This window comes from Micromonospora sp. MP36, assembly GCF_008119785.1.
In the GTDB taxonomy this organism is placed as follows: Bacteria; Actinomycetota; Actinomycetes; order Mycobacteriales; family Micromonosporaceae; genus Micromonospora.
In genome coordinates this window covers 1-84,538 of the sequence record NZ_VSFA01000023.1, presented here as the reverse complement: position 1 = coordinate 84,538, position 84,538 = coordinate 1, and the positions used below count along the sequence as shown (strand labels likewise).

Here is an 84,538-nt window from a genome sequence, read left to right as displayed (position 1 = left end):
GTCCGGGATTCAACCGCAGACCAACTCAAAGATCTTCGAACCGCCCTCTCATAAAAGCCAGTCAGTGCACCGGCGAGCATTTCCTCCAGCCAGTCGCCGTACTCAAGCTCAAGATCCTGCCAGGCCAGGTCCTCCGGCCCGAAGTAATGCACCGTCGGCCTCACGCCCGGTTCCGCCTGCAACCACGCGAACTGCCCGCCCATCACATCGAAAGCGACGACCAGACGGCCGGCCCCGGGAACCATCTTGGCAGCCACATCCGGCAGCCCGTCGTGCCCACCACCAAGCACCCGAAGCCAACCGTGATCGATCAGCAGCCCGCCACTGTTGGCGACCACTGCCCCGAGCCACGACCTGGTCGTGATTTCCAAGGCTGCCAGGCAAGCCGCCGCCCGCTGAGGATCGGCCGGTAGCACCTCCACCGGATACGGAGCCGCTGCCACCAGCGCCGAAATCTCGGACCACGCAGACTGTGTTCCACCCCCTCATCCTCGCAGGAGGATCAACCATGCGACTCTGAGGCCTGCCGCAAACCCTGCCGTCGATCAGGCCATCAACTTCAACGACGTTCGCTGTCCGAACCGCGCCAAGATCTCGATAACTGAGGGTGACTGTTCGGGCGCCCGAGCCGCCGCGCGCATCACGGCAGATCCGCGCGTCGGACATGCCAGGTCGTGCAAGACCACGACCGCTCACCGATCGGCTTGCGTTACCCGCAACATCACCTCCAACTGAAAGTCAGCACTGCGACGATCATCAATGAGCCCGCGTGATCGGCGCCCTGACGGCTGCAGTGCGAGCGGGTGACTCCGTACGCACTCGCGCCCTACGGACATACCTATGTTGCGAAAGTTTGGTGATCGCCGATATCGGCCATAGATAGGCGTCACAAACGCTCCCAGAGGAGGCCCCTCATGCCTCGAACCACCCCCCTCCTGATCGCCGGCGTCCTTACCGCCGCGCTCGTAGCGCCGGTCGCGCCGGCGCAGGCGAGCAACCCACTCGTCCCGATATCCAGTTCCCTGGCGCGGACGCTGACGACAACCTCCGGCACGATCCCGGTGTTTGTGCACGGAACGAGCATCGGCGCCGCCCGGCAGGCGGCCGCCGACACCGGCCTCACGCTCATCACAACCTGGAACAAGATCGGCGTCGCGGTTGCGCGCGGCACCGCCGAGCAGATCGCGGCCGTTCGCGGTCATGCCGGTGTCACGTACGTCGAAGGTGACCAGCCGCTGCGGCCATACCTGTCGACCTCGAACGTCGCTACCCGAGGCGAGCAGGCGCGCGCTGAGCTGCGCGACGGGCAGGGTCGGCCGGTCGACGGCCGCGGTGTGTCGGCGGCGATCATCGACACGGGTGTGGACGGCACGCACCCGTTCTTCCGCAACGCGGACGGTTCCAGCGCAGTGAAGCTCAATCTGAAGAACATCTGCGGCCCGCTCACCGATCTGGGTCTGCCGCTCCCGCTCCCCAACGACTCGTGCTTCCTCGACCTGACTGCGGCCAACGACACCGACACGCTGTCGGCCGGCGGGCACGGCACGCACGTCGCGGGGATCGTCGCCGGGCGGGACACGACGCTCACCGACGGCACCCGGCTGCACGGCGCTGCCCCTGGCGCCACGCTGATCAGCCTGTCGGTCGGCGCGGGACTGAGCATCTTCGGTGCGGACAGCGCGCTGAACTGGGTGCTTGAGCATCACTTGAACCCGTGCGCGGGCTGCCCGCCGATCAAGGTGAGTAACAACTCGTACGGTCCCGGTGGCGGTGGGGTGTTTGATTCGAACTCGGCGACCACCAAGTTGCAGCGGGCGCTGGCCGCCGAGGGTGTCGTCACCGTCTGGGCGGCTGGCAACGACGGCCCGGACAACAGCGCTACCAACCCTCCGGGTCAGGACCCCACTCCGGGCATCATCATGGTCGCCTCCTACGACGACCAAGGCACAGGCACCCGCGACGGTAGCGTGTCGACGTTCTCCAGCCGCGGGGCGGCGGGGCGCCCGGAGACCTACCCGGACGTCGCGGCACCCGGATCGAACATCACCTCGGCCTGCCGGACATACCTGCTGATCTGCTCGACCGGTCTGGACCCGCGCAACGGCCCCGGGCCGCTGGACCTCGGCACGTTCAACACGATCAGCGGTACCTCGATGGCAACCCCGCACATCGTGGGCATCGTTACCCAGCTGTTCCAGGTCGCACCGAACGCGACCCCGGCCCAGGTCGAGGACGCGCTCAAGGCCACGGCGTACAAGTTCACGGACGGCGCGGCCTACCAGACCGTCGGGCCCTACACCACCGCAGTCGACAAGGGAACCGGCCTCGTCGACGCGTACGCCTCGGCGGTACGGCTGGGGGCGACACCTGCCTGATGGCCGGTCAGCTCAACGCGCAGTAGCGAGTTCAACCGGCACCGTCACCGACAACAAACAGCGCCCCGGAGCGCACGATCACCGGCTGGCAACATGCCGCGATGACCGTGTTTGCTCTGGCGCAGCTCACGATCCATGACCAGGACCGCTACGACACGTACGCCGCGGCGTTCAGGAAGTAGTACCGGGGACGACTCCTCGCCGACGAGGCGCCGGAGTGCCTGACAACAGGAGAAGGTCATTCCGATGGCGTTCGAGGACAGGCAACACTTCGAGCGCTGGGGCCTGCTCCCCTGAATACCGGGAGCCCTCCGGGGACCGGGCGTCCGCGACGGGCCGCCCGGTCCTCCGGGTCCGGGCGGCTCGGCTGCCCTCTACACCGAGCGACGCGTCAGCACCTGCCCACCATCGGCGGGGTGCCCGCTTCATCGCCACCGTGGCCCTGGTGTCGGGTGCGCCGACGGGCACTGACAGGGTGGCTACACCCGTCTGAGCAGCGGGCGCCAACACAGGCAGGTTGTACACCGAGGCTGCTCCACCTGCACGTGGCCGTGGCCAGCAGCCAAGCGCTGGCCACGCCGACCTGTTCAGGTTCGCTGCCGACTCCGCCGCTTGTCGGCGCCCGCTGATGGGCCGTGGATAGCTTTGGCGGTTGTGGAGATCGTCCTGGTCATGGCTGTTCTGCTAGCGGGGCTGCCGGTCAGCGATGAATTGCGACCGTTCATCGATCCGTTTTCCCTGTCGGCACCGTCGTCCGTGCGAAAGCTGAAACTGTCGCGGCACCTACGGCGCACAGAGGAGGTTCGATGCCGGACATGGCGAGCGGATGGAGGCCGCGGCGGCGATTGTGGGCGATGGCCGTTGTGGCTGCGCTGGTGATGGTCGCCGGGCTGGCGGTACCGGCGATGGGGAGCAGGGCCGACGATGGGAAGCCCGAACTGGACCATGGCATGCGGGCGTGGAGCCAGACCTGGCAGGCCGCGCCACAGAAGCCGCAGCAGGCGGGGTTCGCCGACCAGACGCTCCGGATGATCGTGCACACCTCGATCGGCGGCGAGCGGGTCCGTATCCGACTGTCCAACACCTTCGGTGCGGCGCCGGTTCTGCTGGACGGCGCGTTCGTGGGTCTGCTGGGCAGCGGGGCGAGCATCAGCGGCCGCAACGTCCGGCTCACCTTCGGTGGATCGCCCGGGGTGACCCTGCCAGAGGGCGGGGACGTGGTCAGTGACCCGGCCGACCTGACGGTGCCGGCGTTGGCCGATCTGGCGGTCAGCCTTTACCTGCCCCGCGACACCGGGCCACCGACTGGGCACGCCGACTTCGGCAACGCCCACCAGACGTCGTACATCGCCTCCGGCGATCACGCCGCCGCGGCGGCGGGCACCGCCTTCACCGGTCAGACTCGAGCGTGGTTCTTCCTCTCCGGGGTGAGCGTGCCGAGCCGCCGAGCCGCCGCGGTCGTCACCCTCGGGGACTCGATCACCGACGGCACCGGGTCCTCGACGGACACCAACTCCCGCTACCCCGACGCGCTCGCCCGGCGGCTGGCCGCCCGGCCACAACCGTTACGGCTCGGCGTCGGCAACGCAGGGATCGGCGGGAACGAGTTGCTGCGTACGTCCGCCTGCTGCGGGGCCAGTCCGTCGGTGCTGGCCCGGCTCGACCGCGACGTGCTCGCCCAGGACGGCGTGCGATCGGTGATCCTGCTGGCGGGCATCAACGACATCGGCGGTGATCACCACGCCGACGCGGCTTCGCTGATCGCCGGTGTGCAGCAGGTGGCCACGCAGCTGCGGGCACACGGCATCCGGGTGCTCGGCGGCACCATCACACCGTCCTACGGCCGGCCCGGCCCGTACGGTACGCAACAGACCGAGGACGTGCGCCAGCAGGTGAACGCCTGGGTACGCACGGCCGACGCGTTCGACGCCGTCGTCGACTTCGACCAAGCGCTGCGGGACCCGGAAGACCCGCGCCGGCTTCGCGCCGGCTACGACAGCGGCGACCACCTGCACCCCAGCGACGCCGGCTACCAGGCGATGGCCGAGGCGGTACCGCTCGACCAGCTGTAACCAGCTCCGGCAACGGCCGTCCGGGGATCCGCCTCCGGGCGGCCGTCAGGGCTTGATGCCGCGGTACTTTCGGCAGGTACAGCGCCATTGCCTCCGTTCCGCGGGGAACGTCGTGGAGCGAGATGATGACCGGGATGCAGCGGCCGGCGACGTCAGCCCGGGGTGGCGGTCTGCCTGGAGGGCCACCAGTTTCGCTCGCCGAGCAGCACCGCGAGAGCGGGGACGAGCAGGGCCCGGACGAGGAACGTGTCGGCGAGCAGGCCCAGGGTGATCACGAAGCCGATCTGAAACAGCGCCTCCATCGGAACCGCCATCAAGGTCGCGAAGGTGGCGGCCAGCACGAGGCCGGCGGAGGTGATCACGCCGCCGGTTCGCTCAAGGGCCTGCGTCACCGCGCGGCGGGTCTCGTGCTGCCGACGCTGTTCGCTGATCCGACTGAGGAGAAACACGTTGTAGTCGACGCCCAGGGCGACGAGGAAGATGAACGCGTACAACGGCAGGTTTGGGTCTGAGGCCGGCTGGCCGAGGATGTGGGTGAAGATGAGGGAACTGACGCCGAGGGCGAAGCCGAAGGAGAGGATCACGGTCGCGATCACGTAGAGCGGCATCACCACCGCGCGCAGGAGCAGAGTGAGGACGAGGAGGATCAGGGCAAGGCCGACCGGGACGATCAGCCTGGTGTCACGCCTGAGTGCCTGGCGAGCATCGTAGTTCTCGGCCACGGTCCCGCCGATCAGGATGGTCCGGCCGTCGGCCGCGCGGTCAGCGATCTCACGCAGCACGGGGACGGCGTCGGTGGCCCGCTCTGAGAACGGATCCATCCGCAGGTCCGCGTCGAAGATGACCAAGTTTGTCGCGGACCTTCGCTGGCCTTGCGCCGCCGCACCCAGGAAGCCGCTGTCCGCCCCGATCGACCTGGCCACCGCGTGCATGTCGGCGATGGGTGAATGTGTGCCTTCGGTGAGAGCGCTCTGGACCTTCCCGCTTACCTCGTCGGCTACGACGATGCGAAGCGGCGCCGCCCGGCCGGGGATGAAGTGGTTGCGGATCACCTGTTGACCGCGGACCGAGTCCGGCGCCTCGCGGAACGACTCGGCAAAGTCGAGCGCCGGACGCCCGCCGATGGTGGCCAGCGCGCCCGCGGCAAGGAGAACGGTGACCGCCGCGGCGATCATTCCGGGTCGTGCGTGAACAAGGCTCGCGATGCGCCCCCAAAACGTGACTGCGGGTGCGGACTCGGGCTCGTGGCGGGGAATCGCGGGCCAGAACGCCCGTCGTCCGAGGGCGGTGAGCATCGCGGGCAGGAGCGTCAGACCGGCACAGACCATGATCGCGACGCCGAGGGCGAGGATCGGGCCCATCTCGCGCGTGGCGTTGAAGTCGGCAAGGGCGAGGACCAGCATCGCGCCGACGACGATCGCTCCGGCGGAGAGAATCGCCGGGCCGGTGCGCTGGGCGGCGGCGACCATCGCCTCCTCAACGTCCGGCGCCCGCCGCAGTTCGTCGCGAAACCGCGCCACGATCAGCAGACAGTAGTCGGTGCCCGCGCCGAACATCAGCACGATCAGGATCGCGGTCGTCTGGCCGCTGACCGCAGTGAGGCCGGCGGCGACGAGACCGTAGGCGAGGGCGGCCGCGACGAGATAGGCGACGGCGACGACGGCCAGCGGTACCAGAGCAACCAGCGGCGAGCGGTAGGTCGCGAGCAGCAGGAGCAGCAGTATGACGACCGTGACTGCCAAGAGGGTCTCGTTGATCCCTTTAACCGCAGCACTTCGATCGGCCTCGAAGCCGGCACGGCCGGTGACGAAGGCCTTCAGTCCGCTCTCGTCGCCCGCGGTCGGTGGGACGACCTCGCGGATTGCCGCGACCGCCTGCTCGACGGCGGGCGTCGAGTCGTCGGTCATCAGGACGGTGCTCAAGATGACGCTGTTGTCGGGTGAGGTGAGCAGCGAGCCGCCCGGGCTCATGTCGAGCGGATCGGTCTCGCCGCACGCGCGCTGGTACGGGGTGGCGACCATCGTCACGTTCGGGATCGCGCCGGATCGGCACAGCGCGCGGGCGTCGGCGTCGGCGCGCTGTCCGTCGTCCGCTGTGATCCCACCCTCGCGGAAGTAGGCGATTACCGCCGCTGTTTCGCTGCCGCGCCGGAACTGCTCGTTGATGATCCGCTTGGCCTCTGCCGACTCCGATCCCCGGACGAGGAAGGTTTCGCTCTCGTCGGCGGCCCGTTCGCTGAGCTTGGTTTGTAGCGGCACCGCGAGCATCGCGAGCGCAAGCCACACCGCGATGACGACCCACCGTGACCGCCGACCGGTGGCGGCTGCGGAAGCCCTGGTGAGAGTGCGCATCGGGTCGTCGCCCTAGAGCCCACCACCGACGCCCTCTATGTCGCTGACGGCGCCATGCTCGATGTAGACATAGATCCTCGTCGGGTCGATCTCTATCGGCACGGGCTGGCTCTTGCCGTCCTCGCGCGCAACGACGACCTCGCAGTCGTGACGGGCCGCCTTCTCACGGGCCTCAGCGAGCTGCATCCCGAGCAGCTCCGCCGTATCGAAGGCGTTCTTCGCGGGCCGGTACTGGCTGACGCCCGTGTGCTGTCCCGTCTCCACCATCGGGCATTGAAGCGCCGTCAGGTCGCGCTCCCGCCCCGTCGCCTCCCCGGAATCGTCGCTGCATCCCGCCAGACCCAGTGCCCCGACGGCGATCGCAACTGTGGCCGCAGTGACGCTGAGAAGCCGCCTGTGAACCCTCTGCCCACCCATGGCAGGGACGCTAGCGGAGCGAATCGTCTGGTTCAAGACAGCTAACGTCTCCGATCAACAAAACTACCGTTGCTCGCGAGTGATCTTTTGTTGGTCGCAACCGGAAGTTCTTGACCATCCGTCAAAAGGAGGACATGCTACGTCCTAACCTTCAGGCGGTCGCACCATGTCGCTCCGACCGCGGGGCTGGTAGCCGCCGCATTGGGAGAGGAAGTGAGTGGCATGTGGAACGCCGCGCTGCCTGCGCGGAGGGTGAAGCATCCTGGAATCGCTTTGATCGCGGTCGCTCTTGGGGCTCAGATGCTCGCCCCGGCGACCGCTGTCCAAGCGAAGAGCACCCGACAGGCTCCTAGCAGCATCCACCCGGCGGCTGCCGGCCCGGCGACAAGCACCAGGCAAGCCAGCAGCACCCTCCCTGCGGCTCCTGCCCAGGAGGAGCGCAACAGGATCCTCATCTACACCGGCACGACCGGGTACCGGCACACCGATGGGATCAACAACGGTCGGCCAGTGCTGCAGGACGCTCTCAAGGCCGCAGGCTACGAGGTCGACTGGGAGGACTGCGACAACAACGGTGGCGGCCCGAACAACTGCGACCACCCGGACAAGAACCCCCGGATCTTCACCGACCAGAACCTGGCCCGATACGACGCGATCCTGCTGCTGAACGCGTCGTGGTCGTGGGCCGGCGGCCGGCGGCCCGGACCGCTCCTCGACCATGCCCAGCGTGAGGCGTTGATCCGCTTCACCCAGAACGGCGGCGGGATCGCGGCCGTGCACAACATGACCGACGCCGGCGCCGGCGTGTCCGTGTGGGACTGGTGGGACGGCGGGCCGGACAGCGTCGTCGGCACGACGATGCGCGGCCACTCGAGCGGGTCGGCGACCGGCAACGCCGCAACCGTCCAGGTTGCCGACCACAACCACCTCTCTACCAAAGACCTGCCCGACACCTACAAGATCGCCGACGAGCACTACAACTTCGCCCGCAACGTCCGGGGCGACCACCACGTGCTCGCGACCTTCGACGAGCGCACCTACAACACCGGCACCTACTCCATGGGCCAGGACCACCCCACGACGTGGTGCAAGCTCTACGACGGCGGCAGCGTCAAGGACGGCACCGGCACCCCGCGGCCCTACAACGATGGGCGGACCTGGGTGACCTCGCAGGGCCACTTCGGCGTGCGTTACACCGAGAACGGCGGCGACAACCCGCTGATCAAGCAGATCGTCGGAGGGGTGCGCTGGGTCGCCGGCGAGGGGAAGAAGACAGACTGCTCAGGCACCGTGTGGTCGAACTTCACCCGCACGACCCTGGTCGACAATGTGAACGGCCCGATGGCTCTCGACGTGGCGTCGGACGGCAAGGTCTACTGGACCGAGATCGGCCCCAAGCCGGGGTACGAGTCCGAGGGCTACGTGAAGATGCACGATCCGAACGGCCCGCCGAACAACTCGACGACGGTCGCGACGATCCCGACCCGCGCCGACCACGGCAACTCCGAGGACGGCGTGCTGGGAATGAGCCTGGAGCCGGGCTTCGACCTGTCGGAGCCGGACAAGCGCGACATCTACGTCTACTATTCCCCGCGCAACCCCGGCGACTGGCCGACCACGGGCAACCAGCAGACGGTCGGCTACAACCTGGTCAGCCGCTTCACGCTGAACAAGACCGGCACCACCTTCGAGCCGGCACCAGGCGGGCCGAAGCACCTGGACCCGGCACATCCATACATGGAGCGGCAGATCTTGCGCGTGCCCAAGGCGAAGATCTCCGGCAAACCCTCGGGCTTCCCGGGTGGCCCCACCGACAACGGCCCCGGCCATGTCGGCGGCGCGAGCCTGGTGTTCGACTCCGAAGGCAACCTCTACGTCGGCGTCGGCGACGACGTTTCCCCGAACGCGCCCGGCCACAACCGCTACACGCCGATGGACCATCGCGCCTCGGAGCGCTGGGACGCACGCAAGACGGCGGCCAACACCGCCGACCTGCGCGGCAAGATCCTGCGCATCAAACCGCGCGAGGGCCCGCCGCAGACCCCAGGGCGCGCACCCGATCCCGGCCTGGGCAAGACCTATACGGTCCCGAAGGGCAACATGTTCGCGCCGGGAACCCCGAACACCCGACCGGAGATCTACGGCATGGGCTTCCGGCAGCCGTTCACGGTGCACACCGACCCCGCCAACCCGGGTTCGGTCGTCGTCGGCGAGTTCTGCCACGACAACTCGGTGGACCAGCCCGACCGCGCCCCGGCCGGCGTCTGCGAGTGGAACAAGGTCGACGGGCCCGGTTTCTACGGCTGGCCGTTCTGCGTCGGTGACAACTCGAAGATCAACACCACCTGGCGCTGGAACTACGAGGCCAACTCCTCAACCGGTCAGCAGTACGACTGCTCGCTCGACAAGCTCCCGTCCGACCTGACCTGGGCGCCGCCGGGCGGTACTAATTCGCAACCCACATTCCAAGGCCTCGATGAGATCCCAGGTCCCGCGAAACCAGCGACGGTCTGGCGCAAGTACCCCGGCAACCCCGGAAGCCAGGATCCGAAGGACTTCGGCGACCTGGGCGCAGGCGGGATGCAGCCGGTCACCGGCCCGGTCTACCGATACAAGGACAGCCGCGGTCCCGGCGCCTTCCCGCCCTACTACGACGGCTCCTGGCTGATCACTAACCGTGGCACCGACAACGGGTTCTGGAAGGAGGTCCGCCTGCGGCAGGACAACAACCAGATGCTCCGGGTCAACGACTGGCTGCCTGTCAACCACTTCGGCACGCCGAACAACAGCTTCGTGATCCCGACCAGATTCGGGCCCGACGGCGCACTCTACATGGGGCGCTGGACCTTCGGTTGTTGCCGCAACCAGATCAACCCCGAAATGAAGATGCAGCTGATCAAGATCGAGTTCACGCCCGAGGCCGACCAGTGCAAGGAAACCGATGCACCGACGGTCTCGCACCAGATTCAGGGCCAGGCCGATCCCGACCAGCAGAACACCTATATCGACTCGGCCACGCTGAGCCTCACCGCCAACGATGTCGGCTGTGCCGGCGTGGACAAGGTCGAGTACCGCGTCAACGGCGGAGCGTGGACCGCCTACAACGGGCCGGTACCGTTCAAGGACGCGGGGAAGTACACAGTCGACTATCGAGCCACCGACCGCCTCGGGAACGCCTCCAACCCGCAGAGCGCCACCTTCACGGTGCGTGACGGCGGCGGGACGCTCCCCACGACGTGCGACATCAACGCCACGGGCACGCAGTGGAGTCCCGACAACTGCAAGATTGCCCGCGGCGGCACCGTCACCTGGCACTTCAACGAGGCGGATGCGCGGTTCCCACACGACGTCTGGCTCGTGCCACCCGGCGGCAATCCGGACCCGAACGGCGGCGACATCTTCCAGGTCACCAACGGGCCCGTTTCGCCGGGAGGTCCACCGGTCTCGTACACCTTCGATCGGGAAGGGACCTGGACGGTCATCTGCAGGCTCCACGCCGGCTACAGCAGCGGGCAGTGGGTCGGCATGATCGCGACAGTCACGGTCGGAGGAGGATGAGTTAAGGCCTGCTGGCCTGGTGGGTCGGGCCCGGACACGCCGTCCAGGCCCGGCCACCAGGCCCAGGCCTCTGTGGGCCGACGCGCGTCTTCCGGGCAGTCGCTAAATGCCGGAGGCAGCGGCCTCACCGCGGCTGCCGCTGTTACACCGAGTCACTTACTCTGCCGGACGCCGGGGCGGACTCGGCAGTCCGTCAGAGGCGCGCGGCCAGCGGCCAGTGGCAGAAGGGGCGTCGTCTGCCGCTAGAAATCCGGGCAGCCACGTTAGCGACGCCGGAGCCGGGCATCGGCCTCACCCTGCCATCGCGAGCATGTCGAGAGCTGCGAAGAATGCCATCGGCCGGCCGGGGCGGATGACCTGTTCGAGGAGCACGACTCCGATACGGTCAGCGACGTCGCACTCTGCTTCGATCGTCGTGCGGACGGGGCCGTACCGGCGGGAGGAGGAGCGCGCCGAGGCGAGGACGACGTCGTCTCGGCGGAGCTGTGCCTGACGTGAGCTTGTGTGGACGATTTCGTACTTGCGTCCCTGGAGGGTCCATGTGGTGCCGGCATTGCGTCGGCGGCAGGGCGCTTTCCTGCCGTTCACAAACTCGAACCGTTCACCGGTGGTCAGCGTGACCGTGACGGCGTCGGCCTGGAAGGCCTGAACCCGTGATCGGGGCGGCCACGTCGCTTTCTCTGCGCCCCGGCTAGGTTCCACGATCGTAAGCTCAGCACCGCGCTCATCGAGCAACCGCAGCCGGCGCGCGTCCTCCGCGTCGAACGAGTATCCAAAGCTTAGGGATTCCACCACGCGCGGATCAGTCACGCCCTCATTCAAGCAGTCGACGTTGTCTGCCAGCCGCCGACCGCGCGTCGATGCCGCCGCGTGTGAGGTAGCCGACCATGGGCGATGTTTCACTTACGCGGCTTGCGCCGGTCTGGCCGTCGCGGATCTCCCGGCCGGTGTCGTCGGTGATGTGCACCGTCGGGCCGGGTACGTTGTGCCGCAGGGAGACGATGCTGAGCGACGGCCGGCCCGGGAAGGGCGGGATCGGGTGCCCCTGGCGCGATGGCTCGACGACGTGCAGATACCGAACCGCGCCGCGAGATATCAGTCCCAGGGCCGCCATGCCGCGCCCGGACAGGACGACCAGCCGGTCGCCGTGGCGGGCGCGGATCATGCCACGGGTGCTCGGCCACCTCGTCAACGTTGGAGTAACCAAGATCGTCACCGTTCCGCACTCGGACGTGGTGCTATACGGTCTGGGGGTGAGAACCGAGCGTCACTGGTGGAACGGCGACCGCACCGTGCGAGGGCGCCGCGACGTGTACATCCGTACCGATGGCGAGTCGTGGGAGGTCGAGGCCCGAGCCGGCGGCGGCGCTGGTCGGTCGAAGATCTACCCGTGCCCTGGCCTGCGGTCGGCGGAGATCCTGGCCGGGGCATGGATGGACGAACAGAGCCGGTGGCAGGTCATGGCGCCCTGATCGGCCGGCGCCGATACTCGTTCACCACCTGTCAGCAGGCAGCATGGTCCGATCGCTGGTTCGAGTAGACTGACAGCGCGGCTCGCCCAGCATGGCGGCCGGGTTCGATGTCCCACGCCACGCGCCGCGGCCGAACGGTCAGCGCCGGGCGGGACGTCCCTTCGACGTTCGGAGCCGTCATGGCGGCACGCCGCCCACGCCAGACCACCTCGTCCAACTACCTGGCCTTCGCCGACCTCGGCGTGCCCGACGCGCTCATCCGCGTGCTGGCCGCGGCCGGGGTGGAGCGGCCGTTCCCAATCCAGGCCGCGACACTGCCCGACGCGCTCGCTGGGCTGGACGTGCTCGGCCGAGGCCGCACCGGTTCGGGTAAGACCTATGCCTTTGTACTGGCGGTGCTGACCCGCCTGGCCGCCACCGCCACGCCACGGCGGGCCGGGCGCCCTCGGGCGCTGATCCTCGTACCCACTCGTGAGCTGGCCACCCAGATCGACAGCGTGATGGCGCCGCTGGCGCAGGCGCTGTCGCTACGCGTGATGACCATCTTCGGTGGCGTCGCCGCCCGACCTCAGATCGCCGGGCTGCGCGCCGGGGTCGACGTCCTGGTGGCCTGCCCGGGCCGGCTCGCCGACCATGTCGAGGCCGGCAACGCGTACTTGGACGCCGTCGAGATCACCGTGCTCGACGAGGCCGACCACATGGCCGACCTCGGCTTCCTGCCCACCGTACGGCGGCTGTTGGAGCAGACCCCGCGCGGCGGGCAGCGTCTGCTGTTCTCCGCCACCCTGGACGCCGGCGTCGATGTCCTGGTGCGGCGGTTCCTCACCGATCCGGTCGTGCACAGCGTCGACTCGGCGCTGTCGCCGGTCGCCGCGATGGCGCACCACGTCCTGCACGTCCACGCCGACGACCGGTTCGCCGTGCTGGTCGAGCTGACCGCGGCGCCCGGTCGGACCGTGGTGTTCACGCGTACCAAGCGGGGCGCGAAAACGCTCGCCCGCCGGCTGGTCGCGGCCGGTGTGGCCGCTGTCGAACTGCATGGCAACCTGGCCCAGGCCGCGCGCACCAGGAACCTGCGGGCGTTCTCCGACGGGGAGGTGCACACGCTGGTCGCCACCGACATCGCCGCCCGGGGTATCCACATCGACGACGTGGCCCTCGTCGTGCACGCCGACCCGCCCGTGGAGCATAAGGCCTACCTGCATCGCTCGGGCCGTACCGCCCGGGCCGGGGCGGCCGGGACCGTCGTGACGCTGATGACCGACGGGCAGGTGCCCGAGGTGCAGGAGTTGACTCGCAAGGCGGGCATCACGGCGACTACGACCCGGCTGCGCCCGGGTGACGCGCTGCTACGCGAACTTGCCCCGGGGGAGCGGGCGCTGGTCCCCCAGCCCGTACCGCGGTCCGCCGGCCCGCGGCACGAGGCGCAGCTCGCCCACGACGGCCGGAGCCGACGCGGCGGCAAGCCGGCGCCGATGACCTCGACACGATCCGCACCAGCGCGATCCAGTGCGGCGGCCTTCTCCGCCCGGGCCCGGCCGGGCGCTCGCCGCGGTGGACGCTGACCCTTACGCGGCGGGGCCGAGCACCGAGACCTCGGTGAGTTCGGCGTCCTCGGCGGCGCCCAAGCCGCGTACCTGGTAGCTGGTCATTACCTTCAGCCAATCCTGGGGCAGGTGCCCCCGGCCGGGATCACCGACGAGGACACGTGCGCCGCGGTCGGCGGCGCGGTGTAGGAACCCCAGCATCCGCGCGGTCAGCTCTGGGTCGTAGAAGGCGTCGCCGGCGAGGATCACGTCGGCAAGGCCGCCGTCGCCGTCGAGCAGGTCGCCCTCGTTCACCGCCACGCTGACCGCGTTGGCCGTGGCGTTCATCGCGACGGCCGCCAGTGCGTACGGGTCGATGTCGTTGGCGGTCACCTCGGCGGCGCCCGCCTTGGCTGCGGCGATGGCGACCAGACCGGAGCCGCACGCCACGTCGATCACCCGTCGGCCGGCCACTACCTGCGGATGGTCCAGGACGTACCGGGCGAGGGCCTGGCCGCCGGCCCAGGCGTTCGCCCAGAACGGCGTGAGGCCCGGTCCGATCCGCGCTTCCAACCTGGCCCGCAGCACGATCGCGTCATCGGCCAGGTACAGGCGGATCTCCGGTACAAACGGAAGACGCGCGAGGTGCAGTCCGTCGAACTCGTCGGCGCGGAACGCGACGAAGGGCGTGAGCAGAGCGCCGGTCGGCGTAGGCAAGACATGCTCCGTTCATGGACGGTCGCCGGTCAGGCGACCGGTTCAGGCGCCCGCCGAACAAGGAGTACGTCCGACCGCGTGCAGGTGGCGCAGCGCCTGGGCGTACGACTCGAACAGGCCGGTCTGGCAGTACGTAAGGCTGTGCCGGTGGCAGAACGACTCGACGATCGTCTGCGCGTGGCGCAGGTTCGACCGGGGCATGCTGGGGAACAGGTGGTGCTCGATCTGGTAGTTCAGGCCGCCGAGCAGGAAGTCGGTCAGCCAGTGGCCGCGCACGTTCCGCGAAGTGAGCACCTGGCGGCGTAGGAAGTCGGTGCGGTCACCGGCGGCGAGGATCGCCATGCCCTTGTGGTTCGGCGCGAAGCTGCACCCGAGGTAGAGCCCGAACATGCCCTGCTGGACGAGGATGAACACGACCGCGCGGACCGGCGAAAGTATCAGGAAGACCGCGCCGAGGTAACCGATGACGTGGCTGGCGAGCAGCACCGATTCCCACGCGCGGGGGCGTCCGCCGCGGCGCAGCAGGGCGCGCGCGCTGTTCACGTGCAGGCTGAGGCCCTCGAGCAGAAGCAGTGGGAAGAAGAAGAACGCCTGGTAGCGGTACGCGAACGCGGCAATGCGGCCACGGTTTCCGGCTTGGCGGGAGGTGAACGCGAGCGCCCTGATCTCGAGGTCCGGGTCGGCGCCGTCGGTGTTCGGGTGGGCATGGGGCGGTTTGTGCTTGCCCCCCCCCCAGCCGTAGCTCACCCCAATGCCCAGATTGCTATGCAGCAGCCCGAGCAGGTAGTTCGCCCGCCGGGACGCGAAGATCTGCCTGTGTCCGGCGTCGTGGCCGAGGAACCCGAGTGGGGTGAAGACGAACGCGAGGAAACCGGCGACGATCAGTACCCACCACGAGTCCCCGATGAGCGCGAAGGCCGCCCAGCCGGCCGCGAACAGCAGACCGGTGATGGCGATCTTCCAGATGTAGTACCCGGTGCGGCGCTCCAGCAGTCCGGCGCCACGGATCTGGTGCAGGAGATGGGCGTACGGGCTTCCGTTGCCGGTTTGCGGCGGCGCTGTGGACATGAGCGCCTCCCGGCGGGTGCTGCGCAGACGCCGACGCGTGCCAACCAGCGAGGGCGCGGTAGGCACGCGCCGGCGGTGGTTCAGATGGCGCGGATGTTCGCGGCCTGCGGGCCCTTGGCGCCCTGCGTGATGTCGAACTCGACGCGCTGGTTCTCATCGAGGCTGCGGAAGCCGTTCGAGGAGATCGCCGAGAAGTGGGCGAATACGTCCGCCCCACCGCCGTCTGGGGTGATGAACCCGAAGCCCTTGTCCGCGTTGAACCACTTCACAATGCCGACAGCCATGTCTTCTCCTTGGAAGGCTGGATTCGGGACCCGCACGGTGCGGACCCCGACGTCGCGGTGTTGATCGCCCACATCCGGAGATGACCGGAAACCACCAGCGCCGCCGGGTCAGCTACCCACCACGCGCTGGCAAATATTCGGAAAGCAACTGCAACGGGACACACCGTACCACCCTCGGATAGGGCACAAGCCGGACGACACGAGTTACTTCCCCTTCCCGGCACCCACGCCCTGATCGCCGGACAGACCGCCAACGTGGTGTGCACCAACGCGGCCAACAGCCGCGACGCGCACCGTCCTGCCGCTGATCCTGGCCGTCGTCTTCCTGGTGTCTATCCCGCCGCTGTGGGCCCTGATCGCCCCACTGCTGCTCGCGTCGCGCTGCACGACGACCACGTGCTCCCACGGCAGGGCGGCCGGACAACGGCAAAGTGGCGGCGCGAGGGTCGCTACAAGCCGACATCAACCAGGTTGGTGTCGTTGAGGACGGGGACTGGCCCCCGATGGCCACCAAGCGGGCGTTCAGGCTGCTGCCTACTCGCTTCGGCAAGGCAGAGTTCACCGCCCTCAACGGCGACATCCTCCAGACCCGCTTAGGCACTAGGCCGAACTGGTAGCCAGCTACGGCAGCGGGCTACGAGGTGGGACGCGACGACGAGCTGATCAACGTGCTCGACGGTCGCAGCTTCAGCCCGCTCGTCGGCTGAGCCCCGTGAGCAGGGCAGCCGGGCGGTACGTCCTGCCGTCTGGGCAGGCCGGTCGCCCGGGATCAGGGCGCCGCTTCGATGATGCGCAGATCGCGTTCGGCTCCGTCGCCGAGCGCCCGCAGCGCCTCCTGGTAGGCGGGGCTGTGGTAGGCAGCAACCGCGGCGTCGACGCTGTCGAACTCGATCAGCGTCGTACGCTCCATCAGGCCGGACTCGAACGCGTGCGATGGCAGGCCGCGCGCCAGAAACGTGCCGCCGGCGGCGCGCAGCGCCGGCCCGGCCAGCTCAATGTAGGCGGCGAGCTTCTCCTCGTCGCTGATGGACCGGGAGGTATTGATCCAGTATGCCTTCGGCACCGTCGCTGTCTCCCGCTCATCCGGATGGGCATTCTCCTGCTGGATTTCCCCGGGAAGCGTAGCGGGCACCTGACCGGCGGCTCGATCGGGCGTGAGGTCAGCGGTGGGCCCGCCGCGCGTGCCGGATAGGCACTGCCGGGCGGGATCAGCGCCGCAGCCGGCGGGAGCAGGACCCCTCGTCGTCGGCGCGAAGCAGGCAGCGCCGGCCGCCAGGCATCAGCAGGTCGCAGAAGACCCAATGGCGAAGGTTCTGGTCGTCCTCGGCGGAGACGGTGATCCCGCCTGGCTCGGTCTGTGGCAGGACGACCAGCCAGCGGCCGACCACCCGGGCCAGGCGCTGGGCGTCGGGCAGGTCGGCGGCGACGACTGGCAGGTGGATGACGTACCGCTGGGTCACCGCTCGTGTCCCCGGGCGTCGCGGGCGCGGGCCTGGTCGGACTGCCAGCGGCGCAGGGCGTCCTTGATGACGGCAGTCTCCCGGCGGCTGGCGGCCAGGGCGGCGTAGACGGCGGCCAGGTCGCCGGCGACCCGGTCGAGGAACTTGTAGACCTCGTCGGGCTCCAGGCCGCGGCGTCCAAGCCCGACCGGCTTGAAGCGGCGCTCGCGCACCTGCCACGGCAGCAAGCTGGTATACACGCTGGAGCGGTAGGTCGCCCCGCTCCCCCGGGCCGGTCGCTGGTAGCGGACGATCATCCCGCAGACTCCCCTCGCATGCCGTGGGTGGATGGGGTGGGGCCACCCGCCCTCCCCGCACAGGCAGACCCACCCCGGCCCTGCCACCGCAGCTCCACTCAGCGGTACGGCAGCACGGCTCTTGTGGTCAGCTTGTGACACCGTCAAGCAGCAGCGCAACGTTCCACAGCGGATTTCTCGCCAGATGTATTGACTTTCTTTACTGAAACCTGTAGCTGTTGCAGAGCGGCGTCACGCAGTGTTGCAGGGCGGAATCTAGGAGTGTTCGAATGGCCGAGGATCTCGGGTCGACCGTGCCACGCCGGCAGCTCGGCCGGCTGCTGCGCCAGTACCGCACCGAGGCCGGCGTGACCCTGGACGGCGCCGCCGAGGCCCTCGAATACAGCAGGCAGAAGATCTGGCGCATCGAGTGCGGCCTGGGCGCAGTCCGGGCGCTCGACGTCAAGGCGATGTGCGAGCTGTACGGGGTCTCGGAAGAGATGACCGAGGCGATGAAGGGCCTGGCCGCGGAAACGAAGTCGAAGGGCTGGTGGCACGCGTACGGAGACGCCGTGCCGAGCTGGTTCGAACTGTACGTCGGCCTGGAATCCGCCGCGGCTCACCTGCGCCAGTACGAAGAGACGCTGATCCCCGGCCTGTTGCAGACACGTGAATACGCCCTCGGGCTGGCTCGACTCGACCGGCCGTCGGCCACTGACGAGGAACGTGAGCGGGCGGTCGAGGTGCGGTTGCAGCGGCAGGGCCTGCTGAGCCGCCGGCTACCGAAGCCGCCTCGACTGGACGCGGTGCTCTCGGAAGCGGTGCTTCGCCGCGCCGTCGGCAACCGTGGAGTCATGGTCGGTCAGCTCAGCCGGCTCATCGAGGCCGCCGAACGGCCAAACGTGTCAGTGCGGGTGCTTCCGTTCGCCGTCGGTCCACACTCGGGAGCGGTCGCCGGCTCCTTCGTGATCCTGGACTTCCCCGCCACGAAGGGCGGTCGGGCCGCGCCGGAGCCGTCCGTCGCCTATAGCGAGTCGCTTACCGGTGCCATCTACCTCGACAAGCCGGACGAGCTGGCTGCATATCGAGCCGCGTGGAAGAGCCTGGAGGCGCTGGCCCTTGATGAGGCACAATCGACCGACATGATCAAGAAGATCATCGGGGAGGTACGGCATGACTGACCTGGCTGGCGCCATGTGGCGCAAGAGCACCCGCAGCGGCGGCAACGGGGGGAACTGCGTCGAGGTCGCCACCAACCTCCCCGGCATCGTCGCCGTCCGCGATTCCAAGGACCCTGCAGGCCCAGCCCTCACCTTCACGCCGCAGGGCTGGTCTGCTTTCGTGGCCGCTGTCAAGTGCGACATACCTGTCCGCTGATTCAACTCGTGCAATTCAAGGAGCTCGCCTATTCTCTGCCCGGGCGCACCGCGCTGTCAGAGACGCAAGGTCGGAACATCTGGGCGACAGTGGCGCTCAGTGGCGGCCACAGGCAGGTCTTGTCGATCCACGGAGCGAGCACCGACTCAGGCCTCCGAAAAGAAGTTCTCGTCGATCTGCTTGAGGATGTAGGTCTCCTCGGTTACTACTCCGCAGCCGTGAACGATCATCAACCTGGCGAGCTCCGGACCGTCGATCAAGATGAGCCGAGAGTTTACCCGGTCCGCGTAATCCCTTGCGTCAGCGCTGAATCTACTTGTGGTGATAAAGATGCCTCTGTTGGCTTGAGCACCCTGAAGCGCTCCGACGGATGCCTGAATGTCGGGGCGACCGACAGGCCGGTCGGTGTAACGCTTAGCCTGCACGTAAACAACGTCCAAGCCAAGTGGGTCGAGCCGCACCAGGCCATCCAGCCCGCCGTCACCCGGCCCACCGATGTGCTCGATCATTCTTTCTAGACCGCCGTAACCCATAGCAACGAGAAGACGCAGCACGAGTTGTTCGAGAAACTCTGGCGGTTGGCTTACCACTCGACTTAGCAGTTCCGCCGCGACTGCTGAATGAGCAGCCTCGATGAGTTCTTCGATTGCCTCACGAGGCGCCAGCGTCTCAACGTTTACTTCCTCTCCCTGCTCCTGCAGCGCCGCGCCTGGCTGCCGCACTCGGGTACGGGTGCGGAACTCGACGTACTCGGGGAAGCCCATGAGGATTTTGATATCCACCCGTTCCGGGTGTGCCCGGAGGACTTCCTTCCCCCGCTCAGTGATCTCAGTGACGCCCCTCGCAGGCCTGTTCAGCAGTCCTGCCTGTGCAACATGCGTGATAGCCCATGCGATCCTGTTGAGGTACCGGGGCTCTCGCCCACTCGGCAACATCACTTTCCGATCCTCATCAGTGATCGCGAGAGCGGTCGCCACCGCCTCCCGGATCTCCGCCACAGCGTGCGGCTTCTGGTCGGCATGAGCGTTGAGCACAGGCCGCATGAAGGACTGAAAGTCAGGAATTGCCACTGTTCTCCTCCGGGCGATCCTCTCGCGCCCCTTCGTCAAGGCGCATGAGGTGGGTCAGTAGTGCCTCGATCTCCACCACACAATGCGAAGCCAGGCCTTGGACGCGACGAACATCGACGAGCAGGCGCTGAAGCTTCTTGGCGGGCTGTGTCGCCCACGCCAACTGGCCGAGCGGGTTACGTAAGCTCGTACTGCTCAGCGACACGCTCCTGCGCCTGCACGCGCCTATCCCTAGAAACGCTCGCCGTACACGTCAGCAAGCTCCCGGTACGCCTCACGAACCGCGTCGATGGCGTCTGGGTCGTGGGCGGCGTTCTCCGCGGCGACGGCGGCGAGTTCGAGGGCGGTCCGGATCCGGGCCAGCTCCGCTTCGGTCTGATCCCACAGCGCCGTCACCTTCTCCCGCTGTTCGGCCAACGCCTGGGCAGCATGGCTGCTTGGCGAAGCGGTTGGTGTCCGCTGCTGCTGGCGCACCACCTGCGGGCGTAGCTGCTGCCGGCGGCTGAGCACGTCGGCAGCCTCCCACAACACTTGGGCAAGCAACTGCCCGCCCTCGGCCGGATCGATTACCTCTTCAACGGCTGGCAGGGCACGGCCGGCCCGCTCGGCCGACTCCACCAGGTCGAAGAAGTCCTCGCGCTCCTCATCCTCACCCAACGTGTGGTGCAGCGCCGGGAACGCCTCCTGGTCCGGTGCCACCACTCGAGCAGCCGGGGCTTTCGATGTCGTTGCAGCCAACCCGATAGCCAGCGCAAGCGCGGCCAGGATGAAGATCACCAGAAAGGGTGCGCCACTGAGGCACAGCCCGACGGCACCGATCAGCACCAGGGTGGCGAGCACGATGATGCCGGCGATGTTGGGAGACTTCGGTGGCACCGGTACGGCGCGCAGGTCGGTGATGCTGCCCCACTCGTGCTTGAGCGGCGTCCTGGACATCTTAAGCGGAGCGAGTGCGGCAACGGTTCGCGTGTCGTCCGCGGCGATCCAGAGGTGGAAGGGGGGATCGGACGGGGACACCCGTCCTCCTCTCGGCAGGGGTTGGGAAGTCAGGCAGTGCCCTTGCTGCGGCGGATCATCAATAAGTAGCCGATGCTACGCGGTCGGCACGGACCGGGCATGGGCGTTGCCCGCCGTGTATCGCGGTCGCCCCGGACGGCCTCGCCGCCTGCCCACCACTGGCGTTATGCCTCCGTGCGGGCAGTTGGGCGCAGGCCAGGTCGTACAGGCGACCCGGCGAGGTCCATACCGGTCGTCGCTGGATGCCACGAGCAGTTGGCAACTGCCACCTACCTCGCGAAGCGATCGGTGACATCCCTGCCGGCGGTCAGAACATCCGCAAGCCGGATTCGAACATCGGCCCTGACCACCTCGGTGCCCGCTCCAAACGAGGCCGGCATCCGCCATGTCCGCCAGATTCCCAGCGGCACCGCCGCCTCCCGCTTCTGCCGCTTGAGGATCGCCTCGGCAGCGATCACGTCGGCGTGACGGCCTTCAACAACCTCGACCACTTCCGCGCCTGCTAGCAAATGCTGCCGAACCCGACGCGCGCCGCCGACCCCGAACTTCAGCACGCCGCGATGCCGGACCAGGTACAGCAGGTAGGACGTGTCTCGCAGCGCGGCAAACGACCGATCCCCCGGCTCCGGCGGGCACTTCGGACAGGCTCGGTCGCGGAGCCTCTGCCACGACCCACAGCGGGCGTGGACGCCCCAGGTCCCGTGGGATGAGGTCCCCTGCCGTGCGCCGTACCACGGGAGCCCGTGTACGTCACCCACAAGATCAGCCCAGCCGTCGCGGCGGCACCGGTCGAGCTCCTCGCCGAATGCGATCGCGGCCTGGAACTCGGCGGCGACGCGAGCGGGAATGGCGTCCGCGGCAGCCAGGCTGGCGAACCGGTGTACCTGGTCCGCGAGGGCGGGCTCAAGTGGGAGCCGGGACAGCAGCCGCTCGCCGGCCGCGAGGGCGAGACCGGCGGAGCGGTCGTCCAGGCAGACGTGGCATCGGGTCCGCCAACCCGTACGGCAGACTCGGTGGGTGCCGCAGTCTCGGCACCGGTAGGCCTCGGCGCCGCTGTCGTCCGGCAATAGGTCGACCGGTTCCATCTGGTCCCCGACCAGATCCGCGCAGGGGTGGCAGTGGACGAACCACGCTATATCCGGGCCGCGATGGCGGGAATTCGCCTGGCCCTGGACGGCTTCGCCGCAGTTGACACAGGCTCGTTCAGCGGGCTGGTTGGCCCTTCCCAGTTGCCTTGTCATTCGTCCGAGGCGGCACGATCGCGGGTGCCGGTCCGGTCCGCTGCGGCAGCGATCGCCTGTGGGGTACCGCGTCGACCACCTGCCGCCCACGACACCTGGCTGTATTCGTCCCAGCGTTTGTCGAGCTGCGGAACGGCCCGGTGGTCTGGCGTGACGGTGAAGTCGCAGCCAATGAGGTTCATCTGCATCCAGATGGCGTTCACGACGTCGGCGTACTGGTCATCGTCCACACCGAGGCGAATGGTGATCTCTCGCATCTCGTCGCTCCCCGTCTGTTGTGGACCTGTGACTGAGCTGGCAAGACAACCAGATCACCTTCCGGCGGAGCATCCTACGAAAGGCGGAAGGAGCCACCCGGCCGTCCGGTCGCGATGTGGGCTTACCGATTGGCGATCATGTGCCGAATGACATCGGTTGGCAGGTACCTCGGCGTGGCCCGGCGCGGCACTCCGGGCCCACGCCCGCCCTGCGCCTCAGGGCGAAGACGGGGCGCGCGGACGAATGCCGCCCAGACACCCCGGGCGAAGGTGAGGACGTGCCCGTGCGGCCCTTGCTGTCGTGTACGGCGGCGGCGCCTATGCGACTGCTCTCCTGCGTTGATCGCGGCCATAGACGTGGAGGCGAGCGACTCGCTGCGGCCCTGACGTCATTCGGTGGCGCTGCGGATCACGGCACCGCCGGATCAGGGTGCTCGGCCCGGGCCCGCTCCGCCGCATCCTCCGCGATGAGGTTGTTGTCCGCCAGAAATTCGACCGCACGCCGGAGGGCACGCGCGTTGCGGAAGTCCTGCCACACCGACACCAGGTGCGGGTACTCCTCATACAGTTCGTTCCGGAAGCGCCGGAAGGCGCCCCTGCCGTCGATCGCTCGATGCAGTCGTCGGCTGACGCGCTCGTCGCTGAGCAGGTCCGCGAAGTCGACCATGTCCTCATACCACACGTAGGACGGCAACGGGTCGATGGGCACCACATCGAGTTCGTCGAGGTCGACGGGCGTCTTACCATCGATGCCACCATCGGCGGTCCAGAGCAGCACCTCTCCCGTTGCCGGGTCGATCAGCCACCGGTGCTCGTACGCGCTCTGGTCCTCCAGCGCAGTAGCGATCTCCTCAAGGTCGAAGTCGTGGGGATCGCGCATCCGTTCCGCCTTCGCCAGCCGTGGCAGTTCTCAAGCCACCGAGAATACGCCGCAAACCACGCTTGGGCGGATCACGTCGTTCCGGCTCCTGGACCCAGGCTCGCGCCCGGAGGGAGGCCGGTTCGCGGCCGGTCAGTTCGGTGACCGCGTCGGAGGCCGCTGCCCAGCGGCCCTGGCGGATGGACTCGAACATGCCCGTGCACGTGTAGGTCCACCATGGCTCCTCGCCGAGGCGCAGCAACGCGCTGGCGAAACGGCCGGCGCGGTGACGGCGTGCCGGTGACGGCCGAGGCGATCGCCTCGACGTAAAGCTCTCCGGCCCCATCACGTCGTGGTGCCCGTTCGCAGGGGGCTCACGCCGCGCCAAGGCGGCCAGGCCACACGCCACGTCACTTCGTGCCCAAGGGATACGCGACCGTCGGCGGCCGGAAGCGCGACCGTCCCGTCGGTGCTCGTCCAGGCCTGCCTGATCAAGCCGAGGAAGAACTCCGCGAACCGGCCAGCGCGCGATGGAGTACGGGAGGCCGGAGGCGCGGAGCAGCCGCTCGGTATGACCGTCGGTGTACGGGTAGCGGACCTTGGCAATATCGCCACCCGCTCGACGTGGAGGGCTGCGCTGGCCGCCATCGCCCGAACCAGCAAATCCCAGTCGGGCCGAGGCGATTTCCGGGGGTGCCTCGCCAGGTAGTCGAGGTCTCCATCGTGGCGTACTCGGCGTAAGAACCCCTGGGGATCCCTAAGAAGCATTAGGGAGTCGGGACGGGTTGATCTTGCCGGTGGGTTCGTATTCGGATCCTGTTTCCGCAGCTCAGCCGCCTGACAGGGCAGACCGGTAAGGCTCGTTTGGGGCCTCGAATCGCCGACGCCCCCAACCGAGCCCCCGATGCCGCACCCAGCCGAGCCCCCACACGCGGGCTGACAACCACGGGGCCGGCTCGGCGGCGACGAGCGCCCACGACAGGCCCCTTTTCGACCGCTGGCACGGGTCGCCGCATAGCCCGCAGGCCACCGCGACGGTCGCGGGATTCCACACCGCTGCTGCACCCTTGTCAGCCTCCGTCAGGGCCGACAGCGCCGCCGATCTGGACCTGCCCTCGGTTCTCTGCAGACCAGCTGCCGGCCCACCCGTCGGGTCAGGTCCTGTCAGGTCGGGTCAGGTCCTGTGAGGTCCGGTCAGATTCTGTCAGACAGCGGGCTTGCGGACAGCAGCGCCCGCTCGCCTCACAGACACGGCGCGCCGAAGGTCAGTCGAAGGAGCCGGCCTGCCGGACGAAGGCCAGGAACCGCGCGGCCGCCGGGGCCAGCGCCCGGTCGGTGCGCCAGGTGAGGCCGACCACTCGCTCGGCTCCGGGCGCGGTGGCCGGGACGCCGACGGTGTTGGAGGCCCCGGCGAACTGCTCGGGCAGGAGGGCCACACCGAGCCCCGAGCCGACGAGCCCCTCGATGGTGGCGAGATCGCCGATCTCGAACGCCACTCGCGGCACCACGCCGGCGGCCCGGAACAGCTCGTCGACCTGGGTACGGAACCCGAAGCCGGCCGGGACGGTTACGAAGTCCTCGTCCGCGATGTCGTCCAACCGCACCTGGCGCCGCGCGGCCAGGCGGTGCCCCCTGGGTACGACCAGCGTCAACCGCTGCCGCTGCAACGGCAGCCAGCCGTGTTCGCCGGCGGGGCGCGGCGAGGTGATCGCCAGCTCGGCGGTGCCCGTGGCGAGATCATGCAGCATCTCGTGGCCCGGCTCCTGACGCAGCGCGACGCGGACGCGGGGTGCCGCCCGGCGGAAGTCGTGGAGGATCCGCGGCACCAGCGAGGTGGCCATCGAGTCCAGGAACGCCAGCCGGACGGTGCCTGACTCGGGGTCCAACAGGTCCGCCAGCTCGCGCCGGAGCAGGTCGTACCGGTCGGTGATGTCGCGCGCCGCCGCGAGGACCATCTCGCCGTACGGGTTGGGGTGTACGCCCTTGGCGTCCCGTTCGAACAGCCGGGTGCCGAGTTCCTGCTCGACCCGGGCGAGCAGCCGGGACAGGCTGGGTTGGCTCGTCCGCAGCGCCGCCGCGGCGTCGGTGATCCGTTCGTGGTCGGCCAGCGAGAGCAGCTTCCGGAGGTCGTCGATCAACACCGGATGAGCATACGCCTGCCGCATGGCAGCCAGACGTTTCATGCATTTGCTGTATGTCCACTGGTGGACGACAGTGGGATGGTGACTCTGCTCGGAGACGTACGACAGCAGGAGGGCCACCGGGCGGGGGAGGCGGGCTATCGCCGGGTCTCGGCGGCGCTCTTCGCCGCCGGCATGGCGACTTTCGCGCTGATGTACAGCACGCAGGCGCTGCTGCCCGAGCTCGCCGACGCCTTCTCCGTCTCCGCCGCCCAGAGCACCTTGTCGCTCTCGCTGACCACCGCCGGCCTCGCCGTCGCGCTCCTGGTGGCCGGGCCCTTGTCGGAGGTGCTGGGGCGGACCCGGCTGATCCACTTCTCGGTGACCGTATCCGCGGTCGTGGCGCTCGCCTGCGCGTTCGCGCCCGGCTGGCACGTGCTGCTCGGCCTGCGCCTGGTGCAGGGTGTGGCGCTCGCGGGGCTGCCCGCCGTCGCGACCGCCTATCTGCGGGAGGAACTGCATCCTGACACCCACGCTCGCGCGGCCGGGCTCTACATCGGCGGCACCGCGCTCGGCGGGATGATCGGACGCCTGGTCACGGGTGGGATCGCCGACGCGGCGGGCTGGCGGTGGGCGCTCGTCGGCATCGCCCTCGTCGGCCTGGGCTGCGCGGCCGTCGTACGGCTCACCCTGCCCCCGTCGCGCAACTTCGTCCCGGCGCCCGCGCGCGTCGACCACCTGCTGGCGGTGACCCGGCGCGCGGTCTCCGACCCCGGCCTGCTTGCCCTCTACGCCATCGGTGCCGCCGCGATGGGCGCGTTCGTCGCGGTCTACAACGCGATGGGCTTCCGGCTCATCTCCGCGCCGTTCCACCTGGGGCTCGGCGCCGCCGGGTTGGTGTTCCTGGTCTATCCGGTCGGCACGGTCAGCTCGGCCGTGGCGGGGCGGCTGGCGGACCGCTTCGGCCGCCGTACAGTCGTGCCGGTCGGCTGCCTGATCACCGTCGCGGGGCTCCTGCTCACCCTGCCCGGCTCGCTCCCGGTCGTCGTGCTCGGCCTGGCGGTGCTGACCGCCGGGTTCTTCGTGGTGCACGGGGTGGCCAGCGGCTGGGTCCCGACCCGCGCGCACGCCGGCGGCGCCGCTTCCGGACAGGCCGCCTCGCTCTACCTGTTCGCCTACTACCTCGGGTCGTCGGTCTTCGGCAGCCTTGCGGGGCGCGCCTGGTCGGGCGGCGCGTGGGCCGGGGTGGTGTTCCTCGCGCTGGCGCTTCTGCTCGTCGCCAGCCTTCTCGCCATCTGGCTGCGGCACACCCCCTCGCTGGATCCCAGTCGACGCTGATGTGTCTCCGCTGTGGACAACGAGACGGGTACCCGCATAGCGCTGACGAAACCTGCCGGGCTGGTCGAATCGGACGTGCGTCGGTCGGAATGCGGTAGCCGCACGGCTGGCCGAGAGTAGCCAGTCGTCACTCATGGTCCCTGACCAGCCTCACCACCTCAAGCGCAGGGGACTGATGGCATGTCTGGCGAACACTCCTTGGGCGAGGTCCGGGCTGGCTCGCCATTCCGCGTCCGCACCCTGACACCCGCCCCCGGTCCCGGTGAGTGCCACGGGTCGCAGCGGAGGCCGGGCGTCCTGATTGGCGCCCGCCCGCACCAGTTGACCCGGGGAATGATCACTCCGGCAGCTCGCGGCGAGTGAAGCCGCGAGCCAGCACGATACGCCGCAGCTGCCGTACGCCCCGCTCGAAGTCCTCAACGTCGTTCGGGTCAATGTCGCCGGGCAGTGCGGCGAAGGCGGCAGCAGCCTCGTCGAGAGCGTCCAGCACGGCGAATTCGTCGGACTCCTCGGAGACCTCCTCAGGGGTAGTCTGCTGCGAGCCGTCGTCGGCGAACATCAGGTATTCCACCTCGTCCGGCCTGAGTTCGAGCTCTCTGGCCCACTTGGTCACCAGACACAGGTAGCGGCGATAGTCTTCGACGTTCCAGTTCAGGCTGAAGTGGCAGTCGGCGTGCTGCCAGAGCCACCGCTGCACCCGCTGGTCGAGCACCAGCGCGGGCGATGCCTCCGCTCCGCTGGAGAAGAAGAGGTACTTGGTGGCGAAGGAGACGCCGAGGTAGCGCAGGCGATGCTGCTTCAGCCATTCGAACGCCTCCGCCCCGCCGTCGCGGCGCGTCTTCGACGCCACCTCGCGAAGAATCCGGGGCGCGTCGTGGTTCTCGCGCAGTACCCGGGCGGTTCGGAACGCGCCGTATCCGACCGGACCGTACCCCCACACCATCGCTGTTACGAACGCCTGGACGGCGGCATCCTCACCATCAGCGGCGCGGCCCCCACGCTCCGCTACGTACTCGCGGTCGAGACGGTCCGGCAGCTGGGCGAGAAGCGCGCGATGCTCCGGCAGGGTTGCCTGCCATGTGGAACGGTTCCACCCGACGCCATTCTGGGGCTGGCGTCCGTCGTTGTTCCACCGCGCCAGCAGCTCATGGAGACGATTCGGAACAGGGACACAATCGTTCGCCACAGCGACCATGCTCGCATCGAGCATGTCCCTCAGGCCACGCACAGGTGGACGGGTCGAGCCACCAATCGGGTCGGAACGCCGTGCCGCCCTCTCCCGCCACGATGGCCACCGATGCTGCTCAAAGCTCTCGGGGATCAGGTGTGCCAGCAGACGTCCAGCGCTGGGCGAGGGTCCAACCCCCATTGCCCACACTGGATCGCTGTCACTAGCCTCTCCCCATGCCTGAGATCTTCCAGATGGATCGCGTCGACCGTATCGCCGACATCCTCTACGGGGTTGCCGTCGCGGAGGGCCTTATCGGCTACGGCCCGCTCGGAAAGCGGGTCGGCCTGCAGGCGAACTTCCTGAGCCAACCGCTGGCCCAGGTCTCGGAGCGTGCCGCTGAACGAGGCGAGCCAATCTGGAGCGCGCTCGTGGTCGGCAAAGACAGCGGCCGGCCGCACGAGGGCTTCTACGCGCTCGCCCGCCGGCTGCGCTCCGAGTACGAAAACCTCGACGACGAGGTGCTGTGGCAGAAGGAGCGCGAACGCTGCTACACCGCCGCGCGCTGACCGCACCTGCGTCAGCGCTCAGCGGCAAAGGCCAGGAAGGTGCTGGGCTGCCCGCTCCATGACACGTGCAGCGCCTCCCGCGCCCGAGTGCTCGCCACGAAGAGCAGACAGCGCTCGCGGAGCAGGTCGCTCTCGTGCTGCATCGGGTCCACCTCCGACGGCGTGACCTCCTTGGCGAATGGCATCGCCCGGGCCGTAACACCGACCACCGCCACGCACCGGAACTCCAGCCCCTTCATCGCGTGCATGGTGGCCAGCCGCACCCCGTCGACGTCCGCCCCGGGCTGGTCCCGTACCCGGACAGCCGGAATCCCGGCGGCGGCCAACTCCTCCTGCACGTTGCCCAGGGTGATGTTGAACCGGGCACACACCGCGATCTCACTCGCCGCGACGCCCTGCTTCAGCCACTCTCCCACCCGCTGCACGAGCGCCGCGACCTCGGCCTGGCTCGTCGGATACCCCACGGCATGGGGTCGCTTGCCGTGCAGCAGCGACCGGTAGCCGGTGAGGCTGTCGTCACCGTCACCCCCGAGGTCCTCGACCCGCGGCCCGACGAGCACTCCCGTGGACCAGGAGAGGATCTCCTCCGTGCTGCGGTAGTTGACCCGCAGCCGGCTGCTGCGCCCGGCGACGGAGATGCCGAGGGCGTTCAGCGAGACCCGGGAGTCGTAGATCCGCTGGTGCGGGTCGCCGGTGATGAAAAGGTCGTCCGGGCCGGGCGACACCGCCGCCCGCAGCACCCGCCACTGCGCGGGATGCAGGTCCTGCGCCTCGTCGACCACGACGTGGTCGTAGCCGTGAACGGCGAGGTCGGCGCCGCCGAGCAACTGCGCCGCCTGGGCGCAGATCTGCAGGTGGGTGGCGTTGCCGGCCGCAGACACCTCCTTCTGAAACATCTCGACTGCGTCCCACACCCGGTCGCGCTGCCGCGGGCCCAACGCCGATCCCCTCCCCCGCCGGCTGGCCGCGCGGTACTCCTCCCGGGTCTGCACGTTATGGGCGAGGATCACGTGCCGGAACTCCTGGGCCAGGAACTGCTCCGTCCAGGGCAGGCTGAGCCGCCGACACACCCGCCGCCACACCTGCCGCTCGTCCGCGTCCCCGATCGGGGCCGGCACCCGCCCGGCGAGGCTCCGCACGGTGCGGTGCGCGAAGGCGTTCACCGTCGTCACCTCCACCCGCGCCAACCGCTCCTCGTCGTCGAGGAGCAGTGCCAGGTTCTCCCGCAGGGTCGCGGCAAGGGCATTGGTGTACGTGGTGAGCAGCACGCGGCTGTCGGCGGAACGGGACAGCAGGTGCTTGACGCGGTGCAGCGCGACCACCGTCTTGCCCGTGCCGGGCCCGCCTGACACCTGCGCCGGCCCGTTGTACGACACCCGGTACGCGACGCGCCGCTGCGACGGGTGGAGGAAGACCCGCCAGGCCGCGAACGGCTTGTCGAGGATCTCGGCGAGCTCGTCCGGCCGAGTCACCAGCGTGATGCGGTTGGCGGTGTTGGCGATCGCCACCGCCAGGCTCTCGCTCGGCTCCGGCGTCGCGTTCGCCGGCCTGCGCTCGGCCACGACGTCGCGATAGACCTCCTCCGGCGAGAAGCCTTCAGCGAGGTACTGCAGCACCTCGAACTGGTCCTCGGGCAACAGCGTGCCGAACGCCTCCAGCTGCAGTTTGTCGATGATCGTGCGTACCGCCCGCAGCACCTGGTCGTCGATGCCGAGATGGCGCAGCACCGTGTCGGAGTAGCGGGCGAACAGCAGCGTCGGCGCCTCCGCCGCCGCCTTTTCGAGCGCCGGGGTGAGCTGCTCGATGGCGACGACATTGCGCACCTCCAGCGCCCGCGTCGCCGTATTCACCGTGTAGAGCCGCTTCGCGGCCCAGGTGTACGCATCGTCGTGCGGCACGACGTTGAGCAACAGGAAGGTGTCGCTGCCGTCGTCGGGCGCCAGCACCACCCCGCGCCAGAAGTCGTTGATGCGAATGGTCCGCATCCGCGGGTCCCGGGCGTTGTTCACCGACTCCAGGTGCAGGCCCTTGTCGGCGTGCAGTTCGGCGATGCTGAGCTGCTGGAATTTGTCCATCGCCTTGCGTACGCCGGCCTTGACCGGCTTCTCCAGGACGTCGTAGCTCTGCCAGAAACTGTTGGCGAAGGCAAGCTGCGGCACGGAGTCTCCTGCGCGATCGATCGAGGCGGTGAGTGCGACCCTACCGCCGTACCGGCGGCCAGCCGCGCCAGACGACGTCCAGTGACGATCCGTGCCTGTCGAGAACCTGACAGTAGTTCGCGATCTCTTGGACGCAATATCCAAACTGATGTAGGGCACGCTCGGACGGTACGCCCAACGGAAACCGGAGCCGCCACAATTCGGTCAGGCCGGAAAGCTCCGATAGCCTCCCCGATCCGCTGCAATCCCTGGTAGCACGCATCGCCGATCGCCGCACCACGCGCAGCGAGGCAACCCTCCAAGCCGACATCCGGCAGCTCCTGCTGGCCGGCGACTTCGGGCTCGGCGACTCCGAACTCGACGTCGACCTTGAAGCTCCGGCCGGTCGTGGCGGGCGCATCGACATCGAGGTCGGCTTCACCGTCATCGAGGTCAAGAAGCGGCTCCCGGCCGGCCGGCCCCTTCAGGAGGCCGAACACCAACTGGCGGGCTACGTCAGGTCGCGGAGCCAGGAGACCGGGCAACGGTACGTCGGCATCCTCACCGACGGCGCCACCTGGCACGCTTACCAGCTGCGAGCCGGCGCCCTGGCCCTGGTCGACAGCCACACCCTGGCCGCTGCCCGCCCAGACGGATTGACCCTGTTCTACTGGCTGGAGGGCGTCCTGGCGACGAGCCAGCGCGTCCGACCAACTCCCGCCGAGGTGGCCCGCCGTCTCGGCGCGGCGAGCACGTCACACAAGCTGGACCGCGCCGCGCTTGCCGCCCTCTACGACGAGCACGCGCAGTCGCCGACCGTGAAGCTGAAGCGACAGTTGTGGGCGGAACTGCTGGACAGCGCGCTAGGTACGCAGTTCGTCGACGACCCGGACCTCTTCGTGGAGCACACGCTGCTCATGAACAGCGCGCACATCATCGCGCACCTGGTCGTCGGCATCGACGTCATGGAGTTGCAGCCGAAGGATCTGATCACCGGGCAGCGGTTCGACCAGGCCGGCATCCTCGGCGTGGTCGAGCACGACTTCTTCGGCTGGACCACAGAGGTGGCCGGCGGCCGCGAGTTCATCCACGGGCTCGCCCGCCGGCTGGCCCGGTTCGAGTGGGCGAGAGCCGACCACGACATCCTGAAGGTGCTGTACGAGTCGATGATCGGCGCCGAGACGCGCAAGCGAATGGGCGAGTACTACACACCGGACTGGCTCGCCGAGCATCTCGTCGACACCGTCGTCACCGACCCGCTGCGACAACGGGTGCTGGATCCCGCATGCGGCTCCGGCACCTTCCTCTTCCACGCCGTACGCCGATACCTCACCGCGGCCGAGGCGGCGGCCGTGCCGCTGGACGCCGCACTGACGCGGCTCACCCATCAGGTGATCGGCGTCGACCTGCACCCCGTCGCCGTGGCGCTCGCGCGGGTGACCTACCTGCTCGCCATCGGGCACCAGCGCCTGACCGCTCAGCGGGAGGACATCACCATCCCCGTCTACCTCGGCGACAGCATGCAGTGGCGGGAACGCCGGGACCTCTTCACGGAGGACCACATAAGGATCAGCGCCGGCTACAACGCGAGCCAGGTCGAGGACTGGCTGCGATTCCCGAAAGACCTGCTTAAGGAGCCGAGCCGGTTCGACCAGATCGTCGCGAAGCTCGCCAGCATCGCGGCGAAACCGCGAGATGCGGACAGTCCACCTTCGCTGGCGGGGTTCTTCCATCGGATGAGGATCGCGCCTGACGACCAGCCGATGATCCTCGGCACCTTCGAGGCGATGTGCCGGCTACACGACGAGGGGCGCGACCACATCTGGAGCTACTACCTGCGCAACCTGGCCCGACCCGTCTGGCTGGCCAAGGACGAGAACCGGGTGGACGTCCTGATCGGCAACCCACCATGGCTCTCCTACCGCCACATGCCAGGGGACATGCAGACGAGCTTCAAGCGGCTCTCCCACGACCGCGGGTTGTGGCACGGCCGGCAGTTCGCGACGCAGCAGGATCTCTCCGGCCTGTTCGCCGCGCGAGCGATTCAGCAGTACCTCAAGGAGGGCGGGACGTTCGCCTTCGTCCTTCCCAACGCCGTGCTCGACCGCGAACACTTCGAAGGCTTCCGCAGCGGATGGTATAAGGACGAGGTCGAGCCCGCCGCCGTCGCCTTTACCGACTCCTGGGATCTGCGGCGCCTACGGCCCCACCCCTTTCCACGAGGTGCCAGCGTCGCCTTCGGCGACCGTGCCACCTGGAGCACCTACCGCCGGCTGCCTTCGATCACCGAGCGGTGGACTGGACGCCTTCCTGCCGATGCCAAGACCTGGAAGCAAGTTGAGCACTTCATCCACCGCGAGCGCGTCGACCTGGTGCGGGGGCAGGGGTCGCTCGTCGAGTCACCATACAAGCCGCATGTGAAGAACGGCGCAACGATCTTTCCCAAGCTCCTGTTCTTCGTCGAAACAGGCTCCGGAGGACAGCTCGGCCTCACTGCCGGCCGCCGCGCCGTACGCTCCGCGCGCAGCAACCTCGAGAAGGCGCCGTGGAAGGACCTACCGGCGCTCCACGGCGTCGTGGAGGCGGAGTTCATCCGACCGGTGCTGCTCGGCGAGAGCCTGTTGCCATACCGCATCCTGCCCGCCCGGCAAGCGGTTCTCCCGCTCGACGGCTCGATGCTGCTGACCGGCACCGATCCCCGACTCGACTACCATCCCGGTCTCGCCGACTGGTGGCGGCAGGCGGAAGCGCTCTGGAAGGCGCATCGAAGCAGCAACCGGCTCACCCTCGCCGAGCAGCTCGATTTCCGGCGCAAACTCACCGCCCAGTTTCCGGCACCGCCCCGCCGGCTGCTTTACGGCAAGGCAGGCATGCATGTGGCGGCCGCCATCGTCGATGATCGTGCTGCGATCATCGATCACAAGCTCTACTGGCTGCCGGTTGCATCCTGGGCCGAGGGCCTCTTCCTTTGCGCGATCCTGAACAGCTCCGCGCTGACCGAGCTTGTCCGGCCGATGATGTCCTACGGCAAGGACGAGCGCGACATCGACAAGCAGCTGTGGAACCTACCCATCCCGTTGTACGACGCCGGGAACGCCGCACATCAACGGCTCGCGGAACTCGGACGTGACCAGCGCCAGGCTGTCGCTGGGCTCAGCTTCGACGACGGCATGAACTTCGTGACGATGCGACGGCGGATCCGCGCCGAACTCGCCCGGCACCCGGCCGTCTCGGAGATCGAGGCCATCGTCACGGAGCTGCTCGGGTAACGGACCCGGACGGCTCCTACCGGCACTCCTTCGGCCGCAGCGCAACCAGCAGCGGTCGCCGAGGCCAGGGATGAGGCCGCAGCCAGGACGTCGGGCCCCGCGGGCCCAGCATGGGACGCCGGACCCGCGAGTGCTTTACGCCCTCAGCGCGACGGCGGGGCTGCACGGACGAACGCGGCCCAGCAGCCAGGGGTGAACGTGAGGACCGGACCGCCGCGGTCCTTGCTGTCGCGCACGGCGACCAGGCCGGGCAGGTTGTCGGCGACCTCGACGCAGTTGCCGCCGTTGTCGCCGCTGCGGGTGCTGGTGCGCCAGTGCGCGCCGGTCAGTTCAACCATGGTAAACCTCCTGCATGATCTTCCCGATCAGGTGTCGGGACTGTTCCTGGTCCAGGGCCAGCGAGTCGAGGCTGGCCCAGACGTCCTCGTACGCGGCAAGCTCTTCCTTCCGGTCGAGGTAGAGCGCGCCGGTCAGCGACTCGCTGTAGACGACCGACGGTTCCGGCTCGACGCGGTTGCCGAGCGGGAAGTCGAGCAGCACGAACGCGCCCGCTACGGCGCCGTAATGCAGGCCGGCGGCCAGCGGCAGGACCCGGATCGAGACGTGCGGCAGGCGGCTCACCTCTACCAGGTGCCGTAGCTGCTTCGCCATTGTCGCCGGGCTGCCGACGACCCGCAGCAGCACCGCCTCGGAGAGCATGACGTCGAACCGGGGCGGCGGAGGCAGCCGCCGCAGCAGCAGGGTCTGCCGTTGCAGCCGCACCTCGACCACGCGCTCCCGCTCGTCCTCCGTCAGGCCCGGCCGGTGCTGGCAGACGGCGGTCGCGTACCCCCGGGTCTGCAACAGCCCGGGGACCAGCGCGTCGTCGTGCTCGCGCAGCCGGCACGCGGCGGACTCCAGGCCGACGTACAGCTCGAACCAGTCGGGGACCGTGTCGCCGTACGAGTGCCACCAGCCCTTCGCCCGCGTCTCCCCGGCCAGGGCGACCAGCGCGCCGGCCAGCTCGGGCGTCGCCGCGTACAGCTCGCACATAGCCCGCACGTCGAGCCCGCGCACTGCGCACAGGCCCGTCTCGATCCGCCACACCTTCTGCCGGCTGCACTGCAACGCCTCCGCCGCGCCGTCCAGCGTCATCCGCGCCTCCGTCCGCAGCTCCCGCAGCGTCCGCCCGAGCTGCCGCCGCGGCACCGTCGACCCCAGGTCCTCAACCATCCGATCCCCGCCCCTCGGCTCTCCGGTCCGCTCGGCACTGCCGATCGCCGGGCGGCTTCGGGTCGTAGCGGTCCGCGCGCTCGTTCGGCGTCAGAGCCGCCCGGCGCCGCGCGGGCTGCTCGTAGACGACCGCGCCGTCACACCGCAAGGTCACCCGCCCATCGGGTACGCCGTCAGGCGCGCCCAGCCGCTGGTCGCGGTCCGGCACGTCCCCGTCCGGTACGACCTGCCCGGTCAGGTCGGCTCTGGCCCGCCCAGACCGCAAGAACCACCTCCACCGCCTGCCCATACGCCTCCCCTATCTCGTTCCGCTGCTCAACGCAACTTTACAACCAAACAAGCCAATCAAGCTATAGGTTGTAAGGATGGCATAGGTTGCAAGATCGAACATTGGCTGTGATGAACTCCGCCCATGGCGCCCTACGAGCCGCTGTGGCGAAGGATCCGGCGGGAGATCCAGGCCAAGATCGCTGCTGGCATCTTGAAGCCCGGCGACAAGCTGCCCACGACCAAGGAACTGGCCGAGCAGTACGAGACCTCCGGCGTCACCGTCAGGAAGGCGATCGACCTCCTTATCGAGGCAGGCGTCCTGGAGGGCAGGCAAGGTGTCGGCGTCTTTGTCGCCGAAAACTACGAGCAGAAACCCTGATACACGTCACCGACTGGCTGGCGCAAGCCGCACAGCCAGGGCTCGCACCTCGGCGAGCAGTTCGGAAGGCGGCTGGTCGAGTTCGAGCGCGTGCTGATGGATGGTGATTCCAGCATGCCGGACTTGGTGCGCGGTGTGCGGGGCGTTGCCCTTGGCGTAGATGAGATGACCTTCTGGCAGGCCGAGCGCGGTGCAGTAGGCGAGCATCTGGTAGAGGTCGGCGTCGGGATAGCCCTCGGGCTTTTCGGCCTTGTACTTGGCATCGGCCACGGCGAGCGGGGTGCCGTCGTCGGCGGACCAGACGAAGTCGGGAATCATACGGATCACATGGCGCTCGTCGAGGTAATGAGTGGCCTGGAGCGCGCAGCGACCGCCGCCGCCCGTCAGGGCGTCGCGCAGGGCAACGGTGACGAAGTCCTCGAAGACTCTCGGCATGTCGAAGAGGAAACCGCTCACAGTCACGTCGCCGGGCCGATGCTCGACGGAGGCGCCCCGCAGCACGAGTTCGGCCAGGCGCAAGGCCTTGTGATAGCGGGCGTTGAGGCGGCTGGGCCGCCATGTCGGCAGTTCATGCCCGCGGTCGATCGGGGTGATGTCGGCGAGTCGGACGCGCAAACGCAGCAACCGGCCACGGCCGCCACGGCCGATACCGGCAGGCAGCCGGCAGAGCCGATCACAGGCCGTGCGCAACAGCCGGTTCTCGGCGATGTCCGGCGTGTACTCGTCGTGTACGACCTCCACCGGCATGAGCCTGCCGTGCTGCCGCCGGATCTGATCCGCCTCCCGGATGCGGCCCCGCACGACCATAGAGGTCTCCTCGGTGGTGCGGTAGCCCTGGAGCAGCCCCTGACGCAGCGCGTTCTCCGCCTGCCGTTCGAAGAGCTGGGCGAGCGCGGGCAGCAGCTCCGATTCTTCGTCCAGTCGTGCGTCCTCGTTCCGCCACCCCTTCGCGTCGAGGCTGTAGCCGAGGAGGAACAGGAGCCGGGTGACGGGGACCTTCGGCACGATCCGTAGGGTGACCGCCTGCGCGCCAGGCACGGTCACGGTCGCCACGCCGACCTTGCCGGCGGCCTTCACCCGCCACCGTCCGGGGGCGAACGGGTCGGGTGTCGCCTCGACCAGGCGGGAGGTGGCCAGGGCACGGCCTGCGGCGTCTTCAAGCGGGACCGAGCGCGCCGGGCCATGTTCGGTCAGTTCGATAACCGTCATGACGGGTCAGGTTCGCCGGTGCCGGGAGGCGGTGCGATGGCGGCGCGCAGCGTACGCAGCCCGTAGTGGCGCTCGACGTCCACGTCTTCGCCGTAGTGGTACTCCTCTAGCAGCGGCAGGATTTTGGTACGCCAGGTGCGTTCGAGCCCGCCGTCGCGGTAGACGCCCTTCTTCATCAGATACGACGGCCCTACGCGGAAGTCGGGGTCACCGATCCGGGCGTTGAGCGCGTCAAGAAGCTCGGCGGGTTCGAGGTCCCGTTGTTCACGCGTGAGCCAGCGGCGCAGCAAGCCGCTGGTCGGCTCGGCCCGGGGTGAGAGTTCGACGAAGGCGAAGCGGCGGCGCATGGCGGCGTCCACAAGCGCGATAGAACGGTCGGCCGTATTCATCGTGCCGATGACGAACAGGTTCGACGGCAACGCAAAGTCGTCGCCCGAGTACGTGAGCCGCACCGACCTGTTGCGGTATTCGAGCAGGAAGTACAGCTCGCCGAAGACCTTCGCCAGGTTGGCCCGGTTGATCTCGTCGATGATCAGGAAGTACGGGATGTGTCGGTTGCCCTCGCGAGCGGCAAGGTCGGCGAGCTCGCGCAAGGGACCGTCGGTGAGCCGGAAGGCGACCTCCCGCGTCTTTTCGTCCTCTTGAGGTCGGAAGCCCTCAAAGAAGTCCTCGTAGGAGTACGAGGGGTGGAATTGGACCAACTTGACCTGCTCGGGTCCGCCGCCAAGAAACTCGGCCAGCTTCAACGCCAGATACGTCTTGCCGGTTCCGGGCGGGCCGTAGAGCACCAACTGCCGCTCGTCCCAGAGCAGATCGCGCAGCTCCCGCAGCCACGCCACGTCGTGCACCAACAGTTCATCCGCGAGTTCCTGGTTCGGCTCGGGTAACTCCAGCTCCCGACGAGCGACGAGTGCGGCTATCTCCAGGCTGGGGTCGCCAACGCCGTCTTGTGCCCCGTCAGCCAACTCCTCGTCACTGCGGCCCAGCCCAGCGACCAGCGCTTCCACAGAGGTGAGGTCGACGACATCGTGCTGGACGGACAACTTCTGCTGAAGCGCCTCAGGCAGTTCGTCGCACGGGTAGCCGATGCTTTGCCACTCCGCCGGGCGTCGCAGATTCGACCTTCCTCCTTCGGAGGCGATCTGCTCGACCTGACCGGTGATCTCACCGACGTACAACCGGCCATCGGAGATGGTGCAAACGGTGTCGCCCGGCTTCATCCTCGACAGGAAGGTGTGGATCTCCTCGATCAGCTCACGCTTCTGCCCGTGGCTGGCGGTGGAGTCGTAGCCCTCCTCCACGAGTCCACGCAGTTGCTCCTTGCTTGTCTTTGGCTCAACACCCTCGCGCAGGCGGCTGGCCGCGACGCTTACCAGTCCTTCAGGCAGCCACAGCCGCTGCACGAGGTCGATCCCGGACACATTGGATCCGCGAATCAGCCAGGTACGGTTGCGACCCCACGCTTCCTGCGCTACAAAGTCGCCCAGCGGGCGCCCATCGGAAGTCTTCCACTCCGTCCATCCGTTGGCGCTGCGGCCGATCAGGATCTCGGCGGCGGCGGACGGAGAGTTACAGGTAATGTGCCTGGTCGTCTCCAGATGGCCTCGCCAGGTCGTGGACTCCACGATCGAACCGTCGGCGATCAGGCGCTCACGGAACCCGTATGAGGAGGGCATCCGCTCGGGAAACGACGGGACTACATCCGGCCGTACGGGGGATCCCGCGTAGACCACGAACCTCTGGCTGCCGTTGGTTCCCTTCTCGTCCAGCAGCCGCCCACGCGCCGTGGGGCCACCATTCGGCAAGCGAATTTGGAACTCGGGGTACACGGTGACCATCAAGCTTCCTCGTTGCCCATCGGAGCTACGGCCGCAGCAGGCTCTGGATGGCGGGGGCCGTGACCCGGAGGCGGGGTGAGAGTTGAGGTGTAATTCTCGCCGTCGATCAGCGGGTTAGTCAGGCTGACGCCGGCAGCGGCCATCCGGTCATACTCGGCGAGGATCAACTCCTTGGTGCGGTACGTACCGTATTTCGTCTCGTCCTTCCGCTTGACGATCGGGAACGTCTCCATAATGTAGTCGGCATCATTTCGGCAGACTCCGTAGAGGTGTAAGAAAAAGGCGTCCAGCTCAGCCCGGATAACCGCACGCCGCTCGTCGTCCCATCGAAACGGTGCGCCCATGTCGCAGAGATCGCGGGCGAATGGGGCCATGTCATGGCTCGTGTAGACGAGCTCGAGAACACGATCACCGACAAACTGGGCATGAGGCTCGAGCTGACTTGGAGAGGCGACAGGCAGTTGGTGAGCAATAAAGAGCTTCAAGTGGGTACCTCCCACCTTCTGCCGGGCCACAAAGTCCAGAACTAACGACGTTAGACAGGCCACCAGACCTGCCACAGGTTGTTGCGGAAGCATCAGAAGAGTGCCGTCCGGGGCCGCGGTGCGCGGGAACACGCTGTCGATCATTGTACGCTCGTCAGTGGCGCGGCAGATGTCGCGCCAACCGAAGAGCCAGCCTCGCTTCCAATGCTTTGAAGCGAGCTTTTCTTCGACCTCCCGTTCACCGACCCAGTAGCGAGGGAGAACTACGGCATCGGGGTTCTGCTTTTCGGCGACCGCAAAGTCGCGGGTCGCCCCATTCTCGTCATAGGTGGCCCAACGATGGTCGTAGTGGTGCAGCATTTTTGCTTCGTAAAGGGGAAGCATCTTGGCCGACCCCTTAACAAATGTGTTGCCGGCAAGAGTCCAGCCATCGTCTTTGAGCTGTCCGCTTGTATGGAAAAGGTGGGAGTCCTCGGACATGTGGAACATCCTGCCCAGCTCGACCCGCCACGGGTTCCCATTAGGGTCACTCGCCTTCACAAGTACAGGGATGCGGCGGTAGATGCTGAGGGTGATCTCCGCATCGCGGCGGGAGCGGAAGACGGGGCAGGTGCCGGTGTTTGGGTTAAGGAGGCTGATCTCGTGCGGGGTGAGGGTAAGCGACTTGCCTGCGTCGCCCAGCTCGGCCGGATCATGGAGGAAGAAGGCAAACTTGGCAGTCGGTTCGCCCAATGTGCGCCCCGCGAGGGAGAGGATGCTGAACTTCATGCGCGAGTCCACAGCGGGGAAGAGGCCGTTGCGATTCTCGAAGTCGTAGAGTGCTGTGATCGATCCGTTGACCACGAGATCCTTGAAGAAGAATTGCGTGGTGGCGTCCGTAGCAATGCCGGTTGGGACGATCACTCCCATTCGGCCTAACCGCTCAAGGATATCCCGACCACTCTCCGAAAACGCCGCGTAAGTGTTAACAGTTCCAATACCAGTCAGGTTATACTTGCCAGAGTCGCGAATGAAATGCGCCTCACCGTCGCCCTTCCTCTTCGTTGAGCGAAACTCCTCGGCTAGCTCTGGCCTTGTCGCTGGCAGCGCTGCAATGAGGCGGCGGCGAATAGCCGCATTGGGCGCAACTGCGATTTCAGTATCACGCTGGGCGAAAAATTCCTGCTCCTGAAGCTTCATGCGCTCCCATGGCGGGTTGCCCAAGACGCAGTCGAAGCCACCGGCCCAGCCCGTCGCCGCGGCGAGGCCGTGCCCGTCGCACTCTGGCACGTCGAAGATCTCTGGAAACTCCAGGTGCCAGTGAAAGAACCGGTACAACTCGCAAAGCCGGAGGATCTCGGCGTGGGGCGCTTGCGGCGCCGCTGCTGCGTCGGGGTCCTCGAGTGCACGGAAGACACCGTGGGTGACTGCTGGCGGAGCGTCGGCCGCCTTCTTCCACATGAACGCGGCGCACCAGGCGTCTGCGACGTGCAGGGCGCGGGCGTAATCCGCGGAGGTCTTCCAGCTTCGGTAGGCGGACGCCTGCCTGCGAACGTCGCCGAGGTTGTTGGTGGGGGCCGCTGTGATCAGGCGCAGGCCCTGGGCGAAGACGGTGTTGGCGACCTTTGCCGCGTCGTCCAGGTCGAAGAGGCTGCCCTGGCCCTGCCGCTCCTTGGCGTTCTGCTTCTCTAGGCCCTTGGCGTACTTCTTGTCATCGCCTTCGATGGGCTTGAACGCCTCGTCGGGGATACCGCGCTTGAGCAGCGCGGGCGTGGCCCCGATCAGCGCGTTGCCGCACTTCACGTGCGCGTCGAGGAAGCTCAGCGGCTTACCCGGCTCCAGGGCCTCCATCCACAGCGACACCTTGGCCAGTTCAACCGCCATCGGGTTGATGTCGACCCCGTAGATGCAGCGGGCGACCACCTCGTGCAGGGCGTGACGTACCGCATCGACGGTCGGCTCGGGGTTGCGTTCGCGCACGGCAGCGACCCGCTTGGCGATCCGGCGGGCCGCGGCGACCAGGAAGTGGCCGGAGCCGCAGGCCGGGTCGCAGACGGTGAGCGACAGCAGCTCGTCGACGATGGCGTCGCTCGGGTCGGGCTGCCCGGCGGCGGTGGCGGCCTGCTCGGCGCGCTTGACCGCGTCGTCGATGACCGGGTCGAGGGCCGAGTCGAGCAGGCATTCGATCAGCGAGGACGGGGTGTAGTAGGAGCCGGTGGTCTTGCGGGTGTTGCCGGCAAGCTCGACCAGCTCGAAGGTGCGGTCCACCGCGCTGTGCTTCGGCACCAGCTCCAGCAGGGACTCGTAGATCGAGCCCAGCTCTTCCGCATCCAGGTTGCGGTAGTCGACCGACCGCCAGCGGCGGGTGCCGGCGTCCCGCACCTGCGACAGGTGCCGGACGGCGGTCAGCAGGTACTCGTTGGACAGCGACAGGCCGTCCAACGGCTTGTCCGCGACCGGGTCGTGGTCGAACAGCCCGCCGAGGCCGGGCAGGCCCAGCTCCGGGCGGCCGTTCTCGTTGCCGAGCGCGTCCAGGACGATCCGCAGCGCCTGGTAGAGGTCGCTGTGCGTGGTACCGCGGCGGCGGCGCGCGTGCGCCCTCAGCCGGGCGGACGAGAAGTAGGCGGCATACCGTTCGCGGGCCTGCTCGTCGGCGTCGGGGTGGTGCAGCGCGTCGCGGTCCTCGGCGACGAAGAGGAAGAGCAGCCGGTAGACGAGGCGCAGCAGGGCGTTGTGCAGGGCCTGCGGGTCGACGTTCTCCCGCAGCGTGCCGTTGTCGGGGTGGCGCAGGAAGCCGGTGCCGAGCGCGGTGATCGCGTCCTGGACGCCCTTGCGGAGCTGGTCGAGTGCGCGGGTGCCGGCGGCGATCGCCTCGGTGCGCCACTTCTCCAGCCAACAGGTCGACGGGGCTGCCCCTTCGGCGACCTCGAAGCGGGAGACGTGCAGCAGCCGGTACAGCAGGACGAACTCGCTGAACAGCTCGCCGTCGAAGATCGCCTCCAGGTCGAACTCGACGTACGCGGCGGTGGCGAGAGCGCTGGAGTCGCGCAGCAGCCGCAGCTGGCGGCCGTTGGTGAGCACGCCCCACAGGTGGGCCTCGGAGCGGTTCAGCAGCTCCTGCACCAGTGACTGCGGCGGCACGCCGCCCGTGCCGGCCGGCCGCTTGTCCAGTGCCGCGTTCCAGGAGATCAGGTGGATCGGTACGTGGTTCCAGCGGTGGCTGATCGCGAACGTCTTGTCTCCGTCGTCGGAGGCGATGCCCGAGGCACCGACCACCGGCAGGTGGCCGAAGCCGAGTTCGTTGAACAGCGGCAGCAGCCACTGACTGACCGCGACGCCGGTCGGGTCGGCCGGCGTCGCGGCGTCCGGGCTGACGGGAAGCTTGGCGCGTAGCTCCTTCCAGATGGACTTGAGGAAGTCCCAGTGCCGCTCGGCGTCGTCGCGCACCGACCGGGCGCCGATCACCCGGTAGTCGGCGGGCTTCGAGCCGGAGACGTCCCTGCCTTCGGAGATCCGGACCAGCATGTCGGCCGGGATCAGGCCGCCGATGGTGTGGACGGCGGAAAAGACCTGGTTACGGGCGGTGGCGGACATCAGGCGGTGCCTCCGGCGACGGTGGGGGTGGAAACGGCGGATGCCGGCAGGTAGACGTAGGCGCCGAGCACGTCGGCGGGTTTCTGCGCGGTGACGGCCAGGCCGCGGATGATCTCGCCGGAGGCGCTGCGGACCCGGCGGTGCGAGGCGAGCAGTTCGGCGGCGAGGTCTTCGCCGTACGCCTCGAGGTGGTCGGTGATCGCGGGCAGGCCGTCCAGCAGGCGGCGCATGGTGTTCTCGGCGAAGGTGCGGTCGGTGTTCTCGTCGGCGGTCGCGTCGAGCAGGCCGAGGGCGCGTTCGGTGGGCAGCCATGCGGCGGACGCGGGCGAGCCCTGGAAGGCGAGCAGCCGGACGTCCTCGGCGACGAGCTGCCGGGTGCCGGTCCGCGACGGCAGGGTGAGATGGAAGCGGTAGCGGACCACGAGCAGCGTGGTGCGGCCGTCGACGGCCCGGGTGCGGATGACGCCGCAGCGGCGGGCCGGCCGTGGGCCTGCGGCCTGGTCGTCGAGGGCGGCGTTGAGCACGTACCCGGCCAGCGCCACCACCGCCGGGTCGGTGCGGACCAGGGCGACCTCGCCGCGCGCCACGGCCGCGGTGGTGCGGAACGGCACGGGCCGGCCCAGCTCGACGGCGTCGCCGCCGAGGACGGGCGCGAGCGCGTCGCGCAGGCCGGCAGGCGTGCCGCCGAGTTCGGCGGTGAAGTCATCCGCCCCGCCCGGGTCGTTCCGTACGACGCCGTCGAGCGCGCGCAGGGCCTGGCGTACGAAGCCGCGGACCTCACCGGCGCCGCCGAGGGTGTCGCGGATCGCCAGGACCTCCTGGGCGACCTCGTCGGGGCGGATGGCGTGCTGGGCGAAGCGGGATCGGGATGTCTTCTCGCGCTCCGCGGCGGACTGCCAGTCCGCCGCCAGGGCGGCGGCCTTCTTGTCGATCGCCTGATACTCGGCGGCGTCGAAGAGGCTGCCCTGCTCGCCCCGCTCGACCTGCTGCCCCCGGAGCAGCACCCATTCGACGATCGCGTCGGTTACGCCGGTGGAGGCGGCGTCCGGCACGGAGACGGAGATGCCGAGGTCCTTGCGGATCTGGCGGTGCTTCTTGATGAGTACCTCGAGCACCTTGCCGTCGATGCCGTTGTCGCTGCCGTACAGGGTGATGACCCGGACGATGTTGCGCTTCTGCCCGTACCGGTCGACGCGGCCCTCGCGCTGGTCGTGCCGGGTAGGGTTCCACGCCAGGTCGTAGTGGACGACCGCGTCGAAGTGATGCTGGAGGTTCACGCCCTCGGAGAGGCAGTCGGTCGCGATCAGCACTCGCCGGGCGGCCGGATCGTCGCCCGCCGCCTCCGCGAGTTCCTCGATGCGCTGCAGGCGTTGCTGCGGCGATAGGGTGCCGGTCACGGCCCGGATCACTGTCTTCTTGCCGAGTGTGCCCTCCAGGTGCTCGGCGATGTACTCGGCGGTGGGGATGTAGCGGCAGAAGACGATCGGGTGGTAGCCGTCCTTGAGCAGGGCCTTCAGGTGGGTGATCAGTGCGGCGAGCTTCTTGTCCTGGGTGGCCCCCTCCAGCCGCTCCGCCTGGTCGGCCAGTTCGGCCAGCCGCGCGCCGGCGTCGTCCACGCTGGCGTCGCCGGTCTCGGCGCCCGGTGCGACGTCGAGGCCTTCCAGCGCGTCGGTGTCGGAGAAGTCGCTGGTCAGCGGGGCGCCGAGGCGGTCGGCCTCCTCGGCGCTGCCGGCCGCGGCTGTCGCCGAGCGGGTGCGCAGGGTCTGCGCGGCGGCGCGTGGCGAGGAGACCAGGGAACGCAGCAGGGCGATGGCGGACCACCAGGCGATCCGGGCCTCCCGCCGGCCCTTCTTGTCCGCCGCGGTCACCCGTGCGCTGGCGTACGCGATGGCGTCGTCGAGCAGGGCTCGGTAGGCCGGGGAGAGCCGGTAGGTCTCGTCCTTGAAGTGCCGGTCCGAGGGGAACGAGGTCTGCTCGGCGAGGGAGTTGTCGGCGAGCCCGTCCTCCCTGGTCAGGTACTGCCGGACGTCGGCGCGCTTGCGATGCACGAAGTACTGGGCGAGCAGCCGGCGGCCCCCCTCGGAGCCGAGGTCGACGGTGGCGAGTTCCGGCTTGAGCAGGCCCAGCAGATTGCGGAAGGCACCCTCCTTGCCGCTGTGCGGGGTGGCGGTGACCAGCAGCAGGTGCCGGTCGGTGTCGGCGGCGACGCGTTGGAGCAGCTCGTAGCGGAGCTGGTTCTGGGTGGAGCTGTTGTCGTCGGCGGCGACGCAGGTGTGCGCCTCGTCGACGATGACCAGGTCCGGGCAGTGCCGCACGAAGTCGTCCCGGTGCCGGGTGGACTTGATGAAGTCGGTGGAGACGATGACGTGCGGGTGCTTGTCGAACAGGGACTGGCCGAGGTCGAGGCCGCGCTCCAGCCGGGAGACGGTGGACGCGAGCACCAGCTCGGCGTCGATGCCGAACTTGGTGCGCAGCTCCTCCTGCCACTGCTCGGCGAGCGCCGGTGAGCAGAGCACGGCCAGCCCCTTGGCGTCGCCTTGGGCGAGGAGTTCACTGGCGATCAGTCCAGATTCGACGGTCTTGCCGATGCCGACGTCGTCCGAGATCAGTATCCGGACGGTCTTCTGGCGCAGCGCCATCATCAGCGGCACGAGCTGGTACGCCCGCGGCTCGACCGCGATCCCGGCGAGGGACCGGAAGGGGCCGGCGCCGGAGCGGAAGCCGATCCGCAGGGCGGACCGGAGCAGCCCGGCCGCGTACGCGTCGCCGAGGTCGGACGGCGACGGGGGCGCGAACTCGGCGCTCTTGACGGCTTCGAAGCTCGGGAAGACGGCGGCGATGTCGTCGTCCGCGCCGCCGAGCGGGCGGAGGACGAGCATGTCGGGGGCGCTTTCCGGCAGCACGACCCAGTCACGGCCACGGGCGGTGACGAGGGATCCGGCGCTGAAGGGGGTGGTCATGAGGGGGTCCTTGCGCGTCGTGTTCTGTTGTGGGGTGAGGGGGCGGTGAGGATCAGCTGCTGGTGCTGGTCCCGAAGTAGTTGGCGTGTTTCGCGGCGATGGCGGCCCAGTCGCCGTCGTGGGGGAACCGGACGACGTCCCAGCCCCGGTCGAAGAGCCGTTCCTGCGCCTCGGCGTCCCGTTCGGCGACGGCGGCATGGTCGTGGACCGGCCCGTCGACGAAGACCGCGACGTTCGCGCCGGGCAGCCGGTAGACGAAGTCGGGCCGGGCGAGGGCTTCGGTCACGAAGGTCTGCGCCTCGTCGGGCAGGCGCAGGCCGCGCTGCTTGAGCCAGGTGATGAGTTTGGCCTCCAGCGCGGTGTCCGACTGCGCGGTCAGACGCTGGAGCTGCTCGGTGCGCGACTCGCCTTGGCCGGTGGGTGCGGCCTGGGCGGCGGCGAAGCGCAGCAGCAGGTCACGCACCAGGTGACGGTTGATGGAGCGGTGGTTGAGTTGGTTGCCGTAGGTGAGCAGGCACTCGTAGCAGCCCCGCGCGCAGGGGCGGCTGGGGTCGGGGCCTCCCTTGTCGGTGCCGTCGGGCGCGAAGTGGCAGATGGCCAGCGCCTCGGCGGCGGCCCGCGCCAGGGCCTCCGGCTCCGACTGCATCAGCCGCAGGACGCCGGCACCGCCCTCGGCCGCCTCGGTGAACAGCATCCGCTCACGCGGTCCCTCGTTCGGCGGCAGGAGCTCGGTGGTCAGCTCCGAGTCCTCCAGTTCGAAGGCCGCCTCGATGCCGCGCTCCAAGGCGTACATCAGGGAGAGCGCGACGTCCTCGTCGAGCGGCTCGCCGAGCTTGAGGACCAGGATGTTGCGCCGGTCCTCCACGTACGGGATGACCCGCTTCTTCCTGCGCTTCTCGTTGCCGTCCGCGTCGATGACCGGCATCTCGCTGGAGTCGCCGGAGGCCGCGCCGGCGTCGCGCTCGTTCATCCAGCGCCCGTCCGCCGGGTCGAGCCAGAAGCCGTCCGGCTCGTCCGGCTTGGACCGGACGCGTCCGATGTTGGTGATGCGGACGGTGGCCGAGTCGCCGTAGGAGAGCGTGGCCAGCCCGCCGGCAGCGTCGGAGACGATGGCGTCACGGCGGCCGGGGCGGGCGCCGTGGTCGTGGAACCGGTACGAGGTGACCAGCCGGAAGCCCGCCCGGCGGCGCTCCTCCTCGTCGGAGGAGATGCGCTCGCGGCGCTTGGTGTAGACGGTGTGCAGGTGCAGGAGACCGCTGGTCCTCTCCCCCAGGGACGCGCCGCACATCTGGCAGCGGTCGGCGTTCTCCTTGACGTCGTGGTGGTAGCCGCACTGGGCACACCGGCGCGCCTCGCTCGTCACGACATCACCAGCCGCGTCCGGCGGCAGCTGGATACGGGTGACCTGGTAGCGCGCTCCCTCGTGGTAGATCAGCGCACCAGGGCCGAACTCCCGGATGGCGAGGAAGCGGGGACGCTGCAGGTAGTCGCCCTCCCCCGATCTGCGCCCCGTGGTGGGAACGTACGCGGCGAGTGGCAGTCGGGGGAACGAGTAGCCGGGCAGGAAGCCCTCGCTGGCGAGGTAGCGGTACGGGTTGAAGTCCGACAGGACGGACCTGCTGTCGACGCTCTCGTTCTTGAGGAGGTTGAGCTGGGTCTCGGCCTCCTTGCGGCGGCCGACGGCGATCTTGCGGTCGCGCTCCGACAGGGTGTGGTCGAGCACCCGGCGGTTCTGCTCAGCCTGGTCGACCAGAGCGGCCTTGAACAGGTCCCGCCACCGGTCGAAGGCCTGGTCGAACCGCTCCGGTGTGGTCCGGACCGTATCCTCGATCCACTGGTCGTCCCACCAGCTCGATTGGGCGTAATCGGTCAGGAGGCCGCCGAAGACTCTGCGGGCGGCGGCCGCGGCGCGGTCCTGCGAGTGGATGTCGTGCAGGGCGGCGGTGATGTGGTCGTGCAGCGCCAAGGCGGGATTCGGCAGGCGCGAGTCCTCCGGGTAGCTGATGTCGATGGTCTCCGGGATGGCGCGTCCCAGCTTGATCCCCGCCTCGGCCAGCCAGATCGCCTGCACGTGGGACCGCACTAGGTCCTCGTTGGCGAGGTCCAGGCGGGGCGGCGCGACGGCGCCGGCGACCATGCGGGCGGAGCGACGGAAGTAGTACTGGTCGTGGCTGTTGCCGGTGGCGCAGTAGGTGGTGACGAGGGCTGGCTGACCGGACCGGCCGGCCCGACCGCTGCGCTGGGCGTAGTTGGCGGGTGTCGGCGGCACGTTGCGCATCATGACGGCGTTGAGTTCGGAGATGTCGACACCGAGCTCCATGGTGGGCGAGCAGTAGAGTAGCTTCAGCTCCGCCTTGCGGAACGCGTCCTCCCGCTTCTCGCGCTCCATCGGATCGACCTGGGCGGTGTGCTCGCGGGCGGCGAGGCCGGCGAGGGTGCCGGCGGCACTGCGGTAGAGATCGCGGAAGAACGTGTTGACCCGGGGCCCGTCGCCGCTGGCGTAGGTGCGGGTGAGCGGGTCGTGGCTGCCGGTTTCGCCGGAGCCGGCGCGCCAGACCAGCGAGGCGGCCGAGACGCGGTAACCGGTGATGCTCGGGCCTGCCGGTCCTCGGAACCGTCCGGCCCGCTGCGGCGCGGCCTCGATCTTGGTGACCAACCCGGCGCCTGCCAGCACCTCCAGCAGATCGGCGATGACCGTCTGGGCGTCGTCGAAGGTGAGCTCTGTACCGAAGTGGATGCGGCGCAGGTACTTGCCGAACTTGCCCCGGCCGGAGAGGAACAGACCGGAACGGTCCAGGCCCGGCCGCGACGACTGCGGGTACGCGGTGCCGACCTTGGGTGCGTCGCTGGCGGACAGGACCCAGGGGTCGATCAGGCGCTCCTCGCTTGCCCGTTGGAGCGAGTCGAACTCATCCCGGAAGTACTGCACGTCGATGGCGAGGGCGCGGCGCATCTCGTTCAGCAGCGCGCGCATGATTTCGACGCGCTGGCCCGGTTCGGCGTCGCGCAGGGCATCATGGGTCTTCGACCAGCGCTCCTGGTTCTCCGCGAGCCAGTCGAGGTCCTGGTAGTCGATCTCCAGCAGCCCGGTCTGCTCGAGGTTGGGCATGGTGATCCGCCAGCCTCGTTCGAGGTCGAGGTAGAGGCGGAAGGCGACGACGTCCCGCAGGGTCTTGGCGGCGTTGCGCGTCAGCGAGGGCGGCAGATCTTCGCCCCGCGCGTAGTCGACGAGTTGCAGGCCGAGGGCGTCGGTCACCTGCTTTGCGAGTTCCTCGTGGGTGATACCTTCGTCGCCGGCGTCGACGGCGGCCTTGTAGAGGGCGCCGCGCAGTTGGGTGATCTGCACGAAGTCGTTGAAGTGGCCGGCCTGGAGCGAGGCGTCCTGCCGGTTGTCGACGAAGGTCAGCAGCTTGCGGGCCTTCTTGTCCAACGCTTCCGGTGGCGCGCTGAGCAGTGAGCGGACGATGGACGCCGAGATCAGGGACGTTGCCGAGGACCGCCCCTCCTGGTCGAGGGTGGCGAGCTTGGCGAAGTCCTTGCCCCGGGTCTGCTCGTAGCTGACTCCGCAGTGGGCGCAGAAGAGGAACGGTGAGGGGATGAAGGCGGCTTTCAGCCCGCCCCGCCCTTCGTACCCGTAGGGGTCCACGGTGACGGCGACCGGCAACCGGTCCCGGTAGGAGGTACGGACGGCCTCCTGTCCGTGGTCGTCGAACTCCAGCCAGGATTCCGGGATGCGCCGCTCCTCGATGGCCTTCTCCCTGGTTTCGGGCCAGGGCCGGTCGGAGTCGATGTAGAGGTAGCCGTCCGTGGCGCGGCCACCGGTCGCGATCGTGTCCCGGCGGGGCTCGTAGACGGTGCCGCCGTCCCTGGTGGTCCGCCACACCGTGAGGTACTCCTGGCCACACTCGCGGCAGAAGGCGAGCGGCAGCAGGATCTTCCCGTCGGTGCCAGGCAGCACGAGCTGGTAGTCGCGGGTGAGTTGACGGGTCAGTTCGTCTTCCAGGGTCACGTAGACGGTGTCGCCCTTTGAGAGGAACTGGTGCAGCCGGAAGGCGAACAGCGGCCGCTCGGTGACCGGGTGCCTGGCTTCCGATCCGGCCTTCAGGGTGCGGCGGATCGCCTGCGCGCACTCGGCGGCGGTGAGTCCGCTCGCCTCGGCCAGTTCGACGGCCGCCTCCTCGATCTTGGCAGGCTTCTGCCGGACGAGGTTCCCGGCGGAGTCGACCGCGAGCCCGAAGCGGGTCTCGATCCACCGCGCCAGCGGGTCTTTCACCAGGTCGGCGTAGGCGCGAGGGGCACCGGGCGCGGCCAGCCGCTCGACGGACACCGTGTCGGGAGGCTCCGCGGTGGCGCGGACCAGGGTTTCGCCGATGACGTTCTCCGGCGCGACCTCCGTGCCGAACAACGTCGTGGCGACCCGGGCGACCACGGCGCGTTGGTCGTCGACGGTGCCTTCGCTGGAGACGGTGGCGGAGGTGCCGACGCACTGGAGGTTCTCCGCCTGGCAGGCTTCCCGCACTCGGCGGATCAGCAGCGCCACATCCGCGCCCTGCCGGCCACGGTAGGTGTGCAGCTCGTCGAAGACGAGGAACTCCAGGCCCTTCGCCATCCGGATCAGGGAGCGCCGATCGTCCGGACGGGTGAGCATCAGCTCCAGCATCACGTAGTTGGTGAGCAGGATGTCCGGCGGGTTGTCGCGGATCTCCTTGCGCCGCTCGTCGCTCTCCTGGCCGGTGTAGCGGGCGTACGTGACCGGCTCGCGCCCGGGTCCGTAGCCGTCCTGGAGGTACTTGTCGAGCTCCTTGAGCTGGCTGTTGGCCAGCGCGTTCATCGGGTAGACGATGATCGCGCGGACTCGCTTCGCCGGCTTGGGGCCCTCCTGCTCCCGCGCCTTCAACACCTTGTCGACGATCGGGACGATGTATGACAGCGACTTGCCGGAGCCGGTGCCGGTCGTCAGCACGTACGAGGTGCCGGACTGCGCCTTGGCGATCGCCTCGCGCTGGTGCCGGTGGAGCGTGAGCGGCCGGCCGTCGCACACGGTGCCGCCCTCGGTCTTCTTGGCCTGGAAGATCTTCGCGCACTCCCGGTGCAGCACGCCCTCGCTGACGAGCTCGAGGACCGTCCCGCCCGAGGCGAAGAACGGGTTGAGCGACACCCAGGGGTCGGGCCACTGGGACTTGGCGTCCAGGTCGTCCTCGACGAACGCCGCGATCCGGTCGTCCCGGATGATCGTGCCGCCCTCGGTGAATGCCCGGTAGTCCTTGATGAGCCGCTCGTGGACCCCGAAGACATCCATGCCCGCCCGAGCCGACTCCGCGAGCGCACCCTCAACGGAAGCAGGCGGCGCCGGAACGGTGGTGGTCGTCCCCCGGACCGCCATGACGTATCGGACCGGGTCAAAGACCTCCCAGCCGGGCACCCTGTCGGTGCCCTTGGCGAACGGAAGCAGGGCTTCGCGGACGGTTACGGCGTCAGCGGGACGATCGGCAGGATCCTTGGCGAGCAGACGTTCGATCAGCCTCGCCATGTCGCTGGGAACGTCAGACCGCATCAGTCGGATCGACGGGACGGGTTCCTCGAGATGCTTCTGGCCGAGCTCGTGCGAGGACTCGCTCAGGAAGGGCGGTACGCCGGTCAGCAGCTCGAACAGCACACACCCGAGCGCGTACAGGTCAGCCGCCTGCGTGACCGCGGCGGCGAGGAACTGTTCCGGAGCCATGTAGCGAGCGGTTCCGACGGTGACGCCGGTGCTGGTCACCTTGCCGGTTTCGGCATCGTCGAGTATCCGCCCCATGCCGAAATCGAGGACCTTGATCGCCCCGGTCCGCAGCAGCATCACGTTGGACGGTTTGAGGTCGCGGTGCACGACGTCTGCGGCGTGCGCGGCGGAAAGTCCGTCAGCGATCTGCGCCCCCACGGCAGCGACCCAGGAGATGGGCAGTTGCGGGTGCTCGGAGACCAGGTCGCGCAGGGTTTCGCCGTCGAGGAGCTCCATCGCGATGTAGGGCAACTCGTCGACGCCCGCGGCTCCCGCGATGATACGCGGCAGGTTGGGATGCCCGAGCTTGCGCATGATGCGGACCTCGCGCTCGAACCGCTGCCGCGCCTTGTTGTCCGCGGACGTGTCGATGACAGCGCCGGAGCGACTCCGGAGAATCAGCTTCAGCGCGACGATGCGGTCAGTGGAGCCTTCATGCGCGGCCATGTCCTCGGCGCGATGGACCTCGCCCATGTTGCCCTTGCCAATGGCACTCTGCAGACGGAACCTGCCCGCCACCCAGTCGTTTGTCCCCGTCACTCTCAATGCCCCTAGCTCGCTGCGCGGGTCCTCGCGAGATCAATCAGGAGGAGATGCCGGCTGCCCACTCAGCCGACATGGGTCCCGTTCACCGGACCCGCCCGGTGCCGCGCTTCCTGAGCCCTCCTCGCGATCCCGTCCGTGGAGTATGGCCCGCCAGCTGCGGCCTTGCAGTCCTCCGGCTAGAGAGATCGATCAACCAAACGTCGACTCTTGACAGATGCGTGTAGGAGCCGTGTCCATATGCGAGGCGGCTTCCGCGATGCATCCCGATCACCGAGGGCTGAGTGCCGCCGATCACCTACTTGCCACGAATAGGCAGCGACCAGCGACTTTCCTCAAAAGGTGATCGATCCGGCTTAATGGACTCGATCGGAAACGCCCTCAGCTGCTCTTTGGACTCACTAGCCCGCGGGCCAGCCCGTCGGCGACGAGTTGGACGAACTCAGCACCCAGCGCCGCAGTCTGTCGGATAGCCGACTCAAACGCGTCCAGCCGCCGGAACGCCTCCCCGTGCACCCGCTGCTCCTCCAACGCAAGCCGCCGCACCTGCGCCCGCCGGATGTCGAACCGCAACGTCCCCGACAGGCTCGACGCCTGTTTCTCGTTCGCCGACGTCCGCAACTGCCCGGCCAGGAACCAGGAGTCCAGCACAGCAGGGTTGGGCCGCAGCAGGTAGAGATTGCGCCCCAGCAGCGCCCCGTCCGATGTCACGACCCGAGCGGTGAGCTGCCGGGCGATCATCGGTACCACCACGTCCCCCACCGCCAGCCGGATCTCCTGCCCGAGCCGGCCGTCGTCCCGACTTGAGGGACCTTCGCCGCTCAGTACGTCCTGCACGGTTAGCACCGGAGGGCCGCCCGCCGGCGGCTCGCCGCCCTCGGCTGACGCGGCGCGGATCGGGCCGATCAGCTGCAGCGCACCGGCCCGGGTCAACTCGCCCACCGACAGGAACTCCCCGTCCGGCCCCTCGGGCGCGGGCGTGACCTGCGGCATCAGCGCCGGCAGGTCGCCGACGATGGTGGCCAGGCGCTCTCTGGTGCGTACCAGATGCTCTCCGGTGGCCTTGCCCGCGACGGCGGGTTGCCGGCGCGCGGGGGTGAGGTCAACCTCCTCGTCGAGCAGCTCGATCACCGGGACGGCCCGGGTGAAGCCGGCCTCCTCGACCTCGGTGTCCGGTGCGGTGGTGAAGGCCCGCCAGGCCGCGAGGATCCGCGGGCCGGTCTCGGTCAGGTCGCCGCCGGCGGCATCGACCAGCAGCGCCCGCGCCGGTGGCGGCGCGTCGGCCGCGGGCCGCCGCAGCACCCACAGGTGCAGGGGTACGCCGTGCGGCGCTGCCGCCCCGGGCGGGAGCGCGACGACGGCGCGCAGGGCGCCGCGGCGCAGCAGCTCGGCGCGGATCCGCTTGCCGGCGCGGCGGCTGGCGACGGTGGGTGGCATCAGCAGTGCGGCGTGCCCGCCGACCCGCAGGTGGGCCAGGGCGTGCTGGGCCCAGGCCAGCTCCGGCTCGGTACGTGGTGTGGTGCCGACGATCCAGCGGGGATCGTGGCCGAGTTCCTCGTCGCCCCAGTTGGTGACGCCGAACGGTGGGTGGCAGACGACGGCGTCGAAGGTGCGTCCGGCGAAGGCGTCGGCGCGTAGCGAGTCACCGGTGCAGACCTCCCCCGGCACGTCCCGTAAGGCCAGCCACAGTCCGGCGAGCCGGGCTAGGTCTTCGTCGAGTTCCTGCCCGTATGCCGAGGTACAGCCGGCGCGGACGGCGGCCCGCAGGATCGCGCCCGAGCCGGCAGCGGGGTCGAGGACAGAGCCGCCGCCAATGCCCGTGAGCCCGAGCATCAGGTCGGCGAGGTCGTCGGGAGTGGCGAACGGGCGGCCGGGGCCGGGTGCGGAGAAGCGTTGCCACAGCTCGTCGAACGCACCCTGCGGGCCAAGCTCGTCGGCGAGCGCGTCGACGTCGGGCAGGAGCGGTTTCAGGTGTGGGTCGCCTGGTCGCCGGGGGCGTTGGCCGCGTTGCCGGGCCAGGAGCAGGGCGCCGACGGCAGCGAGGCCGGCGGCTGGGGATTCGCTGGCGGCGGCGAGGTGCCGCCACAGGCGTTCGGCGGTGGCGAGCTCGGGGAGCTTGCCCTGGGCGCGGAGCCACTGCTCGACCTGCCCCAGGTCGAACTCCGGGCTGGCCGGGGTGCCGCCCGCCGGGGTGGGAAAGTCCGCGTACCGCTTGCGCCAGTTGCTGACCGCGGCGCGACCGACCCCGGCAAGCCGGGCGATCTCCGCCGCCGTGATGGTCGGTGTCTCCTGCACCTCCGCAGTGTGTCACACCTGTCAAGCATGATGTCCGTTGACAGCGTTCACAGATGATGCTCTCATTGACGCCGCAACGTTCACGGCAGGAGGAAAACGATGCGCAAGGCCACCACTCTCGCTCTGCTCACCACCGGTCTCGTCGCGCTGGGCTGCGGCGCAGGCAGCACCGACGAAGGCACCGGCAGCAAGGCCGACGCCGGCGGGGCGAAGGGCGAGGACAAGCCGAAGACCGCGAAGATCGGCCAGCCGGCCCGGGACGGGAAGTTCGAGTTCACCGTCAAGTCGTCGAAGTGCGGCGTGGCGAAGGTCGGCACGTCGATGCTCGGCGACAAGGCCCAGGGCCAGTTCTGCTTGATCACCATCAACGTCAAGAACATCGGCAAGGAGCCGCAGACCCTCGACGGCAGCAGCCAGAAGGCCTACACCGCCGACGGCACCGAGTACTCGTCCGACACCGAGGCGGGTCTCTACGCCAACAAGGAGCAGAGCACCTTCTTCGAGGAGATCAACCCGGGCAACCAGGTGACCGGCGTGTTTGTGTTCGACATCCCGAAGGACGTGAAGCTCACCAAGCTCGAGCTCCACGACTCGATGTTCTCCGGCGGCGTGACCGTCTCCCTCGCCTGATCCACCGCTTGGCGCGGGGCGGGCACCACCCGCCCCGCCTCTCTCCCCCAGCTCCCTGAATCCCAGTTCACAGAGGAATCACCATGTCCGACCCGACCCGTGCCACCAAAATCGAGCAGCCCCTGGACCAGGCCGCCTTGCCCACGCAGAACACGTCAATACAGGAGCCGACCGCCGCCGATCACCCGTGGACCGGCGAGCCGGAACGGGCGGAGAAAAAGACCGCACTGGCCCTGAACAGCCGAACGATCACGCTGATCGCGGCAGGCGCTGTCGCGGCGCTCCTACTGGCCGGCGCCGGCATCTACACGGCCTTTCGAACGAGCCCGACTCCGACTCCGCTTGCCGAGCAGAAGTCGCCGCTCACGCTGGCCAAAGAGAAATGCGGCACCAGCCTCGCGGACTACGCCGTACTGGGCGACGGGGGCGGGACGCTAACCCTGCACGGGGACGGCAAGGAGTCCAGCGGACTCAGCTTCAGCACCCTCGAGTGCTACTGGTCCGAGCTGAAAATGCCCGACTCGGTCAAGCAGGAGGTCCTGGCGACCCGGGCCCTCGACGGCCGGCAGAGCGGCGACTGGGACGGCATCCACGCCTCCTGGAGCTATCACCCGGATAGCGGCCTCCAGATGGTCATCACCGTCACCGACTGAAGGTTGCCCCGAATCAGTACCGATCGCCGCCGAGCCGTCTGGCCGGGCACCGGGTCAAGCGACCAACGATCCGTTCACGACATCAGCTCCACAACTTCCGTGCGGCCACTCCGCCGCCCGGCCCCGCTCCCAAGCGAAGCAGCAGCTCGGCCAGCCGGCCCTTCCCACCGGAGTAACCATGGCCCGCCACCGCCACACGATTCCTTCGACGCCTACCCGAGCCAACAGTCCCGTTGCCTCCACGCTCCGCATCAGCCGGCATGCCGGGACCATTCTGGTCACCCTCCTGCTGCCAGCCCTCGCGCTCACTGGTTGCGGAGACGACATAAAGGCGGCCGGAAGCAGTCCCACGCCTTCGGCCAGTCCGTCTGCCTCCCCGAGCCCGTCCCCGACGCCGAGCCCGACTCCGCCCTCTGACCGGGACGCCGACGGCATCCCCGACACCAGCGACACCTACCCGGACGATCCGAAGAACATCCCCCAGCAGGTGCCGGTGAATCTGCAGTGCGACACCGAAAGCCTGTCGGGCGGTTCGCTCTTCACGGTCCATGGCGGTAAGGACGGCCGGCCTGACTTCACGGAGGTCTGGGCGGTCAAGCCGACTTCCTGCGACCTCATCGGCAGCTTGAACATCGTCACGGCCATCGAGCAGCAGGCCTACAAAGTCTCGAAGTACGACGAGCAGGACATCTCGACGCTGTACGAGATGTGCGCCGAGGTCGATCCGGATGACGTCTACGCCGAGGCCGGCTTCGCCGCCAGCAGCGAGCAGATCCCTGAGATCAACGCGGCGCTGATCCTCTGTCCCAAGCATCCGTACGCCAAGAAGTGGCGGCAGGCCGTGCAGCGCGGCCAGGCCGACGCGGACCTGGAGGCTCAGGGCCGACTGTTCGGATCCGGCACCTACCGGGTTGGCAAGGAAATCAAGCCCGGCACCTACGTCACCCACGACGTCGAGGGCTGCTACTGGGAGCGGCAGAACAGCTCCGGAAACATCATCGACAACTACTTCACCAATGGCGCCCGGCGCGTGCAGGTCACCATCCGCTCCTCCGACTACGCCTTCAACTCGGAGAACTGCGGCGAGTGGCGACCCGCCCGCTGAGACCGCACGCCATCAGCTCCACAGCCTCCTCGTACCACTACCACCAGCGGACCGGCCCGAGCCGGAACCGCTGGCATCGCACGCCCTCACCACCCGCATCAGCGGAGGTCTGATGAACCGCACCGAACCCCTGGTCGAGCTGATCTTCGATCGGCTCGCCGCTGACCGCGTACCCGATGACACGGCCGAGGTGGTCCTCGCCGCGCTCAGCGGCGAAACCGACCTGGCCGCGGCGCTCGCCGGCAAGCCGACCGCGCTTGAGCCGCAGCGCACGGCGGCGGACGAGCCGCGGGAGCGGATCTGGCTCTCGTCGGTCACTGTCGCCGGCTTTCGCGGCGTCGGCCCGGAGCGCACTCTCGCCATCGAACCCGGCCCGGGGCTGACCGTGGTGGTCGGCCGCAACGGCTCCGGCAAGTCCAGCTTCGCCGAGGCGGTGGAGCTGGCCCTGACCGGAGACAGCGCCCGCTGGGCCGACCGCAACAGCGTGTGGCGTACCGGGTGGCGGAACCTGCACGCCGGCGACCCGTGCCGGATCGCCGTCGAGCTGCGGCTTGACGGAGTCGCCACGCCGATCCGCGTGGTCCGCGAATGGCCGTCCGGGGCTGAGCTGGGCGACGCCGAAATTTCCGTCACCAGCGGGCGCGGCAGCCACAAGGATCTCGCGGAGCTGGGGTTGGCCCGGCCGCTGGAGCTGTACCGGCCGTTCCTCACCGCCGCCGAGCTGGGCCGGCTCACCGCCGGCACGCAGAGCCAGCTCTTCGACGCGATCTCCGCGATCCTCGGCCTGGAGGCGATCGCCGACGCCGACCGCCGGCTGATGGCCGCCGCGCGCCCCCTCGACGCCACCATCAAGGAGGTACGCGCACAGCGCGCCACCCTCGCCGCCGCCCTTGCCGAGGTGCCGGACGACCGGGCGCGCCGGGCGGCGGCGCTGCTCGTGACCCGCCCCGACCTGGCAGCGCTGGCCGCGGTCCTCGACGAGCCGGACGAGCCGACCGGCGACGAGGCGGTGCTGCTCTGCCGGCGGCTGGCGGCGATGCAGCTGCCCGACGCCGACGAGGTGACCCGGCTCGCCGGGCAGCTGCGGGAGACCGCAGCCGAGGCGCGCCGGCACGACGGCGGGCGGTCGCGGGCGTCGCTGCGCAGCGCCGAGCTGCTCCGGCTGGCCATCGAGCACCACGACGACCAGGGTGACGGGCCCTGCCCGGTCTGCGCGACGGGCAGCCTCGACGGCGACTGGCGGACCAGCGCGAGCGCCTCCCTCGCGGAGCTGCGCGACCGCACCCTCGCCGCCCAGGCCGCCGCCGCGCGGCTGACCGCCATGCTGCAGCGGGCGCACTACCTGATCGACGACCTGGACGTGCCCGACGGCGACGTCGCCGGAGTGCCGGTCGGCGAGCTGCAGGCGGCCGCGGCGGCGCTGCGGCTGGCACCGGGCGGGCCGGAGGATCTTGCTGACCATCTGACCGCGCGTTATCCGGCGCTGCTCGCGGCAGTGCCGGCCGCGAAGGCGTACGCGGAGGGTCTGCTCCGCCAGCGCGACACCGGCTGGCAGGCCGCGGCGGGTGAGTTGCGGGCCTGGATCGCGGCAGCCGGGGCGCTGCCGGAGCGGGAACGCGCCCTCGCCAGGGTGAGGGCCGCTCGGGCGTGGCTGAAAGCGACCGGGGCGGAGTTGCGCAACCAGCGGGTGGCGCCGTTCGCGGAGCACTCGCAGCGGATCTGGGCGCAGCTGCGGCAGGAGAGCAACGTTGAGCTGGGTGCGATGACCCTGGAGGGTATGAACACGCGGCGGCGGGTGGTGATCCCGGTCAGCGTGGACGGCGCCGACAACGGCACCGCGTTGGGGGTGATGAGCCAGGGTGAGATGCACGCCCTGGGGTTGGCGACGTTCCTGCCGCGCGGCTGCGCGCCGGAGAGCCCGTTCCGGTTCATCGTGGTCGACGACCCGGTGCAGAGCATGGATCCGGCCAAGGTGGACGGGCTGGCGCGGGTGCTCGCCGAGCTGGCCGAGCAGCGGCAGGTTGTCGTGTTCACCCACGACACCCGGCTGCCCGACGCCCTCGGCCGGCTCGACCTGGGTCAATCCCGCATCGTCGAAGTGACCCGCGCCGAACGATCTGTGGTGACCCTGCGGCCCGGTTCCAACCCGGTGCGCCGCTACCTGGACGACGCGCACGCCCTCGCACGCAACGAGGAGATCGCCGCCGAGGTGCGAGGCCCGGTGGTGGCGGAGCTGTGCCGCTCGGCGATCGAGGCAGCCTGCCACCGGATCGTGTGGCGACGGCGGATGGCCCGCGGTGTGCCGCACGACGACATCGAGGCCGTCGTCGTGGCCGCGTCCCGGCGGCTGACCACCACGCTCGCGTTGGCGCTGTTCGACGACACCGACCGGGGCGCCGACGTGCTCGGGTATCTGAGCCGCCGGCACGGGTCCCGGGCCGTCGGCGCGTACAAGGCGTGCAAGGAGGGCGTGCACGGGGCGTACCTGTTTGACCTGCCCGGCCTGGTCGCGGACGTCCGCCACCTCGCGGAGGTCCTGCCGCCGCCTCGTCCAGCTGGCACGGGTGGCGGGGAGGTTCGGTCGTGACCGCGCCGACGCCGCAGCGCTGCCTGGCAGCGGCCGACGAGATGCTGCACGGCTCCGGCGGACTCGGCGCGGCCGCAGTGGGCGCCGGCTGGTGGCCGCGGGCGTGCGCCTGCATGATCCGACTCGCCCTCGAGGGCGGCATCGACGCCTACTGGCGGCGGGTCAAGCCGACCGTGGCCGCGTGCCGGCAGGGCCGCGCGAAGCAACTGATGCTGCGCGGCCGGCTCGGGCCCGGCGTCCAGGTCGCCCGCCGGGTCGCCTTCACCTGGGCGGCCCTGTCGGCCGCCGCCCACCACCACTGCTACGAGCTGGCGCCGACCGCCGCCGAACTGCGTCGCCTGCACACCGAGGTGAGCGCCCTGCTCACCCAACTCGAAGGAAGAACGGAACCCGGACGATGACCTACCCCCAGCCCGGCGTCGACCCCACCCGCCCTCAGCCGCCGGTTCCCGCTCTGCCCGGACCGTATCCGCCGGTGTCCGCTGTTCCCGGGCCCTACCCGCCGGTGTCCGCACCGGCCGGCGCGTACCCGCAGGTATCGGCTGTGCCGTACCAGGCCTTCCCGCAGGCCGCGCGGGCCCTCGCCGTGCAGCCGCCGCTGACCTCAGGCATGGCCACGGCGTCGCTGGTGCTCGGGATCCTCGGCGTGCTCGGCGGCTGGTGCCTGTTCGGGCTGCCGTGCATCCTGGCCGTCATCCTCGGCCACCTCGCCATGCGAGAAACCCGGGACGGCGCCCGGTCTGGGCACGGCATGGCCGTCGCCGGTCTCGTCCTCGGTTACGTCTTCGCCGCCCCGATGATCATCTTCACCGTCATGGTGTTCTTCGGCAGCATCCTGAGCGCGGCCACTCCCACACCCTGATCCGGGTGGAGCAGGTACGACAGTTGGCCGCCACCGCGGGCAGGCAGCAGGCGCCCACGAGGTGCCGGAAAGACAGGAGAGTATGTCCCAGGAGAATCGCGACCGGCCCGTTGAGCTGTCCCGCGAGGACGAGGGCTACGTCATCACGGCCCGCTGGCACAACGACGACGGGTCGCACGAAATCAGCGGCCCGGATGAGGTGATCATCCGCCTGGCCGACGGCGCGGCGCCCGAGGTCCGCCAATGGGGCGTGACGTCGGCGGTCCTGCACCGGATGGGCCGGCAGGTCGACGACATGGTCGCCGAGGCCCACGAGATGCCGAGCGTCGGGGCGTACCAGGTGATGGTGCGCCGCTATATCGAAGGCCGGCTCGCCGAACTGGCCAAGGCGCGGGGTACGACCGCGGACGGTTTCGAGATCGACCTGCTCGCGGTCTTCGAGGACCTGGCCGGTCGCGGGCATGCCGACCCGCTCGGGACGCTCGCGACGGCGACCGGCCGGTCGCGAGCCGACCTTGACCATCTGCTCGGTGTGGCTCGCCAGCGGGATGATCACGATGGGGCGTAGGTCCCCCGGGCAGCGGGGAACGGCGTAGACAGTGAGGGCTGGGAGCGGGTGTTGTTCCCCTCTGGTCAGCCCGTCCGTGGTTGTCCGGCGAAGTCGGGCATGAGTATCCAGCTTTGGCTGTACGGATGGCTGTACGGCCAACGCCCACCGCTCCCCGTCCGGTAGAGGCACGACCAGGGCACTTGCGTCGTTCAATCTGGCTTGGGGGTGAAGGGGTGGCGGCGGGGTTGCCGCAACTCCCAGTCCGCCGGGCAGAGGTAGCCCCAAGCGGCCCCTGCCACCGATCCCAGACCTGGCAGTGCGTCGCCCCACTTCGGCGAGCGGTCGCCGAGGTTCCGGAGATATCGTGCGAAGACGGCCGACTCGCGGTAGTCCGGGTCGTGCCGCCAGAGGGCGTACGGCTGCTCGCGCAGCCAGTCGCACGCCGCATCACCCTCGGCGATCAGATCCGCGGTCGGCGGCAACACCTCCAGCGGCCGGTCGCTTTGCAGGTCGCCGTACTGCTTGAGGTGCGCCAGGTATTCGTCCTCGTCACGAGGGTGGGTCACGTGGACGCCGAGCACGGCGACCGGTACGGCGAGCACGCCGGCCACGGCCAGTCCCAACATGGCCCGCAGACGTTTCCTCACGCGGCAAGATTAAATCGAGGTGCGCCTCTGTGCAGGCCCGATCAGGGTTCGATCGGGCGGACCTGATCGCGGTACCGCTCATAGAGGACGCGATTGTGCGCGTCGCCCTGAGCGAGATTCGCGGATACGTGGACGGGCGGATCGATGCCGCGGCCCAGCAGTTGGCGGCAGACCAGTTCGGTGAGCAGCTGCGCGATGAGGACTCCGGTGAACGACGAAACCGCCCCTATCCGAACTCCTGGGGTGATCTCCAGTGCCGCATCCCCGGCCGGCGCGTGGTTGTCGATCACCACATCGGCCAGGTCAGCGAGATGCGGTCCCTGTGTCGAGCGGGCGCTGGCCGATCGGGTGTGTGCCAGTGAGGTGACCGCCACGATCGGATGCGCGCGCTCGCGGGCCAGCGCTGCCATCTCGATGACGGCGGCGTTGAGTCCGGAGTTGGAGACGATCAGGAAGGCGTCGTGCTTGGAGGGCGCGGCAAGGTGGTAGATCCGCTCGGCGAGGCCGGACTCGCGCTCGTAGGTCGGATCGAGGATCGGCCCCGGGTCGGCGCCGCCGAACATCACGAGATCCTTGACCGCCAGCATGCTGACGGCGGCGAGCCCGCCGGCACGCGCCGCGAGTTCGAGGGTGACGATCCGCGAGTGGCCAGTCCCGAACGCCTGTAGGACACCACCGGCGGCGATGGCGTCGGCGACGAGCCCGGCCGCTGCCTCTATGGCATCGAGCTGTGCTGTCAGGACCTGTTCGAGTGCGTTCCGGGCGATGGTGGCGTAGGCAGGCTCAGGCATTGATCCTCCTGAAATGTTTACGGTCGCGGGCGGCCTCTACGGCGGCCTCGACGGCGGCCTCGACGACGATCTCGCCGCTGCCCGAGGTGACCGGACTGGCATAGGTTTCGTAGCAGGGTTGCGTGTCGCGGGTGGGTAGGTAGCCGAGGTAGCCGTTCGCATAGCCGAGGACCACAATGTCCCCTACCTGGTCTGGCGCTGCGGAACGGATCGTTTCGCCCAGTTCCAGGAACAGTTCGCCGGGAACGGCCACGACGGTGACCCCGTCGAGGTCCACCGCCTCCACGTCGATCACGTACGGTTCCGTGCGCTGGCGGGCGGCCTGTTCCTCCGCGATCCGCCGCCCCTGTTGCATAACCCAGTGGCTGCGTTCGTTTCCGACCTTGGGTTGCGGGGTCTGGCGCACGGCGACGTCGAGCTCCGCTGGCTGTTTCGGCGCGAGCGTCACTGTTCGCGAGACCGGCGGGCGTAGCGGCGTCGGGCTACCTCTGCCGACGCGCGGCGATACCGGTTCGACCCGGTCGGCCAGCCAGGCGCCGAGCCGATCCGCCTCGTCAAGCCCCCGCCCCTGGCGGGTGTGCCGGGTACTGATGTTGCCGGCCGCACCGGTGGCGACGACGACCCATCTGTCCGGTGCGGACAGCGCCCGGCGGATGCCGCCGTTGAGGTCCGCGCTCACATGGTTGTTGTCGGCGGGAAGGATGGTCGGGTGGACCGGTGAGACCACGACCAGCCCCACCACCTCGGTACCCGCGGTGACCACGATGGTGTCGACGGGAATGTCCAGGGGCCTCGGGTCGGCGATGTTGCGGTGACCCGCCAGCTTGGGAACCATCGTGCGGGCGGAGCTGAGTCTGGCGGCATGCTCGGATGCCATGGCGGACCGTGCGGCCGCGAGTGATGCGGCTTCGAGCCGGTCGGCGACGTGCCGTGGGGTGGCCTCGCCGCCGGGGCTGCAGCCCGCCTCGGGGCTCGCGTGGGTGTGGGTGGCGGCGACCCAGCAGGACTGCACGCCGATGCCCCGCATGGCGGTCCGGATCCGGTCGACGACGTCGACGTTGACGCAGATCAGGTCCGCGACCACCAGCGCGAACCGGTGGCCGTCGTCGGCGAAGGTCACGACGTGGACCTCCAGCGGGTCGAGCACGTTCTGGACGCCGTCGGAGCGGTCGGCGTAGCCACCCATGGGTTCTCCGGGCACGACCTCGAGCCGCGCCACCCCGTGTCCGACCCTCATGCGCCGGCACCGAATTCCTGGCGCCCCAGCAGGCGTGCGTAGGGGGCGGCACCGCTCAGGAGCGCCGGACCGCCGTCGAGCGGCTCCGCTCTGGGCGTGACCAGGGGCAGCCCTCTGGCCTTGAGTTCGGCCGACAGCGCCTTGTACAGAGCGTTTCCTGGGGTCAGCAGCCGTCCGCTGAAGGACACCCGGCGTGCCGCCCCGCTGAGACCGAGCCGGTCGGTTGCCGCCTGCGCCGCGTCGGCGAGATCGGTCGCGGCCTCGGCGCAGATCCGGCCCGCCACCGGGTCAGGCTGGGCGGCCGCGTCGAGCACCGAGCGGGCGAAGGCTGCCGTACGCGAGATCATGGCCGGGTCCCGGTAGTAGCGCTGAAGCGAGGCCAGGTCGACGCCGCCGAATGCCGCGACGAGGCGGTCGACCAGCACGGTTGCCGGCCCGACCTGGTCGTACGACGCGGTCGCGGCGCGCATTCCGGCCAACCCGATGGCGTACGCGCTGCCCCTGTCACCGAGGTGCGGACCCCATCCGTCGAGCCGCACGTGGTCGCCGCCGGCGTCCACCGCGAGCACGGTCGTGCCGGTGCCGACGCACAGCAGTACGCCGGGACCGCCGAGGGCGCCGGCGTGCGCGAGGACGCTGTCCTCCACGACGACGGCCGGGCCGCCGAACTGCCGCTCGAGGGCGAGGGCCAGCCGTCGGCGCTCGGCGCGCTCCCCCGGTACTGCGGTCAGGCCGGCGACGACGCCGGCCACCTGCGCGGGGAGGGAGATCATCGCCGCGGCGCCACGAACGGCGGCCAGTATCCGGTCGACGCCGTCCTCGTCCGGCCGGTAGGAGAAGCCCGGGCCGACGCCGATCTGGCGGCCCGCCGGGGAACGCAGCAGCAGCCGAAGTTCCGACTTGCCGCCGTCGATGGTGATCGTTGTTGTCATCGCGACATCCCTGCGGTCAGCCCTGCGACAATCTGCTTGGTCGCGAGCGCGAACACCACGGCCAGCGGTACCAGGGCGATCACGAGCCCGGCGAACAGGGTGCCGCGGTCGGCGGCGAACTCGCCGAAGAACCGGGTCAGCCCGACCGGGATGGTGTACTTGTCGCCGCTGCGCAGCAGTACCAACGGGTAGAAGAAGTCGTTCCAGGTCGGCGCGAACTGGAAGACCGTGGCCACCGCGAGCGCCGGCCGCATCAGGGGCAGGACGACCGACACGAACAGACGGCCCTCGTTCGCCCCGTCGATCCGCGCGGCCTCCTCGAGTTCCCCTGGCAGCCCCCGCATGAACCCCATGATCACGAAGACCGAGAACGGGATGCCGCTCGCGGCGTAGAGCAGCACCAACCCGATCCGGCTGTCGATCAGACCCATCGACTGGAACATGTAGAACACCGGCAGCAGGCCGAGTTTCGCGGGAATCATCAACCCGGACAGGAAGAACGCCGCCAGCAGGGCACGGCCCCGGAACTTCCACCTGGCCAGGGCGTAGGCGGCCATCGCCGACACGCTGACGCACAATGCCACCGAAGCGCAGGTGACGGTCAGGGAGTTGATGAAGTACGTCGAGATCGAGGCGGTCTGCCACGCACGGGTGTAGTTGCTCAGGTCGAACGAGCTGGGCAGGCCGACCGGCGCCCGGAGGATCTCCGCGTTGGGCCGCAGCGAGCCGATCAGCACCAGCAGCAGCGGGCCGAAGGCGATCGCGGCGTACGCCCACAGGAGGAGCTGGTTGCCGGCGCCGTGCAGCAGCGAACGGTGACGGGTGCCGCGCGGACGCGTGGCCTCGGCCCTGATCTTCCCTGCCGGGCGGGGGACGGTGCGAAGGGTGGTCTTCATTCAGTGGACCTCCCGGCGGCGCAGCGTCCGCTCCAAGGCCAGGGAGACGCCGAAGATGAGCACGAAGATCAGCATGGCCAACGCCGACGACTCTCCGATCGCGTTGCTGCCGCCCCGGAAGGCGGTCCGGTAGTAGAGCAGGCCCAGCACGTCCATGGCGCCGCCGGGCCCGCCGTCGGAGCCGCCCAGCGCGTAGACGAGGTCGAAGATGTTGAAGCATCCGATGAACGTCAGCACGGTGATCACCCCGACCGCCGGTATCAGGAGTGGGAACCGGATGCTCCAGAACGTCCGGGTCGGTGACGCGCCGTCCATCGCGGCCGCCTCCTCCAGCTCCTGCGGAATGCCGGCCAGCGCGGCGCCGAAGATGAGCATCGGTCCGCCGATCCACTGCCAGGCGTTGACCACGATCAGCACCGGCAGTGCGAGGTCCGGCTCGCCGAGCCACGGCCGCGCCCACGCGTCCAGGCCGACCGCTCGGAGCGCGAAGTTGATCGGGCCGAAGGTGGGGCTCAGCAACAGCGACCAGATGTACCCGACGATCAGCGGGCTGATCAGGTACGGGAGCGAGAAGAGCGTCTGGAACAGCCGCTTGCCCCAGGGGTTGCGGTGCAGGAGCACCGCCAGGCCGAGCCCGATGGTGTTCTGGATCGCCATGGTGCCGACGAAGAAGAGCACGTTGTGCCCGAGCGCGGCGGGGATCTCGTCGCTCAGCGGGTAGCGGGTGAGGATTTCCCGGTAGTTGCCGATCCCGACGAACTCCCCCCGTTGGGTGCCGTCCCAGCGGAACAGCCCGTAGTAGAAGGCGGTGACGAGCGGCACCACGAGGAACAGCCCGTAGAGCGCGAACGCCGGCAGGCAGAACGACGTGATCCACCCTGCCGAGACCCGCCCTGCCCGGCGGCGTGACCGCCGGGCAGGACGACCCGTCAGTTCTTGGGCCGGAACCACTGATCGACCCCTCGTTGGATGTGTGCAGCCGCGTCGGCGGCGTTGCTCCGGCCCAGGACGTAGTCGGAGAACGCCTCGGAGGCGAGGTCCCAGGCGGTGGGTGTGCCGCCGGAGAAGTACGCGTAGGTGACGTACGGGCTGGGGTTCGCCTGGTACCCCTTGAGCGCCTGCGCCAGGAGTTCGTCCTGCGGCTCGACGCCCGGTACCGGGGAGATCTGCTGAAGCTCGTTGGACAGCGCCGTGCCGAACTGCTCCGTCGCCATCCACCGCACGAGGTCCAGCGCCGCGTCCCGGTGGCGGGACTTCGCCGAGACGCCGAACGACCCGTCGACGTAGCCGGGCACCAGCGTCTTGTCGACCGCCGCGCCGGGCGCCGGCGGCACGTTGAAGATGCCCATGTCGAGCTGGGGGTTGGCCTTCTTGAACCCGGCGAGCTCCCACACGCCACCGGGGAACGCGGCGGCCCGGCCGGAGGTGAAGAGCGCCTGCGCGTCGCTGTAGCTCACCCCGGACGCCTGCGACGGCCAGTACTTCTGGGTGCTCTTCCAGGTCTCGAGCGACTTCACCCAGGGCGCGTCGGTGAACTTCGCCGAGCCGTTGAGCATCTTGGTGAGGTAGTCGGGGCCGCCGTACGTGGTGGCGCCGAAGATTTCCTGCTCGATCGGCAGCATCCACTTGTCGGTGACGGTGTTCGCCAGCGGGGTGACGCCCGCCTTGCTGAGCTTGTCAAAGCCCGCGATCATGTCCGCCCAGGTGGTGGGGGCGGCGATGCCGTTGTCGGCGAAGACCTTCTTGTTGTAGATGACGTGCAGCGTCTGGATCGCGAACGGAACCCCGTAGACGTGCCCGTCCTTCTCGCCCTTCGCGCCGTCGAGGATCGGCTTCGGGAATCCGCTCAGCGTGTCGACCTGGTCGTCGAGGGGCACCAGGCTGCCGGAGCCGACCAGCGGCTGGAGCAGTCCGTAGGAGCGCAACTGCGCGACGTCAGGGCCGTTGGCATCGGTGAGCCCGGTCTTGAGGATCGTGTCGTACTCGGTGTTCTTGTAGGGGACGTACTCCACGGTCACGCCCGGGTGCGCCTTCTCGTAGCTTTGGAAGATCTTCTTGTACGCCGCGACATCCTCCTGCCGCCAGCCCCAGACCTTTAGGTTGACGGCGTCGCTGTCGCCCCCGCTGCCTGGCGCGCACGCAGTAAGGGCGAAGGCGAGCAGCGCTGCCGCCCCCAACACACCGCGTCTACTGGGCATCGCATCTCCGATCGTCGTGGCCGCCACCCGCTGGACGCAGCGGACCAGCCGAGATTAATACTGGTATAGACCGCCGGTCAACGGGTTGCGCCGAGGTCAATGGCGGGACGCAAATTGCCCGTAGGATGGCTCCAACCGCAGGGGAAGGGGATCGGGTCCGGTGCCAAGGAGGCGACACGAGCCGAGCGACGGGGCACTTGAGTCGTTGCGGGCGGAGCACAACGGCGGCAAGGGCGAGCACATCAGGGACGTGCTCACCGCCATGGTCCTGAACTCGCGGGACGGTGCGCTGCTCCCCTCGGAGCGGGTCCTCGCCGAACGTTTCGGCGTCGCCCGAATGACCGTCCGGGGCTCCATCGACGCGCTGGAGTCGAAGGGAATGGTCCGGCGGGTGCCCGGGCGCGGGACCTTCGTGCAGCACCCCACGCTGACCCACTCGGAGATCTTCCGCTCGTTCAGCGAGGACATGCGCATGCGCGGCATGACACCGGGCGCCAAGTCGTACCGCGCCCGCACCCGCCCGGCCACCCGCGCCGTCGCCGCCAGCCTCGACATCGCCCCGGGCGACCCGACCCACTACATCGAGCGGATCCGTACCGCGGACGGCATCCCGATGGCGCTGGAACGGACCAATCTCGCCGCGGCCCGGTTCCCCAACCTGCCGACGGTGATGGGGCGCGACGACTCGCTGTACGAGGTGCTGGGCCGCGTCTTCGGGGTGCGGCTGGAATCGGCGCGGCAGACGGTCACCATCGCCCGGCTGACCGACACCGAGGCGAAGCGGCTCGAAGTCGCGGAGAACAGCCCGGCGTTCCTGATAGAGCGCATCTCGGTGGACAACATGGGAAAGGTCGTGGAGTTCGGCCGGTCGCTCTACCGGGGGGATCGTTACGCCATCCAGATGCACGTCAGCCCCCCGTCGCCGGAGGGCTGACGCACATCGGCGGAGGCCGGTCAGCCGAGGCCGGTGAGGTGGTGCGCCTCGAGTTCGGCCGCGGTCAGAGCCCGGTCATAGATCGCCGCCTCGTCGAGGTCGCCCCGGAGCCGCTGGTTCGCGTCGTCCCCGCGGCCACCGAGCTTGACGCTCGCCGTGCCGCTGCCGGGCGACACCGACGTCGCGACGCTGTTGTCCGCAACGCCGTCGAGGTACACGGTCAGTCGTGACCCGTCGAAAACGGCGGCGACGTGGTGCCACTCGTTCACCGTCAGCCGGCTACGGCCGGTCACGAGGCCGTACCCCTTTCCGGCAGCACCCAGCGACCACGCCTGCAGGACGCCGTCGGTCACCCTCAGCGCGTACCCGTTGACCGCCGGCCCGGTGTAACTCTCGATAACCGCCTGCCCCGGCGCCGGGGCGAGCGTGTCGAGCTTCACCCACGCCTCCAAGGTGAAAGCGCCCTGGAGGTTGGTCCGCGGGCTTCGCGGCGCCTCGATGTACCCGGCAGAGAGGTCCCCCGCCCGGTCACCGGTGATCGCCCCTTCGGCGCCCGGGTGGGCGCCGGCCAGGTAGGTGCCGTGCTGCCGGCTGGCGGAGCTGTCCACGGCGGTGCCGGAGTCGGCCGCGTCGCCGAGGCGCCAGTAGCCGGCCGGGTTCGCCCCGGTCACGAGGTTCGGGTAGCTCTGCTCCCCGACCAGGATCGGGATCGACACGTTCACCGGTGTGGCGCCGTCCTCGGCGAAGGACACCGCGACCTGGTGGCGTCCCGTCTCGGCATCGGCCGGGACGGCCACCTCCACCGGCACGCTCGCGCCGACGGTTCGGCCACCCGGCTGGGCACGGAACACCTGCCGCGCCGGATCGATGCTCCAGCCGGCCGGGCCGGTCGCGGTCACCTGGCCACTGATTTGGTGATCCGCGAACACCTCGAAGGTGACCTGGAATCGCTTCGTCTTCCCGGGCGCGATGAGCGATCCCGGCGGATCGACCGAGACGGCGCCGCTGAACACGTCGGAGTAGTGCGGGACGATCTCGTAGATGCGCGGGGCCGCGCTGCCCGACGCCCACCGGATCCGTACCGCGCTGGCCGAAAGGTCCGCCGCCGGCACCTTGGTGAACCCGTCAGCGAGCGGTCCGAGATCCACCCAGGCACCATCGACCAACGCCTGGATAACGCCGTCGGCGGGGCCGGTCGCGTCCTGCACCACGGTCACCGCCGACAGGCGGTGCGGCTTGGTGATCGGAACCGTGATCGCATCGCCGTCCTGCGGCTTGCCGGCCGCGACGTAGGCCGTGTCGTCGCGCCGGTCGGTCAGGTTGCCCAGCGCCGACCCCTGGGCGGCAGCCGGTAGGCCCGTGGGAGCCCCGAGGTCGCCGTACCAGCGGTCACCGATGTAGCCGTCGCTCTGGGCCGCCGCGAAGCTGAGGAGATCATCGACCGGACCGGGACTGATCTGGTACCACGTCCGATCGAGGATGCCGCGGGCCCGCGCCTGATCCCGCCGGGCCAGCCAGGCGGCTTCGCCGTCCCCCCGGTCCTGCGCCCGAAGGATGCCCAGGGCCGCCCGACCCGCCTGGCCGGTCGCGCCGATCCGGTCCAGCCAGGGCCCAATCTGCTTGAGTAGCAGAGGGTTGTCGAGCTGCGCCCGGAGCGCGGTGGGGAGTTCCTCCAGACGGCGCAGCTCGCGGTCGAGCTGGCGGAGTTGGGCGTCCACTGCTCGGCCCGCCGAGTAGTCGGCGATGAGCCGCTTGATGAGCGCGGCGAACTGCGGTCGTGCGGTGTTGTCCAGGGCGCTGGCCTTGTTGTTCTCCGCGAAGAGCCGCAGCTCCTCGTACGCGTCGCCGCCGACGATCTGAAGCGTCCGCGTCCATGAGCGCTCCGCGTCGTAGGCCCCGGGGTTCCAGGCGTAGTCGGCCTGCGTACCGAGTGGGATCTGTGAGGCCTCCTGGTTCTGGACGAGTTCGTTGAACGAGATGCCGACGACGTCGTCTGCCATGCCGGCGTCGCGGTTCACCAGCGGGCCCAGCAGCAATCGGTTAGGGCTGTAGTCGTTGACCGGGTAGTTGTCCCAGATCATGATCCTGTGCCGCGGCCAGGCGGCGCGAGCGGCCCGGAGGTCGTCGTCGGTGATGCTCGGCGAGACCACTTCCGGCCCGGTCCAGTAGAGGTCGACCTCGGTGCTCAGCAACTCGTCGAACCGGTTCTTGTACGGCGTACGGGTCATGCCCCAGTACTCGGTCGGCACGGCCACCATGCGGGTGGCGCCGGGGCGCTTCTCGATGAACTCGTGTTGGACCAGGTTGGTGACCCCGGCCTGAGCGGCCGCGAGCGGCGACGGATCGCCCTGGTAGGCGTCCCGGTCCTCCTGGCACGCGAAGTTGCCGGACACGTCGTCCCAGGCGATGACGTAACTGCGGATCCCGATCTCCCACAACTGCGTCAGGCGTGCCAGCAGCTTGGCCCGATCGGCGTCGCGTACGTGGCAGATTCCCCGGCCGGGGGCCAGGGGCGCCTCCGGCGAGATCCGGTACACGAAATCGACATGACGGGACGTCGCCAGGTCGACGATCTCCTTCAGCCGGCCCAGTTCCGCCTCGTCGTACAGGGAGTCCCAGTTCGATCCCGTACGCAGGTCGTCCGCCGGTCCGTAGAAGAACTGGTTCATCTTGTGCCGGGCCAGGAACTCGATCTGCGAGCGCCGGTCCTCCTGCGACCACACCGGTCCGTAGAACGACTCCATGCCCCCACGGATCCGATAACCCGGCCAGTCACGCACCGCCACACCGTCGACGGCGACCCGGGATCCGTTTGACACGAGCAGCTGACGAAGTGACTGAACGGCGTAGAAGGTGCCGGCACCGTCCGCGCCGGAGAGGATGATCCGCTGTCGGCCGATCCGGTCGGGCCCGGCCGCCAGTACATACCCCTCACTGGGCAGCCCCGTTGGTCCCTCAACCCCGAAAGCACTCAGCGCTTCTGCGGCCGCCGGCGTCTCGCCCGGCCCACCGAGGAAGATCACCGGTCTCGTGGTCGACAGATCTACGCCTGCGACCACCCTGGCGGTGATCCCGCGCGCGCCGAGCACCTCCACCAGCGATTTCCGGGCCGCCGGATCGACGGCCGCACCCGCAACGACGTCCACGCTGCCGGACAGGACGACAGATCCCGGACGCGGCTCGACCCGCTGTGGTGTCGGAAGGATACTCGCCGCACTCACCCGGTCAGGAGGCTCGGGCGCCCCCCGGGCCGGCGGAGGGCTCACGAGGGCGATGGCGAGCACGACCGGTCCGGCCAGTACGCCGGTGCGGTGAAGGCCACGAAACAAGCGCAACGGGATCATCGAACCTCAACTCATGTGATGTGGGCCAGCCGTGGTTGTCGGCAGGTGTCCCGGCATGGCGCGCGGTGAGCGGACCGCCGCAACAACTGACCGACATGGAGTCCGGCGGTCTGGTCAGGTCGGAGCGCGAGGCCGGCCCGTCGGGGTCGGGGCCGACGCTCGCACGAACGTGCCTCCCGGAGGATGGATTGCGGTCGACCGGTCTATACCGGTAATGAGGATCCATGTCACACCTGACCACGTCAACCCCCCGCCCCCGAACGGCAGATGCCTGGCGTCCCCGCAAGATCCCGCTCCGCAGGCAGCAGTCGCACACGAATCTGGGCGATTCCCGATCACTCATCCGGGTCGGCCACCGACGCCAGCCCCGACCCCGCGCCCCTGCCCACCCGCGCGGATCGGCCGCCATGCGAGCAGGTCGGCTTGGCCAGGCCGTCGGGCGACGGCGAATGCGAGGAGTTGGTCGACTCGCTGGAGGGCAGCCGGTGGCGGGCGGGAGCACAAGTCACTGAGTGCGAGCCATTGGCAACGCTCGAACCAGCCTTCACAACGCTGGACTAGTCCGGTATGTGGTCGTGCCGCCGGAAACATTGGCCGACCCCGAAGGGAGATCCGTATGCGTTTCCCGCCCATCCGCCGCAGCCAGCCCGCGCGGCCTGGCTCGCAGTGCTGGCCGTCCTCACTCTCGTCGTTCCGGCCGCGCCGGTCGTGCCAGGCCCGACCGCCGCCACCGGCGTAGTCCGACGACCGCGATGCTGACCGTTCCGGCAGGTCAGATCATCGAGGCCCCGGACCTGGTCCAGCGTGACGACAAGATGCTGCTGTTCTACTCCGGTAGGTCCTTCGCCAGCTGCGGCTACTACACGTCGTACGCCACGGCGCCGGCGGTCACCGGCCCCTGGACGCCGGCGCCGAATGCCTTCATAACCAGGCCAACACGGGACTCTGCGGCCCAGGTGGCGCGGGCGCCGCGACGGCCCACGAGGGGCTGGGCGGCGGCGACAAGGTCGTGATGCACGCCGCAGCCACGGACGGCAGCAGACACATCTACTCGATCAACCTCAGCTGGGTCAACGGCCTGCCGGTTCAGGGCGGCAGCCGGAAGTCCTCGCTCGACGGCAACGACCTCGCCGAGATCGCGCTGATTCAGACCGACGGCCAGATCAAGGCCTAGCAGAACTACAAGGGACTCGGCACCCGCCGTACGGCGCCGCCCAGATCATCGCGACCGACTTCTTCGAACCGGCCCGCACCATCTTCATCTGATCCGGCGAGCCGGCGCTGACGTGATCGGGACCCGCCATGTCATCTGCGGCGGGTCCGATCACGTGCATCAGGATCCCGTAACGGATGCCGCGGTACAGGAAGGATCCCTGGCCGGAGCGCGACGCAGACCGCTGCGGGTCACCACTACGGGTCAGCCGGTGCCGTGCCCCTCGGTGAGCGCGGGGATCCGGCAGGTCCGCCAACGCGGCGGGCAGCCCGGCGTGGTGTCGCCCCCGGGTGGCAACCGGTCACGGGACAACGACGTAATCAGCAACCACGGCAGAGCGGGCATCACCAGACCGGTCATGCCCGCCTACTACCGCCAGCAAAGATACGTCTGCGCTACCCCATCAAGCCGTGCAGTGCGCGGCTTAGTCGGAGCCCTGGCTCAGCACCGAAGCCCAGTGACGTTGTTATCAACCCGTCGTACCGACCGAGTAGTGTTGCGCGACCTCCTCGGCGGTGAGGGCATGGTCGTAGACGGCAACCTCGTCGAGCAGTCCTGCCAGCCGGGTACCGGCGTCGTCACCGCGGGCCCCGAGCTTGAGGCTTCCGGCCCCGTCGGTCGGGCTCACCCTCGTGGCGGCCAAGCCGTCGAGCCGTCCGTCGAGGTAGACCGAGATGGTCGACCCGTCGTAGACCGCGGCCAGGTGATGCCACTCGTCCGGCGAGATCACCGTCTGTCCTTCGACCGACGCCAACTGCCCGGCTCCGGCCAACGTGAGGGCGTTGAGTCTGCCGCCGGGCAGGACGCGCAGCAGGTAGCCGTTGTAGGCGGGTGCATCGTACTTTTCGACCACGCTGTACTGCCTGCAGACGTCATTGAGTTTCACCCATGCCTCGAGGGTGAACGAGCCGCTGACGCTCAGCGAGGCCGAATCCGGTACGGCGATGTAGCCGCCGGTAAGCTCGGCGGCGGTGTCCGGATCGCCCGTCAGCGCGCCAGGGCGGCCCAATGTCACGGCGTCTGTGTAGGTACCGCGGTTGCCGGTGCCGGAGGTGTCCTCGGCGCTCGTGCCGGATCGCTCACCCAGCCGCCAGTAGCCGACCGGCTCGTCGGCCACCACCTGCGCCGCATAGGCGGGCTCGCTGGTGACCGCCAGCCGCTGAGTCGCTGCGGGCTGGGCGGGTGCGGAACTCGCCGGAGCCGCCGACGCGCTGTTTTGCACCGAACCGGGCTGCTGCGCGCTGGGCGACGGTCCGGGGTTGCCGAGCACGCCCTTGACGTAATGGGAGTCGATCTGGGCCGGGGTCAAGGCCTTGTTGTAGATCGCGACCTCGTCCAGGCCGCCGACGAAGCGGTCCGCCGCGTCGTCTCCACGCGCGCCCAGCTTGAGGCTGCCCACGCCGTTGGTCGGCGCCGTGGCCATCGGGGTGGACGTCTGCAGCTGCCCGTCGAGGTAGGTCCGCAGCGCCTTTCCGTCATACGCCGCCGCCACGTGATGCCATTGCACCTGTTCGACACTGCGGGGGCTGGTCGCGCCGAACTGAGCCTGGTCAGCGACCGTGAGCGCCTGCAGCTTGTTGCCGTTGACCAGCCGCAAGGCGTAGCCGTTGCGAGACGGCAGGCAGTCGCCGCCGTCGTACTTCTCGACGATGCCCTGCGGTCCACCCGCCGCGTCCTTGACCCACGCCTCCAGCGTGTAGGCGCCGGTGACGCTGAGCGAGGCGCTGTCGGGAATCTCGGCGTAGCCGTCGTCGAGTCGGACTGCGGTGTCGGCGGAGTCGGCGATCGCCCCTGACTGGGACCGGCCGACGCGGCCGCGGTAGGCGCCGTTGTTTCCGTTGCCGGAGGCATCGGCCACCGGCTGGCCGACGGCGTCGTCGAGCCGCCAGTAGCCCACCGGCGCGTCCCGCTTCACCAGCGCGGCGTAGTCCGCCGGGTCCGGCCGGGCCACCCGGACCGACAGCGAGGTGGTCCGCGCCGTGCCGCCGGACGGTCGGGTGACCACGTCGATCCGGTAGTTCCCGGGCGCTGCGTCAGCGGGTACCTGGACCGAGGTCGCAAGGTCGGACCAGGTCAGCTTCTGGTTGCTGCCCACGCTGAACGGCAGCTTCGAGTCGCGGACCGTCCACCCGGCCGGAACGCCGACCTCGACGGTGCCGCTGACCGTGCCCTGCCCGAGTGCCTCGACCTCCAGGTCCAGCGCAGACGTCTCACCGGGCTCCAGCAAAGCGCGCGGGGTCGCCACCTTCGTGGCCTCCGCACTCGGCGCGTCGGCCACCTTCGCCGTCTTGTACGTCGCCCGGACCGTGACCGCCGCCGTCGGCCTGCCGAGGTCGACCAGCTCACGAGCGGCGTCGTACGTCACCGCGCGGCCGTCGACGGTGACCCCGCTCAGCTGGTGACCGCGCGGCGCGCGCAGGTGCAGCACCACGTCTGTCAGCGGTGCCCGTCCGGCGACCGCCTGCGGTGGGTCGACCCGCACGGTCAGCCGACCGTCCGCCAGCTGCGAGCTGGAGGCGAAGCCGACGGTGCCGAAGGAGGTCGGCAGGTCGGAGACCTCGATGCGCTCCCCGTCGGCGAGCCAGGGCCGGGGCGTGGCCGGTGCCAGGTGCAGCCGGGTCGGCACGCCGTCGGCGTCCAGGTCCTCGCTGACCAGCAGGCCGCGCATCGCCTCCAGGTAGGTGGCGTTGTTCGGCGACAACGGCGGCCAGTACTGCGACCGGTAGTACTCACCGAACTGCGGGCACGGCGAGATCGTGGCGCCCTCGCCGCCGATGAAGGTGTTCGGCGTGAGGTCGTGCGCGAGCATTCCGTAGAAGCTCAGGTCGAGGCGATCGGACTCGGCATTGTTGGCCAGGAATCGCATCAGCGAGTAGCCGTACTGCTGGTCGATGCCGCTGGACTTGTACCCGGGCACCGCCGGCCACTGGTTGGGCCGGAGATTCTGGCAAACACCGGGATCGGCGCTCGACAGGTTGAACCTGGTGAGGCCGAGGAACAGCGACCCGTGCTTGTAGAGGTAGTCCCGCAGCCCGGTCGCCGTCGCGCTGCCCGGCTCGAACAGCCCGGTCGCGAGCGCGTACGGCATGATCAGGTTCCAGTAGCTGCCGAGGAAGTCGGTGGTGACCTTGTCGTACGGCTTCGACGACGCGGGGTCCAGCAGGGCGACCGGCACGAACACCGAGCCGTCCGGCAACACCGTCTTCGACTTCTCCACCGCCCTCAGCAGCGACGAGCGCAGGCCGGCCGCCTCGTCGAGGAACGGCGTCGCCTCGTCGTCACGGCCCATCAGCCGCAACGCGACACCAATGTCGCGCAGCCCGCGCCAGACCTCGGACTGGTGGTGCAGGCCGTAGACCGGCTCCGGGATGTCGGAGGCGTAGCGGGTCTTGGCCAGCAGACCGTTCGGATCCGCGACGCGTTGCCGCTTGAAGTCGGCGAGCCAGTCGCGGAACGTCGGCAGGTTCTTCTGCAGCAACGACGCGTCGTTGGTCTGCAGGTAGTACGTCGCCACCGTCTGCAGCTTGATCCCGCGCTCCCAGGACACGAAGAAGCTGCCCTGGCCGCGGCGCAGCAGCTCGGTGAGGTTCGCGCGCGCCTTGTCCTGGTAGCCGAAGTCGCCGAGCGAGGTGACCGTCGCCGCGATCTCCGGCACCCAGGCGAAGGACTTGTCCAGCGACTCGTAGCCGTTCCCGACCGTCAGGTTGAAGCCCATCACCAGGTTGTTCAGCAGTGTGCTGCGCATGGCGTCCGAGGCGTACTTCTCCGGGATCTTGACCTTGGCGCCGGCGCTGAGCTGCGCCGTCCAGTAGTCGCTGGTGCGGGACTTCGCAGAGTCGTACAGCTCGGCGGACGGGCGTAGGGCGGCGAGCTCGGCCGGCTCGTTCGGCATGACCAGGTAGAACTCGGCCTTTCCGCGGCTCAGGTCAGGCGTGAAGGTCAGGTCAGGCGCGGACCAGGTCGCCGCGCCGCTGTACGCGACCACGGTCTTACCACCGAGGGTCAGCAGCCCGGGCTTGGCGACGACGTCCGCCACCTTGTCACGGCTCAGGTTGAGCCGGAGCCGCGGGTGCGCGTTCGCCGGCCCGTTGACGACGAACCGCAGCATGCTGACTGTCGGGCCGCCCGGGGTGAGCGCGGTGACGAACGACTCGCGCTCGTAGCGGACCCCGGCGGCGTCACGATAGGAGTTGGAGAGAATCGGCAGGTATCCGCCGGTCAGGCGGGGCTCGTCCGACCTCGCCTCGGCCTGGCCGTAGCGCTCGGACCCGTCCGCGCCGACGAAGAAGCGGGCGTGCTGGGTCGCCCGCGAGTCCGACCATTGCGACATCAGCTCGCTGCCGTCGGCGACGTGCAGCGAGAAGTCTCGCTCCTCGGCCCATCGGGTGGGGTCCGGCGCCGGATAGGTGAAGGGCAGGTAGTACCAGGGCGAGGTGGCGTCCGTCGTACCAGCGTGGTTGGCCGGCACCAGCAGCGGCTTGACGTTGGCCATGGTCGGACCGTCGGGCAGGCCGAGCAACTTCTCGCCCCAGTGGTCGGATCCCTGTTCCAGCGCGTGGTTCACGCGATCGGCGTAGCCATTGGGCAAGGTCAGGTCATTGCGGGAGCCGCGCTGGTCGGTAGCCGTCTGTTCGTTGGCCGTCTGCTCGTCGGATGCCTGGACGCCGGCCGCTTGGACATCCTCGGATGCCTGCACCAGTAGGCCGGCCGCCAGCGTCACTACCGTTAGCAGCGACAGCGTCGCTCTCGATCTCGATCTCGTGCCCATTTGATCCACCTTCGCGTGGAGTACTGCACGGAATACTGGACTAGGCCAGTAACTTTGGAGCATCGTCTTCGCCGGTGTCAATACTTCGGCTGGCCGCCCTCTGGGTCGGCCGGTTTCGCAGCGACGGGCCGGGGCAGGCGCTGAGCGAGGGTGCGTCGCGCTGGATCGGGTCGAACCCCTGGTAGTCGTTGAAGATCCAGCTGCTGGTCACCGACGCCGAAGCGGCTGTTCCGTCCGCCCAGCGGGGCATGACGCTGATGATGTTCGACGGGTTACTCTCGCCGGCCACGTTGATCGCTGCGATCTTGAAGTTGTACACGTGCCCGTTGGCCAGGTAACGGGCGGTCAGCGACGTGCCGCTGACCGGATACGGCAGCTTCTCCCACCAGCCGTTGAGGCTGGCGTCGCGCTGGTAGACGTCGTACAGCACGTTCGAGGTCGGGCTGGCCGACCAGGTCAGCTTGACCTGGCTGTCCCCGGCGGTTCCCCGCAGGTTCGTCGGCGGCTGCGGGAACGGCGGCATCGGCCGCGCACTGTCGGTGTTCGAGGCGGCGCTGATCCCGGCGAGGTCCTGCACCGGATGGGCCGGCAGGTTGACGACATGGTCGCCGAGGCCCACGAGATGCCGAGCGTCGGGGCGTACCAGGTGATGGTCCGCCGCTATATCGAAGGCCGGCTCGCCGAACTGGCCAAGGCCCGGGGTACGACCGCGGACGGTTTCGAGATCGACCTGCTCGCGGTCTTCGAGGACCTGACCGGTCGCGGGCATGCCGACCCACTCGGGACGCTCGCGACGGCGACCGGCCGGTCGCGAACCGACCTTGACCATCTGCTCGATGTGGCTCGCCAACGGGATGATCACGATGGGGCGTAGGTCCCCCGGGCATCGGGGAACGGCCTATTCGGTGCCGTGGAGCTTCGCCAGTTCGGCGGCGAACTCGGCGTCGGTGAGGGCGCCACGCTGGTGTTGCCGGGTCAGCGCGTGGATGTCGCGCCGCTGATCAGCGGTAGCGGCATCGCGGGTCGTGCGTGTCCGGCTCACGCCGGCGGGTGGGGTCGTCGGCCGGGTGGCGGCGGTGGAGGGCTGCTCCAGCTGACCGGTGGACGCGGTCTGCCGGCGGCGCTGCGCGTCGCGGTGGTGTGCCTGCAGTGTTGCCAGGATCTCCTCGTAGTGTTCCGGCCAGGTGGCCAGCCGGCCCAGTTCGGGCCGGAACGTGAACGGCCGGAGGAGGTGGCCGCGCTGCAGCGGGGTCTGTATCAGGACCCCGTCGGTTCGTTCGATGATGATCGCGGGGCGGCCCATGTCCAGGCCCGCCATGCTGGCTGTGCCGCTGCGGATGTCCGACACCGATGTCCACGGCACCGTGGTCGTACGCAGAAGGGACCGGGACCGGACGCCGTCATCACTGACGTAGACCCCGAGCATCGCCTGCCGCGCCGTGACGGCGACGCCCCCGGCCAGCCACACCCCGAAGAGGATCGCCAACGGCGTCGGCATCCCCTCGCGCACATACATGATCACCATGAACGTGGCGAGGCCAGGCATCGCGACCAGCCCCAGCACCGCGAAACCGGTCGCGACGTCGAGAGAGTACGGACGTTGCCATCTCCCCATGCCGCCATAGTGGCCAGCGGCGTCCAACCGCTGCCGCGGACTGCCCAGGTGCACTGGCCCCACCCCTACCGAGCAGGGTCCTCCACCAGGACGCCGGCGACGGTGATCCTCATCCGTCTGGCTCCCTCGCCTGCTGTGCACAGGGATTAGGTAGGGGAAGCTGCCTGGAGTGAGACGGGGGTGCGGGAGCGTGGCGAGTTCCACCCCGGTCACCCGCTGGGCTGCCACCGGCGTCGAGTCCCGGACCGGGTCGTGTTCGAACATGTCATCGCCGCGCTCGTGCACGGCTCGGGCTACGAGCGGATCGCATCCACGCAGTGCTCAGACGCCACGATCCGCCGCCGGCTGACCGAGTGGGCGCACCTGCGGGTCGCTCACCGGCTGCACGAGCTGGCGGCGGCCGCGTACGACATGATGATCGGCTTGGAGCTGTCCGACCTTGCCGTCGACGGCGCGATCACGAAAGCCCCATGCGGCGGTGACAAGGCCGGCCCGTCACCTGTGGACCGCCGCAAAGGCGGCCTGAAACGCTCCACCCTCACCGAGGCCACCGGCATCCCACTCGGCCTGGTCAGCGCCCCAGCCAACCGCCACGACTCGCCGCTGCTGGCGCCCACCCTGGCCACCCTCGACCAGATCGGAGCACTGCCCGAACAGGTCACCGTGCACCTGGACCGCGGCTACGACAACAAGCCCACCCGCCAGGTACTCACCGACCACGGCTTCGACGCCAAGATCGCCAAACGGGGCGTGCCCGCCCCAGTGCAGGCCGGCAACCGCTGGCCGGTCGAACGTACCCACGCCTGGATGAACGGGTACGGCAAACTCCGCCGCTGCACCGACCGGCAAGCCGCCATCGTCGACTTCTACCTGTACCTCGCCGCCGCGCTCGTTACCGTGCGTGCCCTCATCCGAGAAGCCCGCACCCACTACCGCTGGGACAACCGCCCCACCACCCGCCGCCTCAGATAACGCCTATTGACGGTCTCTCTTAGTACGTCGTTGACTACCGGAGGTCAGACAGGCATGCAGATCCGCTACCTCGAAATCGTGACCAAGGAGGTCGACGTGGTATGTGCCACCTACGCAGCGGCGAATGGGGTGCAGTTCGGCGAGCCGGGCTCCGGGCTCGGCAACCACGGACGGCCGAAATGCCGGGAGGCGGGCTGGTGGGGGTACGGGCCGTTGCGCGAGACCGAAGAGCCGGTGGTGCGGCCCTACTGGCTGGTTGATGACATCAAAGCAGCCGTCGCAGCGGTGGTGGAGGCTGGCGGCGAGATCGCCGTGGAGCCGCTGGAGGTCCCCGGGCATGGCACCTTCGCCATCAACCTCCAAGGCGGCAACGACCACGGCTTCTGGCAGCGGTAGCCCATCGGACGAGACGCGCCCGTCAAGGTTCACCTGAGACACGGCACAGAGCCGTCGGAACATCGCCTCATTCCAAGCGGCCATCCCGTCGCCGTCGACCCGCCCTTGTGGGTGCGGGCCGCCGTCGGGACCGCCATGTCAAGACGGCCTTGACGCATGGCCGGAGGCCGGTGGCCCCGGCGGTGGCCTGCTCGGTTCGTCCCGGGTCGTCGGCGGGATGGCCTACCGCCACCACCCTTGGACCGCGACCCACCGGCGGAGCCCCAGCCATTCTGAATCCGAAGCACCCCCGCCGGAGGCGCTGTAACCGTGACCCGGCGACCGCCGCCAGCTCGGCGACGCAGCCGCGCTCACCGAACTCGCCCGGGCGATCTGACCGCAGACCCCCAACACCGGGAACGTCCGCCGATCCCACAATGCAACAGTGCCGCGGACCCACGGCCGCCCGCTCCGACGCCGGGCCGGCACGGCCCGGGTTCCACGTCAGCGGCCCGACGGTAGCCGGCTGGGACAGGAGTGACACTCACCTTCGGCACCCGCACGGGCGGGGTCGGCGATGAGGCTGGTCACCGACCCGCCCTCGTCCGGGCCAGAGGAGGGAACTGATCTGGTCTTTCCGCGTACGCTTGGCGGGTGGCGATCAGAACCGGACGGTTGCGACTCGGCCCGGACGAGGGGCGCATGCTGCTGCGGACCCGCCGCACGGGGATCGGCTCGACCGTTGGGCACGACCTGGCCATCGAGGTGACCGACTGGTCGGTGGAACTGGATATCCGGAAACTGGACCGGCGGATGCCACCGCGACGGCCCACGTCGGGTTGGGATCGCTGGCCGTGCGGCAGGGCACCGGCGGTGCGCGACCGCTGACTGACAAGGACCGGGGCGAGATCGAGAACAACGCCCGGCGGACGCTGGACGTCGATCGCCATCCGACGGCCACCTTCGAGTCCAGCCGCATCGTCGTCGGCGACGACCATGCCACGATCAGCGGAACCCTCACTATGCACGGGGCCGCCGGCCCCCATCGACATCGAGGTGCGCGAGGTGACGCCCGACAGGTACCGCGCCGCCACGGTGGTGACGCAGTCGGCCTACGGAATCAAGCCTTACTCGGCCTTTCTCGGCGCGCTCAAGGTCCGTGACGACGTCGAGGTGGAGATCGAGGTCGACCTCGGAGGTTGACCTGCGGTCGACGGCAAGTACGACACGTCTCCGCTCGGGCGCAGTGCTCGTGTACGAGGGCATCAAGGCCACCGCTGACGACGTCCGGCTACTGACCGGCATCGTCGAACGGAACGCCGCCCTGATCAAGTTCGCCGATGAGGCGATGACGACCGGCAAAAGACTCCACGACGCCATCGCCAGAATCGCGCACAACAGCTGGGCCAGCCGCCTCGACGAACAGATCCCCGACCGCACGGTCCGCTACCGCCACCTCGCCAACAGCATGCAGGAACGGCGCGAGGCAGCACTGGCCGAACACCGCCCGATCCTCGAAGCGGTCAACGGCGACGAGCCCGAGCACACGGGCCAGACCGCCTACGCACACGTCATCCCCACATAGAACCAGGCACTGCAGGCAATCAGCACCAGTCTTAACGGCTCACCCACCAACGAGCATGGCGGTCAGGATCTGCCCCGCAGGACCGCCCGGCGCTGCTTCAGCTCCTCCTCGCCGATCTCGCCGCGCGCGAATCGCTCGGCGAGAACCCGCTCTGCCGCGCTGCGCGCCAACCGCGTAGGCGACCTGCGGTAAATCAGGTAGCCCAGGGACGACAGGACAAGAAGCCAGAACAGGGCGGGGAAGATCAGCCACCAGCCCGCTCCGCCGTCCCAGGGCCCGCGCCCGTCTCCCCAACCTGGGCCAGGATGGGCGTACACATAACCCACGACATCCGTCAACATCACAATCTCCCTCGGCATCGGGCTCGCTCCTGCGCACCCTCCGCCTCGAGAGTGGCGCGCCGCTACGGCTGCCGTCGTCGGTCGTGCAACGACACCCGCAGTACGTCGCACGACGTACTGACCGGGTTGCTCGTTCGGGGGCTCGGCTGGGTGCGGCATCGGGGGCTCGTTTGGGGGTGTCGGCGACACGAGACCCCACACGAGTCCCCTCCGCCCGGCCTGTCAGGTGCCTGACCTGCCCAAACCCGCCCGACAACGGAGTCACCAGCATGATCAACCCGTCCAGACTCCCTACGGGATTTCTCTCTCCACGGGGTGAACACCTATGCCGCAATCACACTCTTCCGGCCTGCTGACCATCTACCCCCGCATCACCACCCGCGACCGCCGGCTGCTCCAACTCCTCGACGACCACCAGGTCCTCACCACCGACCAGATCCACCGCATCCTGTTCCACGCCCGCCGCACCTGTCAGATCCGACTCGGCGAACTGGCCGCCCTGGGCCTGCTGAACCGGTTCCGGTTCGCCCGCGACGGAGGCAGCAGCCAACCATGGAACCGGACACTCGGCCACAACGGACACCGCTTCCAAGCCGCCGCCCACCCCCACTGCCCCGCCGCGGCGGACCCCGCTACCCGGTGCTGTTCTGGCTACCCAACGCCGAACGCGAAGAACACCTGCACCGCCTGCTCCGCCCCTGAGCGGCGGACGTGCCAGCAGCCACCGCGACCCAGCAGACCAAACCGGCCGAGGCGGTCTGGCTGCCCAGCGACGGCATCCAACGAGTCCGGCTGGTCGACCTGCCCACCGACCACGGCCGGGCCGTGGCGGACAACCCGAACTTCATCGACGGCATCTTCACAACCTGACAAACCCTGACCAGCACCACACCCGATCCTGACAACGCAGCTCACACGCATGATCGCCGTTCCTGACAGGGGCTGCCCTCCACCCGATCGTGGACGCTTCTGCCTCGCCCGGGTCGCCGACGACCTGGCCGCCGTCGACGCCGCCGCTGTCGAGGCCTATCGCCCCGGCGCTGACAACACCCTCGAGGTCGCCCACACCAAACCTCACGGCGTTCCCGCGCTACGCCTGGTCGACATCCTGGACCTGCCGGTGACCCGATGAGTGCCGAGGCCCTGTCCTGGGCCCTCAGCGACGCCCCGGACGTCCCGCCGTCCTGTCTCGCCGTCCTGATCAGCCTCACCAACCACGCACACGCCAACAGGCGCGCCGCCTTCTCGTCGCAGGAGCGCCTCGCGTTCTACGCCCGCAAGTCCGTCCGCACGGTCCGCAATGACCTCTCAGCACTGGCCCGCCTCGGCCTGATCCGCCGAGGCGACCAGCGTCACGCGAGCCTCCTTCCCGCCGACCGTCGCCCCGTCGTCTGGGATCTCGCAATGGAACGCCGACGCCCACTCCCGGCGGCCCTGGAACCGCTGGCCGAGCCGCAGTCGGGCCGCCCAACCGAAGCCCCGGGGCCTGTGGAAAACCGGGCGGAAGCCGGCTTCCCCCCGGTCCGGGGCCAGGCGGAAGTGCAGTACCAAACGGCCGGAAGTGTGCTACCAAACGGCCGGAAGCGTGCTTCCGCCGAACCGTCCTTAACCGTCAATAACCAAGAAAGCCCGCGCTCGCTTCGCGCCGCAGCCCTCACCCCCCAGCCCGCCGCCGCGCAGGACGTGACCGCCGAGGACGTGGCCGCCGAGATTGGCGTGCGCCGAGAACGGCCCGGGCCGGAGTTCCCGGACGCAGATGAGAGCCGGGTTCGATGCCGTC

Annotated in this window: 70 protein-coding genes and 2 pseudogenes; 31 read left to right on the top strand and 41 right to left on the bottom strand. The window is 69.1% G+C overall.

What is annotated here, in order from left to right; translation table 11 throughout:
* Positions 1-416 (bottom strand): DUF2625 family protein (locus tag FXF52_RS18200; protein WP_255472088.1); only part of this gene is annotated, 416 nt, incomplete at its 3' end.
* Positions 417-914: 498 nt separating this feature from the next.
* Here FXF52_RS18200 and FXF52_RS18195 point away from each other — a divergent pair.
* A complete protein-coding gene (locus tag FXF52_RS18195) occupies positions 915-2,375 on the top strand; it encodes a S8 family serine peptidase (protein ID WP_148798110.1) in 1,461 nt (486 codons plus the stop codon).
* 854 nt (positions 2,376-3,229) lie between these two features.
* A complete protein-coding gene (locus FXF52_RS18185; RefSeq protein WP_187413570.1) occupies positions 3,230-4,447 on the top strand; it encodes an SGNH/GDSL hydrolase family protein in 1,218 nt (405 codons plus the stop codon).
* Between the two features lie 152 nt (positions 4,448-4,599).
* On the opposite strand, the gene FXF52_RS18180 is transcribed toward FXF52_RS18185, so the two are convergent.
* Together FXF52_RS18180 and FXF52_RS18175 are read right to left on the bottom strand one after the other, a co-directional pair.
* Complete coding sequence (locus tag FXF52_RS18180; protein WP_148798108.1) at positions 4,600-6,798, bottom strand: MMPL family transporter; 2,199 nt, start codon at positions 6,796-6,798, stop codon at positions 4,600-4,602.
* 12 nt (positions 6,799-6,810) lie between these two features.
* Positions 6,811-7,215: a hypothetical protein gene (locus FXF52_RS18175; protein WP_148798107.1), complete on the bottom strand. Its 405-nt coding sequence runs from the start codon at positions 7,213-7,215 to the stop codon at positions 6,811-6,813.
* A gap of 222 nt (positions 7,216-7,437) precedes the next feature.
* Between FXF52_RS18175 and FXF52_RS18170 the strand changes: the two genes are divergently transcribed.
* A complete protein-coding gene (locus FXF52_RS18170; protein WP_370518000.1) occupies positions 7,438-10,773 on the top strand; it encodes a ThuA domain-containing protein in 3,336 nt (1,111 codons plus the stop codon).
* A 291-nt stretch (positions 10,774-11,064) separates the two neighbouring features.
* Here FXF52_RS18170 and FXF52_RS18165 read toward each other — a convergent pair whose 3' ends face one another.
* Positions 11,065-11,583, bottom strand: coding sequence for a hypothetical protein (locus FXF52_RS18165; RefSeq protein WP_148798105.1), 519 nt, complete (start codon positions 11,581-11,583; stop codon positions 11,065-11,067).
* A gap of 4 nt (positions 11,584-11,587) precedes the next feature.
* Entirely contained in the window at positions 11,588-11,938 is a 351-nt protein-coding gene (locus tag FXF52_RS18160) for a hypothetical protein (protein ID WP_187413568.1), read from the bottom strand.
* Between the two features lie 88 nt (positions 11,939-12,026).
* On the opposite strand from FXF52_RS18160, the gene FXF52_RS18155 reads away from it, so the two are divergent.
* Complete coding sequence (locus tag FXF52_RS18155) at positions 12,027-12,245, top strand: hypothetical protein (protein ID WP_148798103.1); 219 nt, start codon at positions 12,027-12,029, stop codon at positions 12,243-12,245.
* A 179-nt stretch (positions 12,246-12,424) separates the two neighbouring features.
* A complete protein-coding gene (locus tag FXF52_RS18150) occupies positions 12,425-13,810 on the top strand; it encodes a DEAD/DEAH box helicase (protein ID WP_148798102.1) in 1,386 nt (461 codons plus the stop codon).
* Positions 13,811-13,813: 3 nt separating this feature from the next.
* On the opposite strand, the gene FXF52_RS18145 is transcribed toward FXF52_RS18150, so the two are convergent.
* From FXF52_RS18145 to FXF52_RS18120, 6 genes are all read right to left on the bottom strand, one after another.
* The gene (locus FXF52_RS18145) at positions 13,814-14,488 is read right to left on the bottom strand and encodes a methyltransferase (protein WP_148798101.1); all 675 of its coding nucleotides are present in this window, start codon (positions 14,486-14,488) and stop codon (positions 13,814-13,816) included.
* A gap of 42 nt (positions 14,489-14,530) precedes the next feature.
* Positions 14,531-15,556, bottom strand: a complete 1,026-nt coding sequence (locus tag FXF52_RS18140) for an acyl-CoA desaturase (protein WP_148798100.1) — start codon at positions 15,554-15,556, stop codon at positions 14,531-14,533.
* Positions 15,557-15,636: 80 nt separating this feature from the next.
* Complete coding sequence (locus FXF52_RS18135; RefSeq protein WP_148798099.1) at positions 15,637-15,840, bottom strand: cold-shock protein; 204 nt, start codon at positions 15,838-15,840, stop codon at positions 15,637-15,639.
* A gap of 769 nt (positions 15,841-16,609) precedes the next feature.
* Positions 16,610-16,972 (bottom strand): DUF1330 domain-containing protein, encoded by a 363-nt coding sequence (locus FXF52_RS18130; RefSeq protein WP_255472085.1) that lies wholly within the window; start codon positions 16,970-16,972, stop codon positions 16,610-16,612.
* A gap of 76 nt (positions 16,973-17,048) precedes the next feature.
* Positions 17,049-17,300: a hypothetical protein gene (locus tag FXF52_RS18125; protein ID WP_148798098.1), complete on the bottom strand. Its 252-nt coding sequence runs from the start codon at positions 17,298-17,300 to the stop codon at positions 17,049-17,051.
* A complete protein-coding gene (locus tag FXF52_RS18120; protein WP_148798097.1) occupies positions 17,297-17,596 on the bottom strand; it encodes a DivIVA domain-containing protein in 300 nt (99 codons plus the stop codon). The genes FXF52_RS18125 and FXF52_RS18120 overlap by 4 nt, the downstream gene beginning before the upstream one ends.
* 269 nt (positions 17,597-17,865) lie before the next feature.
* Here FXF52_RS18120 and FXF52_RS18115 point away from each other — a divergent pair, with 269 nt between their 5' ends.
* Together FXF52_RS18115 and FXF52_RS18110 are read left to right on the top strand one after the other, a co-directional pair.
* Entirely contained in the window at positions 17,866-18,756 is an 891-nt protein-coding gene (locus FXF52_RS18115; protein ID WP_148798096.1) for a helix-turn-helix transcriptional regulator, read from the top strand.
* A complete protein-coding gene (locus FXF52_RS18110; RefSeq protein ID WP_148798095.1) occupies positions 18,749-18,952 on the top strand; it encodes a DUF397 domain-containing protein in 204 nt (67 codons plus the stop codon). Before FXF52_RS18115 ends, FXF52_RS18110 begins: the two co-directional genes overlap by 8 nt.
* A gap of 146 nt (positions 18,953-19,098) precedes the next feature.
* Here FXF52_RS18110 and FXF52_RS18105 read toward each other — a convergent pair whose 3' ends face one another.
* The 4 genes from FXF52_RS18105 to FXF52_RS18090 all read right to left on the bottom strand — a co-directional run bounded on the left by FXF52_RS18105 (position 19,099) and on the right by FXF52_RS18090 (position 21,593).
* Positions 19,099-20,022, bottom strand: coding sequence for a restriction endonuclease (locus tag FXF52_RS18105; protein WP_222870561.1), 924 nt, complete (start codon positions 20,020-20,022; stop codon positions 19,099-19,101).
* Entirely contained in the window at positions 20,009-20,227 is a 219-nt protein-coding gene (locus FXF52_RS18100) for a hypothetical protein (protein WP_148798094.1), read from the bottom strand. Before FXF52_RS18100 ends, FXF52_RS18105 begins: the two co-directional genes overlap by 14 nt.
* 26 nt (positions 20,228-20,253) lie before the next feature.
* A complete protein-coding gene (locus FXF52_RS18095; protein WP_148798093.1) occupies positions 20,254-21,039 on the bottom strand; it encodes a hypothetical protein in 786 nt (261 codons plus the stop codon).
* Positions 21,040-21,308: 269 nt separating this feature from the next.
* The gene (locus tag FXF52_RS18090; RefSeq protein ID WP_148798092.1) at positions 21,309-21,593 is read right to left on the bottom strand and encodes a hypothetical protein; all 285 of its coding nucleotides are present in this window, start codon (positions 21,591-21,593) and stop codon (positions 21,309-21,311) included.
* 189 nt (positions 21,594-21,782) lie between these two features.
* Here FXF52_RS18090 and FXF52_RS18085 point away from each other — a divergent pair, with 189 nt between their 5' ends.
* On the top strand, positions 21,783-22,109 hold the full coding sequence (locus tag FXF52_RS18085) for a hypothetical protein (RefSeq protein WP_148798091.1): 327 nt from the start codon (positions 21,783-21,785) through the stop codon (positions 22,107-22,109).
* Positions 22,110-22,276: 167 nt separating this feature from the next.
* Here the strand turns inward: FXF52_RS18085 and FXF52_RS18080 are convergent, their stop codons facing one another.
* The 3 genes from FXF52_RS18080 to FXF52_RS18070 all read right to left on the bottom strand — a co-directional run bounded on the left by FXF52_RS18080 (position 22,277) and on the right by FXF52_RS18070 (position 25,537).
* Positions 22,277-22,537 carry a hypothetical protein gene (locus FXF52_RS18080; protein ID WP_148798090.1) on the bottom strand — a complete coding sequence of 87 codons (261 nt, stop codon included), beginning with the start codon at positions 22,535-22,537 and terminating at the stop codon, positions 22,277-22,279.
* Positions 22,538-22,946: 409 nt separating this feature from the next.
* Positions 22,947-23,417, bottom strand: coding sequence for a UPF0158 family protein (locus FXF52_RS18075; protein ID WP_148798089.1), 471 nt, complete (start codon positions 23,415-23,417; stop codon positions 22,947-22,949).
* Positions 23,418-24,661: 1,244 nt separating this feature from the next.
* A complete protein-coding gene (locus FXF52_RS18070; RefSeq protein ID WP_148798088.1) occupies positions 24,662-25,537 on the bottom strand; it encodes a LysR family transcriptional regulator in 876 nt (291 codons plus the stop codon).
* 81 nt (positions 25,538-25,618) lie between these two features.
* On the opposite strand from FXF52_RS18070, the gene FXF52_RS18065 reads away from it, so the two are divergent.
* Positions 25,619-26,854, top strand: a complete 1,236-nt coding sequence (locus FXF52_RS18065; protein WP_255472084.1) for an MFS transporter — start codon at positions 25,619-25,621, stop codon at positions 26,852-26,854.
* A gap of 337 nt (positions 26,855-27,191) precedes the next feature.
* Here the strand turns inward: FXF52_RS18065 and FXF52_RS18060 are convergent, their stop codons facing one another.
* Positions 27,192-28,064 carry a hypothetical protein gene (locus FXF52_RS18060; RefSeq protein ID WP_148798086.1) on the bottom strand — a complete coding sequence of 291 codons (873 nt, stop codon included), beginning with the start codon at positions 28,062-28,064 and terminating at the stop codon, positions 27,192-27,194.
* A gap of 194 nt (positions 28,065-28,258) precedes the next feature.
* Here FXF52_RS18060 and FXF52_RS18055 point away from each other — a divergent pair, with 194 nt between their 5' ends.
* A complete protein-coding gene (locus FXF52_RS18055) occupies positions 28,259-28,591 on the top strand; it encodes a hypothetical protein (RefSeq protein ID WP_148798085.1) in 333 nt (110 codons plus the stop codon).
* An 11-nt stretch (positions 28,592-28,602) separates the two neighbouring features.
* Here the strand turns inward: FXF52_RS18055 and FXF52_RS18050 are convergent, their stop codons facing one another.
* Positions 28,603-30,750: a UvrD-helicase domain-containing protein gene (locus FXF52_RS18050; RefSeq protein WP_148798084.1), complete on the bottom strand. Its 2,148-nt coding sequence runs from the start codon at positions 30,748-30,750 to the stop codon at positions 28,603-28,605.
* 635 nt (positions 30,751-31,385) lie between these two features.
* Between FXF52_RS18050 and FXF52_RS18045 the strand changes: the two genes are divergently transcribed.
* The gene (locus FXF52_RS18045; protein WP_222870560.1) at positions 31,386-33,998 is read left to right on the top strand and encodes a class I SAM-dependent methyltransferase; all 2,613 of its coding nucleotides are present in this window, start codon (positions 31,386-31,388) and stop codon (positions 33,996-33,998) included.
* A 143-nt stretch (positions 33,999-34,141) separates the two neighbouring features.
* Here the strand turns inward: FXF52_RS18045 and FXF52_RS18040 are convergent, their stop codons facing one another.
* Positions 34,142-34,336, bottom strand: coding sequence for a DUF397 domain-containing protein (locus FXF52_RS18040; RefSeq protein ID WP_148798082.1), 195 nt, complete (start codon positions 34,334-34,336; stop codon positions 34,142-34,144).
* Positions 34,329-35,210, bottom strand: coding sequence for a helix-turn-helix transcriptional regulator (locus tag FXF52_RS18035; protein ID WP_148798081.1), 882 nt, complete (start codon positions 35,208-35,210; stop codon positions 34,329-34,331). Before FXF52_RS18035 ends, FXF52_RS18040 begins: the two co-directional genes overlap by 8 nt.
* 412 nt (positions 35,211-35,622) lie before the next feature.
* On the opposite strand from FXF52_RS18035, the gene FXF52_RS18030 reads away from it, so the two are divergent.
* Positions 35,623-35,859 (top strand): GntR family transcriptional regulator, encoded by a 237-nt coding sequence (locus FXF52_RS18030; protein WP_148798080.1) that lies wholly within the window; start codon positions 35,623-35,625, stop codon positions 35,857-35,859.
* A 6-nt stretch (positions 35,860-35,865) separates the two neighbouring features.
* Here the strand turns inward: FXF52_RS18030 and FXF52_RS18025 are convergent, their stop codons facing one another.
* The 6 genes from FXF52_RS18025 to FXF52_RS18000 form a co-directional block, all read right to left on the bottom strand.
* Entirely contained in the window at positions 35,866-37,068 is a 1,203-nt protein-coding gene (locus tag FXF52_RS18025) for an McrC family protein (protein ID WP_148798079.1), read from the bottom strand.
* Positions 37,065-38,906, bottom strand: a complete 1,842-nt coding sequence (locus tag FXF52_RS18020) for a DUF4357 domain-containing protein (RefSeq protein WP_148798078.1) — start codon at positions 38,904-38,906, stop codon at positions 37,065-37,067. The genes FXF52_RS18025 and FXF52_RS18020 overlap by 4 nt, the downstream gene beginning before the upstream one ends.
* On the bottom strand, positions 38,906-42,964 hold the full coding sequence (locus FXF52_RS18015) for a DNA methyltransferase (RefSeq protein WP_148798077.1): 4,059 nt from the start codon (positions 42,962-42,964) through the stop codon (positions 38,906-38,908). Before FXF52_RS18015 ends, FXF52_RS18020 begins: the two co-directional genes overlap by 1 nt.
* Positions 42,964-45,924 (bottom strand): DEAD/DEAH box helicase, encoded by a 2,961-nt coding sequence (locus FXF52_RS18010; RefSeq protein WP_148798076.1) that lies wholly within the window; start codon positions 45,922-45,924, stop codon positions 42,964-42,966. The genes FXF52_RS18015 and FXF52_RS18010 overlap by 1 nt, the downstream gene beginning before the upstream one ends.
* A 52-nt stretch (positions 45,925-45,976) precedes the next feature.
* Complete coding sequence (locus tag FXF52_RS18005; protein WP_255472087.1) at positions 45,977-52,204, bottom strand: protein kinase; 6,228 nt, start codon at positions 52,202-52,204, stop codon at positions 45,977-45,979.
* Between the two features lie 405 nt (positions 52,205-52,609).
* On the bottom strand, positions 52,610-54,523 hold the full coding sequence (locus FXF52_RS18000) for an N-6 DNA methylase (protein WP_148798074.1): 1,914 nt from the start codon (positions 54,521-54,523) through the stop codon (positions 52,610-52,612).
* A 99-nt stretch (positions 54,524-54,622) separates the two neighbouring features.
* Between FXF52_RS18000 and FXF52_RS17995 the strand changes: the two genes are divergently transcribed.
* The 7 genes from FXF52_RS17995 (at position 54,623) to FXF52_RS17965 (ending at position 60,928) form a co-directional block, all read left to right on the top strand.
* Positions 54,623-55,153, top strand: a complete 531-nt coding sequence (locus FXF52_RS17995; RefSeq protein WP_148798073.1) for a DUF4352 domain-containing protein — start codon at positions 54,623-54,625, stop codon at positions 55,151-55,153.
* Between the two features lie 83 nt (positions 55,154-55,236).
* Positions 55,237-55,806, top strand: a complete 570-nt coding sequence (locus tag FXF52_RS17990; RefSeq protein WP_148798072.1) for a hypothetical protein — start codon at positions 55,237-55,239, stop codon at positions 55,804-55,806.
* Positions 55,807-55,984: 178 nt separating this feature from the next.
* Positions 55,985-56,911: a hypothetical protein gene (locus FXF52_RS17985; protein ID WP_148798071.1), complete on the top strand. Its 927-nt coding sequence runs from the start codon at positions 55,985-55,987 to the stop codon at positions 56,909-56,911.
* Between the two features lie 112 nt (positions 56,912-57,023).
* Entirely contained in the window at positions 57,024-59,498 is a 2,475-nt protein-coding gene (locus FXF52_RS17980) for an AAA family ATPase (protein WP_187413567.1), read from the top strand.
* On the top strand, positions 59,495-59,899 hold the full coding sequence (locus tag FXF52_RS17975) for a hypothetical protein (protein WP_148798069.1): 405 nt from the start codon (positions 59,495-59,497) through the stop codon (positions 59,897-59,899). The genes FXF52_RS17980 and FXF52_RS17975 overlap by 4 nt, the downstream gene beginning before the upstream one ends.
* 74 nt (positions 59,900-59,973) lie before the next feature.
* Entirely contained in the window at positions 59,974-60,360 is a 387-nt protein-coding gene (locus FXF52_RS17970; RefSeq protein ID WP_187413566.1) for a DUF4190 domain-containing protein, read from the top strand.
* Positions 60,361-60,442: 82 nt separating this feature from the next.
* Positions 60,443-60,928, top strand: a complete 486-nt coding sequence (locus FXF52_RS17965) for a hypothetical protein (protein ID WP_148798067.1) — start codon at positions 60,443-60,445, stop codon at positions 60,926-60,928.
* A gap of 191 nt (positions 60,929-61,119) precedes the next feature.
* Here FXF52_RS17965 and FXF52_RS17960 read toward each other — a convergent pair whose 3' ends face one another.
* Genes FXF52_RS17960 through FXF52_RS17930 form a run of 7 tightly spaced genes read right to left on the bottom strand, consistent with a single transcriptional unit; the run spans position 61,120 to position 67,611 of the window.
* On the bottom strand, positions 61,120-61,557 hold the full coding sequence (locus FXF52_RS17960; RefSeq protein WP_255472080.1) for a hypothetical protein: 438 nt from the start codon (positions 61,555-61,557) through the stop codon (positions 61,120-61,122).
* Between the two features lie 41 nt (positions 61,558-61,598).
* Positions 61,599-62,348 carry a sugar isomerase domain-containing protein gene (locus tag FXF52_RS17955; protein WP_148798066.1) on the bottom strand — a complete coding sequence of 250 codons (750 nt, stop codon included), beginning with the start codon at positions 62,346-62,348 and terminating at the stop codon, positions 61,599-61,601.
* Positions 62,341-63,567, bottom strand: a complete 1,227-nt coding sequence (locus FXF52_RS17950) for a hypothetical protein (RefSeq protein WP_148798065.1) — start codon at positions 63,565-63,567, stop codon at positions 62,341-62,343. The genes FXF52_RS17955 and FXF52_RS17950 overlap by 8 nt, the downstream gene beginning before the upstream one ends.
* A gap of 14 nt (positions 63,568-63,581) precedes the next feature.
* Complete coding sequence (locus FXF52_RS17945; RefSeq protein ID WP_148798064.1) at positions 63,582-64,517, bottom strand: N-acetylglucosamine kinase; 936 nt, start codon at positions 64,515-64,517, stop codon at positions 63,582-63,584.
* A complete protein-coding gene (locus FXF52_RS17940; protein ID WP_148798063.1) occupies positions 64,514-65,413 on the bottom strand; it encodes a carbohydrate ABC transporter permease in 900 nt (299 codons plus the stop codon). Before FXF52_RS17940 ends, FXF52_RS17945 begins: the two co-directional genes overlap by 4 nt.
* Positions 65,414-66,364, bottom strand: coding sequence for a carbohydrate ABC transporter permease (locus tag FXF52_RS17935; RefSeq protein WP_255472079.1), 951 nt, complete (start codon positions 66,362-66,364; stop codon positions 65,414-65,416). It lies immediately after the preceding gene.
* The gene (locus tag FXF52_RS17930) at positions 66,343-67,611 is read right to left on the bottom strand and encodes an ABC transporter substrate-binding protein (protein WP_148798062.1); all 1,269 of its coding nucleotides are present in this window, start codon (positions 67,609-67,611) and stop codon (positions 66,343-66,345) included. The genes FXF52_RS17935 and FXF52_RS17930 overlap by 22 nt, the downstream gene beginning before the upstream one ends.
* A 160-nt stretch (positions 67,612-67,771) precedes the next feature.
* Here FXF52_RS17930 and FXF52_RS17925 point away from each other — a divergent pair, with 160 nt between their 5' ends.
* A complete protein-coding gene (locus FXF52_RS17925) occupies positions 67,772-68,545 on the top strand; it encodes a GntR family transcriptional regulator (RefSeq protein ID WP_148798061.1) in 774 nt (257 codons plus the stop codon).
* A 20-nt stretch (positions 68,546-68,565) separates the two neighbouring features.
* On the opposite strand, the gene FXF52_RS17920 is transcribed toward FXF52_RS17925, so the two are convergent.
* Positions 68,566-71,889, bottom strand: coding sequence for a beta-N-acetylglucosaminidase domain-containing protein (locus FXF52_RS17920; RefSeq protein WP_148798060.1), 3,324 nt, complete (start codon positions 71,887-71,889; stop codon positions 68,566-68,568).
* A 1,012-nt stretch (positions 71,890-72,901) separates the two neighbouring features.
* Here FXF52_RS17920 and FXF52_RS41700 point away from each other — a divergent pair.
* The gene (locus FXF52_RS41700) at positions 72,902-73,063 is read left to right on the top strand and encodes a hypothetical protein (RefSeq protein ID WP_187413564.1); all 162 of its coding nucleotides are present in this window, start codon (positions 72,902-72,904) and stop codon (positions 73,061-73,063) included.
* A gap of 243 nt (positions 73,064-73,306) precedes the next feature.
* Here FXF52_RS41700 and FXF52_RS41695 read toward each other — a convergent pair whose 3' ends face one another.
* The 4 genes from FXF52_RS41695 to FXF52_RS17905 form a co-directional block, all read right to left on the bottom strand.
* Positions 73,307-73,462, bottom strand: coding sequence for a hypothetical protein (locus FXF52_RS41695; RefSeq protein WP_187413563.1), 156 nt, complete (start codon positions 73,460-73,462; stop codon positions 73,307-73,309).
* Positions 73,463-73,571: 109 nt separating this feature from the next.
* Entirely contained in the window at positions 73,572-77,666 is a 4,095-nt protein-coding gene (locus FXF52_RS17915; protein WP_187413562.1) for a LamG-like jellyroll fold domain-containing protein, read from the bottom strand.
* Positions 77,667-77,910: 244 nt separating this feature from the next.
* Positions 77,911-78,732: a fibronectin type III domain-containing protein gene (locus FXF52_RS17910; protein WP_148798058.1), complete on the bottom strand. Its 822-nt coding sequence runs from the start codon at positions 78,730-78,732 to the stop codon at positions 77,911-77,913.
* A 36-nt stretch (positions 78,733-78,768) separates the two neighbouring features.
* Positions 78,769-79,512, bottom strand: coding sequence for a PH domain-containing protein (locus tag FXF52_RS17905; RefSeq protein WP_255472078.1), 744 nt, complete (start codon positions 79,510-79,512; stop codon positions 78,769-78,771).
* 153 nt (positions 79,513-79,665) lie between these two features.
* On the opposite strand from FXF52_RS17905, the gene FXF52_RS17900 reads away from it, so the two are divergent.
* From FXF52_RS17900 to FXF52_RS17885, 6 genes and pseudogenes are all read left to right on the top strand, one after another.
* On the top strand, positions 79,666-80,457 hold the full coding sequence (locus tag FXF52_RS17900; protein ID WP_148798057.1) for an IS5 family transposase: 792 nt from the start codon (positions 79,666-79,668) through the stop codon (positions 80,455-80,457).
* A gap of 54 nt (positions 80,458-80,511) precedes the next feature.
* Positions 80,512-80,853 (top strand): hydroxylase, encoded by a 342-nt coding sequence (locus tag FXF52_RS17895; RefSeq protein ID WP_148798056.1) that lies wholly within the window; start codon positions 80,512-80,514, stop codon positions 80,851-80,853.
* Between the two features lie 633 nt (positions 80,854-81,486).
* Complete coding sequence (locus FXF52_RS41690) at positions 81,487-81,720, top strand: hypothetical protein (RefSeq protein WP_187413561.1); 234 nt, start codon at positions 81,487-81,489, stop codon at positions 81,718-81,720.
* Positions 81,687-81,857 (top strand): annotated as a pseudogene (locus tag FXF52_RS44075) (hypothetical protein); the annotation flags it as partial. The gene FXF52_RS41690 and the pseudogene FXF52_RS44075, both read left to right, overlap by 34 nt.
* Before the next feature lie 40 nt (positions 81,858-81,897).
* A complete protein-coding gene (locus tag FXF52_RS43160; RefSeq protein WP_255472077.1) occupies positions 81,898-82,035 on the top strand; it encodes a hypothetical protein in 138 nt (45 codons plus the stop codon).
* A gap of 49 nt (positions 82,036-82,084) precedes the next feature.
* Positions 82,085-82,417 (top strand): FCD domain-containing protein, encoded by a 333-nt coding sequence (locus FXF52_RS17885; RefSeq protein ID WP_187413559.1) that lies wholly within the window; start codon positions 82,085-82,087, stop codon positions 82,415-82,417.
* A gap of 62 nt (positions 82,418-82,479) precedes the next feature.
* On the opposite strand, the gene FXF52_RS17880 is transcribed toward FXF52_RS17885, so the two are convergent.
* The gene (locus tag FXF52_RS17880) at positions 82,480-82,758 is read right to left on the bottom strand and encodes an SHOCT domain-containing protein (RefSeq protein ID WP_222870558.1); all 279 of its coding nucleotides are present in this window, start codon (positions 82,756-82,758) and stop codon (positions 82,480-82,482) included.
* Positions 82,759-83,083: 325 nt separating this feature from the next.
* Here FXF52_RS17880 and FXF52_RS43155 point away from each other — a divergent pair.
* From FXF52_RS43155 to FXF52_RS17865, 4 genes and pseudogenes are all read left to right on the top strand, one after another.
* A pseudogene (locus FXF52_RS43155) lies at positions 83,084-83,320 on the top strand (replication-relaxation family protein); the annotation flags it as partial.
* 149 nt (positions 83,321-83,469) lie between these two features.
* Positions 83,470-83,628, top strand: coding sequence for a hypothetical protein (locus FXF52_RS43150; protein WP_255472089.1), 159 nt, complete (start codon positions 83,470-83,472; stop codon positions 83,626-83,628).
* 49 nt (positions 83,629-83,677) lie between these two features.
* Positions 83,678-83,890, top strand: coding sequence for a hypothetical protein (locus FXF52_RS17870; RefSeq protein WP_148798054.1), 213 nt, complete (start codon positions 83,678-83,680; stop codon positions 83,888-83,890).
* The coding region (locus FXF52_RS17865; protein WP_187413558.1) for a helix-turn-helix domain-containing protein at positions 83,887-84,538 on the top strand (652 nt) is incomplete at its 3' end. The genes FXF52_RS17870 and FXF52_RS17865, both read left to right, overlap by 4 nt.

What these genes read in the sequence shown, in the direction of transcription:
- FXF52_RS18195 (WP_148798110.1), top strand. Translation starts at nt 915, where the DNA reads ATGCCTCGAACCACCCCCCTCCTGATCGCCGGCGTCCTTACCGCCGCG.
- FXF52_RS18185 (WP_187413570.1), top strand. Translation starts at nt 3,230, where the DNA reads ATGGCCGTTGTGGCTGCGCTGGTGATGGTCGCCGGGCTGGCGGTACCG.
- FXF52_RS18180 (WP_148798108.1), bottom strand. Translation starts at nt 6,798, where the DNA reads ATGCGCACTCTCACCAGGGCTTCCGCAGCCGCCACCGGTCGGCGGTCA.
- FXF52_RS18175 (WP_148798107.1), bottom strand. Translation starts at nt 7,215, where the DNA reads ATGGGTGGGCAGAGGGTTCACAGGCGGCTTCTCAGCGTCACTGCGGCC.
- FXF52_RS18170 (WP_370518000.1), top strand. Translation starts at nt 7,438, where the DNA reads ATGTGGAACGCCGCGCTGCCTGCGCGGAGGGTGAAGCATCCTGGAATC.
- FXF52_RS18160 (WP_187413568.1), bottom strand. Translation starts at nt 11,938, where the DNA reads ATGATCCGCGCCCGCCACGGCGACCGGCTGGTCGTCCTGTCCGGGCGC.
- FXF52_RS18150 (WP_148798102.1), top strand. Translation starts at nt 12,425, where the DNA reads ATGGCGGCACGCCGCCCACGCCAGACCACCTCGTCCAACTACCTGGCC.
- FXF52_RS18140 (WP_148798100.1), bottom strand. Translation starts at nt 15,556, where the DNA reads ATGTCCACAGCGCCGCCGCAAACCGGCAACGGAAGCCCGTACGCCCAT.
- FXF52_RS18135 (WP_148798099.1), bottom strand. Translation starts at nt 15,840, where the DNA reads ATGGCTGTCGGCATTGTGAAGTGGTTCAACGCGGACAAGGGCTTCGGG.
- FXF52_RS18120 (WP_148798097.1), bottom strand. Translation starts at nt 17,596, where the DNA reads ATGATCGTCCGCTACCAGCGACCGGCCCGGGGGAGCGGGGCGACCTAC.
- FXF52_RS18115 (WP_148798096.1), top strand. Translation starts at nt 17,866, where the DNA reads ATGGCCGAGGATCTCGGGTCGACCGTGCCACGCCGGCAGCTCGGCCGG.
- FXF52_RS18110 (WP_148798095.1), top strand. Translation starts at nt 18,749, where the DNA reads ATGACTGACCTGGCTGGCGCCATGTGGCGCAAGAGCACCCGCAGCGGC.
- FXF52_RS18080 (WP_148798090.1), bottom strand. Translation starts at nt 22,537, where the DNA reads ATGCGAGAGATCACCATTCGCCTCGGTGTGGACGATGACCAGTACGCC.
- FXF52_RS18075 (WP_148798089.1), bottom strand. Translation starts at nt 23,417, where the DNA reads ATGCGCGATCCCCACGACTTCGACCTTGAGGAGATCGCTACTGCGCTG.
- FXF52_RS18060 (WP_148798086.1), bottom strand. Translation starts at nt 28,064, where the DNA reads ATGCTCGATGCGAGCATGGTCGCTGTGGCGAACGATTGTGTCCCTGTT.
- FXF52_RS18055 (WP_148798085.1), top strand. Translation starts at nt 28,259, where the DNA reads ATGCCTGAGATCTTCCAGATGGATCGCGTCGACCGTATCGCCGACATC.
- FXF52_RS18040 (WP_148798082.1), bottom strand. Translation starts at nt 34,336, where the DNA reads ATGGTTGAACTGACCGGCGCGCACTGGCGCACCAGCACCCGCAGCGGC.
- FXF52_RS18035 (WP_148798081.1), bottom strand. Translation starts at nt 35,210, where the DNA reads ATGGTTGAGGACCTGGGGTCGACGGTGCCGCGGCGGCAGCTCGGGCGG.
- FXF52_RS18030 (WP_148798080.1), top strand. Translation starts at nt 35,623, where the DNA reads ATGGCGCCCTACGAGCCGCTGTGGCGAAGGATCCGGCGGGAGATCCAG.
- FXF52_RS18025 (WP_148798079.1), bottom strand. Translation starts at nt 37,068, where the DNA reads ATGACGGTTATCGAACTGACCGAACATGGCCCGGCGCGCTCGGTCCCG.
- FXF52_RS18020 (WP_148798078.1), bottom strand. Translation starts at nt 38,906, where the DNA reads ATGGTCACCGTGTACCCCGAGTTCCAAATTCGCTTGCCGAATGGTGGC.
- FXF52_RS18015 (WP_148798077.1), bottom strand. Translation starts at nt 42,964, where the DNA reads ATGTCCGCCACCGCCCGTAACCAGGTCTTTTCCGCCGTCCACACCATC.
- FXF52_RS18010 (WP_148798076.1), bottom strand. Translation starts at nt 45,924, where the DNA reads ATGACCACCCCCTTCAGCGCCGGATCCCTCGTCACCGCCCGTGGCCGT.
- FXF52_RS17995 (WP_148798073.1), top strand. Translation starts at nt 54,623, where the DNA reads ATGCGCAAGGCCACCACTCTCGCTCTGCTCACCACCGGTCTCGTCGCG.
- FXF52_RS17990 (WP_148798072.1), top strand. Translation starts at nt 55,237, where the DNA reads ATGTCCGACCCGACCCGTGCCACCAAAATCGAGCAGCCCCTGGACCAG.
- FXF52_RS17985 (WP_148798071.1), top strand. Translation starts at nt 55,985, where the DNA reads ATGGCCCGCCACCGCCACACGATTCCTTCGACGCCTACCCGAGCCAAC.
- FXF52_RS17980 (WP_187413567.1), top strand. Translation starts at nt 57,024, where the DNA reads ATGAACCGCACCGAACCCCTGGTCGAGCTGATCTTCGATCGGCTCGCC.
- FXF52_RS17965 (WP_148798067.1), top strand. Translation starts at nt 60,443, where the DNA reads ATGTCCCAGGAGAATCGCGACCGGCCCGTTGAGCTGTCCCGCGAGGAC.
- FXF52_RS17955 (WP_148798066.1), bottom strand. Translation starts at nt 62,348, where the DNA reads ATGCCTGAGCCTGCCTACGCCACCATCGCCCGGAACGCACTCGAACAG.
- FXF52_RS17945 (WP_148798064.1), bottom strand. Translation starts at nt 64,517, where the DNA reads ATGACAACAACGATCACCATCGACGGCGGCAAGTCGGAACTTCGGCTG.
- FXF52_RS17940 (WP_148798063.1), bottom strand. Translation starts at nt 65,413, where the DNA reads ATGAAGACCACCCTTCGCACCGTCCCCCGCCCGGCAGGGAAGATCAGG.
- FXF52_RS17930 (WP_148798062.1), bottom strand. Translation starts at nt 67,611, where the DNA reads ATGCCCAGTAGACGCGGTGTGTTGGGGGCGGCAGCGCTGCTCGCCTTC.
- FXF52_RS17920 (WP_148798060.1), bottom strand. Translation starts at nt 71,889, where the DNA reads ATGATCCCGTTGCGCTTGTTTCGTGGCCTTCACCGCACCGGCGTACTG.
- FXF52_RS41700 (WP_187413564.1), top strand. Translation starts at nt 72,902, where the DNA reads ATGCACGCCGCAGCCACGGACGGCAGCAGACACATCTACTCGATCAAC.
- FXF52_RS41695 (WP_187413563.1), bottom strand. Translation starts at nt 73,462, where the DNA reads ATGACCGGTCTGGTGATGCCCGCTCTGCCGTGGTTGCTGATTACGTCG.
- FXF52_RS17895 (WP_148798056.1), top strand. Translation starts at nt 80,512, where the DNA reads ATGCAGATCCGCTACCTCGAAATCGTGACCAAGGAGGTCGACGTGGTA.
- FXF52_RS17880 (WP_222870558.1), bottom strand. Translation starts at nt 82,758, where the DNA reads ATGTTGACGGATGTCGTGGGTTATGTGTACGCCCATCCTGGCCCAGGT.
- FXF52_RS17870 (WP_148798054.1), top strand. Translation starts at nt 83,678, where the DNA reads ATGATCGCCGTTCCTGACAGGGGCTGCCCTCCACCCGATCGTGGACGC.